The 114671-nt window shown below is 71.5% G+C and carries 99 protein-coding genes, 3 pseudogenes and 1 riboswitch (2 of these 103 only partly in view); of the genes and pseudogenes, 59 read left to right on the top strand and 43 right to left on the bottom strand.

What is annotated here, in order from left to right; all coding sequences use genetic code 11:
• Both ABD355_RS18120 and ABD355_RS18115 read right to left on the bottom strand, forming a co-directional pair.
• Positions 1-585 carry the 5' end (the start) of an ABC transporter substrate-binding protein gene (locus tag ABD355_RS18120; protein ID WP_344401437.1) on the bottom strand. 747 nt of this gene lie to the left of the window's left edge, so only the first 585 of its 1332 coding nucleotides appear in the window; its start codon is at positions 583-585; its stop codon lies beyond the left edge, outside the window.
• A 274-nt stretch (positions 586-859) separates the two neighbouring features.
• Positions 860-1993 carry an ROK family transcriptional regulator gene (locus tag ABD355_RS18115; RefSeq protein ID WP_344401436.1) on the bottom strand — a complete coding sequence of 378 codons (1134 nt, stop codon included), beginning with the start codon at positions 1991-1993 and terminating at the stop codon, positions 860-862.
• Positions 1994-2222: 229 nt separating this feature from the next.
• Here ABD355_RS18115 and ABD355_RS18110 point away from each other — a divergent pair, with 229 nt between their 5' ends.
• From ABD355_RS18110 to ABD355_RS18080, 7 genes and pseudogenes are all read left to right on the top strand, one after another.
• On the top strand, positions 2223-3122 hold the full coding sequence (locus ABD355_RS18110; protein WP_344401435.1) for an N-acetylglucosamine kinase: 900 nt from the start codon (positions 2223-2225) through the stop codon (positions 3120-3122).
• A 199-nt stretch (positions 3123-3321) separates the two neighbouring features.
• Positions 3322-5250 carry a phosphatase PAP2 family protein gene (locus ABD355_RS18105; RefSeq protein ID WP_344401434.1) on the top strand — a complete coding sequence of 643 codons (1929 nt, stop codon included), beginning with the start codon at positions 3322-3324 and terminating at the stop codon, positions 5248-5250.
• A 42-nt stretch (positions 5251-5292) separates the two neighbouring features.
• On the top strand, positions 5293-7026 hold the full coding sequence (locus ABD355_RS18100) for a phospholipid carrier-dependent glycosyltransferase (RefSeq protein WP_344401433.1): 1734 nt from the start codon (positions 5293-5295) through the stop codon (positions 7024-7026).
• An 89-nt stretch (positions 7027-7115) separates the two neighbouring features.
• Entirely contained in the window at positions 7116-8039 is a 924-nt protein-coding gene (locus ABD355_RS18095) for a MurR/RpiR family transcriptional regulator (RefSeq protein WP_344401432.1), read from the top strand.
• Between the two features lie 398 nt (positions 8040-8437).
• The gene (locus tag ABD355_RS18090) at positions 8438-8812 is read left to right on the top strand and encodes a hypothetical protein (protein WP_344401431.1); all 375 of its coding nucleotides are present in this window, start codon (positions 8438-8440) and stop codon (positions 8810-8812) included.
• A 58-nt stretch (positions 8813-8870) separates the two neighbouring features.
• The gene (locus ABD355_RS18085) at positions 8871-9437 is read left to right on the top strand and encodes an antibiotic biosynthesis monooxygenase (RefSeq protein WP_344401430.1); all 567 of its coding nucleotides are present in this window, start codon (positions 8871-8873) and stop codon (positions 9435-9437) included.
• A gap of 202 nt (positions 9438-9639) precedes the next feature.
• A pseudogene (locus ABD355_RS18080) lies at positions 9640-11935 on the top strand (SpoIIE family protein phosphatase).
• A gap of 11 nt (positions 11936-11946) precedes the next feature.
• Here ABD355_RS18080 and ABD355_RS18075 read toward each other — a convergent pair.
• Positions 11947-12606 carry a peptidoglycan-binding protein gene (locus ABD355_RS18075; RefSeq protein ID WP_344401429.1) on the bottom strand — a complete coding sequence of 220 codons (660 nt, stop codon included), beginning with the start codon at positions 12604-12606 and terminating at the stop codon, positions 11947-11949.
• A 194-nt stretch (positions 12607-12800) separates the two neighbouring features.
• Here ABD355_RS18075 and ABD355_RS18070 point away from each other — a divergent pair, with 194 nt between their 5' ends.
• Entirely contained in the window at positions 12801-13466 is a 666-nt protein-coding gene (locus ABD355_RS18070) for a TetR family transcriptional regulator (RefSeq protein WP_344401663.1), read from the top strand.
• Between the two features lie 152 nt (positions 13467-13618).
• A complete protein-coding gene (locus tag ABD355_RS18065; protein ID WP_344401428.1) occupies positions 13619-14032 on the top strand; it encodes a Zn-ribbon domain-containing OB-fold protein in 414 nt (137 codons plus the stop codon).
• A 7-nt stretch (positions 14033-14039) separates the two neighbouring features.
• Here the strand turns inward: ABD355_RS18065 and ABD355_RS18060 are convergent, their stop codons facing one another.
• Positions 14040-15383, bottom strand: coding sequence for a Gfo/Idh/MocA family protein (locus ABD355_RS18060; RefSeq protein WP_344401427.1), 1344 nt, complete (start codon positions 15381-15383; stop codon positions 14040-14042).
• A gap of 188 nt (positions 15384-15571) precedes the next feature.
• On the opposite strand from ABD355_RS18060, the gene ABD355_RS18055 reads away from it, so the two are divergent.
• Entirely contained in the window at positions 15572-18349 is a 2778-nt protein-coding gene (locus ABD355_RS18055; protein WP_344401426.1) for an alpha/beta hydrolase, read from the top strand.
• A 63-nt stretch (positions 18350-18412) separates the two neighbouring features.
• Here ABD355_RS18055 and ABD355_RS18050 read toward each other — a convergent pair whose 3' ends face one another.
• From ABD355_RS18050 to ABD355_RS18040, 3 genes are all read right to left on the bottom strand, one after another.
• Positions 18413-18799 carry a PPOX class F420-dependent oxidoreductase gene (locus ABD355_RS18050; RefSeq protein ID WP_344401425.1) on the bottom strand — a complete coding sequence of 129 codons (387 nt, stop codon included), beginning with the start codon at positions 18797-18799 and terminating at the stop codon, positions 18413-18415.
• Positions 18800-18901: 102 nt separating this feature from the next.
• On the bottom strand, positions 18902-19645 hold the full coding sequence (locus tag ABD355_RS18045) for a type 1 glutamine amidotransferase domain-containing protein (RefSeq protein WP_344401424.1): 744 nt from the start codon (positions 19643-19645) through the stop codon (positions 18902-18904).
• A 63-nt stretch (positions 19646-19708) separates the two neighbouring features.
• Positions 19709-20887 (bottom strand): MalY/PatB family protein, encoded by a 1179-nt coding sequence (locus tag ABD355_RS18040; protein WP_344401423.1) that lies wholly within the window; start codon positions 20885-20887, stop codon positions 19709-19711.
• 159 nt (positions 20888-21046) lie between these two features.
• Between ABD355_RS18040 and ABD355_RS18035 the strand changes: the two genes are divergently transcribed.
• Positions 21047-21877, top strand: coding sequence for an SAM-dependent methyltransferase (locus ABD355_RS18035; RefSeq protein ID WP_344401422.1), 831 nt, complete (start codon positions 21047-21049; stop codon positions 21875-21877).
• A gap of 115 nt (positions 21878-21992) precedes the next feature.
• A complete protein-coding gene (locus tag ABD355_RS18030) occupies positions 21993-23375 on the top strand; it encodes a S1 family peptidase (RefSeq protein WP_344401421.1) in 1383 nt (460 codons plus the stop codon).
• A gap of 4 nt (positions 23376-23379) precedes the next feature.
• On the opposite strand, the gene ABD355_RS18025 is transcribed toward ABD355_RS18030, so the two are convergent.
• The 3 genes from ABD355_RS18025 to ABD355_RS18015 all read right to left on the bottom strand — a co-directional run bounded on the left by ABD355_RS18025 (position 23380) and on the right by ABD355_RS18015 (position 25721).
• On the bottom strand, positions 23380-24213 hold the full coding sequence (locus tag ABD355_RS18025; RefSeq protein WP_344401420.1) for an EamA family transporter: 834 nt from the start codon (positions 24211-24213) through the stop codon (positions 23380-23382).
• A gap of 62 nt (positions 24214-24275) precedes the next feature.
• Entirely contained in the window at positions 24276-24461 is a 186-nt protein-coding gene (locus ABD355_RS18020) for a hypothetical protein (protein WP_030937893.1), read from the bottom strand.
• 99 nt (positions 24462-24560) lie between these two features.
• Positions 24561-25721: an ROK family protein gene (locus ABD355_RS18015; RefSeq protein WP_344401418.1), complete on the bottom strand. Its 1161-nt coding sequence runs from the start codon at positions 25719-25721 to the stop codon at positions 24561-24563.
• A 168-nt stretch (positions 25722-25889) separates the two neighbouring features.
• On the opposite strand from ABD355_RS18015, the gene ABD355_RS18010 reads away from it, so the two are divergent.
• From ABD355_RS18010 to ABD355_RS17995, 4 genes are read left to right on the top strand one after another with little or no spacing between them, the layout of a single operon-like run.
• Positions 25890-26855: a carbohydrate ABC transporter permease gene (locus ABD355_RS18010; protein WP_344401417.1), complete on the top strand. Its 966-nt coding sequence runs from the start codon at positions 25890-25892 to the stop codon at positions 26853-26855.
• A 19-nt stretch (positions 26856-26874) separates the two neighbouring features.
• Positions 26875-27792 carry a carbohydrate ABC transporter permease gene (locus tag ABD355_RS18005; RefSeq protein ID WP_344401416.1) on the top strand — a complete coding sequence of 306 codons (918 nt, stop codon included), beginning with the start codon at positions 26875-26877 and terminating at the stop codon, positions 27790-27792.
• A gap of 21 nt (positions 27793-27813) precedes the next feature.
• Complete coding sequence (locus ABD355_RS18000) at positions 27814-29151, top strand: ABC transporter substrate-binding protein (RefSeq protein WP_344401415.1); 1338 nt, start codon at positions 27814-27816, stop codon at positions 29149-29151.
• Positions 29152-29180: 29 nt separating this feature from the next.
• On the top strand, positions 29181-30380 hold the full coding sequence (locus tag ABD355_RS17995; RefSeq protein WP_344401414.1) for a Gfo/Idh/MocA family protein: 1200 nt from the start codon (positions 29181-29183) through the stop codon (positions 30378-30380).
• A 25-nt stretch (positions 30381-30405) separates the two neighbouring features.
• Here the strand turns inward: ABD355_RS17995 and ABD355_RS17990 are convergent, their stop codons facing one another.
• Together ABD355_RS17990 and ABD355_RS17985 are read right to left on the bottom strand one after the other, a co-directional pair.
• Entirely contained in the window at positions 30406-31104 is a 699-nt protein-coding gene (locus tag ABD355_RS17990; protein WP_344401413.1) for a L,D-transpeptidase family protein, read from the bottom strand.
• A gap of 200 nt (positions 31105-31304) precedes the next feature.
• Complete coding sequence (locus tag ABD355_RS17985) at positions 31305-32102, bottom strand: SDR family NAD(P)-dependent oxidoreductase (protein WP_344401412.1); 798 nt, start codon at positions 32100-32102, stop codon at positions 31305-31307.
• A 49-nt stretch (positions 32103-32151) separates the two neighbouring features.
• On the opposite strand from ABD355_RS17985, the gene ABD355_RS17980 reads away from it, so the two are divergent.
• Entirely contained in the window at positions 32152-32688 is a 537-nt protein-coding gene (locus tag ABD355_RS17980; RefSeq protein WP_344401411.1) for a hypothetical protein, read from the top strand.
• A gap of 2 nt (positions 32689-32690) precedes the next feature.
• On the opposite strand, the gene ABD355_RS17975 is transcribed toward ABD355_RS17980, so the two are convergent.
• The 4 genes from ABD355_RS17975 to ABD355_RS17960 all read right to left on the bottom strand — a co-directional run bounded on the left by ABD355_RS17975 (position 32691) and on the right by ABD355_RS17960 (position 35986).
• A complete protein-coding gene (locus tag ABD355_RS17975; RefSeq protein ID WP_344401409.1) occupies positions 32691-33605 on the bottom strand; it encodes an SDR family oxidoreductase in 915 nt (304 codons plus the stop codon).
• A gap of 104 nt (positions 33606-33709) precedes the next feature.
• Positions 33710-34117 (bottom strand): hypothetical protein, encoded by a 408-nt coding sequence (locus ABD355_RS17970; RefSeq protein WP_344401408.1) that lies wholly within the window; start codon positions 34115-34117, stop codon positions 33710-33712.
• A gap of 154 nt (positions 34118-34271) precedes the next feature.
• A complete protein-coding gene (locus ABD355_RS17965; protein WP_344401407.1) occupies positions 34272-34901 on the bottom strand; it encodes an MBL fold metallo-hydrolase in 630 nt (209 codons plus the stop codon).
• The gene (locus ABD355_RS17960) at positions 34901-35986 is read right to left on the bottom strand and encodes an S-(hydroxymethyl)mycothiol dehydrogenase (protein WP_344401406.1); all 1086 of its coding nucleotides are present in this window, start codon (positions 35984-35986) and stop codon (positions 34901-34903) included. The genes ABD355_RS17965 and ABD355_RS17960 overlap by 1 nt, the downstream gene beginning before the upstream one ends.
• Positions 35987-36157: 171 nt before the next feature.
• Here ABD355_RS17960 and ABD355_RS17955 point away from each other — a divergent pair, with 171 nt between their 5' ends.
• Positions 36158-37912, top strand: a complete 1755-nt coding sequence (locus ABD355_RS17955) for an ABC transporter ATP-binding protein (protein WP_344401405.1) — start codon at positions 36158-36160, stop codon at positions 37910-37912.
• Positions 37913-37988: 76 nt separating this feature from the next.
• Here ABD355_RS17955 and ABD355_RS17950 read toward each other — a convergent pair whose 3' ends face one another.
• Complete coding sequence (locus tag ABD355_RS17950; protein ID WP_344401404.1) at positions 37989-38831, bottom strand: (2Fe-2S)-binding protein; 843 nt, start codon at positions 38829-38831, stop codon at positions 37989-37991.
• A 175-nt stretch (positions 38832-39006) separates the two neighbouring features.
• Between ABD355_RS17950 and ABD355_RS17945 the strand changes: the two genes are divergently transcribed.
• From ABD355_RS17945 to ABD355_RS17905, 9 genes are all read left to right on the top strand, one after another.
• Positions 39007-40032 carry a FecCD family ABC transporter permease gene (locus ABD355_RS17945; protein ID WP_344401403.1) on the top strand — a complete coding sequence of 342 codons (1026 nt, stop codon included), beginning with the start codon at positions 39007-39009 and terminating at the stop codon, positions 40030-40032.
• Positions 40029-41078: a FecCD family ABC transporter permease gene (locus ABD355_RS17940; RefSeq protein WP_344401402.1), complete on the top strand. Its 1050-nt coding sequence runs from the start codon at positions 40029-40031 to the stop codon at positions 41076-41078. Before ABD355_RS17945 ends, ABD355_RS17940 begins: the two co-directional genes overlap by 4 nt.
• Positions 41075-41884 carry an ABC transporter ATP-binding protein gene (locus ABD355_RS17935; RefSeq protein ID WP_344401400.1) on the top strand — a complete coding sequence of 270 codons (810 nt, stop codon included), beginning with the start codon at positions 41075-41077 and terminating at the stop codon, positions 41882-41884. The genes ABD355_RS17940 and ABD355_RS17935 overlap by 4 nt, the downstream gene beginning before the upstream one ends.
• Before the next feature lie 34 nt (positions 41885-41918).
• On the top strand, positions 41919-42938 hold the full coding sequence (locus ABD355_RS17930; protein ID WP_344401398.1) for an ABC transporter substrate-binding protein: 1020 nt from the start codon (positions 41919-41921) through the stop codon (positions 42936-42938).
• An 83-nt stretch (positions 42939-43021) separates the two neighbouring features.
• Positions 43022-44197, top strand: coding sequence for an ATP-grasp domain-containing protein (locus tag ABD355_RS17925; protein WP_344401397.1), 1176 nt, complete (start codon positions 43022-43024; stop codon positions 44195-44197).
• A gap of 11 nt (positions 44198-44208) precedes the next feature.
• The gene (locus tag ABD355_RS17920; protein ID WP_344401662.1) at positions 44209-45897 is read left to right on the top strand and encodes an IucA/IucC family protein; all 1689 of its coding nucleotides are present in this window, start codon (positions 44209-44211) and stop codon (positions 45895-45897) included.
• The gene (locus ABD355_RS17915) at positions 45894-47096 is read left to right on the top strand and encodes an MFS transporter (protein WP_344401396.1); all 1203 of its coding nucleotides are present in this window, start codon (positions 45894-45896) and stop codon (positions 47094-47096) included. Before ABD355_RS17920 ends, ABD355_RS17915 begins: the two co-directional genes overlap by 4 nt.
• On the top strand, positions 47096-48868 hold the full coding sequence (locus ABD355_RS17910) for an IucA/IucC family protein (protein ID WP_344401395.1): 1773 nt from the start codon (positions 47096-47098) through the stop codon (positions 48866-48868). Before ABD355_RS17915 ends, ABD355_RS17910 begins: the two co-directional genes overlap by 1 nt.
• The gene (locus ABD355_RS17905; RefSeq protein WP_344401394.1) at positions 48865-50073 is read left to right on the top strand and encodes a type III PLP-dependent enzyme; all 1209 of its coding nucleotides are present in this window, start codon (positions 48865-48867) and stop codon (positions 50071-50073) included. Before ABD355_RS17910 ends, ABD355_RS17905 begins: the two co-directional genes overlap by 4 nt.
• A gap of 84 nt (positions 50074-50157) precedes the next feature.
• Here ABD355_RS17905 and ABD355_RS17900 read toward each other — a convergent pair whose 3' ends face one another.
• Complete coding sequence (locus ABD355_RS17900) at positions 50158-50451, bottom strand: hypothetical protein (protein ID WP_344401393.1); 294 nt, start codon at positions 50449-50451, stop codon at positions 50158-50160.
• Positions 50452-50623: 172 nt separating this feature from the next.
• Here ABD355_RS17900 and ABD355_RS17895 point away from each other — a divergent pair, with 172 nt between their 5' ends.
• Both ABD355_RS17895 and ABD355_RS17890 read left to right on the top strand, forming a co-directional pair.
• A complete protein-coding gene (locus ABD355_RS17895; protein WP_344401391.1) occupies positions 50624-50989 on the top strand; it encodes a nuclear transport factor 2 family protein in 366 nt (121 codons plus the stop codon).
• 244 nt (positions 50990-51233) lie between these two features.
• Positions 51234-51317: riboswitch (ZMP/ZTP riboswitch) on the top strand.
• A 22-nt stretch (positions 51318-51339) separates the two neighbouring features.
• Positions 51340-52188 (top strand): bifunctional 5,10-methylenetetrahydrofolate dehydrogenase/5,10-methenyltetrahydrofolate cyclohydrolase, encoded by an 849-nt coding sequence (locus ABD355_RS17890; protein WP_344401390.1) that lies wholly within the window; start codon positions 51340-51342, stop codon positions 52186-52188.
• Here ABD355_RS17890 and ABD355_RS17885 read toward each other — a convergent pair whose 3' ends face one another.
• Together ABD355_RS17885 and ABD355_RS17880 are read right to left on the bottom strand one after the other, a co-directional pair.
• Positions 52189-53157 (bottom strand): CU044_5270 family protein, encoded by a 969-nt coding sequence (locus tag ABD355_RS17885; RefSeq protein WP_344401389.1) that lies wholly within the window; start codon positions 53155-53157, stop codon positions 52189-52191.
• Entirely contained in the window at positions 53150-53710 is a 561-nt protein-coding gene (locus tag ABD355_RS17880) for an RNA polymerase sigma factor (protein ID WP_344401388.1), read from the bottom strand. Before ABD355_RS17880 ends, ABD355_RS17885 begins: the two co-directional genes overlap by 8 nt.
• 105 nt (positions 53711-53815) lie before the next feature.
• On the opposite strand from ABD355_RS17880, the gene ctaD reads away from it, so the two are divergent.
• Positions 53816-55423: an aa3-type cytochrome oxidase subunit I gene (gene ctaD, locus ABD355_RS17875; RefSeq protein WP_344401387.1), complete on the top strand. Its 1608-nt coding sequence runs from the start codon at positions 53816-53818 to the stop codon at positions 55421-55423.
• Complete coding sequence (locus ABD355_RS17870) at positions 55420-55755, top strand: hypothetical protein (RefSeq protein WP_344401386.1); 336 nt, start codon at positions 55420-55422, stop codon at positions 55753-55755. The genes ctaD and ABD355_RS17870 overlap by 4 nt, the downstream gene beginning before the upstream one ends.
• Positions 55756-55762: 7 nt before the next feature.
• Here ABD355_RS17870 and ABD355_RS17865 read toward each other — a convergent pair whose 3' ends face one another.
• On the bottom strand, positions 55763-57730 hold the full coding sequence (locus tag ABD355_RS17865) for an RICIN domain-containing protein (RefSeq protein ID WP_344401385.1): 1968 nt from the start codon (positions 57728-57730) through the stop codon (positions 55763-55765).
• A gap of 184 nt (positions 57731-57914) precedes the next feature.
• Here ABD355_RS17865 and ABD355_RS17860 point away from each other — a divergent pair, with 184 nt between their 5' ends.
• From ABD355_RS17860 to hypE, 9 genes are all read left to right on the top strand, one after another.
• On the top strand, positions 57915-59144 hold the full coding sequence (locus ABD355_RS17860; RefSeq protein ID WP_344401661.1) for a glycosyltransferase: 1230 nt from the start codon (positions 57915-57917) through the stop codon (positions 59142-59144).
• 46 nt (positions 59145-59190) lie between these two features.
• Complete coding sequence (locus ABD355_RS17855; RefSeq protein ID WP_344401384.1) at positions 59191-59559, top strand: hypothetical protein; 369 nt, start codon at positions 59191-59193, stop codon at positions 59557-59559.
• Positions 59560-59625: 66 nt separating this feature from the next.
• On the top strand, positions 59626-61344 hold the full coding sequence (locus ABD355_RS17850; RefSeq protein WP_344401383.1) for a hydrogenase maturation protein: 1719 nt from the start codon (positions 59626-59628) through the stop codon (positions 61342-61344).
• Positions 61341-61937 carry a hydrogenase maturation protease gene (locus ABD355_RS17845; protein ID WP_344401382.1) on the top strand — a complete coding sequence of 199 codons (597 nt, stop codon included), beginning with the start codon at positions 61341-61343 and terminating at the stop codon, positions 61935-61937. Before ABD355_RS17850 ends, ABD355_RS17845 begins: the two co-directional genes overlap by 4 nt.
• 45 nt (positions 61938-61982) lie before the next feature.
• A complete protein-coding gene (gene hypB / locus ABD355_RS17840) occupies positions 61983-62732 on the top strand; it encodes a hydrogenase nickel incorporation protein HypB (protein WP_344401381.1) in 750 nt (249 codons plus the stop codon).
• The gene (hypF, locus tag ABD355_RS17835) at positions 62729-65068 is read left to right on the top strand and encodes a carbamoyltransferase HypF (protein WP_344401380.1); all 2340 of its coding nucleotides are present in this window, start codon (positions 62729-62731) and stop codon (positions 65066-65068) included. Before hypB ends, hypF begins: the two co-directional genes overlap by 4 nt.
• A 3-nt stretch (positions 65069-65071) precedes the next feature.
• Complete coding sequence (locus ABD355_RS17830) at positions 65072-65389, top strand: HypC/HybG/HupF family hydrogenase formation chaperone (protein WP_344401379.1); 318 nt, start codon at positions 65072-65074, stop codon at positions 65387-65389.
• On the top strand, positions 65386-66519 hold the full coding sequence (gene hypD / locus ABD355_RS17825) for a hydrogenase formation protein HypD (RefSeq protein WP_344401378.1): 1134 nt from the start codon (positions 65386-65388) through the stop codon (positions 66517-66519). The genes ABD355_RS17830 and hypD overlap by 4 nt, the downstream gene beginning before the upstream one ends.
• Positions 66512-67579 carry a hydrogenase expression/formation protein HypE gene (hypE, locus tag ABD355_RS17820; protein ID WP_344401377.1) on the top strand — a complete coding sequence of 356 codons (1068 nt, stop codon included), beginning with the start codon at positions 66512-66514 and terminating at the stop codon, positions 67577-67579. The genes hypD and hypE overlap by 8 nt, the downstream gene beginning before the upstream one ends.
• A 55-nt stretch (positions 67580-67634) precedes the next feature.
• On the opposite strand, the gene hypA is transcribed toward hypE, so the two are convergent.
• The 9 genes from hypA to ABD355_RS17775 form a co-directional block, all read right to left on the bottom strand.
• A complete protein-coding gene (gene hypA, locus ABD355_RS17815) occupies positions 67635-67973 on the bottom strand; it encodes a hydrogenase maturation nickel metallochaperone HypA (protein ID WP_344401376.1) in 339 nt (112 codons plus the stop codon).
• Positions 67974-67980: 7 nt separating this feature from the next.
• The gene (locus ABD355_RS17810; protein WP_344401375.1) at positions 67981-68166 is read right to left on the bottom strand and encodes a hypothetical protein; all 186 of its coding nucleotides are present in this window, start codon (positions 68164-68166) and stop codon (positions 67981-67983) included.
• A 19-nt stretch (positions 68167-68185) separates the two neighbouring features.
• A complete protein-coding gene (locus ABD355_RS17805) occupies positions 68186-68392 on the bottom strand; it encodes a hypothetical protein (protein WP_344401374.1) in 207 nt (68 codons plus the stop codon).
• Positions 68393-68433: 41 nt separating this feature from the next.
• A complete protein-coding gene (locus ABD355_RS17800) occupies positions 68434-69030 on the bottom strand; it encodes a DUF5947 family protein (RefSeq protein ID WP_344401373.1) in 597 nt (198 codons plus the stop codon).
• Positions 69027-69569, bottom strand: coding sequence for a NifU family protein (locus ABD355_RS17795; protein WP_344401372.1), 543 nt, complete (start codon positions 69567-69569; stop codon positions 69027-69029). The genes ABD355_RS17800 and ABD355_RS17795 overlap by 4 nt, the downstream gene beginning before the upstream one ends.
• Positions 69562-71355, bottom strand: a complete 1794-nt coding sequence (locus ABD355_RS17790; protein ID WP_344401371.1) for a nickel-dependent hydrogenase large subunit — start codon at positions 71353-71355, stop codon at positions 69562-69564. Before ABD355_RS17790 ends, ABD355_RS17795 begins: the two co-directional genes overlap by 8 nt.
• Positions 71356-71424: 69 nt before the next feature.
• Positions 71425-72513 (bottom strand): NADH-quinone oxidoreductase subunit B family protein, encoded by a 1089-nt coding sequence (locus tag ABD355_RS17785; RefSeq protein WP_344401370.1) that lies wholly within the window; start codon positions 72511-72513, stop codon positions 71425-71427.
• A gap of 1 nt (position 72514) precedes the next feature.
• Positions 72515-74005, bottom strand: coding sequence for a hypothetical protein (locus ABD355_RS17780; RefSeq protein WP_344401369.1), 1491 nt, complete (start codon positions 74003-74005; stop codon positions 72515-72517).
• A 176-nt stretch (positions 74006-74181) separates the two neighbouring features.
• Entirely contained in the window at positions 74182-74730 is a 549-nt protein-coding gene (locus tag ABD355_RS17775) for a hypothetical protein (RefSeq protein ID WP_344401368.1), read from the bottom strand.
• A gap of 51 nt (positions 74731-74781) precedes the next feature.
• On the opposite strand from ABD355_RS17775, the gene ABD355_RS17770 reads away from it, so the two are divergent.
• Entirely contained in the window at positions 74782-74928 is a 147-nt protein-coding gene (locus tag ABD355_RS17770; RefSeq protein ID WP_344401367.1) for a hypothetical protein, read from the top strand.
• 167 nt (positions 74929-75095) lie between these two features.
• Here ABD355_RS17770 and ABD355_RS17765 read toward each other — a convergent pair whose 3' ends face one another.
• Complete coding sequence (locus ABD355_RS17765; RefSeq protein ID WP_344401366.1) at positions 75096-75758, bottom strand: TetR/AcrR family transcriptional regulator; 663 nt, start codon at positions 75756-75758, stop codon at positions 75096-75098.
• Positions 75759-75933: 175 nt separating this feature from the next.
• Between ABD355_RS17765 and ABD355_RS17760 the strand changes: the two genes are divergently transcribed.
• Positions 75934-77181, top strand: coding sequence for a YncE family protein (locus ABD355_RS17760; RefSeq protein WP_344401365.1), 1248 nt, complete (start codon positions 75934-75936; stop codon positions 77179-77181).
• 72 nt (positions 77182-77253) lie between these two features.
• Here the strand turns inward: ABD355_RS17760 and ABD355_RS17755 are convergent, their stop codons facing one another.
• A complete protein-coding gene (locus tag ABD355_RS17755; protein WP_344401364.1) occupies positions 77254-79110 on the bottom strand; it encodes a cellulase family glycosylhydrolase in 1857 nt (618 codons plus the stop codon).
• A 94-nt stretch (positions 79111-79204) separates the two neighbouring features.
• Positions 79205-81178, bottom strand: a complete 1974-nt coding sequence (locus ABD355_RS17750; protein WP_344401363.1) for a GTP-binding protein — start codon at positions 81176-81178, stop codon at positions 79205-79207.
• Positions 81179-81326: 148 nt separating this feature from the next.
• Here ABD355_RS17750 and ABD355_RS44715 point away from each other — a divergent pair, with 148 nt between their 5' ends.
• Together ABD355_RS44715 and ABD355_RS17735 are read left to right on the top strand one after the other, a co-directional pair.
• Complete coding sequence (locus tag ABD355_RS44715; RefSeq protein WP_425585760.1) at positions 81327-81731, top strand: 2Fe-2S iron-sulfur cluster-binding protein; 405 nt, start codon at positions 81327-81329, stop codon at positions 81729-81731.
• Positions 81707-82807 (top strand): XdhC family protein, encoded by a 1101-nt coding sequence (locus ABD355_RS17735; protein ID WP_344401362.1) that lies wholly within the window; start codon positions 81707-81709, stop codon positions 82805-82807. Before ABD355_RS44715 ends, ABD355_RS17735 begins: the two co-directional genes overlap by 25 nt.
• 246 nt (positions 82808-83053) lie before the next feature.
• Here the strand turns inward: ABD355_RS17735 and ABD355_RS17730 are convergent, their stop codons facing one another.
• The 3 genes from ABD355_RS17730 to ABD355_RS17720 form a co-directional block, all read right to left on the bottom strand.
• Complete coding sequence (locus ABD355_RS17730) at positions 83054-83977, bottom strand: aminoglycoside phosphotransferase family protein (protein WP_344401361.1); 924 nt, start codon at positions 83975-83977, stop codon at positions 83054-83056.
• Positions 83978-84103: 126 nt separating this feature from the next.
• On the bottom strand, positions 84104-85531 hold the full coding sequence (locus tag ABD355_RS17725) for an MFS transporter (RefSeq protein WP_344401360.1): 1428 nt from the start codon (positions 85529-85531) through the stop codon (positions 84104-84106).
• A gap of 103 nt (positions 85532-85634) precedes the next feature.
• Positions 85635-86135 (bottom strand): metallophosphoesterase family protein, encoded by a 501-nt coding sequence (locus ABD355_RS17720; RefSeq protein WP_344401359.1) that lies wholly within the window; start codon positions 86133-86135, stop codon positions 85635-85637.
• A 245-nt stretch (positions 86136-86380) separates the two neighbouring features.
• On the opposite strand from ABD355_RS17720, the gene ABD355_RS17715 reads away from it, so the two are divergent.
• The 4 genes from ABD355_RS17715 (at position 86381) to ABD355_RS17700 (ending at position 90916) form a co-directional block, all read left to right on the top strand.
• Positions 86381-86842 carry a MarR family winged helix-turn-helix transcriptional regulator gene (locus ABD355_RS17715; RefSeq protein WP_344401358.1) on the top strand — a complete coding sequence of 154 codons (462 nt, stop codon included), beginning with the start codon at positions 86381-86383 and terminating at the stop codon, positions 86840-86842.
• Between the two features lie 83 nt (positions 86843-86925).
• Positions 86926-88248, top strand: coding sequence for an MFS transporter (locus ABD355_RS17710; RefSeq protein WP_425585769.1), 1323 nt, complete (start codon positions 86926-86928; stop codon positions 88246-88248).
• Positions 88249-88252: 4 nt separating this feature from the next.
• A complete protein-coding gene (locus ABD355_RS17705) occupies positions 88253-88837 on the top strand; it encodes a hydrolase (protein ID WP_344401356.1) in 585 nt (194 codons plus the stop codon).
• A gap of 132 nt (positions 88838-88969) precedes the next feature.
• Positions 88970-90916, top strand: a complete 1947-nt coding sequence (locus tag ABD355_RS17700; protein ID WP_344401355.1) for a glycosyltransferase family 2 protein — start codon at positions 88970-88972, stop codon at positions 90914-90916.
• A 210-nt stretch (positions 90917-91126) separates the two neighbouring features.
• On the opposite strand, the gene ABD355_RS17695 is transcribed toward ABD355_RS17700, so the two are convergent.
• From ABD355_RS17695 to ABD355_RS17675, 4 genes and pseudogenes are all read right to left on the bottom strand, one after another.
• Entirely contained in the window at positions 91127-91930 is an 804-nt protein-coding gene (locus ABD355_RS17695; protein ID WP_344401354.1) for a class I SAM-dependent methyltransferase, read from the bottom strand.
• On the bottom strand, positions 91927-92445 hold the full coding sequence (locus ABD355_RS17690; RefSeq protein ID WP_344401659.1) for an SDR family oxidoreductase: 519 nt from the start codon (positions 92443-92445) through the stop codon (positions 91927-91929). Before ABD355_RS17690 ends, ABD355_RS17695 begins: the two co-directional genes overlap by 4 nt.
• 186 nt (positions 92446-92631) lie before the next feature.
• Positions 92632-92782 (bottom strand): annotated as a pseudogene (locus ABD355_RS17685) (glucose-1-phosphate thymidylyltransferase); the annotation flags it as partial.
• 324 nt (positions 92783-93106) lie between these two features.
• Complete coding sequence (locus ABD355_RS17675) at positions 93107-94075, bottom strand: alpha/beta hydrolase (protein WP_344401352.1); 969 nt, start codon at positions 94073-94075, stop codon at positions 93107-93109.
• A gap of 143 nt (positions 94076-94218) precedes the next feature.
• Between ABD355_RS17675 and ABD355_RS17670 the strand changes: the two genes are divergently transcribed.
• Positions 94219-94701, top strand: a complete 483-nt coding sequence (locus tag ABD355_RS17670) for a MarR family winged helix-turn-helix transcriptional regulator (RefSeq protein ID WP_344401351.1) — start codon at positions 94219-94221, stop codon at positions 94699-94701.
• Here the strand turns inward: ABD355_RS17670 and ABD355_RS17665 are convergent.
• Complete coding sequence (locus tag ABD355_RS17665; protein ID WP_344401350.1) at positions 94691-97138, bottom strand: SpoIIE family protein phosphatase; 2448 nt, start codon at positions 97136-97138, stop codon at positions 94691-94693. The genes ABD355_RS17670 and ABD355_RS17665 overlap by 11 nt on opposite strands.
• Before the next feature lie 196 nt (positions 97139-97334).
• On the opposite strand from ABD355_RS17665, the gene lanKC reads away from it, so the two are divergent.
• From lanKC to ABD355_RS17645, 4 genes are all read left to right on the top strand, one after another.
• Complete coding sequence (lanKC, locus tag ABD355_RS17660; protein ID WP_344401349.1) at positions 97335-99902, top strand: class III lanthionine synthetase LanKC; 2568 nt, start codon at positions 97335-97337, stop codon at positions 99900-99902.
• Positions 99903-99977: 75 nt separating this feature from the next.
• Positions 99978-100094 carry a SapB/AmfS family lanthipeptide gene (locus tag ABD355_RS17655; RefSeq protein ID WP_030937754.1) on the top strand — a complete coding sequence of 39 codons (117 nt, stop codon included), beginning with the start codon at positions 99978-99980 and terminating at the stop codon, positions 100092-100094.
• A gap of 99 nt (positions 100095-100193) precedes the next feature.
• Complete coding sequence (locus tag ABD355_RS17650; protein WP_344401348.1) at positions 100194-101897, top strand: ABC transporter ATP-binding protein; 1704 nt, start codon at positions 100194-100196, stop codon at positions 101895-101897.
• 703 nt (positions 101898-102600) lie between these two features.
• Positions 102601-104853: an ATP-binding cassette domain-containing protein gene (locus ABD355_RS17645; RefSeq protein ID WP_344401347.1), complete on the top strand. Its 2253-nt coding sequence runs from the start codon at positions 102601-102603 to the stop codon at positions 104851-104853.
• Here the strand turns inward: ABD355_RS17645 and ABD355_RS17640 are convergent.
• Positions 104776-105255 (bottom strand): annotated as a pseudogene (locus ABD355_RS17640) (LuxR C-terminal-related transcriptional regulator); the annotation flags it as partial. The gene ABD355_RS17645 and the pseudogene ABD355_RS17640 overlap by 78 nt on opposite strands.
• A gap of 378 nt (positions 105256-105633) precedes the next feature.
• Here ABD355_RS17640 and ABD355_RS17635 point away from each other — a divergent pair.
• Positions 105634-107778 (top strand): PP2C family protein-serine/threonine phosphatase, encoded by a 2145-nt coding sequence (locus ABD355_RS17635; protein ID WP_344401346.1) that lies wholly within the window; start codon positions 105634-105636, stop codon positions 107776-107778.
• Positions 107779-107935: 157 nt separating this feature from the next.
• On the opposite strand, the gene ABD355_RS17630 is transcribed toward ABD355_RS17635, so the two are convergent.
• On the bottom strand, positions 107936-109375 hold the full coding sequence (locus ABD355_RS17630; RefSeq protein WP_344401345.1) for a S1 family peptidase: 1440 nt from the start codon (positions 109373-109375) through the stop codon (positions 107936-107938).
• Between the two features lie 190 nt (positions 109376-109565).
• On the opposite strand from ABD355_RS17630, the gene ABD355_RS17625 reads away from it, so the two are divergent.
• The 5 genes from ABD355_RS17625 to ABD355_RS17605 all read left to right on the top strand — a co-directional run.
• A complete protein-coding gene (locus tag ABD355_RS17625) occupies positions 109566-109979 on the top strand; it encodes a PaaI family thioesterase (protein ID WP_344401344.1) in 414 nt (137 codons plus the stop codon).
• A 483-nt stretch (positions 109980-110462) separates the two neighbouring features.
• Positions 110463-110678, top strand: a complete 216-nt coding sequence (locus tag ABD355_RS17620) for a type A2 lantipeptide (protein WP_123969611.1) — start codon at positions 110463-110465, stop codon at positions 110676-110678.
• Positions 110679-110820: 142 nt separating this feature from the next.
• Positions 110821-111627: an HlyD family efflux transporter periplasmic adaptor subunit gene (locus tag ABD355_RS17615; RefSeq protein WP_344401343.1), complete on the top strand. Its 807-nt coding sequence runs from the start codon at positions 110821-110823 to the stop codon at positions 111625-111627.
• Positions 111624-113846 (top strand): NHLP family bacteriocin export ABC transporter peptidase/permease/ATPase subunit, encoded by a 2223-nt coding sequence (locus ABD355_RS17610; RefSeq protein WP_344401342.1) that lies wholly within the window; start codon positions 111624-111626, stop codon positions 113844-113846. The genes ABD355_RS17615 and ABD355_RS17610 overlap by 4 nt, the downstream gene beginning before the upstream one ends.
• A 1-nt stretch (position 113847) precedes the next feature.
• Positions 113848-114671, top strand: the 5' end (the start) of a protein-coding gene (locus ABD355_RS17605) for an NHLP bacteriocin export ABC transporter permease/ATPase subunit (RefSeq protein ID WP_344401341.1). 1996 nt of this gene lie beyond the right edge of the window; the window shows 824 of its 2820 coding nt (coding positions 1-824); its start codon is at positions 113848-113850; its stop codon lies off the right edge, out of view.

Raw genomic sequence — 114671 nt, 5'->3', positions numbered from 1 at the left:
CTCCCGGACCTTGTTCGCGGCCGCGATGAAGTCGGTCCAGGTCCAGGTCTTCGAGGGCGAGGTGGGGAAGGAGACGCCGGCCTTCTTGAAGAGCGTCTTGTTGATGAACAGGCCGGACGCGGTGACGTCCGAGGGGATGGCCAGCACCTTGCCGGACGAGTCCTTCGCCAGGAAGTTGGCGTTGATGTTGTAGCTCTTGTTGCCGGCGATCGAGCTCAGGTCGATCAGCTTGTTCGACCAGATCGGGTCCAGGGACGGCACGGCCGCCACGTCGGGCAGGGCATTGGCCTGCGCGGAGTTGTGCAGCTTCGTCGTGTAGCCGTCGTAGGGGATGTTGACGAGCTTGACGTCGACGCCGGCTTCCTTCTTGTACTGCGCCACCAGTTTCTTCCAGCCCGCGTCCTGCCCCGGAACCGTGGAGATCCAGAACGTCAGGGACTTGGAGTTCCCGCCGGAGCCGGACCCGGACCCGCCGCAGGCGGTGAGCAGAAGGGCACCTGCCGTGGCCACGGCAGCGAGGGGAACCACACGACGTATGCCGCCGCGGCCGAGTCGGCGGGAGCGCCGCACACCCACACTGGTCATTTTCTTCCCTTTTCGTCGTACTGGACGGAGCACGGCGCCAGCCGAGGCGGCACGGGTGCATTTTGCAGGAAATTTCGCTTTCCGGGAGCACGGCCTCGCCCGGCCGCGTCGCCTGGAGCGGGTGGAGTCCCCGGCCATGAGGGCCGTCGTCGCACAAGCACGCCCTCGTGCGACTGCCGTACTTCGCGTACGGGCGGGAGGCTCACCCGGAGTCGGCGTCCCGGCCGACTTAGAAAGCGCTTGTCCGGACATTGGCACGTCGAGTCGGAGGCCGTCAATCCTTAGCCCCCGCGGCCTCGGTCACGGTTTGGACTCCTCGCGAAACCGCGAGCCGGGCGGCGCCCACGACGGTGCCGAGATCGCCGACCGTGCTGCTGACGACTTCGGTGGGCCAGCTCAGCCGGGCGAGTTCCGCCCGCACACCGGGCAGTACCTGCGGGTCCGCGCCGGTGCTGCCGCCCAGGACGATCAGTCCCGGGTCCAGTACGGCGGTCACGGCGGCGGCGAGACGGCCGACATCGGTGGCATGGCGGCCGATCACGGCGCGTGCTGCCGCCCGGCCCTCCTCCGCCAGGGCGAAGAGCTGCTCGGCGGTGCGCGGGCAGGGCCCGTCCTCGTCCTGCCAGGCCGCGGCCGCCCGCCGCAGCAGCGAGCGGGCGCCGATGTACTCCTCCAGGGCCTCGTGGCGCGGCTCGCGGCCGTCGTCCCAGGGGTAGGGCAACCGGGCCAGCTCACCCGCGGCGCCATTGGCACCGCGCAGCACCTGACCGCCGACCACGATGCCGAGGCCGATACCGACACCGATCCGCAGATAGCCGAAGGTGTGCCGGCCGCGCGCGGCGCCCTCGTGCAGTTCGGCGAGCGCGGCGCAGTTGACGTTGTTCTCGAGGTGGACGGGAACGCCCGGCGGCAGGGCGACGGCCATGGCGTCGAAGACGGGGCCCGCCTTGGCCGTGGCGGGGCGCATGCGGACGCCCTCCTTCTCGCGTGCGGTGACGTCGCCGACGGCGACGACGACGGTGCGCAGCGGGGCGCCCGCGGGCAGCGCGACGAGCGCCTCGCGTACCACGTCGGCGGCCTCGTCCCGGGTTCCGGTGGCCTGGGCGAGCAGGGTGCCGTCCAGGGCGCAGCCGCGCACCCGGGTCAGCGCCGGGCCGAGGTCGACGGCGAGTACGGCACCGGCGGCGGGTCCGAGGCCGTAGACGGCGGCGGAACGGCCCGTGCCGCCGGACGCGGTGCCGGAGTGGGCCGCCAGCCGTGCGCTCTCCAGCTCCGCCACGGCGGAGGACACGGTGGGTTTGGACAGGCCCGCCAGGCTGGCGAGCTGCGGCCGGGTCGCGCTGCCCGCCGCGGCGAGCACGGCGAATACCGCGCTTGCGCTCTCGGTCAGACGGGGGGCTTCCGCCACGTCGTGTATCACAGTTCTCCCACGGGTCACGGGCCGCTCAGTGGTCGAGTGCGCGATGCCTCTTGACGCACTGTACTTCGTTAGTTAACTTCCTAACGAACTTCACGGTACTCGCCTGCCGTGTCCGCCAGAAGCCCGTCCCGGGGCTTCCCTAGTTCACCAACTCCCGTAATCTCAGGCACGGTTCGCCCAACCGTCGCGCCCCGCGCAACGACGAAAAAGAGGTTCCGTGCAGGACTCCACGCCCCTCGTGGTCGGCATCGACGTGGGCGGCACCAAGACACAGCTGCGTGCCTACGCCGATACGGAACTCGTCGCCGACCATGTCCGGACGAGCAGCGGCTGGCGGCCGCACGACCCCGTGGCCGCCGCCGGCTGGCTGGCCGCGCTGGCCGCCGACGCGCTGCCGACGGGCGCCCGCCCGGCGGCGGTCGCCGTGGGCGGCCACGCCTGTGAGACTCCGCGCCAGTGCGCCGCGATACGTACCGCCCTGCAACAGCACTTCGACGCGCCCGCGTTGGTCGTGGGCGACGCCGAGCTGCTCGTGCCCGCCGCGGGACTGGACAAGGGCGTCGGCCTGGTCGCCGGCACCGGTTCCGTCGCGGTGGGCCGGCTCGCCGACGGGGCCTCGGTCCAGGTCGGCGGCTGGGGTGCGGTGCTCGGCGACGAGGGTGGCGCGGCCGGTCTCGTCCGCGAGGCCGCACGGGCCGCATGGGCGGCGCACGACCGCGGTGAGGAGCCCGACGAACTCGCCCGAGGTCTCCTCGCGTCCTTCGGCGTCTCCGAAGTACCGGCGCTCGGCGCCGCGTTGGAGAGCGCCACGGACGTCTCCGCCCAGTGGGGCCGGCACGCGCCGGTCGTGTTCACGGCCGCCGAGGCGGGATCGACGATCGCCCGAGCGGTGATCACCGAGGCCGGCCGTTCGCTGGCCGCGCTCGTGGCACGGCTCGCCGCGCGCGGGGTCGTGGTGGACGACGTGGTGGTCGCGGGCAGCACCGTCCTCGCCCAGGCCTCCTTGTACGGCGCGTTCGCGACGGCGCTCGCGAGGTCCGTGCCGGGAGCACGTCCGCAGCCGCTGCGGGCACCGCCGGTGGAGGGCGCGGTGGCACTGGCCCGTTCGATCCTGTGAACCGGTCGGCCCGCGTTCACGCACCCGACACGTCACGGCCGCCGGGCTCTCGCCGACGGGACAGGACCCGGCCGTAGATCTTCGCTCAAAGCTTCACGGGACGCACCGGATCCGCACATCTCATGCGTCCCGCGGGACATCTCTGATCGCACGATCTCCTCCCGGCCGCAGGGCCGCAGAACTGAAGAGAGGCACACGCATGCCGTCATCTGCCGGGCACCGCTCCTCCTCGAAGGCCGGTCGGCCGACCGTGAACAGGCGGGGGTTCCTCAAGACCTCCCTGGGCGCCTCGGCCGGTGTGCTGGCCGCCCCCACCTTCGTGACCTGGCTGGGCGCCGCCGACGCCAAGGCCGCCACGACCCCCGCGGCGTTCGTCGACGACTACAGGACCAACCTCCCGACGAACCTCACGCCCGAGACGAACGCGGTCGTCCGCGTGCTCGGCGGGTTCGCGCAGATATGGAAGACCGGCGGCGCCTGGAACACCGGCACGCCCCTGCGGCCCGAGATACTGCGCGCCAACATGAGCTACTGCGCCCGCATCACCGCCGCGCGCACGGACGCGCAGGCGAAGGAGGCGTTCCTCTACGACCGCCAGCACCAGAGTTACGCGATGATCGCGGGTTTGGGACCGCTCGCCGACCTGTACAAGACGGGCGCCAAGGCCGTCACGTCGATCACCAGCGCCCCCGACGGCACACCGCCCACCAAGATCGACGACGCCGTGCCCGCGGACGCCCCGGCCGGCTCCGCGCTCGGCGCCGGCGCGCACGACTCCGCGCTCGGCAAGGTGGCCGAACTGGTCGACACCCTGCGCGGCAACTGGGCCTCGGGCAACCCGTCCAAGTACGCCTACCAGTACCCGCGTCCGTGGCGCATGAACGAGGACAGCGAGGTCGTCGACACCGGGAAGACGGACGCCCTCGGCTTCCCCGTCTACGACTCGAAGGTGGTCGTCGCCCCGCAGCTGCTGCGTCAGCGCAGCACCTCCCCGGCGGACGACGGCGGCTTCCCCAGCGGCCACACCAACGCCTTCCATCTGGCGGGCCTGGCCTACGCGTACGCCGTACCGGAGCGCTTCCAGGAGCTGGTGACGCGGGCCTTCGAGCTCAGCCACACCCGGATCATGGCGGGCATGCACTCGCCGGTCGACGTCATGGGCGGCCGCATCATGGCCACCGCCCTCGCCGCCGCCACCCTGGCCGACCCGGCGAACGCCGCCCTCAAGGCCGCGGCCCGCGCCCAGGCCCTCGCCTACTTCGAGGCGCAGACCGGCACCACCGCCGACACCCTGTACGCCTACGCGCACTCGGACGCCACCGACCCCTACGCGGACCGGTCCGCCAACGCGCGTGCGGTCAGGCGCCGGCTGACCTATGTGCTGACCCGTCACGGCCGCAGTGAGCCGCTGACCGTGCCGAAGGGCGCGGAGGCGCTGCTGGAGACGCGGCTGCCGTACCTGGACGCCGACCAGCGGCGCGAGGTGCTGCGCACGACCGCGCTGCCCTCCGGGTATGTGCTGCTGGACGGCTTCGAGCAGTGGGGACGGCTCAACCTGTTCGCCGCGGCGGACGGTTACGGCGCCTTCGACTCCGACGTGACCGTCACGCTCGACGCGGCGGCGGGCGGCTTCGGCGCGTCCGACAGCTGGCGCAACGACATCTGCGGCGACGGCGGCCTGACCAAGCGGGGCAGCGGCACGCTCGCCCTGACCGGACACAACAAGTACACGGGCGGCACCGTGGTGAAGGACGGCGTGCTGGTCGCCGCCTCGTCCCACGCGCTGGGCCACGGCGAGGTCCGGGTGTCGGGCGGCACGCTGCGGCTGCAGCGGTCCGTCCGGGTGCACGGCCTCTATGCGCAGGAGTCGGGTGCGCTGGAGCTGACGCTGCGCTCGGGCCACGAGCCCGCCCTCGAGGTCACGCGCCGGGCGGTGCTGGGCAGCGGGAGCGTGCTGAGGCTGCACCTCGACGCCGACAAGCCGCCCGTTGCGGGCAGCAAGGTGCACGTGGTGTCCGCCGCGGGGCTGCGCGGCCAGTTCGACCGCATCGAGCTGAACTCCGACCGGCTGCGGGCCGTACCCGTCTACACGACGGAAGGTCTGTCGGTACGACTCCTGAAGCGGTAACGCCCGGGAGGCGGGAGCTGATGCGACAGTAGGGCCCATGGGATGGGCCCGGATCGCTCCCGCCCCCTCGCGGTCCGTGTCACCGCGGGGCGGATGATGGCGCACGAACAGCACTCGGTCCTCGAGCCGGGCACACACGACGACGAGGAGCACCCGCAGCCGGCGACGGCCCCCGAGCGGTCGCCCCGCCCGCTCAGGCGGTGGCTGCTGCCGCTCCTCGTCGTCGTGCTGCTGGCCCAGATGGCCGCGGCGATGGTCACCTCCGCCGTGCAGCAGACCCCGACGATCGACGAGCCCGTCTACGTCGGCACGGCCGCCGACTATCTGCACGAGCACCGGGTGCGTCTCAACCCCGAGCATCCGCCGCTCGGGAAGCTGGTCGTCGCCGTCGGGGTGGCTGTCGCCGCTCCGCACGTCGACACCTCGTACAAAGGTGACCAGGGGCAGTTCGGGCGGCATCTGCTGTACGAGTCCGGCAACGACCCGTGGCGGCTGATGTTCTGGGCGCGCCTCCCGATGATCGTGCTGACGCTGCTGTTCGGGCTCGTCGTGTTCGCCTTCGCCCGCGAACTCGCGGGCGCCGCCGCCGGGTTGGCGGCGCTCGCCCTGTACGCCTTCTCCCCCGATGTCATCGCACACGGCTCGCTGGCCACGCTCGACGTGCCGGCGGCCGGGTTCGTGCTGACCTCGGCCTGGCTGCTGTGGCGGGCGCGCCGGCGGCCCCGGCTGTATGTGCCGTCGGCCGGAGTGGCGCTCGGGGCGGGGCTGGCGACCAAGATGAGCGTGCTCCCGGCGGTTCCGGTGCTGCTGGCGCTGGCCGCCTGGTCGGTGTGGCGGGCGGGGGTCGAGAACCGCCGCAAGAGGGCGGCTCTCAGTGCCGTCGTGATGGCGGTGACCGCCGTCGCCGTCGTGTGGGTGTCGTATCTGGTGGTCGACCCAAGGCTGCGGTGGACGCCGGAGCAGCCCGTGCCCGCGGTGGGCGGGCTGAAGGGGCTGCTCGTGCGGCTGCTGCCGTTGCCGGCGTCGTACCGGGACGGGATGCGCATTCAGTTCGGTCTGGAGAACTACCCGTGGCAGGGCTTCCTGTTCGGGCATCTGTACACCGGGTCCCGCTGGTACTACCTGCCGGCCGCGCTGCTGGTGAAGACGCCGCTCGGCATGCTCGCCCTGTGGGTGGCCGGGGCGGCGGTGCTCATGGCGGTGCGGCGGCTGCGCCCTGCGGCGCCCTACGTGCTGGTGCCCGCCGGGGTGCTGCTGGCAGCGGCCATGACGGGGTCGCGGGACTTCGGGACGCGGTACGCGGTTTTCGTGCCGATGTTCCTGGCGGTGGCCGCTGGCTGTGTGCTCGCCGCGCGGTGGCGGTGGGCGCCGCCCGTGACGGGAGCGCTGCTGGTGTTCGTCGCGGTCAGCTCACTGCTGACGTATCCGTACTACCTGCCGTACTCCAACGAGGCGTTCGGCGGTCCCGCCAAGACTCATCTGCGGCTGCACGACTCCAACGTCGACTGGGGCCAGGACCTGGGCCGGCTCGCCGACCGGCTGCACCGGCGGTACCGGGGCGAGCGGGTCTGGCTGGTGTACAAGGGCAGCGGAGTGCCGTCGTACTACGGCATCGAGGCGTCCGATCCGCGCCGGGTGCCCCCGCGTCAGGTGCGCGGGCTGCTGGTCGTGTCGGACTCGGCGGCGGCCAAGGCACGGGGCCGGCTGGCCGCGTTGATCCGCAGCAGCCGTCCGGTCGACGACGTCGGGCATTCGATCACGATCTACCGCCGGTGACGTCGGCGCCGGATGCCCCCGTACAAGCCCTGGTCACGACGGTGTGTGGGCTATGTTGAAGCACTGTGGGAGACAAAGGAGGCGCACCCGTGTCATCGCCGCAGCAGGCACGCGCACAGGCGTCCGCGATCACCTCGGGCAAGACGGCTCCGGAAGCCGAGGCCGCCCCGGCCTCCCAGCTCAGGACACTCTTCGACCGGCCCCGGCTCTCCCCCGGCCAGCGGCGCATCGCCCAGTACCTCATCGAGCACATCACCGAGGCCGCCTTCCTGTCGATCACCGACCTCGCCGAACGCGTCGGCGTGAGCCAGCCCTCGGTGACGCGGTTCGCCGCGGCGGTCGGCTTCAGCGGCTACCCCGCGCTGCGCGAGAAGCTCCAGTCGATCGCCCTCGGCACGCTGGCCGGCGGCCCCGCCGCCACCGAGGAGAACGGCAGCAACGAGCTGCAGGCGGCGGTCGACGCCGAGATCGAGAACCTGGAGAACCTGCGGCGCGACTTCGCCGACCCCGACCAGCTGATCGACCTCGGCCGCAAACTGTCGGCGTCCACGCCCCTGACCGTCCTGGGACTGCGCATCTCGGTCTCGCTGGCGGAGTACTTCGCCTACGCCGCACGCCGTATCCACCCGGACGTGCGGCTGGTGACGCGGGGCGGCAGTGTCGCCTACGACGCGCTGTTGCAGTCGCGTGAGGCGGGCGGCACCTGGGTGCTGGCCTTCTCGATGCCCCGGCACGCCCAGGAGACGCTCACGGCCCTCCGGGTCGCGCGCAGCGCCGGGCTGAAGGTCGCCCTGGTCACCGACCTGGCGCTGGGACTCGTGGCCGACGAGGCGGACGTCGTCTTCGCCACCGGCACCGGCTCCCGCCTGGTCTTCGACTCGTACGCGGCGCCCGGCGTGATCGCCTCCGCGCTGCTGCAGGCCATGACCGACGCCGATCCCGAGCGCACCCAGGCGCGGCTCGAGGAGTACGAGCAGATCTCCGACCAGCACCAGTTCTTCCTGCGCGACTGATCCGGCGTTACGGCGGAATTACAAAGGGACCTTTCGCAACAGACTGGGCATGAATGTTTTCATGCTTCTTGCAAACCGGACGGCATATATAAATACTTCTCACGGATCGCGCACCGGCTCACTCCGGACACGTTCCGCACCCCTGTCCCCACCCGCATCAGCCCGGAGAAAGCCGACGGTCCGCCCATGCGCCTGCACATCCGCCGCGCCGGCACCGTCTGCACTCCCGGGCTCCTGCACGGACACCCGAAGCCGCCGTCTCCTACCCGCGTCGGCGCCCAGGGTGTTCGGTCGGGCCTCGCCTCTGCGAGCGCCCTTGGCGGCCCCGGTCATCCCCTAGACCGGGGCCGCCCGCCCACGTCGGACCACCCCCACACGACGCCGCACACCCGGAAGCGATGATCATGCAACTGACGACCACGCGCATCAGCCCGGACTGGCCGTGCCAGGTCAAGACGCCCGGCTCCTACGACTGGGAGCGCTCGGCGGCCAAGTGGCTGCGCGAACTGGTGCCGGCCCGCTACGGCAGCTACCCGGCCCTGATGCGCCATCCCGTGCTGCTGGCCCGCCATGCGCAGATCCAGGTGCAGCACGAGATCCGGGTAGCGCGCACCGCGCTGCAGACCGCACGAGCCGATCTGCCCGCGCTCGGGCTGCCCGAGTCGGTCATCGAGCACACGATCAAGCTGTACGCGGCGGAGGTGCTGCAGCTCCAGCACATCGCGCGCAGTGTCCGGGCGGTCTCCCGGGCGTTGGTCGACTCGGGGCGCTGACCGCGGCGGCCGGGCTTGCACGGCATGATTCGCGCCACGCGTGGCACACGTGGTGAGCATGAGCACCACCCAGTTGCGCAGGCGCGATCCGGTCACCACGGTGCTGACCTGGCAGGTGCGTCCCGGCCGGGAAGCGGAGTTCGAGGAGTGGACCCGTGGGATCACCCGCTGCGCCAGTCGGTTCCCCGGCAACGAAGGCGTCTCCTGGCTGCGTCCCGAGGACGGCCCCCGGTACCACGCGGTGCTGCGCTGGTCCGATCCACAGCGTCTGGCCCGGTGGCTGGAGTCCACTGAACGGGCCGAGTGGCATGCGCGGATCGAGGGGATCGCCACGGAGGTGGACGACGAGCGGCAGTCGACCACCGGGATGGAGACCTGGTTCAGCCTGCCGGGCACCACGGCACAGTCCCCGCCCCGCTGGAAGATGGTGCTGACCACGTTCCTCGGCGCCTATCCGTTCACCCTGCTCATCCAGTGGCTGGTGACGCCCCGCACCACGGCCTGGCCCCTGCCGCTCAGGGCGGCCGTGTTCCCCTGCGTGCTATTGCCGGTGCTGACCTATCTGGTCATGCCGATGCTCAGCCGGTTGTTCCGGTTGTGGCTGTACCCGCCGCCGGACGACTGACGGGCCGGGCGGACCCGGCGTCCACTTCGACACGCCGGCCCTTCTCCTTTCGAGTGAAGCCAGGGCCGGATGGACCACGATCAAACCCGCCCTGTTGTGCGATGCTCGACGCGTGACGAGTAAGCCCGCCACGCCGGCGGAATCCCGCACCGCTGCCGACACCGTCGCGCTGGCCCAGGTCGTCGCCAGGCAGCGCGCCGAGATGGACCGACTGCGCCACCTGGCGGCCATGTCGGCTGTCCTGGAGCAGGCCAAGGGTGTGGTCATGGCACTGACCGGCTGCTCCCCCGGCGCCGCGGAGGAGGAGCTGCAGCGGCGGGCCGAGACCGCCGGCCGCACCGTGCTGGAGGAGTGCTGGATCACGCTCGGCAGCCTGCCGCCGCCGGGCGGTGCCGCCCCCGCCCCGGAGCCCGTCGTCCTGACCGAGTGCGCCGTGCCGCCCTCGCGGGACGCGGCCGCCGACTGGGGTTCCGCGGCGCTCGGCGCTCTCGGCAGGGAACTCGTCCGTGTCACCACACCGCAGGAGCTCGCCTCCTGCCTGCTGGAGCAACTGGCGCCCGAGGTGGGCGCAGACGCGGTCATGATCTACGCGCGACCGCCCGCCGGAGGGCTCGAACTGATCGGCCACGCCGGCATCGACGCCACCCTCGCCGCGCAGTGGCAGCAGATCCCGCCGATGAACCGGGTACCCGCCCTCGAGGCCCTGCGGGCGGGCCGGCCGCTCTGGCTGGAGGACGCCGCCGCGGACCGGAAGCGTTATGTGCTGATCGGGAACCCGTCCGAACGCTGGGCGTCCCGCGCCTGGCTGCCGGTGCCGACCGGTGCCTCACCGAGCGTCTGCATCGGGGTCCTGCGCACCCGCAACGGGCCGTTCAGCGCGAGCGAGCGGGCTCATCTGCAGGCCGCCGCCCGGCTGTGCGCCGGACGACTGCGGGACTTCGCGACCGGTGCGCAGGCCGCCGTCGACGCCACCGAAACCGTGCAGGCCCTGCAGGCCGTCTTCGAAGCGCTGCCCGGCGCCGCCATGCTGCTCACTCCGCTGCCCGCCGCCTCGGGCGTGATCGACGACTACCGCATCGACGCCGCCACCGCGCAGGCCGCCGACGTGGTCGGCGCCGCCGGGCCCGAGCTGGTCGGCCGGCGGTTCCAGGAGGCCTGCCCGGCCCTGGCGGGCGAGCCGCTGTGGCAGGGCCTGCGCAGCGCGCTGACCACCGAAGCCGTACGAGAGCGCGCCGTTCGCCTACCAGGAGGTCGTGGACGGTGTCGCGGAGCTGTCCACCTACACGGTGCGGGCGGCCCGGCTGGGCGACGGGCTGTTCGTGACATGGTTGCGGCACGGCTCCTCGGACCGGCAGGAACAGCGCCTCGCGGACGTGCAGCGGCTGGGGAGTCTCGGCTGGGCGAGCTGGAGCCTGGTCACGCACGAGGCCACCTGGTCCTCGCAGGTCTTCGAGCTCCTCGGCCGCGCCCCCGGCGAAGGCCCGGTCGGCCTCACCGACCTGCCCGGCCTGGCCCTGCCCGAGGACGCGCCCGCGCTGGCCCGTGCCATCGGCGAACTCCTGGGCGCAGGCCGCCCCTTCGACGTCCCGTTCCGCATCAGGACCGCGGACGGGCTACGGCATCTGCGGGCCGTCGCCGAGGCGGTGCCGGACGCCGCCGGCAGGCCCGTCGAGGTGCACGGCGTCGTACAGGACCTCACCGCACAGCGCAGCGCGGAACTCGCCCTCGTCGAGAGCGAGCGGGCCGTGCTCACCCAGCACGACGTGCTGCGCGCCGAGCGGACACTGGCCGGCCGGCTGCAGCACGCCCTGCTGCCCCTGCCCACCCGGCCCGTGCGCCTGGCGGGACTGCGTGTCGAAGTGGCCTATCTGCCCGCCCAGTCGGGCACCCACGTCGGCGGCGACTGGTTCAGTGCCATCGAACTGCCCGACGGTGACGCCCTCTTCGTGGTCGGCGACGTGGCCGGCCACGGCATGGACGCGGTCGCCACGATGGCCCAGCTCCGCTTCACCGCCAAGGGCATGGTCATCACCGGGTCCTCGCTGACGGGAGCGCTCGCCCGGCTCAATACGCTGCTGCTGCACTCCCGCGGACCCCACGGCACCGCGACCATGGTCCTCGCCCGCTACGACCCCGCCGAGCGCCGGCTGATCTGGGCGCAGGCCGGCCATCCGCCGCCCCTGCTGCTACGCGACGGCCAGGCGCACTATCTCGACCGCCCCAGCGGCATCCTGCTCGGCGCGAGCACGGCGCCGGACTTCGCGGAGGCGGAGTTGTCCCTCGCCCCCGGCGACCGCGTCCTCCTGTACACGGACGGCCTGGTCGAGCGGCCCTCGGAGGACCTCGACCGGGGCCTGAAACGGCTCTCCGAGGCCGTCCTCAGCCACCACGGCGACGAGTCCGGCTCCCTGGCGCCCATGCTCGCCGCCATGCTGGAGGGTGAGCGGCGGGACGACGTCTGTGTGCTCGACATCCGGGTGCCTGCGGATCCGCAGTAGGCAGCGCGGTGTCAGCCGGTGGCCGTCCGGGACTCCAGTGCGGCCCGGGTGTCGTTGCCGTAGACGCCGGTCTCGTCGCCCCGGATGCCGTACCAGAGCTGGAAGCGGGCCACCGCCGCCTTGAGGGTGGCGTCGTAGGTGCCGCCGGTGGACCCGCCCGCGTAGACGTCCGGGATGCGCAGCAGGCGTTGCTGCAGATCGGTCACGGCGGGGCCGCTGTCCCCCTCGCGAAGGGTGCCCGGGCCGTCCGGGTCCGACGCCGCGGAGGCGGAGGCGGTCGCGGTCGGCTCGGCCGACGCGGTGGGGCGGGGTTCCGGTACGGCGGCGGCGTCGTTCCTGTCGTGCAGCAGCAGGGCGCCGCCGAAGCCGACGAGGGCGGCCGCGGCGACGGCGATCGTGACGGCGGCGCGGCGCAGTCCCGGCCCGAACCCGAAACGGCCGCCACCGCGCGGTGCGCTGCCGTGCCCGGTGCGCACGGGCGGGAGTTCCTGTGTCTCGCCCTCGTCCCAGGACCGCGGGTCCGGCACGGCGACGGGCTCGAGATCGCCGGTGCCCTGCTCCATCTCCTTGAACAGCTCCGCCAGGGCGTCGGTGCGGCGCGGGCGCAGGACCCGGATGGGCTCCAGCGGCAGACGGTCCTGCGGTGACCCGGATGCGGGCGGTATGGGCACTGCGCTCTCCTTCCGTCCCCGTTGCGGGGACTCCGCCGTTCCCCGGGGAGTGATACGCGCCCTGCACCGCGACAGTTCAGAAGCCCCACAGGAGGACACTCAGTTCCCTTCAGCAGCGCACTGAGTGCCATCCATGCCGTCCGGATGCTACTTTCCCGTTCATGAAGACGGAGCCGACTGCCGCGCGGCCACCCATGAGGGACGCCCTGGTCGCGGCGGCCTTCCAGCTGTTTCTCGAGCGGGGATACGAGCAGACCACGGTGGACGACATCGTGGCGCTCGCCGGCGTCGGGCGGCGGTCGTTCTTCCGCTACTTCCCCTCCAAGGAGGACGTGGTCTTCCCCGACCACGAGCGATGCCTGGCCGAGATGACGGCGTTCCTGGCCGACAGCGGCGACGAGGACGAACCGGTGCAGCGGGTCTGTGACGCGGTGCGGATCGTGCTGCGCATGTACACCGAGAACCCGACCTTCTCCGTGCAGCGTTACCGCCTGACCAAGAAGGTGCCCGGACTGCGGGCGTACGAACTCTCGGTGGTGTGGCGCTACGAGCGCGCCTTCGCCGACCATCTGCGGGGCCGCCTCGCGGGCCGTCCGGACGGGACGCTGCAGGCCGATGTGATCGCGGCGGCGGTGGCGGCAGCCCACAACAACGCACTGCGTTCCTGGCTGCGCTCGGACGGACAGGGGGACGCGAGCGCGGCTCTCGACCACGCGCTGGGGTACGTGCAGCAGGCCTTCACCACGCCCCCGGCGCCCGCGGACGAGGAACCCGAGGACGTGGTGGTGGTCGTCTCCCGGCGTCGCGCACCGTTGTGGCGGGTGGTCCAGGAGATCGAGAGCGCTCTCGCGCAGGAATGACCGGACTCGCACATTGAGGGTACGCAGTGTCTTTACGTATGACACTCAGTGCCATACATTGATGCCGTGCACGGTGGCACGGTGACCGGGCACGTGCGTGCACGGTTGACCCGCGCACGCGATTCCGGGCCGAGCGCAGGGAGTTGACCAGCGTGTACCACCACTCAGGAAACGTTGCTCGTCAGACAGCCGGCTCCGCGGCAGGCGTGCTCGATCCCCAGGCGCCCGATGCGGACACCATCCTCTTCCAGCGCTGCACCTGGTGCGGCACCGCCATGTACCACCGGCTGCTGTGTCCGGTCTGCCAGGGCGGCGACCTGCGGACGGAGCGCAGCGAGGGCGTGGGCACGGTCCGCCATGCGACGATCGTGCACCGCAACACCCCCGCCGCGCGCAATGTGTCGCTCGTGGAGATGGCCGAGGGGTTCGTCGTGCGCGGCAGGGTCATGGGCCCGCTGATCGGCATCCACAGCGGTGACCGGGTCCGGCTGTCGACGGCCAAGGACCCGGTCCGCGGCGAGCCGGTCTTCCAGCTGGTCGACGAGCCGTACCGCGCCTGGTCCTGACGCCCCCTCAGCTCTGCCACACCCCGGGGACCAGGTCCCGCACGGCCACGGGCCGCCCCGTCTCGAAGCACCGGTTGGCGGCGAGCCCCACGGCCAGAGCGAGGGCGCCGTCGCGCTGGGTGGCGGTGGGATGCGCCGCCGCGCCCTGATCCGGCGCACCGGGGTCCAGGGGTCCGAAGAGCGCGTCGAGCATACGGGGATCTCCGCCACCGTGGGCGTCGTGGGAGGCGTCGAGCGGCACCTCGACGGGCGGCCGCCACAGCGGGCGCCAGGTGAGCCGTGCACCGCCCGCGTGCTCGGCAGCCGTGTCTCCGTGCAACGCGCCGCTGTCCGAGGCGACCGGAGTCCGCGGCTGCGCCCAGCGGCTCTCCTCCACCTCCAGCTCAAGACGGCCGGCGCTGCCGTTGAACATGACGCGGTAGCCCTCCCACGGGGAGTAGGCGGTGAGGTGGTAGGTCATCGTCGCCCCGCGCGCGTAGCGGACGAGGACCGCCATGTCGTCCTCGATGGTGACCGGACCGCCGAAGACGTTGCGGTCGCGGAGGTAACCGTCGTCCCCCTCCGCGTCCAGATACAGGGCGCGCAAGGTGTCGTTGCCGACCAGGTCCAGTGCGAAGGGGTCGTCGGCGGCCGCGGCGGACCCGTGGGCGCGGTCGTAGTCCCGGCGCAGTCCGTGCCGTTCGCCCGCCTCCGGGCCGTAGAAGCCGAGCCGGCCGTAGCCGAAGACCTCGTGCGGCTCGTCGGCGAGCCACCAGTTGACCAGGTCGAAGTGGTGGCTCGACTTGTGCACCATCAGGCCGCCGCTGCTCCGTTTGTCGCGGTGCCAGCGGCGGAAGTAGTCGGCGCCGTGCCGTACGTCGAGGACCCACTCGAAGTGCACGGACAGGATCTCGCCGATCGCGCCGTCGGCGAGGAGTGCCCGCACCTTCTCGTGCACGGGGTTGAAGCGGTAGTTGAAGGCGACGGTGAGGGGATTGCCGGTCGCCCGCACCGCGTCGAGGATGCGCGCGCAGCGGTCCGCGTCGACGGTCATCGGCTTCTCGGTGACGACGCGGCAGCCCGCCCGCAGCGCCGGGACGATGTAGCGGTCGTGTGCGGCGTCGACGGTGGTGACGACGACCTCGTCGATGGCCTCCTTGGCGAGCATGTCGGTGAAGCGGTCCGGTTGCCACTCGGTGGCTGCGGGCTCCCCGGCGGCGGTCAGCGCCCGGTTGTGGAAGGCCATCCGCGTCGGGCTCTGGTCGCACAGGGCCGCCACGCGGTGGTCGGGGCGTGCGGCGAGTCCCCGTACGAAGGTCTGGGCACGGTGGCCGGTGCCGACGACGGCGGCGCGCAACGGTGTTCGGCTCATTGGGGGGTCCTGTCCCACGGTCCCGGCGTCCATGCCTGGTCGCCGGGGTCGGCCTGCTCACCTCACCGGGCACCGGCCGATTCGTCAGTCACAGGCAACCCACAGGTCCCTCCTGCCGTCCTCTGAAACGCGTGACGCCCCCGGCTGACCAACGGGGGTGCTTTTGCTTGGTACTTGAGGAGGGGACCTTGTTCCGTGCCCGGCGAATATGGGTGACCGCTGCGGCGGTGCTCGCGGTGGCGGGGGGATCGCCAGGACTGGCGCAGGCGGCGCCACCGCTCGACGCCAGACCGTCGAGCACGGTCGCCGACCAGAACGGTGGCCTGCCGCCCGGCTGGCGGATCGCCGGCAAGGGTGAGGCCCGGCAGCTCGTCTGGCGCTCGACCGCGCCTGTTCCGATGGGAGACGCGCGGGTCGAGTTCTACTCCGGGGGCCGGATGCTGGGCGTCCCGCGGCCGGACACGGACGGCCGCACGTTCCGTCTGGGCCTCGGGCGAGGCGCGGCGGCAACCGGGCTCACGGGGCTTCATGTGCGGGCCGCAGGGCGGGAGTTGGACGCCGCAGGCCGTAGCGAGACCCAGGGCGGACGGCGCTCCGCGGCGGTTGCGCCGCCCTCCCGGCTGCCCGCGAACTCCGTGGACCCCGGGAAACCGGGCCAGTACGCCACGACCACCGGCGAGTACGACCTGGACCCCGTGAAGCTGCGCGGCTTCCCCCAGCCGGTCGAGATGCGTGCCGTGGTGGTCGCCCCGAAGGGCGCCACCGGCCACCGGCCGCTCGCCCTGTTCCTGCACGGCCGCCACTCCACCTGCTACACCCGTACGAACGTGACCGGCGACTGGCCCTGCCCGCAGGGCACGCAGCCGATCCCGAGCTACCGGGGCTATCTGCGCGACCAGCGGCTGCTGGCCTCGCAGGGTTATGTGACGGTGTCGATCTCGGCCAACGGCATCAACGCCCAGGACGACGCGGCCGAGGACGGCGGCGCACAGGCCCGCTCCTCGCTGGTCCGCCGGCACCTGGCGCGCTGGGCCGACTGGGCCGCCGACCCGGGCTCGGCCCCCGCGGCCGTACGCAACGCACCACCCGCCGACCTCTCGCGCGTACTGCTCGTCGGCCACTCCCGCGGCGGCGAGGGCGTCAACCGTGCGGCGATGGACAGCCTCGACCCGCCGCCCGCCGCGCAGGACGGCTACCACGGGCCGGTGCGCTGGCACATCCGCGGCACCGTCCTCATCGGACCGACGGTCTTCGGCCAGAACCCGGTCGCGGACGTGCCGTCGGCGACGATCCTGCCGGGCTGCGACGGCGACGTCTCCGACCTGCAGGGCGAGGTCTACGTCGACGGCACCCGTTCGGTCAGCCGGGGTGCCGCGCTGCACAGCGCGGTGTACGTGGTGGGCGCCGACCACAACTTCTTCAACACCGAGTGGACCCCGGGGCAGGCCCAGGCGCCCGCCGAGGACGACTTCTACGACGACCCCGACCACCGCGACCCGGTGTGCTCGCCGGGCACCGCGACCCGGCTGACCGCGGACCAGCAGCACAAGGCGGGCAGCACCTACATCGCGGCAGCGGCCCGGCTGTTCGTGGCCGGGGACGACCGGGTACGGCCCCTGCTGGACGGCTCGGGCCGCCGGGCGCCGTCGGCCGATCCCGCGCGGGTACTCACGCACGCGGTCGGGGCGAACCGCGCAGGCGGGTTCCTGCCGGACGGCAAGGTCACGGTGACCGGCGGGCGACTGTGCTCGGCCGTCGATCCGGACGACCGCGTGGCCTGTCTGGGATCCCGTGTGAAGGGTGCCTCGCCGCACTTCGCACGGTGGGAGACGGACCGTGAGGTCGGCCGGCGCGCGGTCGCGCTGCACTGGTCGACGGCGGGGTCGGCGGTCCGGGTGCGCCCGGATGCGCCGGTGTCGCTGGGCGGTGCCGAGGACCTCGCGCTGCGCGTGATCGTGCCGCCCGACTCGACCGGCACCAGGCTCGACGTCTCCCTCACCGACACCCGTGGGAAGCGGGCCACCCTCGGCCGCACGACTGTCGACGGCCTGCCGGGCACGGAACGGACGGCTTCCTACTGGGCGCGCGAGGTCCGCATCCCGCTGTCGGCGGCGTCCCGGGCCGGTCTCGACCTCAAGCACATCAAGTCCCTTGACCTGACCCCGCGTTCACGCTCCGGGCAGGCCTGGCTGATGGACGCCTGGGGCTGGCGGCCGGGCACCCCTGCGGTTCACGAGGCCCCGCTGGCACGCGTCGACATCGGCCGCACGACCGTCAAGGAGGGCGACTCGGGCGTCCGCACGTACCGGGTGCCGGTGCAGGTGTCCGGGCAGGGCAGCGGGCAAGCGAGGGTGTACGTCGTCGACCCGGTCACCGGCAGGGCCACGGCACGCCTGGTCACGGTGCATCCCGGCGGCCATGACATCGACGTACGGGTGGAGGTGAAGGGCAACACGCGCTTCGCCTACGACGTGGACCACACGGTGATCGTCAAGGCTGTGCGGGGCGCTGTCATCGGCTCGTACCGCGGCGGTGTGACGGTGCAGAACGACGACCCGATGCCCACGATCACCGTGACGCCGGTGGCGGACCGGGTGACCGAGGGGAACCCGCTGAAGTGGAAGGTCTCCCTGTCCGAGGCCGCGGACGTGGACCTGAGCCTGGTGTTCGTCGTCACCCCGGTCACGGGCGGCCCGGAGCTGTCCACCAAGGACGTCGACCCGGCGTGGCTGGCGGGCGCCTCGGGCGAGTCGCCGGATCCGGAGCGTCCCCTGTCTCAGATCAAGTACCTCTACCTGGGGGCGGACGTTCCCGAGGGGAAGCTGAGTGCGGAGGTGACCCTGCCGACGGTCAAGGACCGGGTGACGGAGCCTGCCGAGTCCGTGCGCTTCCAGCTGGCGGACGACAACGGTGATCCCCAGCCCGGCGGGCCGGCGCTGACCGGCACGGTGCTGGACGGCTCGTAGAGCACGCTGGCGGTGGTGACGGCCGTGTGGTCCTCCCGGGAGGACCACACGGCCGTACGCGTCTCAGGGCTTCAGCGTCACGCGGATGCCGACGGTGCCCTTCAGACCCCGGCGCAGCCGGCTGCCGAGCAGGGTGAGGCGGCCGACGATGCCGTACTTGCGGGCGATGAGTTCGCGGTAGCGGGCGACGGTCGCCTCGTCCACGATCTCCGCGGTGGCCGGGAACTGTGCGCCGGTGGGGTTGCCGCGCATGTCGCAGGGGCCGACGAGGATGTCGCCGCGAGCGCGGATCCGCTTCACCTTCCAGGAGTCGGCCGCCGTCCACACCCCGAGCGTGTCACCGTCCCGCACCACCCACACCGGGGTGGCAACCGGCGTACCGTTCTTGCGGTAACTGGTGACCAGCACGTACTTCCCCGCCCCGAGCCGCTCCAGCAACGTGTCGTCCATACCGAAATTCTAGGCAGGCAGCACCCCGGCAGGGGCGCGGGACTGTACCGATATGCAGCTCCGCACGTGTTCGCGGCCAGCCACGACGAACCCGCAGACAGCTCACACGAGAAGCTGCAGAAACCGACGCGCGAAAAGATAAGCATCCCCCGGCCACCGCGCCGACAGAAAATTGCCGTCCTGCACGACAAAGGCGTAGGTGTCGTCGTCCGCAGTACCGCGCTGGGTCAGCACCCGAGGGCCCCGCTCGAACTGCTCAGCCGGCTCGGCGAGAGCAGAACGCACCTCGTCCTCCACATACGCCGGGTACGTCCGGTAGTACCGCCCGAGCCGCCACGCAGTGGTCAGGTAGGCGGTGCGCTCCATGTACTTGGGCAGACACGTCGTGCGACGGTCGGCGAGGACACTGCGCCCCGTACCGGGATCCCGGGTACGGGCCAGCACGAGCACCCCGTGGCAGATCGCACCGACCGGCCGCCCCAGCGCCCAGAACCGGGCGACCTGCCGTTGCAGCTCCGTCGAGCCGAGGTACTGCCGCATGCCGGGAGCGTGTCCGCCCGGCAGCAGCAGTCCGTCGTACTCGCTCACGTCGGCGTCGGACCAGGCGACCGTGGCGGTGAACTCCGGTGCCGCGGTGAGCTGTTCGTAGAACCGCTTGGGTTCGTCCTCAGCGCCGAGCTGCCCGAAGAGGACACCCGTCAGCAGCCGTGGATCGGCCGCGGGCCGGGTCCCGGCGCGCTCGGTGGCGAAGACGACCTCGTGCCCGGCGTCGGTGAGCAGTCGCCAGGGCACGGCGACCTCGGTGACGTCGAAGTCATGGTCGGGGAGGGGGATCAGCACGCGCATGGGGCCATCATGCAGGGGTGTCACGTGTCCATGACACCCCTGCCGGGCCATCCGGGGGTCGGTTCAGGCGAGTGCCGCCGCCATCCGCCGGACGCCCTCCGTGATCACCTCGGGTGAGGTCGCCAGGTTCAGGCGTACGTGTCCCGTCCCGCCGGTGCCGAAGGGAATCCCGGAGTTCAGGGCCACCCTCCCCCGCTCCAGGAACACCTGCGCCGGATCCTCTCCGAGGCCGAGTCCGCGGCAGTCGAGCCAGGCCAGGTAGGTGGCCTCGCCCGGGCGGTAGGAGAGGGCGGGGAGGTGTTCGGCGAGCAGTCCGGTGAGCAGGCGCCGGTTGGCGTCGAGGCCGGTGAGCAGCGCGTCCAGCCAGGCGGTGCCCTCGGCCAGAGCGGCCGTGTGGGCGATGACGCCGACGTGGCTCGGGCCGTGACCGACCTCCTCGGGCAGACGGGCGAGGTCGGCGGCGGCCGCGGGTCCGGCGATCGCGAGCGCGGCCTTCAGCCCCGCCAGGTTCCACGCCTTCGACGCGGACATGAGGGACAGGCCCCTCTCCCCGCCGGGAACGCTCAGGTACGGCACGAAGTCGGCGCCCGGGAGGGTCAGCGGAGCGTGGATCTCGTCGGCGATCACGCGGACGCCGTACCGGTCGGCGAGGGCGGCCACGGCCGCCAGTTCGTCGGCGGTGTGCACGGTGCCGGTCGGGTTGTGGGGGCTGCACAGCAGATAGGCGGCCCGGCGTCCACCGGTGACCGCCTGCCGGAAGGCGTCTTCCAGGGCGTCGAGGTCGATGCGCAGGTCCGCCCCGAGTGGAGCCTCCAGCACCTGCCGGTCCATGTGCTCGATGAACTGATAGAAGGGCGGATACACGGGCGAGTTGACGACCACCGGGTCCCCGTGCCCGGTGACCAGTTTGAGCATCTCGACGACACCCAGCATGACGTCGGGCACGATCGCGGTGCGCTCCACGGCGAGGCCGTCCCATCCCCAGCGCTTCTCGGCGAACCCGGCGAGCGCCTCGGCGTAGGCGGTGCCCGCCGGGTAGCCGGTGTCCCCGAGCGCGAGCGCCTCGGTGACGGCGCGGACGACGGGTTCGGCGAGGGGTACGTCCATCTCGGCCACCCACAGCGGCAGCACGTCGGCGGGGTAGGTGCGCCATTTCATGCTCGTACGACATCGCAGGCGCTCGAGGGAGAGTGCACGCAGGGGGTTCGGTTCGCCGGACGTGGCATGTGGGGTGCTGGTCATGGGGCACAAGATAGGGGCTGCGCTGTGACCTGGCACGACCTGGAAGCTCCTGCGGGGAAAAGATCCGCACCGCCCTCTCGGCAGACGTCAACACGGCCGTCTAGATTGCCGTTTGACGTCGTACACAGCGCACCATCAGGCACTCCAGGAGCAGAGCCCGTGACGGAGAACCCGGCAGCCACCGAAGATCCCGCCGCGGCGCTGCGCAGCCGCATCGACACGCTGCGCCCGCACACGGCCCGGATCTGGAACTACTGGCTGGGGGGCGGCGACTACTACGAGGTCGACCGCATCGCCGGCGACCGGATCCGCGAACTCCATCCGGCCATCGGCGAGTACGCCCGCGCGGACCGTCTCTTCCTGGGGCGTGCCGTGCGTCACCTGGTGACGGAGGCGGGGATCCGGCAGTTCCTCGACATAGGCACCGGCCTGCCCACCGCCGACAACACCCACGAGGTCGCCCAGCGTCTCGCCCCGGATGCGCGGATCGTCTACGTCGACAACGACCCGCTCGTCCTGGCACACGCCCGCGCCCTGCTCACCAGCTCGCCCGAGGGCCGCACGGACCACCTGGACGAGGACCTGCGCAACGTCGACTCGATCCTGGAGCGCGCCGCCGAGACCCTGGACTTCACGCAGCCGGTCGCGCTGATGCTGCTCGGGGTGGTCATCTTCATCGGCGACGACGAGGACCCGTACGGCATGGTCCGGCGGCTCATGGACGCGCTGCCCTCCGGCAGCCATCTCGTCCTGTCCCACACCATCACGGGTCCCGAGCTGTCGGAGGTGGACGAGGCGGTCCGGTTCTGGAACGAGCACGGCATCCCGGCGCTGACCCAGCGCACTCCGGAGGCCGTGGCCCGTTTCTTCGACGGTCTGGAGCTTCTGGAGCCCGGCGTGGTCTCCTGCTCGCGCTGGCGGCCCGAGCCCGCGGAGGCGGGGGAACCGCAGGAAGTGGCCCTGTACGGCGGGGTGGGCCGCAAGCGGTGAGAAGATCGCCCGCGCGCTGAACGCGACCGTCCCCGGCCACGTATGGAGGGAGGGTGCTCAACGACCGGAGGGCCCCGCGGTGTTCGCGCCGCGCGTTCGGTTTCGGGAGCCATGCATGAGGCACGCACGACGACGGATCGTCCGGCGAGTGACGCGGCTGGCGGCCGTCGGCGGACTCCTCCTGGGAGGAGCGATGGTGACGCAGGCCGCCATGGCGAGCCAGCCTCCCGGCACCTCCGCCCTCCCGCTCAAGGCCTCGGGGACCTCGCCCAACCCCGGCGTCGCGCTCGTGTCCAAGCTCGGCACCTCCCGTACGGCGGGCACCTGGATCGGTGCGGACGGACGTCCGGTCGTCGCGGTGACCGACGACGCGGCGGCGGCCGAGGTCAAGCGTGCGGGCGCCGAGGCCAAGGTGGTGTCGCACAGCATGAACGAGCTCAAGGCGGCGACGTCGACGCTGCGTGCGGCGCCCCGGGTGCCGGGCACGGCATGGGTCATGGACTACCGGACGAACCAGGTGGTGGTGCAGGCCGACAGCACCGTCTCGTCGGCGGACTGGTCGAAGATGACCAAGGTCGCGGGCGGCATCGGCAGTTACGTCCGCATGGAGCGCACCCAGGGCACCTTCACCACCCGTCTCAACGGGGCGTCCCCGATCCTGTCCACCGGCGGGCGCTGCTCGGCGGGCTTCAATGTGACCAACGGGCAGAGCGACTTCATTCTCACCGCCGGGCACTGCGGGCCGACCGGGTCCGTCTGGTTCGCGGACAACCAGGGCAACCAGCAACTGGGCAAGACGGTGCAGCAGAACTTCCCCGGCAGCGACTTCTCGCTGGTCCAGTACGCGACCGGCGCGGCGGGAGCCGGAGCGGACATCGTGGCCATCGGCAACGGCAACGGGGTGCGCATCACGGGGGTGGGCGATCCGGCCGTCGGGGAACGGGTCTTCCGCAGCGGCAGTACCAGCGGTCTGCACGACGGCGAGGTCAAGGGGCTCGACGCCACGGTCAACTACCCGGAGGGCACCGTCACCGGCCTCATCGAGACGAACGTGTGCGCCGAGCCCGGGGACAGCGGCGGCCCGTTGTTCTCCGAGGGCATCGCGCTGGGCGTGACCTCGGGCGGCAGTGGTGACTGCACATCGGGCGGTACGACGTTCTTCCAGCCGGTGACGAAGGCGATGCAGGCGCTCGGCGTGCAGTTGATCGTGTCGAAGCAGGCCGCCGCCGGGCAGGGCGCCGCGCCCTCCGCCGCGCCGTCCGCCGCGGCCACGCACAGCGCGATCGCACCGAACGCGGCCTCGCCCGGCTCCTCGACTCCGGTGACGGGCATCTCGGACGGCTCGACCCTGCTGAGCCGGCTCACGGACCCCCAGAACATCGGTCCCGGAATGCTGGTGATCGGAGGCAGCCTGCTCGCCCTGGTGGCCACCCGCTGGATCCGCGCCGAACAGGACCGCAAGGCGTACCGGCGCTACTACTCGGCCACCTGGGGGTGACGGTTCAGCCGAGGGTCAGCAGGACCGTGGCGGCCGCGGCGCCCAGCAGGCCGGCCGTCTGGCGTGGGGTGACGCGTTCGTGCAGCAGGGCCAGGCCGAGGACGACGGGAAGTGCCGGGTAGAGGGAGGCGAGGACCACGGCGACGGCGAGCAGTTGCCGCTGGGCGGCGAGCAGATAGAGGATCAGCCCGAGAGCGGCACCGGCGCCGACGAGGAGGGCCTGGGCGGTGAGGCGTCCCGGCAGCCGCAGGTGCCGTCGGTGCCGGGTCGCGGTGGGCAGCAGCAGGAGCACGGCGGCGATGCGGCCGGCGGCCACCGGCCACAGTCCGGCGGAGGACCCCGCCAGTCCGAGTGCGACGTACTGCACGGCGACCCCGGCGCTCGCCAGCAGGCCGTCCGCCACCTGCCCGCCCTCGCCCCGCCCGCCTGCTCCTCCGCCGGCGACGAGCCAGAGCGCGGGGACGGTCACCGCGATGCCGGTCCAGGCCAGGGCGCCGGGGCGGTCACCGAGGGCGAGCACGCCGCACAGCACGGACAGGGCGACGCCGGTCACCGCGCTGATCGGCACGACGACGCTCATGGCGCCGCGGCTCAGTCCGCGGTTGAGGAAGTGCATGGCGGTGCCGCTGCCGATGCCGGACAGGGCTCCCCAGAGCAGGTCGGCGGGACGGACGGCGTCGGCCGGCACCAAAAGGGCGGCGATGCCCGCAAGGAGCAGGCCGCCCAGCTGGCCGAAGAAGGTGATCGAGGTGAAGGGGGCGCGGCGGGACAGCAGGCCGCCGGTGAAGTCGACGATGCCGTAGCAGACCGCCGAGGTCAGTGCGAGGAGAGGGCCCATCCGATGTGGGGTGCCCCGGTCGGGGGCTCCGATGCGCGGTGGCGGGCCTCAGCGGGTGGTGCTCAGGCCGCCCGCGCCGGCTGCGGGGCCGCGGCGGCCCACTCCAGGACGAGGCGCTGGTACTCCTCGCGCTGCTCGCCGCTCAGTGTCCCGCCCGACCGGCGCCACAGGGCCCGGATCTCCTCGTTGACCTCGGCTGCCGATCGCTCGGAGACGGGTTCAACAGTGGTGGACATGGTGTGAAGCATACGGCTCCGGAGGTGAAGGCGCTGTGAGTAAGGCGACATCAAGCGGGCATATCGGACGTGTTGCTGATCACGTCCATCTGGCCACGTGATTCGCCGAGTTCAGGCTTCCGCCGCCCCCAGCACCAGCACCTGGATCGCCAGGACGGCCGCGCCGCGTGCCCAGTCGTGGAAGTCGGACACCTTGGTCTCCAGCGGGACCGGGCCGGCCATCGGATGCCGGTGGGCGGCGATCGTCTGCCGCACCGTGTCTCCGGCCACATCCATCAGGCCGACGCCCTCGCCCGCGAGAAGGATCTTCTGCGGCATGACGAAGTTGGCGATCTGGGCGACCAAGGTGCCGAGGGCGCGTGCCGCCTCGTCGATGACGCGGGCGGGCATGGGTTCACCTGCGGCGGCGAGGGCGAGGATCTCCTCGTAGCTCCGGTCGCGGCCGGTGGCGGCCCGGACCTGGTAGCGGATGCTGGAGATGGTCAGCAGGGAGACGGCGCTGCCGCGTTCGCCGTCGGGGGTGAGCGGCCCGTTGGGGTTGATGATCCAGTGGCGGCCGAAGCCGCGGTCCTCCTCCGCGCAGGAGACTCGTTTGCCGCCCAGGACCAGCCCGTAACCGACGCCGGCGCCGATGGTGAGGACGACGAAGCGCTCCAGGCCGCGCCCGGCCCCGAACCAGGTCTCCGCCTCGACCAGGGCGGCGACGTCGTTCTCGACGACGACGGGCAGCCCGGTGCGCTCCTCCACCAGCCCTGCCAGCGGGACATCACGCCAGTGCAGGAACGGCGACTCCCCCACCACGGCCCGGCCCTCGACCAGACCGCCCACGCCGATTCCGATGCCGGCCAGTCGCGGATGGATGCGGGCGAGCTCGTCCGTCATCTCGGCGAGCACGTCGGCGACTTCGGCCGGGTCGTGGGTGGTGAGCGGGCGGTCGTAGCGGGCGACGATGTCGCTGCGGAGGGTGGTCACGACGCCGTAGACCATGTCCTCGGTGATCTTGAAGCCGATGAAGGAACGGGACTCGGCGACGACGGCCAGCGGCTGCGAGGGACGCCCCTGGCGTACCTCCGCCGGCGCTCCCGCCTCGGCGACCTCGACCAGCAGGCCGGACTCGATCAGCGGTTTGGTCAGCCGCGTGAGGCTGCCCGCGGAGAGGTCGAGCCGCCGGGCGAGTTCGGTACGCGACAGCGGGCCGTTCACGAGCACCTCGATCGCCACCGAGCGCTCACCGGGGCTCAGCGGAAGCCAGCTGTCGGCAACTGTGGTCATGAAGGTCAGACTCCCACATGATTTTTTTCGTCATGGAAGCAACCAGGTCAGGATAGCGCGCTCAACCCGCCACGAAAAAGATGTGAACGGGCCCCTTGACGCACTGATTCTTTCGCACCAAAAGTAAGTGTCCTGAGGACGAGCCGCCGCGGACGAGGGAGTCTCCCGATGACCATCGCCTCCAGCAGCCCTCCGTCGCGCCTGCCACTGCGCGGCCGGGAGAGGGCAGGGACCGAACAGAGGACGGGACGGGCCGAGGCCCGTGAGAACGGGGGCGACGGACGGCTGGCCGCGGTGTTCATCGCGCCGGCGCTGCTCGGCTTCACGGTCTTCCTGCTCTGGCCGACGCTGCGCGGCATCTATCTGAGCTTCACCCGCTTCAACCTGCTCACTCCGGCCGAGTGGGTGGGTCTGGACAACTACATACGGATGGTCCACGACCCGATCTTCTGGGACTCGCTCAAGGTCACCGTCGAGTACGTGGTCATCAACATCGGTGTCCAGACGGTGGCGGCGCTCGCCATCGCCGTACTGCTGCAGCGGCTGACGCAGTCGGCGGTGCTGCGCGGGATCGTGCTGACGCCGTATCTGATGTCGAACGTCGTGGCGGGCGTTGTCTGGCTGTGGATCCTGGACACCCAGCTCGGCATCGGCAACCAGATCATCGGGGCCCTCGGCTTCGACCACATCCCGTTCCTCGCCGACGAGCACTGGGCGATCCCCACGATCGCGCTGATCAACGTGTGGCGGCATGTCGGATACACGGCGCTGCTGCTGTTCGCCGGGCTCATGGCCATCCCGAACGACATGTACGAGGCGGCCCGGGTGGACGGCGCGAGCGAGTGGCGGATGTTCTGGCGGATCACGCTGCCGCTGCTGCGGCCGGTGCTGGCGGTAGTGCTGATCATGACGGTGATCGGCTCGTTCCAGGTGTTCGACACCGTCACCGTGACCACCATGGGCGGCCCGGCCAACGCCACCAACGTGCTCCAGTACTACATCTACGGCGCCGCCTTCGGCCGCTTCCAGTTCGGCTACGCCTCGGCCATGTCCGTGGCCCTGCTCCTCGTGCTGAGCGCGATCACGTTCCTGCAGTACCGGCTCACCCGGGCCGGCCAGAGCGACCTCGGCTGACGGAAGGGAGAGAAACGACATGGCTGCCGTGGCAACCACCACGACCGTACGGCCCACCAGGCGCCGGCCCTCCCTCGGCCGGATCGCCGCCTGGACGGCGATGGCCGCGATCCTTCTCATCACGCTGCTGCCGTTCTACTGGATCCTGCGCACAGCGCTGTCCACCAACACCGCGCTCGCCGCCCATCCCGGCGATCCCCTGCCGGTGGACCTCACGACGGGCGGCTTCGAGCGGGCGCTGGGCCTGCAGTCGGCGAAGGAGGCGATCGCCCAGGGCGGTGCGGGCGGCGGGCTGAAGTTCTGGCGCTATCTGCTCAACTCGGTGATCGTCTCGACGCTGATCACCGTCTGCCAGATCTTCTTCTCCGCCATGGCCGCCTACGCCTTCGCGCGCCTGAGGTGGCGCGGCCGGGACAAGGTGTTCGGGCTGTTCCTGGCCGGGCTGATGGTGCCCGCGATCTTCACACTGCTGCCGAACTTCGTGCTCATCAAGCAACTCCACCTGGTGGACACGCTGTTGGGCATCGCCCTGCCGACGATGTTCATGACGCCGTTCGCGGTGTTCTTCCTGCGTCAGTTCTTCATGAACGTCCCGCGCGAGGTCGAGGAGGCCGCCCTGCTGGACGGGGCGGGGAAGGTACGGATCTTCTTCCGGGTGCTGCTGCCGATGGCGTCCACGCCCATCCTCACCCTGGGCGTGCTGACGTACATCACCTCCTGGAACGACTACTTCTGGCCGCTGATGGTGTCCTACAGCGACAGCTCCCGGGTGCTGACGGTGGCGCTGGCCATCTTCCGGGCGCAGACCCCGCAGACCGGTTACGACTGGTCCGGTCTGATGGCCGCGACCCTCATCGCCGCGCTTCCGATGCTCGCGCTCTTCGGGTTCTTCGCGCGCCGCATCGTCAGCACCATCAGCTTCACCGGGATCAAGTAAGGGGACGGCATGCGAGTTCGGATGCGAAGCACGGTGGCGCTGACCGGCGCGCTGGCGCTGTCGCTGGTCGCCGGGTGTGCGAAGGGCGGCGGGGCAGGAGCGGGCGCGAACACGGTGACGTACTGGCTGTGGGACTCCAACCAGCTGCCCGCCTACCAGGCCTGCGCGAAGGGCTTCGAGAAGGAGAACCCGGGCCTGGACGTGAGGATCAGCCAGATGGGCTGGGACGACTACTGGACCAAGCTGACCGCGAGCTTCATCGCGGGCACCCAGCCGGACGTCTTCACCGACCACGTCCAGAAGTTCGGCCAGTTCGCCGATCTGAAGGTCCTCGAACCGCTGGACGATCTGGGCATCGACCCGGCCGCCTACCAGTCGGGGCTGGCCGACAACTGGATCGGACAGGACGGCCACCGCTACGGCGCCCCCAAGGACTGGGACACGGTTGCCCTCTTCTACAACACGAAGATGACGAAGGCCGCGGGCCTCACCCCGCAGCAGCTCGACGCCCTGTCCTGGAACCCGAAGGACGGCGGCAGCTTCGAGAAGGCCATCGCCCACCTGACGGTCGACGTGCACGGCAGGCGCGGCGACGAACCCGGCTTCGACAAGCACCACGTCAAGGTGTACGGCCTCGCGACCGGCGGAGGGGGCGACGGCGACGGACAGACGCAGTGGAGCAACTTCGCGGCGTCCGCGGGCTGGAGCTACACCGACAAGAAGCGCTGGGGCACCAAGTACCGGTACGACAGCAGGACCTTCCAGTCCGTGATCAAGTGGTACTTCGGGCTGGCGAAGAAGGGGTATCTGGCACCGCTGACGGACTACAGCGCGGGCGCCAACCCGGCCAACGCCCAGGTGGCCGCGGGCAAGGCGGCGACCGCTTTCGACGGCGCCTGGATGATCTCCACGTACTACGCGATGAAGGGCATCAAGGTCGCCACCGCCTCCACCCCCGTCGGCCCGACCGGCAAGCGCGCCACCATGATGAACGGCCTCGCCGACTCCATCACCAAGAACGCCCACAACAAGCAGGGCGCCAAGAAGTGGGTGCGGTACCTGTCCTCGGACGCCTGCCAGAAGATCGTAGGCCGTTACGGCATCGTCTTCCCGGCCACCCTCGCCGGGACGAAGGCCGCGGTGGCCGCTTACAGGAAAAAGGGCATCGACGTCACGGCATTCACCAGGCCGGTTGCCGACAAGAAGGACTTCAGGACCTTCACCTTCCCGATCACCAACAACGCGGCGGACGTGTACGCGCTCATGCACCCGGCCATGCAGGGAATCTTCGGCGGCGACAAGTCCGTCACCAGCCTCGACCAGACCAACGGCCAGATCAATCTCATCCTCTCGCAGTGATGTCTCGACCAGTGAAGGGCACGCCTCACATGACGTTCTCGCTCGGCATCGTCGGTGCCGGCCAGTTCTCCGGCCAGTTCGCCACCCTCTTCCAAGCCCATCCGGGCGTCGGCGACGTCTACGTCACCGACCTCCTTCCCGAACGGGCCGAACAGCTCGCCGCCGCCCAGCAGTTGGCGGGCACCTTCCCCTCGTACCAGGCGATGCTGGAGTCGGAGGCCGTCGACGCGGTCGCCATCTTCACCCAGCGCTGGACCCACGGGCCGCTGGTCCTGCAGGGCCTCAACGCCGGCAAGCACGTGTACTCGGCGGTCCCCATGGCGATAGCCACGGAGGAGATCGCCGCCATCATCGAGGCGGTCAGGGCGACCGGGCTGACGTACATGATGGGCGAGACCAGCCAGTACAACCCGGCGACCGTGCATGCCCGCAACCAGATCGCCGAGGGCGCCTTCGGACGGATCTTCTACGCCGAGGGCGACTACGTGCACGACATGGACCTCGGGTTCTACGAGGCGTACCAGTACAGCGGCGGCGAGAACTGGAAGCAGACCGCCAGCTATCCCCCGCTGCTCTACCCCACGCACTCGGTGGGCGGTGTGCTCGGCGCCTGGCAGACGCACGCGGTGAGCGTGTCTGCGATCGGAGTGGTCGACGAGCGCGGCGACGGCGTCTTCGACAAGGAGGTCAGCCAGTTCGGCAACGACTTCTCCAACGCCACCGCGCTGTTCGAGGTGGCGGGCGGCGGGTCCTTCCGTACGAACGAGTTCCGGCGGGTGGGCTATCCCTCGCACATCCGTGAGTCCCGTTTCCGGTTCTTCGGGACCGAGGCGAGCATGGAGCAGCTCGCCACCGTGGCCCTGTGGCAGGACAAGAAGGGAGTGAAGGACATCAGTGAGCTGCTGGAGCCCAAGCCCACCCTGTCTGCTGACGATCCGTCACTCCAGCACATCGCGCCGGATCTGCGGGCCGCCTTCACCTCCGGTTCGGCGCCGGTGCACGACCGGGCGCGGCTGCCGCGGGAGTTCGACAATCTGCACAACGGGCACGAGGGCAGCCACCACTTCCTGGTCGACGACTTCGTGACTGCCGTGAACACGCGGTCGCTGCCGTCGGTGAACGCGTGGGTGGCCGCCCGTTACACCCTGCCGGGCATCGTCGCGCACGAGTCGGCGCGGCAGGGCGGGGTCAGGCTGGAGATCCCGGACTTCGGGGACGCCCCGCAGTAGGCGGGAGCCGGGGCCGGGTGCCTGCTCAGGTGCCCGGCTTGCGGCCGTAGACGAAGACGTCGTCGCCGGTCTTCAGCAGGTCCCAGTACTTCTTGGCCGTGGTGGGGGTCATGTTGACGCAGCCGTGCGAGCCGGGCGGGTTCCACATGCTGAGGTTGACCGAGTGGAAGGCCTGGCCGCCGTCGAAGAACTGGCTGTAGGGCATGGGCACGTTGTAGATGTTCGAGACGTGGTTCTTGTCTCGCCAGTAGATCTTCTTCAGGCCGGTGCGGGTCTCGTAGCCGTTGCGGCCGGTGCGGACCGGGACGGGGCCGTAGACGAGCCTGCTGCCGTCCTGGATCCAGCTGAGCTGGAGGGTGAGGTTCACGCAGGCGATGCGGCCCTTGTTGGTCGGGCACGCGCCGTCCCTGTTGGGGTTGCTGCCGACGGCCCGCTGCTTGGTCATGAGGTCCATCACGCCCCAGGTGACGGAACCCGCGTACCCGATGTTCGGGGTGATGCCGTGCTTGGTCTGGAAGGCCTTGATCGCCTTGCAGTCCGTGGCGGACTGCTTGCCGTCGACGGTCAGGCCGAGGAACTTCTCGACCTGCTTCTGGTAGGGCCCGGTGCTCGTGGTGCAGCTCGTAGACGCCTGGGCCGCCCCTGCGCCCAGTGCGAGTGTGAGCGGCGCCACCAGTCCGGTGATCCCGAGTACGACGGCACCCCGTCTGCGTATGTCCCCCATGGCCTGCCTTGCCTTTCGCGCGGTCGGATTCGGTCGGATCTGCGATCCCTGCCAGCTAGACCGGCGTCCGGCGCGATCGGTTGCAAGGCCTCCTCACGATGCGACGAAACGGTGACATTCGCAGTGCCGCAGGTCACAGCGTGATGCACGCCCCAGCCTCGGGCCGCCAGCGCCCCTGTTTCTCACCGGTCCCGTCAGTCTCAGAGGTCCCTGTCCTGTCGCGTCGTCCTCAGGAATCCTGTGTTCACCGCGGTGACGCCGCCGTCGACCGTGAGCGAGGTGCCGGTGATCCAGGACGCCTCGCGGGAAGCGAGGAAGGCGACGGCGGCGGCGATGTCGTCCGGCTCCCCGACCCTGCCGAGCGGGTACAGCGGACGCAGTGCCTCCAGCTCGTCCTCGCGGCCCTCCCACGCCGAGGTGCGCACCGTGCCGGGCATCACAAGATTGACGCGGACGCCGCGTGCGGCGACGTGCGCGGCCATGGTGCGGGTGAGGGAGACCAGAGCGGCCTTGGCCGCGCTGTAGGCGTGGTTGCCGAAGTCCTGAAGGGCGTTGACGGAACCGATGCTCACGACCGCGCCGCGGCCGGAAGCGGCCAGGTGCGGGAGGGCCGCGCGGCAGCAACGGTAGGTGCCGGTCAGGGTGATGTCGAGGTCGCGGTCCCACGCCTCGTCCGGGCCGTCCTCGAACAGCGGGGTGTCAGGGGTGCAGCTCGCCGCGCTGTTGACCAGGACGTCCAGCGAGCCGAAGGCGTCCACGGCATGCGCGACGGCCGCCTCCACGGAAGCCCGGTCGGCCACGTCGCACCCCAACGCCTCGGCCGCCAGGCCCTCTTCACGCAGGACCGCCGCGGTCCTGGCCGCCTCGGGCGCGTCCGCGTCGGTCAGCAGCACCCGCGCCCCTTCCCCGGCCAGCCGCCGGGCGACGGCGGCTCCGATGCCGCGGGCGGCGCCGGTGACGAGAACTCCGTATCCTGCGAAACGCGTTGTGTCCGTCATGGATCGCACCGTAGTGCCACGGCGATCAACTGGGCCGATACTGTGCGGCATGTCCGCGTTCATACAGCAACTGCCTGCGCTCATCGGCGTCGTCATCGGAGCGCTCGGTTCCTATCTGGCCGTCGTGCGCAGCGACGGCGCCCGCTTCCGCCGGGAGCAGACGGTCCGTTGGGAGGAGCGGCGGCTCGCGGTGTACGCCGACTACGCGAGCGCGCTGAAGAAATCCGTCACACTGGCGTGCCGAGCCGCGTCCCACCTCGGCAACGACCCCCACCCGCATCCCCTGTCCCCCGAGGAGGTCGCACCGCTGCTGGCCGAGGCCACTCTGGGCCGGGATCCGGTGGGCGAAGCGCTGCTCCTGCTGGGGAGTCCGCAGGTGGTGGAGAAGGCGCGGGGCTGGGTCATGGTGGTGCTGGAGATGGAGCAGTTCCTGCGCGACGGGACGCGTGATCCGGCCAGATGGCAGGTGCTGGTGGAGCGGCATCGCGTCGGACGTGACGGCTACTACGTCGCCGTACGCGACGACCTGGCGCTGCCACCGGGCCTCTCGGTGCGGTGGCAGCTGCCGCCGGTGTCCCCCTCCTGATCTCATCGGTACCCGGTGGTGTCCGCGGGCTTGCCCGCGTCCTGGACCTCGACGATGTACCGCCAGGCGTCCGGGCGGCTGCCGTCGAGGTCCGTGAAGCCGTACTCCCGGGCGAGTGAGCCGCTGGAGAGGGACGCGCCGTTCCACCGGGCCGCGTCGGGGTCGGCTGCGAGGGCGGCGACGGCGCGGCCCACGTAGTGCGGGGTCTCGGAGATGGCGAAGTGAGGGACGCGTTCGAGGGCGTCGCGCCAGTTGTTCTCGCGGACGCCGAACTGGTCGAGCATGATCTCCGAGCGCAGCCAGCCGGGTGTCAGCGCGACGGCCGTCGCCCCGCGCGGTCCGAGTTCATGGGCCAGGGCGAAGGCCATGCGCAGCACGGACGCCTTGGCGAGGTCGTAGAAGAAGGAGACGCGGTAGGTGTCGCGGTTGTACTCGGCGGTTCCGTCGGTGACCTCCACGACCAGGCCGCCGGGCCGGCGCAGCAGGAGGGGCAGGGCGTGGTGGCTGGTGATCGCGTGGGTCTCGACGGCGAGCCGCAGCAGCCGGAGTCCGTCGTCGAGGTCGTGCTCCCACAGAGGCCTGTCCCAGGCGAAGAGGTGCTCGCCGCCCCAGATGTCGTTGACGAGGATGTCGAGGCGGCCCTGTTCGTCCGCGATGCGGTCCACGAGGGTGCGGACCTGTGCGGGGTCGAGATGGTCGGTGGGTACGGCGATGCCCTGGCCGCCCGCCTCGGTGACGAGGTCGGCGGTGTCCTCGATGGTCTCGGGGCGGTCGTACTCCGAGGGCTGCGCACGGGTGGTGCGTCCGGTGACGTACACCGTGGCACCGGTCGCGCCGAGTTCCACGGCGATGCCTCGTCCGGCTCCACGTGTCGCCCCGGCGACCAGTGCGACCTTGCCCTTCAGCGGCTGCGACATGTCCGGCCTCCCGTTGAACGCGTCTGTCGCCTTCACACTGCCGGGTAAGCCGGACATCTTCTGTCGTCTTTATGCCGAGTGTTGCGTCGTCCTCGGGACGGGCGTCACCTCGGCTGCGCGACCGTCAGTGCCCACCGGATCGTCTGCTTCGAGGCATGGATGCCCACCCCGAAGGACCCCGACTGGACGACGCCCTGGTCCAAGGTCACCGAGCCGACGCCGGCGGACCTGGCCGGACAGCGGACGGAGAACTCTGCCACCTGCGTGTCCAGCGACTGCATCGTCACCCTCACGTGGCCGCCGCCTTTGCAGGCCACGGTCAGGACGGTCCGCCGATACTGGGTCGCACCGGCCGACACGGCGCCACCGTCGCCCGTCTGCCCCGTCACCCACAGCAGGCCGTCCTCCCCGGGATCCGGCAGCAGCACGTCGTCCGCCGCGGCGGATCCGGTTCCGGCCGCGATCGCCCCTAAGGCCACCAGCGCCGTCAGAACCAGTTGGGTACGTCTCACGCTTACTCCCTGATGATCGGTTACGGAGTCGTCAGTCTGCGTCGGCGGACGGCCGCGAGGCATGAGTACGCGTACTCATGCGGCAGGGCGCGGTTCCGCCGACCAGGGGCTCTCCGGCCCGATGGGTGTCGGCCCGGGTGGCCACGATCCGGCCTCAGTGGCCGCGGGCGATCCACTCCTCCAGGTGGGGTGCTTCGGCTCCGATGGTGGTCGGATCGCCGTGGCCGGTGAGGACCTTGGTCTCCGCGGGAAGGGTGAGCAGGCGGTCGCGGATGGAGTCGATGATCGTCGGGAAGTGGGAGTAGGAGCGGCCGGTCGCGCCGGGGCCGCCCTGGAAGAGGGTGTCACCGGTGAAGACCGCGGCAAGGGCGGGGTCGTACAGGCAGACGGCGCCCGGCGCATGACCCGGGGTGTGCAGGACCGTCAGGTCGACCCCTGCCGCCTCGATGACCTGCCCGTCGGCCAGGTGGGCGTCGGGGTCGCGGTCGGGGTGGGTGAGCTTCCACAGCGGCAGGTCGTCGGGGTGCAGCCAGATGGTGGCGCCGGTGCGGTCGGCGAGCGCGGGCGCGGCGTCGATGTGGTCGTTGTGGGCGTGGGTGCACACGATGGCCGCCAGGCGGCGGTCGCCGACGGCCTCGGCGACGGCGTCGGCGTCGTGGGCCGCGTCGATGACGATGACCTCGTGGTCGTCGCCGACGATCCACACGTTGTTGTCGACCTCCCAGGTGCCGCCGTCGAGGCTGAAGGTGCCGGAGGTGACGAGGCGTTCGATGCGTGCGGCCATCACAGCACCACCACCGAGCGCAGCACGTCGCCGTGGTGCATCCGCTCGAACGCCTTCTCCACGTCGGTGAGTTGGATGGTCTCGGTGACGAACTTGTCCAGCGGCAGCCGGCCCTGCAGATGCAGGTCGATCAGCATCGGGAAGTCGCGGGAGGGAAGGCAGTCGCCGTACCAGGACGACTTCAGCGATCCGCCGCGCCCGAACACGTCCAGGAGGGGCAGTTCGAGCTTCATCTCGGGGGTGGGCACTCCGACGAGGACGACCGTGCCGGCGAGGTCGCGGGCGTAGAACGCCTGCTTGTACGTCTCCGGGCGGCCCACCGCCTCGATGACGACGTCGGCGCCGAAGCCGCCGGTCAGCTCGCGGATGGCCTCCACCGGGTCGCTCTCCTTGGAGTTGACCGTGTGTGTGGCGCCCATCTCGCGTGCCTTGGCAAGCTTCCGGTCGTCGATGTCCACCGCGATGATCTTCGCAGCGCCTGCCAGGTTCGCTCCCGCGATCGCCGCGTCACCCACGCCGCCGCAGCCGATGACGGCGACCGTGTCGCCGCGGCCGACGTTGCCGGTGTTGATCGCCGCGCCGATACCGGCCATCACCCCGCAGCCCAGCAGCCCGGCCACCTGCGGCGCGACGCTCGCATTCACCTTGGTGCACTGCCCGGCCGCGACCAGGGTCTTCTCCGCGAACGCGCCGATGCCCAGCGCCGGGGACAGTTCGGTGCCGTCGGTGAGGGTCATCTTCTGCTCGGCGTTGTGGGTGTTGAAGCAGTACCAGGGCCGCCCGCGCAGACAGGCCCGGCAATTCCCGCACACGGCACGCCAGTTGAGGATCACGAAGTCACCGGGTGCGACGTCCGTGACGCCCGCGCCGACCGACTCCACCACACCGGCCGCCTCATGACCGAGCAGGAAGGGGAAGTCGTCGCTGATACCGCCCTGCTTGTAGTGCAGATCGGTATGACACACCCCGCACGCCTGGATCCGTACGACCGCCTCCCCCGGGCCGGGGTCCGGCACGACGATCGTCTCCACCCGCACCGGCTCGCCCTTGCCCGGTGCGATCACGCCGCGTACTTCCTGCGCCATGGCGTTGAAACCTTTCGTCTGCGGATGTCCGTGCTTCCGACACTAGAGGTGACTGATCAGTAACGGTGCCGGAGCCCGCCGCGTTCGTGCCGCCCCCGTGCGGGAGCGGCCGGGCCTCGGGGGCGGGCGCCGACGTAGCCTGAATGCTCCGCACGACTCCCGAGGAGCGCCGTGAGCATCGCCGAGTCCGAGCCCCGACCGCCCGCCTGGCGGCTGCTCCTCGCCTATGTACGACCGCACCGGTGGTCCCTGCTGACGGGCGCACTGTTGTCGCTGGTCACGGGGGCCACCGGGCTGCTGCTGCCGCTGGTGGCCAAGGGGCTGATCGACGATCTGGCGCACGACCGGGCCATCACCGGCGCGCTGCTGGCCATGTCGGGGCTGGTGGTCACCAACGCCGCGCTCGGCGCGCTCGGTTCGTATGTGCTGCGGCGGACCGCGGAGTCGGTGGTGCTCGGCGCACGGCGCGCCCTGTCCTCGTATCTGCTGCGGCTGCGCATCCCCGCGGTGGACCGCAGCGAACCGGGCGACCTGATGGCCCGCATCACCTCCGACACCACGCTGCTGCGCGAGGTCACCACCGATTCGCTGGTCGGCCTGGGCACGGGCGGGCTCACGCTCGTCGCGACGGTGGTGATGATGGGGCTGGTGGATCCGGTGCTGCTCGGCGTCACCCTGTGCGTGATCCTCGGGGCGGGCACGGTGCTCGGAGTGATCGTGCCGCGCATCAACCGGGCCAGTCGGCAGGCGCAGGACGCGGTCGGCGTGATGGGGGCCTCGCTGGAGCGGATTCTCGGCGCGCTGCGCACGGTGAAGGCCTCGGGCGCCGAGGACCGCGAGGAGCAGACCCTGCACGAGGCCGCCGAGGAGTCGTGGCGGCAGAGCGTGCGCGCCGCCAAGTGGTCGGCGGCGGCGGGCAACACGGCCGGCCTCGCGATGCAGATCGCCTTCATCACGGTGCTCGCGGTGGGCGGGGCACGGGTGGCGACGGGAGCCATCCAGGTGGGCACCCTGGTCGCCTTCCTGCTCTACGTCTTCTATCTCATGTCGCCGATCCAGCAGGTGGTCGGCGCGATCACGCAGTACCAGACGGGTGCCGCGGCTCTCGCCCGCATCCAGGAGGCGCTGGGTCTGCCCTCCGAACCGGCGGCCCTGCCCGCGCCGTTGCCCACTCCGGGCGCCGAGCCGGCTGCGGTCGCCTTCGACGAGGTCCGCTTCCGGTACGCCGACGATCTGCCGTACGTCCATCACGGGGTGACGTTCGCCGTGCCCGCGCGTGGCATGACGGCGTTCGTCGGCCCGTCCGGCGCGGGCAAGACGACGGTGTTCTCGCTCATCGAGCGGTTCTACGATCCCGAGTCCGGGACCATCACCCTGGACGGAATCGCCCTGCAGGACTGGGAGTTGCCGCGGCTCCGGTCGGCGATCGGCTATGTGGAGCAGGACGCTCCCGTGCTGTCGGGTTCACTGCGGGACAATCTGCTGCTGGGCAACCCGGATGCGGACGACGACGCCGTGGCGCGCGTGCTGAAGACCACCCGGCTGGACGGTCTGGTCGCCCGGCTGCCCGGCGGCCTTGACACGCTGGTGGGGCACCGCGGCACCAAGCTGTCGGGCGGTGAGCGGCAGCGGGTCGCCATCGCCCGCGCGTTGCTGCGCCGGCCTCGGCTGCTGTTGCTCGACGAGGCGACGTCGCAGTTGGACGCGGTGAATGAGGCGGCGCTGCGGGATACGGTCGACGACGTCGCCCGGACTACTACCGTTCTTGTTGTTGCGCACCGGCTGTCCACCGTGACGATGGCTGAGCGGATTGTGGTGATGGATGCGGGGCGGGTGCGGGCTGTGGGGACCCACCGGGAGTTGGTTGCCGGGGATCCGTTGTATGCGGAGCTTGCGGCCACGCAGTTTCTTGCCACCGCTGATTGAGCGTCTGCGGCTTCGTTGTGGCTGGTCGCGCAGTTCCCCGCGCCCCTTGAAGGGGCGCTCCCGAACCGTCTCTTTCTCAGTTCTGGAGTCGGCGCAGACGCTCGGCGTCGCTTGTGCGAGGGCATGTCACGCAGGCCTCGGTGGGGCGGATTGCGTAGAACATGCAGCAGCCGGTGCGTGTGCGGGTGGGGTGCCGGCGGCCGTCGTCGGTTGTCAGGTGGCGGAAGGCTGCGCCCGTCGGGTACGGGGGTACGGCGATCGGGAGGACTTCGGTGGCGGCTCGTACGGCGGTGGCCTCCTGGCCGAGCATGCGGCCGAGGTACCAGATGCCGGATACGAGGTCGTCGGCGACCAGGCCCCAGAGGGAACGCGCGCCGCGTCGTGCGACGGGGCCGATCGCGGACAGCAGCGGGCGCATGTGGTCGGCCATCGACATGCGCAACGCGGCCCGCAGGGACTCTTCCTGAGTGGCCGTCAGTGTGCCGGGACGTGAGGCGAGGGGGTCGCCGGGCAGGCAGGCGAGTTCGGTGCCGGCGGTGATCGCGTACGCACCCGTGGCGAGGTCGAGGCGCAGGTCCTCGGGGCGGATGCGGGGTACGCGCCGTTCGAGGTACCACGTCCCGCCCAGCAGGACGCCGAGGGTCCAGGCGTAGTCGTGCAGGGCGCGTGAGGCGGCGACGTCGCGGCGCGCGGTGACGCCGTACCGGGCGTGGATGCGGGCCGCCTCGGCGTCGACGAAGGCGTCGAGCAGGCCGCGGTCCGACGCCAACTCGGCTGCCGTGACCGCGTCCTGCGGTGCGTCGCCCGGCTCGACGACCCGTACGTCCAGCGCTTCGCAGAGGCCGGCGAGTCTGCGGTAGGCGCCGTCGAGGGCATGCGTGACGGCACCGGCGGGCGGGGTCTTCAGAGCCACGGACATGGACGCTCCAGCACAGGACGTTCAAAGGAAACCGAGAAGGTAAGCCTCACCTTACTTCACACCGGATGACGGTGATCGGCAGGGTGTTCGGCGCCGCCGATCATGGAATCCCCACGTCAGCGTCACTTCACGGCCGATTGAAAAGTAAAGGAAGGCTAGCCTAAGCTCACGGCTTGTGACTGCGACCCAACGGGGCGCACCTGTCGGTGTGCCCTCCCCTGCCCTCAGACGCCTCCCCCTGTTCCTCGCCGGACTGGGCGCCCTGGTGCTCTGCACCGCGCTGAGCCTCGCGCTCGGTGCCCGGTCGGTGCCCCTGCCCACCGTGGCCGACGCACTCTTCGGCCACGCCCGGGGCCGGGAGGCGCTCGTGGTCACCGGGCTGCGGCTGCCGCGCACCGTCATCGGTCTCGCGGTGGGGGCCGCGCTTGGGGTCGCGGGGGCCGTCGCGCAGGGCATCACGCGCAATCCGCTCGCGTCACCGACCACCCTCGGCATCAACGCGGGCGCCGGTTTCGCCGTCGTCGTCGCGATCTTCGCGCTGAAGCTCAACGACCCTGTGCAGTACGTGTGGTTCGCGTTCGCCGGGGCCGCGGGCGCCGCCCTGTTCGCCCAGGCGCTGGCCCGCCGCGCCGGGGACATCGATCCCGTACGGCTCGCCCTCGGCGGCACCGTGCTCCAACTCGTGCTGCTGTCCTGGACGTCGGCCGTGATGCTGCTGAACCAGCGCACCCTCGACGAGGCCCGCTTCTGGCTGGCCGGATCCCTGTCCGGCAGGCCCCTCGACGTGCTGTGGCCGGTGCTGCCGACCCTGCTGCTCGGCCTGGTGGTCGCCCTCGCCGTGTCCCCCGCCCTCAACGCCCTTGCCCTGGGCGACGATTCGGCCCAGGCGCTCGGGGTGCCGGTGGCCCGGATCCGGCTGGCCGGCGGCATCGCGGTGGTCCTGCTCGCCGGATCGGCGGTTGCCATGGCCGGGCCGGTCGCCTTCATCGGCCTCGCCGCGCCCCATCTCGTACGTCCCCTGCTGGGCGCCGACCACCGGCTGCTGGTGCCCGGCTGTCTGATCGCCGGACCGCTGCTGCTGCTCGCGGCCGATGTCCTCGGCCGGATGGTGCTCCGCCCCTCGGAGTTGGAGGTCGGCATCGTGACGGCGTTCCTGGGCGCGCCCCTGCTGGCGCTGCTGGCCCGGAAGGTGGCCCGATGACCGCCACCGTTGCGACCCACCCCGCCAAGTCCATGTCCCGCATGCGGGTGCGCCGCCGTGTGCTGGTGTTCGCCGCCGGCGGTCTCCTCGTACTGTTCGTGCTGCTCACCGTCTCCCTGGCGACCGGTGAGTTGCCCATGCCCGCGGGCACGGCGCTGCGGGCGCTGGTCGGGCTCGGGGACTCCGGGGACGTACTGGTGGTGCAGCAGTTCCGGGCGCCCAGGGCGGTGGCTGCGATCGTCGCCGGTGCCGGTCTGGGCGCGGCGGGCTGTGTGCTGCAGCGGCTGTTCCGCAATCCCCTGGCGTCTCCTGATGTCATGGGCGTGACAGGCGGGGCCTCGCTGGGTGCGGTCGCGCTGATCGCCGCCGGGGCCTCGCAGACGCTGATCCCCCTCGGCGCGCTGGGCGGCGGCCTGCTCGCGGCGCTGCTGCTGGGCGTGTTCGCCTGGCGTTCCGGGCTCGCCGTCACCCGGCTGGTGCTCACCGGGCTCGCCGTGCAGGCTGGGCTGGCCGCCGCCGTGAACCTGATGATCGTGCGCTTCCCGGCCGAGCTCGCCGGGTCGGCGCTGCAGTGGACCACCGGCTCGGTGTACGGGCGGACGTGGACGGAGGTGTGGGGGGCGGCCGGAGCCATGGTGCTCGCGTTCGCCGCCGCCCTTGTACTGCACCGGCGGCTGGCCGTGCTCGACCTCGGGGACGAATCGGCGGGCGCGCTGGGTCTTGGGACGTCCGCCGCCCGTCTCCAACTTCTCTTCGTCGCCGTGGCGTTGGCGTCGCTCGCGGCCGCGCTCGCCGGCCCGGTGACCTTTGTCGCACTCGCGGTGCCGCACCTCGTGCGCCTGGTCACCGGTCCGCCGACGGCCGCGTCCCTGGGGTTGGCCGGTCTCACCGGAGCGGTACTGCTGCTCGCCTCCGACCTGGTGGTGCAGCACCTGCTGCCGATCGAGGGGCTGCCGGTCGGGGCGGTCACCGCCACGCTGGGCGCGCCCTGGCTGCTGGTGCTGATGTTCCGGCAGAGCTCACCCGTCCCAAGGAGCCACGCATGACCAACCAGTTGCAGACCCAGGGCCTCGATCTGCGCTACGGCGACCGGCTCGTCGTCGGCGGGCTCGATCTGACCCTGCCGGGTGGCGCCGTCACCGCGATCGTGGGGCCCAACGCCTGTGGTAAGTCGACCCTGTTGCGGGGGCTGAGCCGGCTGCTCGCCCCGTCCGCGGGTACTGTCACGCTGGACGGCGCGGACATCCACCGTATGTCGGCGCGGTCGCTCGCCCGCCGGATGGGGCTGCTGCCCCAGCAGCCGGTCACCCCCGAGGCGATCACCGTCGAGGCACTCGTACGGCTGGGCCGGTATCCGCACCAGCGTCTGCTGAGCCCCTGGTCGACGGCGGACCAGCGGGCGGTGGACGAGGCGCTGGAGCGCACCGGCACCGCGTCCCTGCGCGACCAGCCCGTCGACCGGCTCTCCGGCGGTCAGCGCCAACGCGCCTGGATCGCACTGGCCTTGGCGCAGGACACCGAGCTGCTGCTGCTCGACGAGCCGACCACCTTCCTCGACCTGCGCCACCAGCTCGACGTCCTCGACCTGGTCGCCGCCCTGCACGCCGAGGCGGGCCGCACCGTGGTGATGGTGCTGCACGACCTCGGACAGGCCGCCCGCTACGCGGACCACATGGTGGTCCTCAAGGAGGGCCGCCTCGCCGCCGCCGGCACCCCGGCCGACGTCCTCGACGCGGACCTGGTCAGATCCGTGTTCGACGTGGACTGCCGGGTGATCCCCGACCCGGAGACCGGCACCCCGCTGGTCGTCCCGAAAAGCAGCGCGGTCCGGCAACCGGCCGCGTCCGCCTGACCTGCCACTCCCCTACCAGAAAGACCCACCCCCCATGTTCAAGCGCTCTCCCCTGCGCGGAATCGGCCGGCTGATCGCCGTGCTGCTGTCCGTCCTGCTCGGTACGGCCGTACTGGCCGCCTGCGGCAGCGAGAAGACCGACGCGGTCGACACGGCGAAGGCCTCCGGCCCGGCATCGGCTGGCTTCCCGCGCACCCTCAAGACCGTGATGGGCGACGTCAAGATCCCCTCGCAGCCGAAGCGGGTCGTGGTGCTCGACACCGGTGAGCTGGACGACGTCACCCTGCTCGGCATCGACCCGGTCGGCGCGGTCGCCCCGCACTTCAAGAGCGCGGGCGGCTTCCCGACGTATCTGAAGGGCGAGCTGAGCGGCACCGCCGACGTCGGCCCGCTCCTGGAGCCCAACCTGGAGAAGATCGCCTCCCTGAAGCCGGATCTGATCCTGTCGTCCAAGGTCCGGCACGAGAAGGTCTACGACAAGCTCAGCGCCATCGCCCCGACCGTCTTCACGGAGACCACCGGCGGTGTCTGGAAGCAGAACCTCAAGGTGCACGCCGAGGCGCTCGGCCTGGAGAAGGAGGCCGCCGCGAAGCTCAAGGAGTACGAGACGCAGGCCAAGGCGCTGGGTGAGGCCATCAGGAAGAAGGACGGCGGCACGATGCCGACGGCGTCCGTGGTGCGCTTCATCGCCGGTCCGACCCGCCTCTACCAGACCAACTCCTACAGCGGTGTCGTGCTGAACGACATCGGCTTCAAGCGGCCCAGGTCCCAGGTGTCGAACGACCCGGCCGTCACCATGAAGGACGTCAGCCCGGAGGAAATCGACCAGGCCGACGCCGACCTGATCTTCGTGACCACCGCCGACACCCCCGACAAGACCCAGCAGAAGCAGGTCACCTCCAACCCGGTCTGGAAGTCCCTCAAGGCCGTAAAGGGCGGCAAGGTCTTCACCGTCCCAGACGAGACGTGGATGTCCGGCATCGGCGTGCAGGCCGCGGAGCAGATGCTGAAGGACGTGGCGAAGGCCACCGGTGTAGAGCTCCCGAAGAAGTAACTCCCGCTCTTTCGGGGCGGGCCGCAGCACCGCCGCGGTCCGCCCCCGACCCCTCACCCGCCAGCGGAAGTTGTCCCTCAGCCATGCGCCTGTATCTGCTTGCCCTCAATCCGACCGACTCCGTCTCCGAGGGTTTCCTGCCCGCCGCCGCCCGGCTGGGCCTGGACGTCACCGTCCTCACCGACCAGCCCGAGGCCCACCGTCGCGCCCACCCGGAGACCGAGGTCCTGGAGTGCGACGTCCGCGACCACCGGGCGGTCATCACCCGGATCTCGACGCACCACCGTCCCGATGCCGTCTTCACCAACAGCGACCACCTCCAGGCCCAGGCCGCCCTCGCCGCCGCCTACTTCGCCCTGCCCGCCAAGGACTGGCGGGCCGCGCTCGCCACCAAGGACAAGGCGGAGATGCGGCGCCGGCTCGCCGCCGCCGGCGTGGACACGGTGTGGTCGGCCGAGCTCACGGAGCCGGTCGCGCCCAGCGACGCCCCGTACCCGTGTGTGCTCAAGCCCCGTGAGGGCGTGGCCAGCGAGGACGTCGTCCTGGTCGACGACGCCGAGCAACTGACCACGCACGCCAAGGACATCCTCCAGCGCCGCCCCGGAGCCGTCCTGCTCGTCGAGGAGTACCTCCCCGGCGAGCTGTACACCCTGGAGACGCTCGGCGACGGGCATGTCCGCCATGTGCTGGGCGGATTCCACACCGAGCTGTCGCCCCCGCCGTACTTCATCGAGGAGCGCCTCACCTTCGTGCCGGCCCATCCCGAGCCGGTCGTCGGGCAGGTTCTCGCCCAACTGGACGCGCTGGGCGTCGGGTTCGGCGCCTGCCACACGGAGTTCGTGGTGCACGCGGGCCGGGCCAGGATCATCGAGGTCAACTACCGTGCCATCGGCGACCAGTGCGATCTGCTGCTGGCCCGGCTGCTGGACATACCTCTCTTCGAGCTGATCCTCCGCGCCCATCTGGGCGAGCGGCTCCCCGCCGACCTGGGAGCCCGCCGCGATGGCGCCGCACGCCTGGACTACCCGTGCGCCGACCGCGCCGGAACCCTGATCAAAGCCCCCGTCGCGCAGGAACTGATCATCGACGGCGTGCATCTGACGTACCGTCCGCTGCGACCGGTGGGCGAGCGGCACGAGCTGTACCGCACCAACCGCGACTACCTCGGGGTCCTGCGGGCCGTCGGCACCGACCAGGCGACGGTGGACCGGGTGTCGGCCGACTTCCTGGCCGCACAGCGCTGGGAGATCAAGCCGTGACCGCGCCGACCATGACGGACACCTGCGCGGCGGAGCTGCTCACCCGCGTGCTCAGCGCCCTGCTGCGGGAGGACGTGGTGGGGCTGCGCAGCCGCAGCACGCTCGTGCACCGCCCGGACGGTGACTGGCTGCGGCTGCCCACCACCGAGGACGCCCTGCTGCTGCCCGTCACCGAGGACGGCTTCCAGTGCGAGCACCGGGCCCGGCTGCCGCTGCTCGTGCGCGAGTCGGACGGCTCCGAGCTGACCTCGTACGGGACCGTCCTCGGCGCCCTGCGTGAGCTCGCCGAGCCAGTGGACCGCGACGGCTTCGACGCGTTCGCCGAGGAGTGCCGCCAGACCCTGGACACGATGCGGCTGCACGCGCGGACCCGGGCCGAGGTCGGCCGGCGGCTCATCGACCGGTACGGGCACGATCCGGCCCGCTGGACGGGCCTGGCGTACGACACCCTGGCGGCCCGCCTCGACCATCCCGTCTACCCGACCGCGCGCGGCCGCTCCGGGCTGTCCGAGGAGGAACTGCGCTCGTACGCACCGGAGTTCCATCCCCGTTTCGCCCTGCGCTGGCTCGCCGTGCCGCGTGAGGCGGTGACCCTGACCGGCCCGCTTCCCGAGCCGTGGCCCTCGCCGGCGCGGCTCGGTCTGCCCGAGGCGGAGCAGACGCATGTGGCGCTGCCCGTCCACCCTTTGACCGTGGGCGCGCCGCTCGACGAGGCGCTGCGGACCACCGGCCTCGCCGGTCGTGCACTGCTCGCCGAGCAGCCTCACCTCGACGTCGTGCCGACGCTCTCGATGCGCACGGTGGCGGTGGCCGCGGATCCGTCCCTGCACCTCAAACTCCCCCTGGCCACGGCCACCTTGGGCCTGCGCAACAAGCGCTCCATCAAGCCCGGCACACTCGTCGACGGCGCGGCGGGGCAGCGGCTGGTGGAGGCGGTGATCGCCCGCGAGCCCCGTTTCCGGGACACGATCCTGCACGCCGACGAGACCACGTACGCGCACGCCGGTCACGAACTGCTTGCGGTCCTGTGCCGCGGCTTCCCGGCCGGTCTCGAAGACTCCGTCGTCGTTCCGCTCGCCGCGCTCCTCGCCGAGGCGCCCGGCGGCCGACCGGTCCTCGACCACCTCGCCGACCGCTTCTACGGCGGCGATCTCCTGGCCCTGCTGGACGCCTGTCTGTCGTTGCTGTTCGACTGGCAGACCACCCTGTTCGGCTACGGCATCGCGCTGGAGTCGCACCAGCAGAACGTCTCGCTGGTGCTGGGACCGGGCACTTTGCGGTTGCTGTTCAAGGACAACGACGGGCCCCGCATCAACGCGACCCGGCTGGCGGCCGTGCTGCCCGGGCCGTGGGGCTTCGACGATCCGCGGACCTTCACCGCCGGGGACGGGCCGGTGGCCGACGTGTTCGCCACCATCACGGTCCATCTGTGTGCCGGAGCCTACGCATTCGGGCTCGCCGAGCGCCGGGACGCACTGCTGGCGCTCGTACGCGAACGACTCACGGAGGCCGTCGACCGGCTCGGCGGTGAGGCGGGCGCCGTCCTGCGGGCGCATGTCCTCGATGCGCCGCGGTTGCCGGTCAAGGCCATGGTCACGGCCGGCACGCTGCTCAGCAAGGAGCGCTCGGGCGCCGCGGACGTCAACAAGCACTACACGAGCGGCCCCAACTACCTGCTGGGCCAGGGGGGTTCCGGATGAGCACCGAGACCCTGCGGATGCCGGGTACGGCGTTCACCCGCGGGCATGTGCACGCGGTCGCGGGCTGCTACTTCGTGGCGTCCTTCGCGGCGCTCGGGCTGCCGCCGTATCTCACCGAGATCCTCCCGGAGCTGGGTGACCGCCACGCCCGCTGGGCGGGGGTGCTGTACGTCGTCCCGACCGTGTTCGGGGCGCTGGGGGCCCCGCTGTGGGGTCGGCTCGCCGACCGCTTCGGCCGTAAACGGCTGCTGCTGCGCGCCCAGTTGGGGCTCGCCCTGGCCTTCCTGCTGGCGGGCTGGGCGGACTCCCTGGCCGCGTTCACGGTGGCGCTGGTGCTGCAGGGCATCCTGGGCGGCACGTTCGCCGCGTCCAACGGGTACCTGGGCGCCGCCCTGGAGGGCCCGGCCCTGTCCAAGGCGCTCACCTTGATGCAGGGCAGCGCGCGGGCCGCGCTGGTCGTGGCCCCGATCGTGGTCGGCTCGCTGTCGGGCTGGCTGTCACCGCACCGCCAGTACGCCCTGCTCGCCGTACTGCCGCTGGCGGCCGCCCTGTTGCTGGCGGCACTGCCCGAACCGGAGCCTGCCGCATCGGAGTCGAGGAACGCCCCCGAGACGACTGCCGCGCACGAGCCACCGGTGATGTCGCTCAAGGCCCTGTACGCCCTGGAGTTCGCCTTCGTCTTCTCCACGGTCATCTCCTTCCCCTATCTGATCGCCCTCGTCGACGACCGCCTCCCGGGCACCTCGCCGACCCTGTCCGGCGTGCTGTTCGCCCTCCCCCACCTCTGCTATCTCGTCTCGGCGCTGGCCGTGCACTCCGCCTTCCACAGCCGCCCCCGCACCGGGATCGCGCTCGGCTTCGCCTGCATCGCGCTCGGGCTCGCCGGACACGGGATCGCCGGCTCCCTGCCCACGCTGATCGCCGTACGGCTGCTGCTGGGCGCGGGCCTCACCCTCGGCCTGGTGTGCCTGTCGGTGCTGGCCGCCGACTGCGCCAAGGGCCGTGCTCCGGGCGGGATGTTCGGCTCGCTGGAGTTCTTCTCCAAGGCCGGCGCGGTCGCCGCCGGCCTGGCCGCGGCGGCGGGCAACGCCCGCTTCGGCCCGGCCGCACCCGTGCTCATCGGCAGCACGGCCGCCGCCGTCACCGTACTGGCCACTCTCCTCCCCCCGCAGACCCCCCGCACCCGCAGGAGCCGCTGATGCCCTCGCTGATCCGTCCCCAGACCTCGTCCGGGGGGACCGCGCTCTCGCTCTGCCCGCCCGCCACCGCCGCCGCGCCCGCCGAACTCCCCTCCCCCGACGACGCCGTGGCCCACACGCTCCTCAACTGCCTGCTGCGCGAGGTGTCGGGCCCCGAGCACCAGTCGGTCGTCGCCGACGGCCGGCTGCTGCTGCGGCTGCCCCGCCGCGGCGTGCTGCTGCGGGTCGCGCTGCGCCGTACCTCCCTGCTGGGCGCGCACCGCTTCACCGGCCCCGTGAGCGAACAGGGCGAGGACGGCTGGTCGGAGGTGGGCTGGCGGCGCCTTGCCGAGTACACGCACGACGAGCTGTCGTTGCGCACCGGTGTGCGCAACGAGGAGTTCCTGGAGCAGATCGCCTCCAGCCACGACGCCATCACCACCGCACTCGCCGCCACACGCCCGGCCCGCCTCCCGGACGACCGGCTCTCCGCCTATCTGGCCTCCGAGCAGTCCCTGCTGTTCGGGCACCGCTTCCACCCCACGCCCAAGGCCCGCACCGGCGACCCGCACGCCTGGTCCGCGTACGCCCCCGAGGTCGGCGCTTCCTTCCCGCTGCGGCACCTCGCCGTCCGCGCCCACCTGATCGCGGAGGAGGCCGCGGACCCGTCGGCGGCCGCCCCGCTGGACGGACTCCGCAGGGACGTGCCCGAGGGCTTCCGGCTGCTACCCGCCCACCCGTGGCAGTACGAGACGCTCCAGGCCCACCCGGCCCTGCGCGCCGCCTTCGACCGCGGTGACATCCTCGACCTGGGCCCGGGCGGGCAGCCTTTCGCGGCCACCGCTTCGGTGCGCACCCTGTACGACGGGGAGACCTTCCTCAAGTTCAGCCTGAACGTCCGCATCACCAACTGCCTGCGCAAGAACAGCAGTTACGAGCTGTCCGGCGCCGTCGCCCTGACCCGTCTGCTGGCTCCGGCACTCGCCGACCTGGCCGCGCGTTTCCCCGCCGACGCCGTGCTGCGGGAACCGGCGTACCGCACGCTGGCGCTGCCCGGCCCGGACGGCACCCCCGACCGCGATCTGTTCGAGGGCTTCGGCGTCATCGTCCGCGAGGGCCTGCCGCGCCGCCTCGCCCCCGGCACCGTCCCCCTCCTCGCCGCTGCCGTCGCCGACGAGTACCCGACCGGCGCCGCCCACATCTCCCGCCTCCTCGACGCAGCGGACGTCCGCACCACCCTCGCCTGGTGGTCGACGTATCTCGACCTGCTCGTCCCGCCCGTCCTGGCCGCCTACTTCGACCACGGCCTGGTCCTCGAACCCCACCTGCAGAACGTCCTGGTGTGCGTCGGCGCCGACGGCATGCCCGCCCAGGTCATCTTCCGCGACCTGGAGGGCACCAAGCTCGTCCCCGAACACCACGCCGAGACGCTGGCCGCACTGCCACCCGACGTCGCGGACCCGATGACGTACGACGCCCAGCGCGGCTGGGACCGGGTCGTCTACTGCCTGCTCGTCAACCACATCGCCGAGCTGCTCGCCGCCCTCGCCGACCTGCATCCGCAGGCGGAGGCGGCCCTGTGGTCCCGGGTGCGCGCCACGCTGCAGAGGTACGCCGACCGCCACGGCTGCCCACCGAGGCTCGCCGCCCTCCTCGCCGGGGTGCCACTGCCCGCCAAGGCCAATCTGCTGACCCGCTGGGAGCGCAAGGCGGACCGGGACGCCGGCTACGTCCGGCTGCCGTCCCCGCTCGCCGAGGACATCCTGCGCGACTCGACCGGGAGCCCCCGATGACCGACCCGACACCCGCGGTCCGCGACCGCGTCCTGTCCCTGCCCGCCACCGAACTGCCCGCGTACCTCTACGACTTGGCGGCGCTGCGGGCCGATGCCGCCGCGGTGCGGGCCGCACTGCCGGAGCGGGTCGAGGTGTACTACGCCGCCAAGGCCAACCCGGAGCCGGAGATCCTCGGCGCGCTCGGCCCGTACGTGGACGGCTACGAGGTCTCCTCGGGCGGTGAACTCGCCCATGTGGCCAAGGCGGTGCCGGAGCGGCCGCTCGCCTTCGGCGGTCCCGGCAAGACGCCGGACGAGGTGCGGGCCGCGCTGGAGCTCGGCGTCGAGCGTTTCCATGTGGAGAGCGAGTACGAGCTGCGCATGCTGGCCGAGCTGGCGCGGACATGCGCGCCGGGGCGACGGGTGGCGGTCCTGGTCCGCGTCAATCTTCCGGTCGCGGACGGGGCGCTGGCGGGCAGCTCACTGGCGATGGGGGGCCGTCCCACCCCGTTCGGCCTGGATCCGGCGCAGGCCGTCGATGTCGTCCGGGCGCTCGCCGACGGGATGTATCCGCACCTCGAACTACGGGGTGTTCACGCGCACCTGGCCAGCGGCCTGGAGGCGACGGAGCAGCTGGCGGTGGCCGAGTCCATCGTGTCCTGGGTGACGGGTCTCGGTGTTCCGCTCGCCGAGGTGAACGTCGGCGGCGGGATGACCGTCGACTACACCGATCCGGAGCGCCGCTTCGACTGGACCGCGTACGGCAGCGGGCTCGCCCGTCTGACCGAGGCGCACCCCGGGCTGACCCTGCGCATCGAGCCGGGGCGGGCGCTGACGGCGTACTGCGGCTGGTACGCCACCGAGGTGCTGGACGTGAAGCGCAGCCACGGCGAGGACTTCGCGGTGGTCCGCGGCGGCACCCATCATCTGCGGACCCCGGCGACGAAGGGGCATGACCAGCCCTGTTCCGTGCTGACGGTGGACGCCTGGCCGCACCCGTGGCCGCGGTCGGCCGCCGAAGGCGACCGGGTCACCGTGGCGGGGCAGCTGTGCACACCGAAGGACGTCCTGGCCCGCCGGGTCCCCGCGCCGGGGCTCAGGGCGGGCGACCGGGTGGTGTTCTCGCTCGCGGGCGCCTACGCGTGGAACATCTCCCACCACGACTTCCTGATGCACCCCCGGCCCGGTTTCCACTTCCTTCACCCTTCAACCGCCGGGCTGTGATCAGGTCACCGGCACAGCGAAAGGGCCGCCCGGAGAGGGGCGGCCCTTTCGCTGTGCGCGGACGTTCGATGCGGCGTCGGCGTGTTACAGGGCCCCCGGGAACCCGCTTGCGGCTCCCATGCGGGCCACCCGGTCCAGCTGCTCGAGGTTGTTGAGGCGGTTCAGGTGCTGCAGCTGCTCGGAGGGGCGCGGCACCTCGGCCCTGCGCTCCGCCGGGATGCCGCTCTGGGCGAGCGAGTCGAGCGTGGAGATCGGGTTGAGCTCGCTCGCGTCCTTGTTCTGGATGGTCGCGTCGGACGCACAGGCAAGCGGCGCGGCAAGGGCGGTGATTCCTGCGGCGAGACCAACGGCGGCGACGATACGTCGTGTTGAGATCATGCTTCCCACAACGTCACCGGGCCTGCGGCGGTCACGGCCGCGCCCCGCCACTCACCCATCAGGGGCAGTGCTCCGGCTGCGCTTGCCGAGGCTGCCGCGGCGGAGGAGCCTCAAAGGAGAGGTCCTTCGCGGCCCGCAGCTCCTCGGGTCGCGGCCCTCGAAGGAGGTCATCATGGGCACCACGGCAACTCCCGGCTTCAGCGCGGACACCCTGCGCAAGGGGATCGAAGGACACACTGCGGCGGATCTTCTGTCGCTCTACGCGGACGACGCGCAGATACGCATCGTGGACCGCAACACGCAGCCCAGCCAGCCCAAGGTTCTGCGCGGTCGTCAGGAGATCGGCGCGATGTTCGAAGACATCTACAGCCGTGACATGACACACAAAGTGGACCAGTGCATCATTCAGGGCGACCATGCCGCCTACAGCCAGTCCTGCCAGTACTCGGACGGGACGCGGGTCCTGGCCGAGTCGATGATCACACTGCGCGACGGCAAGATCGCCGAAGAGGTTCTGATCCAGGCATGGGACGAGTAGGAGGCAGAACCGCGAGGGTTCAGGTCACCTCTCGGTTGACCTGGACCTTCTCGGCCCGTGCGGCACTGGGGCGAGGGCGTCCGGCCCGGCCTCGGACCCGTATGGCACAACGACTGGCCTCGATGGCCCTGCTGCGGTCGGTGCTGAGAGCGAGGCGGTCCCGCCGGCTTCCCGCCGCGCGAAGGCGGCGCGTGCTGCACCGGTGAAATCGGCTCCTGACCGTCGTGGCGGCTCGGCTAGTCTGAGGGCGGGCCGTGACTGGCGCTGAGGTGGAGCACCACCGGGAAGCGGCCACGCAGAGTCGATGCCGTGCGCCTGGGCGCTACGTCACACCAGCCCAGGAGTGGATCATGTCCCAGGCCCGGCTCATCGACGGCACCTCCCTTGCCCGGCGCATCGTCGCGGACACCGCAGAGCGGGCGGCCGACCTCACCGAACGGACCGGAACGGCGCCCTGTCTGGCGACGGTCCTGGTCGGCGAGGACCCCGCGTCCGTCACCTATGTCCGGATGAAGCGGAACCGCTGCCGCAAGGCCGGTATCGAGTCGCGCCAGGTGGAACTTCCCGCCGACACGACCACCGAGGAACTCGTCGGCGCCCTGCGCTCCCTGTCGGACGACCCCGGTGTGCACGGCATTCTGCTGCAGCACCCGATGGGCGAGCACATCGACGAGCGGGCCGCGTTCGAGGCGATCGCGCCCGAGAAGGACGTCGACGGCGTCACCTTCGCCTCCTTCGCGACGATGAGCTTCGGCCTGCCGGGCTTCGTGTCGTGCACGCCGGGCGGCATCATGCGGCTGCTCGACGAGTACGGCGTCGACCCGTCCGGGAAGCGGGCCGTGGTCGTGGGCCGCAGCGCCATCCTCGGCAAGCCGGCCGGCATGCTGCTGCTCGCCCGCGACGCCACGGTGACGTACTGCCACTCGCGTACCCGGGACCTGTCCTCGGTCGTACGGGAGGCGGACCTCGTGGTCGCCGCCGTGGGGCGGCCGCGGTTGATCCGGGGCGAGGACATCAAGCCCGGCGCGGTGGTGATCGACGCCGGCTACAACCCGGGCAACGTCGGCGACGTCGACTTCGACTCCGCCGTGGAGCGGGCCGGGCTGATCACTCCGGTGCCGGGCGGTGTCGGTCCGATGACGATCGCCACGCTGCTGGAGCAGACCGTCGCTGCCGCCGCCCGGCAGCTCGGGGTGTGATCAGGGCATCCAGGCGCTGTAGTCCATGACGTCGCCGGCCTTGACGCCGTACTCCGGCTCCGCCCTGGTGAAGACGGTCTCCAGGCCGAGGACCGCACCGGTGGACGGCTGCATGATCAGCATCCGCCGGTAACCGGCGCCCTCGTACTCGTACGCCTGGCCGCTCCGCCCGAGCCGGTCCGTGACCTGGCCGACCGGCCGCAGCCCCTCGGTGCCCGCGAGAAGCCGGGCCAGCGTCGCGGACTCGCGGGCGCCGAGGGTCCAGTGGTCGAGCAACGCCCCTACGGCGTCGAGGAGTTCGGGGGTCGTCAGCCTGGTGCGGGTGTACGAGGCCTCCTGGAGATAGGCCCGCAGCCGCGCCGTGTCGTTCGGCGGGGGCGACTCGGGCGGCGCGTCGCTCCAGCTGGGCGGAAAGGTCTGGCTACTGATGACATGGCCGTCCTCCACCAGGTGCGGATCGCCGTCGTCGCGCAGGACCGGCCGGCCGGGGTGGCGGGGGTCGGTCGCCACCACGAGCTCGGTGTGGCTGCCGTCGGCCTGCCAGCGCACGACGCGCTCCTCGGGGAGCGTGATCGGGGGCTTGTCGTCGCTCATGCCGAGGCTCCAGGACTGCACATGTGTGCCCTTGCGCAGCTTCGGCGCATCCTCCGCCGCGGCCTGCCGTTGTGCGCGGTCGGCGAGTTCTTCCAGGGGTACGGGGGTGGAGTCGGCCTGGACGACCAGCGGGCGGGGAGCGGCGACCGCGGGCGCGGTGCCGGGGCCGCTGAGCAGCAGCGCCAACGCGGTCGTGGCGACCACGGCGGTGGTGGCGAGGCTCCACACGAGCCGGGTGCGGCGGCCCGTGGGGCGTTCGTGCAGCAGCCGGTTGAGCCGGCGTTCGGCGTGGTGGTCGAGGGGGCCGTCGCCGTAGTGGGGGCCGTCGACCGGCACCGGGTTGGCGCGGCGCAGGAGTTCGAGTTCGTCAGCCATGGCCGGGTTCCTTCGAGGGGGTCGCGTCGGCGGAGGTCGCGCTGGGGCGCAGGGGGCCCATGCGGTCTATCTCGGCTCTCAGCCGGCGTCGGGCGCGGTGCAGCCGCATCGATGCGGCCCTCGTTCCGCAGCCGAGGGCGACGGCGACCTCGTCGATGCCCAGTTCCTCCCATGCCGTCAGGCGCAGCACCTCCTGGTCGGCCTCGGACAGCCGGGCGAGTGCCTCGTGCACCCAGCTGCCCGGGGTCTCCGCGTCGGGGCTCGCCGCGATCTGCCGGCCGTGCGCGGTCTCGTCGTTGCCCAGGCGGTCGACCAGGCGGCGGCGCCGCCCGTAGCCGCGTACCGCGTTCGCCAGGCAGTTGCGGGCCACGCCGTACAGCCAGGGCAGGGGGGCTCCCGGCAGGTCGGCCCGGCGTCGCCAGGCGACCGTGAACACCTCCGCCACCACTTCCTCCACCTCGCTGGTCCGCCCGTCCAGTCGCCGCGCGACATAGCGGCTGACCGCCCAGTAGTGCTCGCGATAGGCAGCGGCGAAGATCTCGTCGTTGCTCATGTCCCGTTCGTGTCCGGCACCATCCGGATCGTCACACCCGTTTCCGTGATTCTCGTCGCGTCACCCGAGTGTGACCGGCGTGCCCGGACCGGACACAGGCGGGGCATGAGGCACCTCAAGTGGCTGACGACCACTGATCACAAGACGATCGGAACGCTGTATCTGGTCACGTCGTTCGCGTTCTTCCTGATCGGCGGCGTGATGGCGCTGCTGATGCGCGCCGAGCTGGCCCGTCCGGGCCTGCAGATCATGTCGAACGAGCAGTTCAACCAGGCGTTCACGATGCACGGCACGATCATGCTGCTGATGTTCGCGACGCCGCTGTTCGCGGGCTTCGCCAACTGGATCATGCCACTGCAGATCGGCGCCCCGGATGTGGCGTTCCCGCGGCTGAACATGCTCGCCTACTGGCTCTATCTCCTCGGCTCGACCATCGCGGTGGGCGGCTTCCTCACCCCGCAGGGTGCGGCCGACTTCGGCTGGTTCGCCTACTCCCCGCTGTCGGACGCGGTCCGCAGCCCGGGCGTCGGCGCCGACCTGTGGATCATGGGTCTGGCCTTCTCCGGCTTCGGCACGATCCTCGGTGCGGTCAACTTCATCACCACCATCATCTGCATGCGCGCGCCGGGCATGACCATGTTCCGCATGCCGATCTTCACGTGGAACGTGCTGCTGACGGGCGTTCTCGTGCTCCTGGCCTTCCCGGTGTTGGCCGCGGCTCTGTTCGCCCTGGAGGCGGACCGCAAGTTCGGTGCGCATGTCTTCGACGCGGCCAACGGCGGCGCGTTGCTGTGGCAACACCTCTTCTGGTTCTTCGGCCATCCGGAGGTGTACATCATCGCGCTGCCGTTCTTCGGCATCATCTCCGAGGTCATCCCGGTCTTCTCCCGCAAGCCGATGTTCGGCTACATGGGCCTGATCGGCGCGACCATCGCCATCGCGGGGCTGTCCGTGACCGTGTGGGCCCACCACATGTACGTCACCGGCGGTGTGCTGCTCCCGTTCTTCTCCTTCATGACGTTCCTCATCGCCGTACCGACCGGCGTGAAGTTCTTCAACTGGATCGGAACGATGTGGAAGGGGTCCCTGTCCTTCGAGACCCCGATGCTCTGGGCGGCGGGTTTTCTGATCACGTTCGTCTTCGGCGGCCTGACCGGTGTGATGCTCGCCTCGCCGCCGCTGGACTTCCCGACCTCCGACACGTACTTCGTCGTCGCCCATTTCCATTACGTCATCTTCGGCACCGTCGTGTTCGCGATGTTCTCCGGATTCCACTTCTGGTGGCCCAAGTTCACCGGCAAGATGCTCGACGAGCGCCTCGGGAAGATCACCTTCTGGACGCTGTTCGTCGGCTTCCACGGCACCTTCCTGGTCCAGCACTGGCTGGGGGTGAACGGAATGCAGCGGCGGATTCCCGACTATCTGGCGGTGGAGGGCCTGACGACGCTCAACACGGTGTCGACGATCTTCTCGTTCCTGCTCGGCATGTCGTTCCTGCCGTTCTTCTACAACGTCTGGAAGACCGCGCAGTACGGCGAGAAGGTGGAGGTCGACGACCCGTGGGGCTACGGCCGCTCCCTGGAGTGGGCGACCTCCTGCCCGCCCCCGCGGCACAACTTCACCTCCCTCCCCCGGATCCGCAGCGAATCCCCGGCCTTCGACCTGCACCACCTTCAGGATCCGGCGCCGCAGAGGGAGTTGACCGCACCATGAGCTGTGACGACGCGCAGGTGCTCTTCGACGAGATCGAGGGGCACCTGCTGATCGCCGCCGCCCGCGAGGAGGGCCGTACGGCCGCCGCACGGTTCAGCGCCCCCTTCGACTGGCTGACGCAGGCCCAGCGCGCGGAGGTGGAGCGCCGGTTCGAGGCGGAGTACCTCGCGGTCGCCCGCACCTCGTGGCAGCACACCGCGGAACGCGCCCACGCACTGCGGGAGGAGTACGAGGGCGCCTACCGCGACCTGCGGCGCCGCCTGCTGGCCGGCTGGCTGCTGGCGTGCGCCGCGGTCGTGGCAGTCGGCGTCCTGCTGCTGCCGCTCGCCTAGGCGGGGCCTACGACAGCGTCCACTTCTGGTTGTCTCCGGTGCCGCAGGACCACAGCACCGTGGAGGTGCCGTTGGCCGTGCCGTTGTTGTAGGCGTCGAGGCAGAGGCCGGCGTTGACGTTGGTGATGGTGCCGTCGCTGTTGACGTTCCACTTCTGGTTGTTCTGGCCGTTGCAGTCCCAGATGACGACCTTGGTGCCGTTGGTCGTGCCCTGGTTGTAGGCGTCCAGGCACTTGTTGCCGTACACCACGAGTTCCTTGCGGGAGGTGTACGTCCAGGCCTGGTTCTGGCCGCCGTTGCAGTCCCACAGCTCGCCCTGGGTGCCGTTGGTGATGGTGTTGTTGTAGATGTCCAGGCAGCGTCCGGACTGCTTGCCGACGACCTGGGATCCGTTGGCCCCGGGCAGGGGTCTGACGGTGATCGAGTCGAGGGTCGGGGCGCCGGAGAAGGTGAGCGAGTTGGCGGAGCCCTTGGACAGACCGACCTCGACCGAGATCGTGCCCGGGCCGGCGCCCGTCGGCGGGAAGGAGACCGCGGTCGCTCCCTGGCCGTTGACCTTGAGGGTGCCGGTGCGGGCCGTGGAGGTGTTGTTGGTGTACGACACGTCGACGACCTTGATGCCGGTGTTCCCGGCGACCACGCCCGAGAAGCCTGAGGTTCCGGTGTACGTGCTGCCGGCCGCCTCCGTCCCGCCGGTGACCGTCAGCATGACCGAGCCGCCCGCCGGCACGCTGGTGGTGTAACTGGTGCCGTAGGTACCGACATCGGCGCGCGCCCACAGGTCACGCACGGTCGCGGACGCGTTCGTCAGACCGAGGTCGGACCAGCGGACGGTGATGTTCTGGGCGGCGGAGGTGCGGTTGAGGAGGACGACGGCGCGGTTGCCGGTGCCGGCGAGGACCTTGCCGTACACCTGCAACCCGGTCGTGTCCTCGGCGACCTTCACGCCCTGGAGGCCGCGCGGATCCTGGTCCACTCCGATGACCTCGGGGTTCTTGAGGATGCCGGCGGTCTCCGACGTCATCGTGGCGAGGTTGTTGCCGGCGAGCAGCGGTGCTCCGGAGATGGCCCACAGGTTCATATGGGTGCGGTTCTGGGCGGCGGTGAAGCCGTCCATGCCGACCATCAGCATGTCCGGGTCGTTGTAGTAGCCGGTGTGCTGGGCGGTCGGGTGCAGGGTCTGGTCGAAGTTGGACAGCAGGTTCGTCATCGACGGCGAGTTGCCGTAGTAGATGATGTCCGTGCTGGTGCGCCACATGGGAGCCTGGCCCGGCGCCCAGTTCCAGGGGTTCTGCTTGCCCCAGTTGCAGATCGAGAGGGTGAGCGGGCGGCCCGTGGTGGCCGTCGCCCTGGCGACCGCGTCGCTGATCGACTGGTACGCCGTCGCCGCGTCGAGTCCCTCGACGTCTCCGCCGCACCAGTCGACCTTGACGAAGTCGAAGCCCCACCTGGAGAACTGGAGCATGTCCTGGTCGTAGTGGCCCTCGCTGCCGGTGTTCGGGGCGGCGGGGCGGCCGGTCGGGTAGTAGTAGCCGCAGCCGTTCTTGCCGGCGTCGGTGTAGATGCCGGCCTTGAGGCCCTTGCTGTGGATGTAGTCGGCGATGGCGCTCATCCCGCCGGGCCACTCACTGGTGTCGACGGTGATGTTGCCGGCGCTGTCGCGGGTGCCCTGCCACCAGCCCTCGTCGATGTTGATGTACTTGTAGCCGGCCGCCGGCAGGCCCGCCGCGACGAAGGCGTCGACCTGCTGCTTGATCACGTTGTAGTCGATCTTGGCGGCGAAGCTGTTCCAGGACGCCCAGCCCATCGGGGCGGTGGGCACGGCTATCTGACGGCTCGTCGCGGCCTGGGCGGGGCCGGGTGCCGCGAACAGAAGCGCGGCGGCCGCGGTGACGGCGAGGGCGAGGAGGCGTACGGCGGCGGCTCTGCAGCGGGCTGCGAGACCTCTGCGGGTCGAGCGCGGAGGGGGGTACATGCGACTCCGTTCATTCGACATATCGAACGAGGATCGGTGTTCCGAACGCGTTGCGCGCCGAAAGTAGAGCCACCGCGAGCGTCAAGTCAACGGAAGTGACAAGCGCGAAGTCGCCTATCGCGAGGGGGCGTTCTCGCTCAAAGGGTGCGGCGGCGCCATACTGGCCGTCGTGCGCATCGCGATCATGACGGCGGGATCCCGGGGCGACGTCGCCCCGTACACGGGACTGGGGCACGGGCTCTCCCGTGCCGGGCACCAGGTCACTCTGGTGACACATGCCCGTTTCGAGCCGCTCGTGGCCGGGTCGAGGGTGCGTTTCCATCCGCTGCCGGTCGACCCGCGGGCGGAACTGGAGTCCTCGCGGGGGCGCGGGCTGCATCGCAGTGCGACCGGTGTGGGCAAGCTGGTGCGGGTGGTCGCGATGGCGCGGGCGCTGGTCGGGAGGATGACGGACGATCTGGTGGCGGCCGCCCGGTCGAGCGACATGCTGCTGCTGTCCGGTTCGGTGGGGCCGCTGGGGCACACCATCGCGGAGGGCCTGTCGCTGCCCTACCTGGACGTGCCGCTCCAACCCCTCGCTCCCACACGGGAGTTCGGGCCGCCGATGCTGGGTGTCCGCTCGCTGGGAGCGGTGGGCAACCGGATCGCCGGGCACGGGGTGGGCCTGGCCGTGGAGCAGGTCTTCGCCGGGGCGCTTCCTGTGGTACGGCAGCGGTTGGGGCTGCCCCGGGTGAGTGCGGCCGCGGCCTGGCGGGCGCGGGAGCGGCAGGGGCGGCCCGTGCTGCACGGATTCAGCCCGCTGGTGGTGCCGCGGCCGGACGACTGGCGGCCGGGCCTGTCGGTGACCGGATACTGGTGGCCGTACGACACGGATCCTCAACTCCCGCCCTCAGTACGGGACTTCCTCGCCGCGGGCCCGGCGCCCGTGTTCGTGGGCCTGGGCAGCGCGACCGTGCCCGATCCCGAGCGGCTCAGCGCCTGCATCGTGCGCGCCCTGCGCCGGGCCGGGCTGCGGGGGGTGATCCAGCGCGGCTGGGCCGGCCTGGAGGCCTCCGGCGACGACATGCTGAGCGTCGACGAGGTCCCGCACTCCGCGCTCTTTCCCCGCATGGCCGCGGTGGTGCACCACGCGGGCGCGGGCACGACGGCGGCGGGTCTGCGCGCCGGGGTGCCGGCCGTGCCGGTGCCGATCCAGTTCGACGAGGGCTTCTGGTCCGCCCGCCTGGTCGCCCTGGGCGTCGCCCCACGCACGCTGCCCCTGCGCCGCCTCACCGCCGACACACTGGCCACGGCACTGATGCGGGCCACCAGGGACCCGGCCTTCGCGCGGCGCGCCGAGACGCTCGGGGCACGCATCCGAGGGGAGGACGGGGTGGCTCCGGTGCTGGCGGCAGTGGACCGGTGGGGTGGCTAGGAGGCCATGAGCGCCCTGCGCGCGGACGGCGGGGTAAGCCTCGCTCATGACCTTCAAGAGTCCCGTTCAGCGCGGCGGCCCGCGGCGCGGCCGGTTCGCTCAATTCGCCGAATACGCCTCCAATTTCACCAGCTCCCCGCTCTTCTTCCTGGTCTGTCTGACCCTCATCGCCTTCTTCGTGGCCTCCCACCTGGCGCATCTGAGAATCGAGCTGCTCCTGCTGGCGAGCGGGTCCATGACCGCGGTGACCCTGCTGCTCCTGGCGCTGCTGAAGAACGCCGAGATGCGTGCCGAGCACGCGGTCCAGCGCAAGCTCGACGCGATCGCCGCCGCTCTGCTCGAAGGGCACCGCGGCGACCACAGCAAGGCGTTCGAGGACCTGAGGAATGCGATCCGGATGGAGGAAGAGACCTGACGCCGGACCACGAAACGCCGCCGCGGTCCTTCTCGCCCTTCCGCATACCGACGATCATTCCGCGTCATGGACATCTTGCTCGTCGCCAGCGCGTTCAACAGCCTGTGCCAGCGTGTGTACGCGGAACTGTCCGACGAAGGGCACCGCGTGGACGTCGTGCTCGCCTCGCACGGCGCCGAGGCGATCCGGACCGCCGTGCACGAGACCCGCCCGGAACTGATCATCGCGCCGATGCTGAAGACGGCGCTGCCGGAGGACATCTGGCAGGGGCACACCTGCCTCATCGTGCACCCGGGGCCGCCCGGCGACCGCGGCCCGTCCTCCCTGGACTGGGCGATCGCCGAGGGTGCCCTGCGCTGGGGCGTGACGGTGCTGCAGGCCGAGGCCGCCATGGACGCGGGCGCGGTATGGGCGGCCGAGGCCTTCCCGGTGCCGCCGGTCGGCAAGAGCAGTCTGTACCGGGGCGAGGCCTCCGACGCCGCCTCGGCCGCCGTCCGGCTGGCGGTGCGGCGGTTCGCCGACGGATCGTTCAAGCCGCAGCCGCAGAGCGATCCCACGATCCGGGTGGTCTGGCGCGACTCCTTCCGCCGGGAGCAGCGAAGGATCGACTGGGAGACCGACACGACGGAGACGGTTCTGCGCAAGCTTCGCGGGGCCGACTCCCAGCCGGGGGTCCTGGACGAACTCTGCGGCCGGGAGGTGTTCCTGCACGGAGGGCATCCGGAGGACCGGCTGCACGGACGCCCCGGGGAACTGCTCGCGACGCGCGCCGGGGCGGTGTGCCGGGCCACCCGGGACGGGGCGGTGTGGATCCCGGAACTGCGGCCCCGCAAGGCCTCGGGCGACCCGGCGCCGTTCCGCCGCCCGGCGGCCTCCGTGCTCGCCTCCTTTGCGGCCCCGTCGCTGCCGGAGGTCGCGGCACCGCTGGAGTTGCCCTCCGGCCGGATCACCTGGAGCGACATCCGCTACCGGCAGCACGGCGACGTCGGATTCCTGAGCTTCTCCTTCCCCGGCGGGGCGATGAGCACCGGCCACTGCCGCAGGCTGCTGGCCGCCTACCGGTACGCGCTCACCCGCCCCACCTCGCTGCTGGTGCTGGGCGGCACCCGCGACTTCTTCTCCAACGGCATCCACCTCAACGTCATCGAGGCGGCCGCCGACCCGGCGGGCGAGTCCTGGTCCAACCTCAACGCCATGGACGACCTGGTCGAGGCGGTGCTGCGCACCACCGACCGGGTGGTGGTGGCGGCGCTCGGCGGCAACGCCGCGGCCGGCGGCGTCATGCTCGCCCTGGCCGCCGACCAGGTGTGGTGCCGCACGGGCACCGTCCTCAATCCGCACTACCGGCGGATGGGCCTGTACGGGTCGGAGTTCTGGACGTACACGCTGCCGCGCCGCGTCGGGAGCGAGACGGCCCAGCGGCTGACGACCGAAGCGCTGCCGGTGAGCGCCGCGAGCGCCGCACGGATCGGCCTGGTGGACCGTCTGGTGCAGGCCCCGCCACATGGGTTCACCGCCGAGATCGAACGGTTGGCGGCCGAACTCGCCCGCGACCCGGACCTCTCGCAGCGGATCGCCGCGAAGGCCGCGGCACGCCAGGCGGACGAAGCACGGCAGCCGCTCGCGGAGTTCCGGCGGGACGAACTCGCCCGTATGCGTGCCATCTTCTTCGATCCGCACGCCCCGTACCACGCCCTGCGTTCCGCCTTCGTCCGCAAGCTGCCGAACGGTGAGGCCCGGCCCCTGGCCCCGGCCGGCGACCCGGCCGCTGGGGACGTCCGGTGACGCGGTCCGGTACCCGCCTGCTGGTGGCGGGCGTCGGCAACATCTTCCTCGCGGACGACGCCTTCGGCCCCGAGGTGATCCAAGCCCTGGACCGGCGGCCGCTGCCTCCCGAGGTCCGGGTCCGGGACTTCGGCATCCGTGGACTGGATCTCGCGTACGAACTGCTGGACGGCTACGACACGGCCGTCCTGGTCGACGCGGCCGCGCGGGGGCACCGGCCGGGCACCTTGTCACTGATCGAGCCGGAACTGCCCGACGGCACCGCGGGCGCCGCCCCGCCCGAGGCCCATGGCATGGATCCGGCCAAGGTGCTGGCCCTGGCCGCCCACCTGGGCGACGAGCCGCTGCCGCGCGTCCTCGTCCTCGCCTGCGAGCCCGAGGTACGGCCGCGCGGCGACGAGGACATCACCCCGGGCGTCAGCGCACCGGTTCGCGAGGCGGTCGACCGGGCCGTCGCAGCCCTGCACACCCTGGTCCCGGAACTGCTCGCCGACCCGGCGGCCACGCCTTCGTTGAGCCGCCCGGACGAATCCGCGGGCCTGTCCGCGGCCGAGGTCCCGCTCCCGGTGGCCGGCGGCATTGAGGATCGGTGACGCACCGACACCCACTCCGCTGACCGACCGCGAGGAGCAGCGCCCATGTGCGAGTCCATGGACGACGTCACCCAGGCCGTCCTGGCGAAGAACGACGGCCTGGCGGCAGGCCTGCGCGAGGAACTGGCCCGACGTGGGATCGCCGTCGTCAACCTGCTGTCCAGCCCGGGCAGCGGCAAGACGGAACTGCTCGGTCGGGTGCTGGCCCTGGCGGTTGAACGGCACATCCCGGTGGCCGCGCTCACCGCCGACCTGGCGACCGAGAACGACGCCCACCGGCTCGCCCGTTCGGGAGCGCCGGTCAAACAGCTGCTGACCGACGGGCTGTGCCATCTGGAGGCCCGGCAGCTCAGCGGCCATGTGCAGAGCTGGCTGCCCGAGGACACCGCGGTGCTGTTCGTGGAGAACGTCGGCAATCTCGTCTGCCCGGCGGCCTACGACCTCGGTGAGAGCCTGCGGATCGTCCTCATGGCGGTCACCGAGGGCGAGGACAAGCCGCTGAAGTACCCCACGGCCTTCGGCTCCGCTCATCTGGTCGTGCTCACCAAGACCGATCTGGCCGAGCCCGCCGGTTTCGACGAGGCCGCCTTCGTCGCTCATGTGCAGCGGGTCAACCCCGGGGTGGAGGTCGTACGGACCTGCGCCCGTGACGGCGCCGGTGTGGCGACCGTGCTGGAGCGGGTGCTCGCCGCGCGTGACGGGGCCCCCGTGCACCGGCCTCCCCTCGCGCCGCACCCCCACGGCCACCAGCACGCGCATCAGGCACCAGGCCTCGCAGCCGGCCGCGTCTCGTGACCGCCCCGGCCGCGCAGGCGGTACGCCGCCGCGTCCTTGTGCGCGGCACGGTGCAGGGCGTGGGTTTCCGCCCCTTCGTCCACCGCCTGGCCACCGATCTCGCGCTGGCCGGGTTCGTGAGCAACACGGCGAGCGGCGTGGTCATCGAGGTGGAGGGCCCGCCCGACGGTGTCGCCCGCTTCTGCGGCCTTCTGGCCACGGAGCCGCCACCGCTGGCCGCCGTCACCGGCGTCGGCGTCGAGGACCTGCCCGCCACGGGCGCGGACGACGCCTTCACCATCCGTGCCACCGAACGGTCCGCGGGCCGCACACTGCTCCCGCCGGACACCGCGACCTGCGAGGACTGTCTGCGGGAGCTGGCCGATCCGGCCGACCGCCGCCACCGGCACCCGTTCGTCACCTGCACCCACTGCGGCCCCCGCTTCACCATCGCCACGGGGATGCCGTACGACCGGGCGGTCACCACGATGGCCGGCTTCCCGATGTGTCCCGCATGCGCCCGGGAGTACGGCGACCCCGCCGACCGGCGCTTCCACGCCCAGCCCGTCGCCTGCCCACAGTGCGGTCCCCGGCTGCGGCTGGTGCCGGCGGCCGGCAGCGGCATCCGTGCTGCCTCGGACGGCGACGCCCTGATGGCGGCGCGGTCTCTGCTGGCAGCGGGCCGCATCCTCGCCGTCAAGGGCCTCGGCGGCTATCACCTTGCCTGCGACGCGACCGACGCACGCGCCGTCGACACACTGCGGGCCCGGAAGGAGCGCGGTGGCAAGCCGTTCGCGGTGATGTGCCCGGATCTCGGCACCGTGCTGCGGATCGCCGAGGTCTCGGCGGCCGAGCGCTCGGCGCTGACGAGCCCCCGCCGCCCCATCGTCCTGCTGCGCCCGCGGACGCGGGCCCCCCACCTCGGCCTCGCTCCCGGTGTCTGTCCGGGCAGCCCGCAGCTCGGCGTGCTGCTGCCCTACACCCCGGTGCACGCCCTGCTGTTGGGCCTGGCCGGCGATCGGCCGGGCCCTCGGGTGCTGGTCATGACCAGCGGCAACCGGTCGGGGGAGCCGATCGTCACGGACGACGAGGAGGCGCTGACCCGGCTGGCCGGGCTGGCCGACGCCTGGCTCACCCACGACCGGGCCATCGCCTCACCGTGCGACGACTCCCTGCTGCGGGTGCGCGCCGACGGCAGCGAGCAGGTGCTGCGCCGGTCCCGGGGGTATGTGCCCCGCCCGCTGCGTCTGCCGCTCGCCGTGCGGCCCGCGCTCGCGGTGGGCGGCGACCTCAAGAACGCACTGTGCGTCGGCGAGGGCGACGAGGCCTGGTTCGGCCCGCACATCGGTGACATGGGGGACCTGACCACGCTGGAGGCCGCCGAGCGGGCGGAGGGGCACATGCGGCGGCTGAGCGGTGTCACCCCCGAACTCGTCGCAGCCGACCGGCACCCCGGCTACCACTCGGCCCGCTGGGCCCGCCGCCGCGCCGCCCGACTGCCCGCGCGCACACCCGTGTTCGTCCAGCACCACCACGCGCACATCGCCTCGACGATGACCGAGCACGGCCTCGACGGCACCACACCCGTGATCGGCGTCGCCTTCGACGGAACGGGCTACGGTGACGACGGCACCGTCTGGGGCGGCGAGTTCCTGCTCGCCGACTACGCGGGCCACCGGCGCTTCGCCCACCTCTCCCCCGCCCCGCTGCCCGGCGGAGACGCCGGGGTGGCCAACCCGTGCCGGCTGGCGCTGGCCCGGCTGTGGGCCGCAGGTGTGCGGTGGGACGCGGACCTGCCCTGTGTCGCCGCCTGCTCGGATACGGAACTCACCGTCCTGGAACGGCAGTTGGCACGCGGGGTGGCCTGTGTGGCGACCTCCAGCATGGGCCGGCTCTTCGACGCGGTGTCCTCCCTTCTGGGGGTGTGCCACCGCGCGGGATACGAGGCCCAGGCCGCCCTGGAGCTGGAGGCCGCGGCCGCCTCGGCCCGGGACGCCGACACCTCGGCGTACGCCTTCGGCATCGGCTCCGGCCTGTGCGACCCGGCACCGATGCTTCGCGCACTGGTCGCCGACCTGCGGCGCGGCACACCGGTCCCCGTGCTCGCCGCGCGCTTCCACCGCGGTGTCGCCCGGGCCGTCCTTGAGATCTCCCGGCATGCGCGCCGGGACACCGGCCTGGCCACGGTCGCCCTCAGCGGCGGGGTCTTCGCCAACGCACTGCTGGAGGAGGAGTGCACACGGCTGCTGGCCGAGGACGGCTTCGCGGTGCTCCGGCACGGTGAAGTCCCCCCGAACGACGGCGGATTGGCCCTTGGACAACTCGTGGTCGCGGCGCACGAACGACAAGAGGAGTGACCCATGTGTTTGGCAGTGCCCGGCAAGGTCGTGGCCATCGACGACAGTGCCGACCCGCTCACCGGGCTGATCGACTTCGGCGGTGTGCAGAAACAGGCGTGTCTGGAGTACGTGTCGGACGTGCGGGTGGGTGAGTACGTCATCGTGCACGTCGGGTTCGCGCTCCAGCGCCTGGACGAGGAATCGGCGCTGGCCTCCCTGCGGCTCTTCGAGGAACTGGGGCTGCTGGAGGAGGAGTTCGGCGACGCCTGGGAACAGGCGTCGCGGGACGCCGGAGTCGCCGCCGTGAGTGAGGAACCACGAGAGAGCGAGGTCCGGTGAAGTACATCGACGAGTTCAACGACCCCGATCTGGCCCGGCGCCTGCTGGACGAGATCCACGCCACCGCCACCCGGCCGTGGGCCCTGATGGAGGTGTGCGGCGGCCAGACCCACTCCATCATCCGGCACGGCATCGACCAACTGCTCCCGGAGCAGGTGGAGTTGATCCACGGGCCGGGCTGCCCCGTGTGCGTCACCCCGCTGGAGGTCATCGACAAGGCGCTGGAGATCGCCGCGCGTCCCGGGGTGATCTTCTGTTCCTTCGGCGACATGCTCCGGGTCCCGGGCACGGACCGGGACCTGTTCCGGGTCAAGGGCGAGGGCGGCGACGTACGCGTGGTGTACTCACCGCTGGACGCCCTGGAGCTGGCCCGCCGCAACCCGGACCGGGAGGTGGTCTTCTTCGCCATCGGCTTCGAGACCACGGCCCCCGCCAACGCGATGGCGGTGCACCAGGCGCGCCGCCTCGGGCTGACCAACTTCAGCCTCCTGGTCTCGCATGTGCGGGTTCCTCCGGCGATCGAGGCCATCATGACGGCCCCCGCCTGCCGGGTCCAGGGCTTCCTGGCCGCCGGGCACGTGTGCAGCGTGATGGGCACGGCCGAGTACCCCGAGCTGGCCGAGCGGTTCCGGGTGCCGCTCGTGGTGACCGGTTTCGAGCCGCTGGACATCCTGGAGGGCATCCGCCGGGCGGTGCGTCAACTGGAGCGCGGAGAGCACCGGGTGGAGAACGCGTACCCGCGTGCCGTGCGCGAGGACGGCAACCCGGCCGCCGTACGCATGATCGAGGAGGTCTTCGAGGTCACCGACCGCAACTGGCGGGGCATCGGGCCCATCCCGCTCAGCGGCTGGCGGCTGACCGAGGCGTTCCGCGCGTTCGACGCCGAACACCGCTTCGACGTCACCGGGATCCGCACCGAGGAGCCCGCCGAGTGCCGCGCGGGAGAGGTGCTCCAGGGGCTGATCAAGCCGACCGAGTGCGCCGCCTTCGGCACCACCTGCACCCCGCGCACCCCGCTCGGCGCCACCATGGTCTCCAGCGAGGGCGCCTGCGCGGCCTACTACCTCTACCGCCGGATGAACGCCGCGACGCCGCAGGCCGCGCGGGAGGAGATGAACCCCGTTGCCTGAACTCTTCGAAACCGTCGACCCCGCGAGCTGGACCTGTCCGGCGCCCCTTCGCGACCAGCCCGTGGTGGTCATGGGGCACGGCGGAGGCGGCGCCCTGTCCGCGGAGCTGATGGAGCAGGTCTTCGCCCCCGCCTACGGCAATGCCACCCTCGCCGCGCTCACCGACTCCGCCGTCCTCGAACTGGGCGGCGCGCGCCTGGCGTTCTCCACCGACTCCTATGTGGTCAGGCCGCTGTTCTTTCCCGGCGGCTGCCTGGGAGACCTCGCGGTCAACGGCACCGTCAACGACCTCGCGATGAGCGGAGCCAGGCCCGCCTACCTGTCCGCCGCCTTCGTACTGGAAGAGGGCGTGGAACTGACCGTGGTCGAGCGCATCGCGCGGGCCATGGGCGCGGCGGCCGAGGCGGCGGGGGTCACCGTGGCCACGGGCGACACCAAGGTGGTGGAGTCCGGGCACGGCGACGGCGTGTACGTCACCACCGCCGGTGTGGGGCTCGTCCCCGACGGGGTGGACATCCGTCCCCAGCGTGCGCGGCCCGGTGACGCCGTCATCGTCAGCGGTCCGATCGGCCTGCACGGGGTGGCCATCATGAGCGTCCGGGAGGGCTTGGAGTTCGGCGTGGAGCTCGCCAGCGACACCGCACCGCTCGCGGACCTGGTGGCGGCGATGCTGGCGGTCACGCCCGACCTCCACGTCCTGCGGGATCCGACGCGTGGCGGTCTGGCCGCCTCGCTCAACGAGATCGCCCGCGCCTCCGGGACCGGTGTCCGCCTGCAGGAGCGGGCCATCCCGGTGCCGGACGCCGTCGCGAACGCCTGTGGCTTCCTGGGCCTCGACCCGCTCTACGTCGCCAGCGAGGGCCGACTCGTCGCCTTCGTGCCGCCGACCGCGGCCGAGGAGGTCCTCGCGGCGATGCGCGCCCATCCGCAGGGCGCCGGGGCCACGCTGATCGGCGAGTGTGTGGCCGAGCACCCCGGCATGGTCGTGGTCTCCACCGGCCTCGGCGGCACCCGGGTGGTGGACCTGCCGCTCGGCGAGCAGCTCCCGCGGATCTGCTGAGCCCTGCACACGAGGCCCCGCCGCAGCTCGATGCTGCGGCGGGGCCTCGTACGCGTCACTCGATCCCGGTGATCTCCAGTTCCCGGCCGCTGCGCAGGTCGGTGGAGGGCCGGTCGCAGTGCGGGCACCAGAAGAACGGGGGCATGCCCACCGGGAACTCCTGCGCGCACGCGCCGCAGTAGGCGTGCGCGGCGACCGGCTCCACCACGAGCCGGGCCGCGGCGAGAGCGGTGCCGTCGCGGGCCACCTCGAACGCGAAACTCAGTGCGTCGGGTACGACCCCGGCCAGCTCGCCGACCCGGACGGTCACCGCCGAGACGGCTTTGGTGCCGTCCGCCCGGGCGAGCTCGTCGGCCCGCTCGATGATCGCGGTCGCGATCGACAACTCGTGCACGGTCGGTTCACGGGTAGCGGTGGCCTGCGCGGAAGCCGCCGGCCATCCGGTAGATCCGGAACTCGCGTCTGAGGCTCGGCCACTCCCGGACGAACAGCGCCAGGGCCACGGCACCGGCCAGGGCGGCCTCCGCCATCAGCAGCTGCCGTCCCGTCGTTGCGCTCTGCGCGCGGTCTGCTCGTTGGACCTTCATTCCGGCTCCCTGTCGTTCCTCATCCCGGCGGGATGTTCGGCATGACGTCGAGGAGGGCGTCGTGCCGCTTCCAATGGATCCCGGTGGAGCGGCGCGCGTCGGCGGTGCCGTCCTCGTGGTGTCCGGTCTGGTGGCCGTAAGGCCCTGTGTTGCCCTGGTGCATGCCGGGCACATGCCCGGTGGAGTCGGGCTTGGCCTGGGGTCGGCCGACTCTGATGTTGCCCATGGGGTGTTCTCCTTTCTCGCCTCCGCGCCGCGGAGTCGCGGTCATGGCCGCTCGGTGAGGTCGTCGAAGAACCGCTCGACGGCGGGCCAGATGCGGCCGCCGCCGGACAGGCCCCGCCATTCCCGGCGTACGACGGCGATCATCCGGTAGCAGTCGTCGACCGGGACGATCCAGTGGTGGTCGAGGCCGTGGACGGTGTTCACGAGCAGTGCCTCCACGTCGGGTTCCAGGGTGGCGAGCTGCGGACAGGCTGCGGTCAGCCGCTGCCAGGCCGCCGCGTCGATCTCCCACCGCATGGCCCCGGCCGGGCTCGGGCCCTCGGCGGTGACCGTGCCGTCGGACCGGGGCACGAAGAAGACCAGGCCGACGGGCACGCCCAGAATCTCAGTGTCCACCCGGGGGAGCCTGATCCGCCTGCGGGGAACGAGCCGGTAGTGCCCGTCGCCCGCGCCGCCGTCGGCGAACAGCACCGAGCACGGGCCGCAGGCGCAGCGCACCTCCTCGGCTGCGGTGTCGTACAGGTGGCGGTGTTCCTCGGGCACCGGCGCGGCGCACAGGTCGCACCGCTCCGTCTCGGCCGCCGGCGTGGCCTCGGCGGAGGAGCGGATGAGGCGGGCGAGCGCGCCCTCCGTGGTCACGATGTGCCTCGGTGGGTGAGCGTGGTCAGCGGTACGAAGGCCGGAGCGGTGGTCTGCACCGGCTCCACCTCCGTCAGCTCCGGGGCCACGGCGAGCACCGCCTCCCGGACGGCGGCGGTGACGTCGCCCGTCCCGCCGCCGCAGCCCGAGCCGCAGCCGCCGCCCGCCGTCAGCCGTACGCGGCCCACCGCACCGTCCGCGCCGGCCCACTCCACGTCACCGCCGCGTTCCTGTACGGCGGGCCGCAGTCGCTCGACCGCGCGGGCCGCCCGGCGCTCCGCGGGCTCGGGGTGGACCGCGTGCAGTACCAGCAGATGCCCCAACAGCTCGTCCTCGGCGAGGTGTTCGGCCAGCTGCGCGTCCGCGTGGTCCATGACCCGGGCGAGCGCCTCGCCGTAGATCTCGGTCAGCAGCCGTACGGTCTCGACCGCGGAGCGGGTGGCGGGCCCGGGTGCGGATTCGAGCCCTTCCAGCAGCTGGTCGAGCCGGGCCAGCCGGGCCTCGACGTCCGGGTCCGCGAGCCGCTCGGGCTCAGCCATGGTTCGCGCCGTACGTCGGCGAGTGCAGGGTGGTCAGGGTCTTGCCCTTGCCCACGTACATGTGCACACCGCACGGCAGACACGGGTCGAAGCTGCGGACGGTGCGCATGATGTCTACGCCCTTGAAGTCGTCCGGCCCGTTCTCCTCGAAGATCGGCTGTCCCTGGACGGCGTCCTCGTAGGGGCCGGGGGTGCCGAACTTGTCGCGAGGGCTTGCGTTCCACGGTGTGGGCGGATAGGGGTGGTAGTTGGCGATCTTCTTGTCCTTGATCACCAGGTGGTGGGAGAGGACACCGCGCACGGCCTCGTGGAAGCCGCAGCCGATGGCCTCGTCCGGCACCTCGAAGTTCTCGAACACCTTGGTGTCGCCGTCCCGCACCAGACCCATCGCCTCTTCCAGGAACTGCAGGGCCATGGCGGCCGCGTAGGCGACGAAGTACGGCCGGGCGCGGTCCCGTTCGATGGTGTTGCTCCACTTCGGGATGCGCCACTCCAGGGTCGTCTCCGGCAGCGACTCGCCCTTGGGCAACGAGATGCGCACGCTGTGGCCGGTGGACTTGATGTACGGCGTGTCGACCAGTCCGCTCAGCGCGGTGGACCAGAGGCGGGCGAGCGGGCCGCCGCCGGTGTCCAGGGCGAGGTGATCGCCGCTGCGCGCGTCGTACCAGCGCGGGCTCATCACCCAGCTGTACTTGTCGTCGAAGTCGCGCTTCTGCGGCACCGGCACGGTGGTCTGGTTCCACGGGTGGCGCATGTCGACGGGGTTGCCGAGCGGGTCGTGGGTGACGAAGGGCTGCTCGCCCACCCAGTCCTCGTAGTAGGAGCTGCCGAGCATGATCCGCAGGCCGAGGTTGATGTCGACGAGGTTGTTGGTGACCAGTTCGCCGTCGACGACGATGCCCGGGGTGACGTACATCGCCTTGCCCCAGGTGTTCATGGTCTCGTAGCGGTAGTCGACGACGTCGGGGTTCTGGAAGGCGCCCCAGCAGCCCAGCAGGATGCGGCGGTTGCCGACCTCCTCGTAGCCGGGCAGCGCCTCGTAGAAGAAGTCGAAGACGTCGTCGTTCATGGCGACGGCCTTCTTGACGAAGTCGATGACCCGCATGAGGCGGCTGAGGTAGTCGGTGAAGACGGTCGGCTGCGGCAGCGTGCCCACGCCACCGGGGTACAGCGTGGAGGGGTGGACGTGGCGTCCCTCCATCAGGCAGAACATCTCGCGGGTGACCCGGCTGACCTTCAGGGCCTCCTTGTATACCTCGCCCTCGAAGGGGTTGAAGGCCTTCATGATGTCGGCGATGGTCCGGTAGCCGTGGATGTCCCCGCGGGGTGCGTCGCTGCGTTCGGCGCGGGCCAGCACACCGGGGTTGGTGGCCTTGACCATGGCCTCGCAGAAGTCCACGAAGACCAGATTGTCCTGAAAGATCGTGTGGTCGAACATGTACTCGGCGGCTTCGCCGAGGTTGACGATGTGCTCGGCGAGTCGCGGCGGTTTGACCCCGTAGGCCATCTGCTGGGCGTAGTCGGAGCAGGTGGTGTGGTTGTCGCCGCAGATGCCGCAGATCCGGGAGGTGATGAACCCCGCGTCCCGGGGGTCCTTGCCCTTCATGAACACCGAGTAGCCACGGAACAGTGAGGACGTGCTGTGGCACTCCACGACTTCCCGGTTGGCGAAGTCGATCTTCGTGTAGATGCCCAGGTTCCCGATGATGCGGGTGATCGGGTCCCAGGACATGTCCACGAGCTGCGGCGGCTTGCGTCCCGTGGGCCGGGCCTCGGTTGTGGTCATCGCTGTTACTGCCCCTTGCTGTCGCTGTTCCGTAGGTCGGTCCGTGGTGGGGGTGTGTGTCGGGCGGGGTCAGGGACGCCAGTGCGGGTCGTAACCGCTGGTCAGCTTCTGCTTGTTGTGGCGCCACCTGGGTTCGTGGTTGACCAGCTCGTTCGTGAAGCCGCGCAGTCGGCGGATGACGGCCCCGTACGGCTTGACGATCATCGAGGAGAGCGTTCCGCCGGGCGGTTCGTCCATGAACGGCATGAACGCGTCGGGGAAGCCGGGCATCGTGCAGCCGATGCAGATGCCGCCGACGTTCGGGCAGCCGCCGATGCCCGCCATCCAGCCGCGCTTGGGCACGTTGCAGTTGACGACCGGGCCCCAACAGCCCGTCTTCACCAGGCACTTGGGCGAGTTGTAGTCCTTGCCGAAGTTGCCCTGCTCGTAGTACGAACCGCGGTCGCAGCCCTCGTGGACCGTCTTTCCGAACAGCCACTGCGGGCGCAGCATGTGGTCCAGCGGGGGCGGCGGAGCGGATCCGGCGGCGTGGTACAGGACCCAGATCAGGGTCTCCATGAAGTTCTCGGGCTGGATCGGGCAGCCGGGGACGTTCACCACGGGCAGGCCGCCCTGGGACCTGAAGTCCCAGCCCAGGTAGTCCGCGAGGCCCATGCAGCCGGTCGGGTTGCCGGCCATGGCGTGGATGCCTCCGAAGGTGGCGCAGGTGCCTGCGGCCACCACCGCCCAGGCCTTGGGGGCGAGTTGGTCGATCCACCAGTTGAGGGTCTGCGGTTCGCCGGTCTCCGGGTCGTTGCCGAAGGACGTCCAGTAGCCGTCGCCCTCGATGATGTTCTGGTTGGGGATCGAGCCCTCGATGACGAGGATGAACGGGGCCAGCTCACCGCGTACCGCGGCCCGGTAGGGGGCGAGGAAGTCCTCGCCGCCCAGGCTCGGGGAGAGCACCTTGTTGACCAGGTTCACCTTGGGCAGGCCCGGGATCAGACCGAGGACCAGGTCCTCGATGGAGGGCTGGTCGGCGGCCGTCAGGGAGACGGTGTCGCCGTCGCAGCTCATGCCCTCGGAGATCCAGAGGATGTGGATCTCGTCGAAGCCCTGCCGGTCCTCGGCGCGGTCGGGTTCGCCGCTGACCTCGGTGGTGCTGCTGTGCGTCGTCATGTCAACGGCCTCCGGTGCGGGGGGTGTCGGAGTCGGTCGGGCTGAGTGGTTCGAGTTCGTCGGGGCGGAAGTAGTGGAAGCGGCCGTACCAGCTGTGCAGTTCGGCCGCGGGATCGTCGTCGAGGGTGACGGCTAGGTGCACGCTGCCGTCCACGTCGTGGAAGACGGCGGCCACCTCGGCGGTCCGTCCGGCCAGGAACATGTCCTGGGCGTCGGCGCCCCGGCTGCGTGGCCGAAGCCGAACGCGGCTGCCGCCGCCGAGGGGCACGCCGTCGACGAGCACCGTGTCGGTGGACGGGGCGAGTCCGTCGTCGGCGCCCTCCTGCCACCAGGCGGGGCGTTCGGCGCGCGGGGGCGATGGGTTGGCCGGGGCCAGGGAGCGGACGGCGCCGTGCAGCCGTGCGAAGACCTCCGGGGGCATGGTGTCGACCCGGTCGATGATCGCGGCGGCCCGTGGGTCGGTGGCGCGTGCCTCGCGTTTCTCCTCGTCCGTCAGCAGCATCGTGCGCAGCGTGAGGATCTCGTCGATCTCCGCGGCGTCGTGCAGATCCCCGGGGCTCTCCGGGGCCACCTGCGGATGGTCGGGAAGGATGATCGGTGAGGAGAGCAGGACGTGGCCCATGGCGTCGGCAGGGGAAGTGGAGGGTTCGCCGCCGAGGACGGGGAAGGTGAATTCGTTCCGGCACGTACCTGCCTGGGCCCGCAGGTCCTCGGGCGGATCGATCAGCGAGACGAACTCGACGCCGTCACCGCCGATCAGCGTGTGCGCGGCGATGAGCGCGCCACTCAGCGCTTCCTCGCGCGTGGCCCGCGGATCCGGCGCAGGTCCCGTGTTGGTGGTGCACACCCGCAGACGGAAGAGGTTCTCCCCCAACTGCTCGGCGGCGAGGGTGACATCGGCCCGTACCTCCTCGCGGCGACGCACCACGCGCCCCACACCCGAAGGCAGTGCCTCGATGTCCCTGCCGGCCGCCGCTCCCGCCGGAACCATGTGTTCCCCCTGAAGGAGGTCGTCCAGCGGGACCGCGATGTCCACTTCGCACGGCACGGCCTCGTCGAAGGTCAGATGCACCGTGCCGTCGTCGGTGCGCAGCGACTCGACCTCTCGGAGGCGGCCGTGGCCGGTCTCCTCCACCTGCTTGTGCTGCAGCTGGAGGTATCGAAGCCTCACCCGCAGGGTCGCGCCGGGCTGCCGGATCCTCAGCAGCACCTCGGTCCGCTGGTACCAGGAGTCGGCGGAGCCGGACACGTTGGGGACGACCGGGCCGTCCTGCTCCACCCAGGCCCGCGGGAAGAGCACGCCGAACTGCCAGCGGACGCGGTTCTTGGCCGACGAGCGACGGTAGGGATAGAGCAGGTAGCCCTCGTACAGAACGGCGTCGGCGACGGCGCTCAACTGCTCGAAGCCGTGCCGGGACCGGTCGGCCGGCAGACCCGGGGCGTCCCTCGTGGCAACGGGCGCCATGCCGCCCTCGACCGAACCCTGCGACATCGCGCCTCCTCGTCACCGCATGCACGCCCATGCCTTCCACCACGGTCACACCGCCCACGCACCCTCGCCTCCTCCGGCGCATCATCGCTGGGCCGTTCGGGGGGTCACTCGGAGTGGTCGGGCGGTCCGCGGCACGGACCATGGGAGTGTCGTCGACCGCTCGGCGACACAAGTCGTCACAGATCCGGCGGGGACGCAACGCCGTAGCCCGGCGGGAACGCCACGCCGCGGCCCGCAGAGACACCGCGCGCTGCCCGGCGAACCCACCACGCCACGAACCGGCGCGAACGCCACACCATCCCCCGACAGGGGCACCGCGCCGCGGACGGCGAACCCACCGCGCCCTGACCCGACGGGAACGCCACGCCATAGCCCGGCAAGGGCACCGCGCCACCGTCCGGCTGCCCCACCACGCCACGAACCGGCACGAACGCCACACCACAGCCCGCCAGCGACACCACACCACCGCCCGGCGAACGCACCACACCATGAACCGGCGCGAACGCCACACCATCGCCCGGACAAGGGCAGCGCGCCGCGGACGGCGAACCCACCGCGCCCTGACCCGACGGGAACGCCACGCCGTGGCCCGGCAAGGGCACCGCGCCACCGTCCGGCTGACGCATCACGCCGCGAACCGGCACGAACGCCACACCACAGCCCGCCAGCGACACCACACCACCGCCCGGCGAACGCACCACACCATGAACCGGCGCGAACGCCACACCATCGCCCGGACAAGGGCACCGCGCCGCGGACGGCGGAGACACCCCGCCGTGACCCGACGGGAACGCCACGCCGTGGCCCGGCAAGGGCACCGCGCCACCGTCCGGCTGACGCATCACGCCGCGAACCGGCACGAACGCCTCACCATCGCCCGACAGGGGCACCGCGCCGCGGACGGCGAACCCACCGCGCCGTGACCCGACGGGAACGACACACCATGGCCCGGCAAGGGCACCGCGCCACCGTCCGGCTGACGCACCACGCCGCGAACCGGCGCGAACGCCACGCCACAGCCCGCCGGAGACACCACACCACCGGCCACCAAACGCACCACGCCGCCAACCGGCGGGCGCGCCGCGGCGTTTCAAGCCGTCGGAGTCGCCCACCCCGGTGGCCGCAGAATCGCCAGTAGTTGGTGGACCAGTTCGTCCACCACTTCGTCGAGCGTGGCGTTGACCCAGCCGGCGCTCCAGTCGTGCAGCAGCCCGTTGACGCTGCCGATGAAGGCCGTCGCCGCGATGCGGTAGTCGCGGGGCGCGGCCTCTCCGTGAGCGGCGGCCGAGTCCGCCTCGGCGCAGATGAGGTCCACCCAGCGGGAGCGGCGGGCCAGGCGCTGTTCCTCCAGGCGTGCGCTGACGCCGATGATCTCGACGAAGGTGATCCTGATCCGGCGTGGATCGCCGGTGACGTTCCCGGCATAGGCCCGGAAGATGGCGGTGACGCGCTCGGCGAGCGGGAGTCCCTGCGCCTCGGCGAACGCGGCCAGGACGGCCTCCTCGGCCCAGTCGTTGACCTGGAGGTGCAGCGCGGCCAGCACGTCCTCGAGGGTGCGGAACTCCTCGTAGAACTGGCGGGTGGACAGACCCGCGGCCTCGCTCAGTGCCGCGACCGTGGTGGCGCGGTAGCCGGGGTCGCCGCCGAAGAGTTCGAGCGCGGCGTCCAGGAACCGCCTGCGCCGCTCGGCCTGCCGTTCCGCGGCGGTCTTGCCGCCGTACCGTCCGGTCGGCGCCTTGAGCCTTCCCGCCACTGAGCCTCCCTTGTCGCCCGCCGCATCAAGTTTGTCGTGTACGCAGTCTTGTGGAGAAGGGCACCTCTTCCTTACTTTCCAGTAAGTAAGAGTCCGAACGCGCCTGTTTTCAGATTCGGTCTCCATTTCTTTGGCATGCCCTCATCACACCCCGTCCGCAGAGGAGAGAGCACTCATGCCTGCCTTCAGATCCAGGCACTTCTGCTCCGTAGCCGCCGCCCTCGTCCTGACCGTCGCCGCACCCGCGACCGCCGCCACCGCGGACTCGTCCGCAGCGCTGCGCGAGGTGCTGTTCGTGGGGAACAACTGGGACGGCACCGCCACCGTCCTGAAGTCGTCAGGCGACTTCGCCAAGGTCGGGGAGATCAACGTCGTTCCCGACAAGGCGCAGCGCATCGCTGAGATCAACGCCGACCCCATCAAGTGGATCTACTACACGGCCATCCGCAACCAGGTCGGTCAGGGCCACGACCAGTACGTCGACGACATGTACTCCACCCCCGACGGCACCTCGGTGGTCGTCTCCCGGCCCAGCTTCGCCGACGTCGTCTCCATCGACCTGGCCACCGACAAGATCAACTGGCGTTTCCCGGTGGCCGGTTACCGTGCCGACCACATGGCCGTCTCCCCCGACGGCACCAAGGTCGCGGTCTCCGCGTCCACCGCCGACAAGGTGCAGGTGCTGGACATCAACACCGGCAAGGAACTGGGCGAGTTCGGCACCGGTGACAAGCCGCACGAGAACGTCTTCACCAACGGCGGCAAGTACATCTGGAACATGTCGATCGGCGAGGTCACCACCTCCCTCGACGACCCGTCGGCGGACTGGACCAAGGGCGACCGCCACATCACCGTCGTCGACGCCACCACGTACAAGACGGTCAAGACCATCGACATGCGCGACCGGCTGGACGCGATCGGCCTGAAGGACTTCTCCGACGCGGTACGGCCCGCCGCCTTCACCCCCGACTGGTCGAAGATGTACTTCCAGGTGTCGTTCTTCAACGGCTTCCTGGAGTACGACATCGCCGCCGACAAGATCACCCGGGTGAAGACGCTGCCGGCGAACCCGGCGACCAATCCCGACCGCACCACCTGGCTGCTGGACTCGCGCCACCACGGCATCTCGATGAGCCCCGACGGCAGCAAGCTGTGTGTCGCCGGGACGATGGACAACTACGCCACCGTCGTCGACCGGGCCACCCTCCAGGAGGGCCCGCTGGTCACGGCGTCCACCCCGTACTGGGCCACGGTCAGCGGCGACGGCAAGGACTGCATCATCTCCGAGAGCGGCGCTGACCAGGTCACGGCGATCGACTTCGCGACCGGTCAGAAGGTCACGTCCGTCCCGGTCGGGGACCATCCGCAGCGAGTACGGCTCGGCCATGTGCAGGCCGGCTGGACGGGTCCGTCCGCGAGCTGATCCCCCCTCACCGACGGCGCCGGACTGTACAGTCCGGCGCCGTCCGCCTGTCGGCCCGCCGAGTCCCCCGGCTCAGAAGTGCGCCGCCGCCCAGGTCGCCAGTTCGGCCTTGGCCGCGCTGAGGAGGCTCGCCGATGGTGCCGTTGCCCCGTTGGTCACCAGCGCGTAGTGCAGGACGCCGGAGTCCGAGTCGGTGAGCAGGATGCGCCGGCTGCCCGTGCCGCCCGGTTCGGGAGCCGCCGCGACCGGTGTCGAGGTCGTGTACGCCGGCGGACCGTAGACCGTGCCGAGGTCGGAGACGACGGTGGTCGTCGCGGTCGGGAACGAGGCGGGCAGGTGCAGTTCGGTGGGCGCCGTGCCGCTGCCCGACTTCCACACGAGCAGCCCGTACTGGCCGGAGCCGACCAGCTGGGACACGTTCGGCAGTGAACTCGGCACCGGGTTCCAGGTCAGGGTCGTGGAACCGTCGCGTGAGCGGTCCTCGTAGGTGAAGGCGAGCGTCGTACCGGCCGTGGCACTCGGGTAGAGGCGGTCGAGGAGCCGGGCGTCCTGACGGAGGGTCACCGTGCCCGAGTCGTCGAGCCTCACGACGGAGAGGCCCTCGTCGTTCCAGGCGTCGCCCGAGGTCTGGACCTTGTCGGGGTTGTCGTTCATCAGCTCGTGGTGGCGGCCGTTGTAGATGTCCCACTGCCACTGGTTGCCGGAGAGGACCGGTCCCGAGGAGGCCGGGTTGGACCACCAACTGGAGCCCGGTTGCCGGGAGTCGAGGGCCTGGTACATCGCCTTGTCGACCGAGGGTGCCTTGCCTGACACGTTCCCGGACAGCGGATGGCCGAACTCGCTGACCACGGCGGCCGTCCCCGCGGCAGACGCCCGGTCGCGGATCGTCCCGAAGTCCGTCGCGTACTGCCCGTCGGACGCGTTGCCCCACATCAGGATCCCTGAGATGGCCTTCTGGTCGTAGAAGTGGGTGTTGAAGACATAGCGCGGGCCGAGCGTGCCGGCGTCCAGCAGTCCGCCCTCCTGCTTCTGGGAGTCGATGTTGGCGTTCCAGAAGAGGTTCGGTTCGACGAAGGCGGGTTTGGCCTGCCAGCCGGCCGCGTCCATCCGGGCCCGGAACTTCTGGTAGAAGGGCCACAGCAGGTTCTGTTCCCAGGTACGGCTGGTCTGGCCCGAGTCGTAGCTGCCGGCGAAGGGCTCGTTGTACGGGTCGAAGCCGACGACGCCCGCGAACTCCGCGTCGCTCAGGTGCTGCCCGACGTACGCCATGGTCTTCTGCGCGGTGGCGAGGAAGGCGTCCTGCAGGCCGTGGTTGTTGTGCCAGAAGTCGTACTGGGCCTTGGTCACGGCCTGGTTCTGGGTGATGTTCTGGCCCCAGAAGAGGCAGATCCCGCACGACTCCTGCGGGTAACCGCCCAGCGCCACGGCCCACTTGGGTGCGCCGTCGCCCGTGTACCAGCTGCCCGAGTTGAAGAGGTAGCGGGAGTAGAGGTCCTGGTGGAAGTCGGGGTACACGCGGACACCGGCGTCGAGGAAGGCCTGCATCTGCGCGGTGACGGCGGCCAGGTAAGCGGTGTCGACCGTGCCACGGGTGGGTTCGGTGTGCGCCCAGGACAGCAGGAAGCGGACCGAGTTGCCGCCGCCGAGGGCGCGCAGCGCGGTCGCGGACTTCTTCGCGTCGGCGACCGAGGCGAAGGGCAGACCGCTGTTCTCCTCCAGCTTCGTCTCGCCGGAGACGTTGTAGCCGCGCAGCACGACCTCGCGGCCGTCGCCGTCGACGAATCTGCCGTTCTGCACCGTCAGGGGCGATTCGTCGAACCAGAGGGAGTCGGGAAGGGTCGCGGCGGTGGCGGAGGGTGCGCCCGCCACCGTCAGAGATCCGAAGAGGACAACCAGCACAAGGAGCAGACGTGTCCGGATATTCGGCATGTCCACTACAGTCCGGCGATTTCCGGACACCGTCAATACTTCTGACTCTTGAGTAAGTTTCAGGATTTTCGAGGATCGTTCGTTCTCAGCCACCTCAACCCGTCACACGGCGCGTCGCGTTCAACAGGTACTCCTTGCGATTGAGGGGGTTGTGGTCGGTGCGCGGACGTTCGGGAACTGTTCCGTAAGTGATCGGTGCGTAGTGGTCGAAGGCGCTCTCCCACTCGCCCTCGCCCCGCGTGAGTCCGGGCAGCCGCTGCTCCAGTTCGTGCACCCGGCCGGCCGGGACGGCCCCCTCCAGGACACAGGCGGCGCCCTGCGTCCGGGTCGTCTGCGGCACGGCACGCAGGGCGGCCAGCACCGGCAGCAGGGCGCCGAGGGTGTCGGCCGGGGCTTCGAGTCGGAAGCGGTGCATCGGCTCGTGGACCCGGGTGCCCGCCCGGCGCAGGGCCTCGATCAGGACCAGCGGGGTCAGACCGCGGAAGTCGTAGCCGGTGCTGGACATGCTCTTGTCGAAGCCCTGGTGGGCGTGGCTCTGCCGGGGCGAGTAACCGGAGTGGGTCATGGTGACCCTGCAGTCGGTGACCTGCCAGCCGTGCAGGCCCTGCCCGAGGGTTTCGCGGACGGTGTCCTCGACGGCCTTGAAGAACGCGTACGGCATGGCGCCGAGCTCCACCTCCAGGCCGAACTGCACGCCCGAGCCGACCGGTGCGGGGTCGACGCGCAGGCCCACGGTGGCCAAAAACGGGTTCGGGTCCTTCTTGTTGAACTCGACCGCCGCTCCCGGCCCGCACGGCCGCTCGACGCAGATGACGGTGGTCTCCCGGAAGGTGACGTCGAGCCCGAACTCCTCGGCGAGCGTGGCCTGGACGACCTCCTTCTGGACCTCGCCGTAGAGGGACACGGAGGTCTCCTGGCGCACCTCGTCGTGGCGCAGGTCGATCAGCGGGTCCTGTTCGGCGAGTTGGGTGAGCGCGAGGTGCAGCTTGCGGGTGTCCACGCCCGGGCCCGGGACGACCACCGTCTCCAGTGTGGGCGGGGCGAAGAAGTGCTCGTAGGCCTTGCGGGGTTCGCCGAGCGCGTCACCGATCCTGATGTCGGTCGGGCCCCACAGCCTGGCGATCCGTCCGGCGGGGACGGCGTCCGCCCGGACGTCGGTGCCGTGGTCGAAGACGCTGATCGCGGTGATCCTTCCCTCCGTGCGGGCCTCGCCGAAGGGAACCCGGTCGCGGGTGCGCAGGGTGCCGGAGAACATGCGGACGTACGCCACCTTCTCCCCCGCCGGACCCCGCTCGACCTTGAACACGGTGCCCGAGACCGGTCCGTCGGGGTCACCGTCTGCCGGGGGCAGGAGCTCTTTGATGCCGGCGACCAGGGCGTTCACGCCTGCGCCAGTGATGGCTGAGCCGAAGTGGACGGGGTGGACGAGGGCCTTGCGGGTCTGAGCGGTGAGGGCTGCGCGGAGTGTGCCATGCGACATATCACCGCCCTCCATCCAGGCGGCGAGGAGCTCGTCGTCATGGTCCGCCAGGACATCGAGCGCCGCCTCAGGGAGTCCCGGCACGAAGTGGGCAGCGGGCGTGCCGAGCCCGCCGACCGTCCCCATCGGCACGACCGCCGGGGTGAGCCGCTCGGAGATCTCCCGCAGTACGCCGTCGTATCGGGCCCCGCGGCGATCGATCTTGTTGACGAACAGGAGCGTCGGGATGCGCAGCCGCTGCAGCGTCCGCATCAGGACGCGCGTCTGCGCCTGGACGCCCTCGACGGCCGAGACGACGAGAACCGCGCCGTCGAGCACTCCGAGCACCCGCTCCACCTCGGCGATGAAGTCCGGGTGGCCGGGGGTGTCGATGAGGTTGACCGTCACGTCGTCGATCGCGAACGAGACGACGGCGGACTTGATGGTGATGCCGCGCTGCCGCTCCAGCGCGAGGGTGTCGGTGCGGGTGTTCCCGTCGTCGACACGGCCGGGCTCGTCGATCACTCCGACCGAGTGCAGCAGCCGCTCGGTCAGGCTCGTCTTACCTGCGTCGACGTGCGCGAGGATGCCAAGGTTGAGCAAGTGCACGAAGCGTCATGTCCTTCGAAGAGTGGGTCATTCCTTCCTGGGCGGACATGAACGGTGCTCGCATTGCTTCTCCTTGACGGTGCTGTGACCAGACACATGAAGTGCAGCAGTACCGGTGTCACTGCCGCAACGGATTAACGCTCAACCCATGGGCATGACCCACGCCTGCGGAGCGACTGCTGCACCGGGGATGCTGATGGCCGCGCGCGATCTGCTGCGCGAGCACCCACACCCCGCCTCGGACGAGATCCGGCACGCCCTCGAGGGCAGCCTCTGCCGCCGCACCGGCTATGGCGGCACAGCCGGGCGGACCGGCCGCGGCGACGTGGCGATGCGGAGCGCTCGGCGCCCAGATGCGCCGTCTGCACCGCCTGGTCTGGGGAAATCCGCGCACGGCGCGACCCGGCTATGCACCTGTGGCCGCCGGGATGGCGGTGGCGCTGCCGAGCGTGGACGCTTTCGTCGAGGGGCACAGACCGGCGGCGGTGGTGCGCGGGGCCGGCCCGGTGCCCGTGGAAGGAGCGGATCGTGCGTGAGATTCTCCCGACGCTGAGCGAGTGGTACGCGGCCCGGGTCCCGTTCGGCCTTGCGACCGTGGTCGCCGTGAGCCGCAGCGCACCGCGTGATCCCGGTGCGGCCATGGCGGTGGGGCCCGGCGACGAGGTTGTGGGCAGCGTGTCCGGCGGCTGTGTGGAGGGCGCGGTGTTCGAGCTCGCCCAGGAGGTCGTCGAGACCGGCGAGGCACGCCTGGAGACCTTCGGCTACAGCGACGAGGAGGCGTTCGCGGTCGGGCTCACCTGCGGCGGTGAGATCACGCTGCTGGTGCGGCCCGTCACGCGCGAGACCGACCCGGGATTCGCCGCGGTCGCGCGGTCCGTGGCCGAGGGCCGCCCGGTGACCGTGGCGACGGTGACGGACGGGCCGGCGACGATCGGGGCCACCCTCGCCGTCTGGCCGGACGAGGTGTCCGGAACGCTGGGCACGGCCGGCCTGGACGTCGCCGTCACCGCCGACGCGCGTGGCGAACTCGCCCTGGGCGCCACCGGGGTGCGCCACTACGGCCCGCACGGCGAGCGCCGCGAGGACGCGGTCACCGTCTTCCTGCACTCCTTCGCCCCGCCGCCGCGCATGCTGATCTTCGGCGCCATCGACTACGCGGCCGCGGTCGCCCGCATCGGCAGCTTCCTCGGCTACCGGGTCACCGTGTGCGACGCCCGCCCGGTGTTCGCCACGCCCCAACGCTTCCCGGCCGCCGTCGAGGTGATCGTCGACTGGCCGCACCGCTATCTTCGGGGCACCGACACCGACGAACGCACGGTGATCTGCGTCCTCACCCACGACCCCAAGTTCGACGTGCCGCTGCTGGAGGAGGCACTGCGCCGGCCGGCCGCCTACATCGGGGCGATGGGCAGCCGCCGCACCCACGACGACCGTATGAAACGCCTGCTCGACGCCGGGCTGACCGAGAGCGAACTGTCCCGGCTGCGCTCCCCCGTCGGCCTCGACCTCGGCGCCCGTACGCCCGAGGAGGTCGCCGTGTCCGTCGCCGCCGAGATCGTCGCGCTGCGCTGGGGAGGCAGCGGCGCCCCGCTGACGGCCACCGGAGGGGCCATCCATCCGCCGAGGTAACGCCCCCCAGGTGGGCCCGACCACCGTGACGCGCAAGGGCACCGCCGTCTTCGAGGAACAGGACGAGACGGCGCACCGCATGGCGCTGATCGCCAGGGGCCGGCGGAGCCGCCTGAGGAGACCGAGCCCTTCGACCTGTTCCGTATGGCGGGCGTGCCGGTGGCCGAACGGGCGGCGGTGGCTGTCGCTGCGGCCGTCATGTTCACGCGGGTACGGCGGTGGCGGCGGGGTTGATCCCCCGTCGCCTCAGCCCGCGTTGCTCCGGTAGTCCGCCAGGATCGCCTCCAGGTGCTTCAGGGCTGCCGTGACCCGGGCCGGGTGGTCTCGGAAGAAGGGGTCGTCGGGTACCGGGAGGGATCCCGCGAGGGCCCAGCCGCGGCCCCGCGCCCAGGTGGCGTCGTCGGCGCCGACCGCCTCGCGGAAGACGTCCCGTGCCCGCGCGGGCAGGAACTTCCAGGCCGGCACCAGGTCCACGGCGGGGTCGGCCACGGCCAGCGTGCCGAAGTCGATGACCGCGCTCAGCCGACCGTTCTGCGTCAGGAGGTTGCCCGCGTCGAGGTCGCCGTGGATCCAGACCGGCGGCTTCTCCCAGGCGGGCGCCGTGAGAGCCGCCTCCCACACCTCCTTCACCGCGTCGGCATCGACGAGGCCCGCCCGCTTCAGTGCCTCGAGCTTGGGCCGCACACGGGCCTGAGCGGCCACGGAGTCACGCTGGTCGCCCAGCGGCACACCGCGGAAGGCGTTGCTCTGCTCGGGGCCGGGCCCGCCGGTGGCGTCGACGGCCTGCAGGGCGGTGATGAATTCGGCGAGGTCGAGGGCGGTGCCGACCGGGTCGACCAGGGCTTCGGTGGCCGCCGTCTCGCCGTCCAGCCACCGGTACACGGACCACGGGTAGGGGTAGCCCTCGCCGGGTTCCCCCATAGCGAGGGGCTCGGAGACGGCCAGCGGGAGGTACGGGGCGAGGCGGGGCAGCCAGCGGTGCTCACGCTCCACCTGGCCGACCCAGTGCGCGTAACGCGGCAGACGTACGGACAGCTCGTCGCCGAGCCGGAAGGTGGCGTTGTCCATGCCGGACTGCGGCACCGGGGCGACCGGCAGATGGGCCCATTGCGGGAACTGGGCAACGAGCAGACGGCGTACGAGAGTTGCGTCGATCAGCACGCCGTCCATCTCAGCGGAGCGGCGGCTGGACGTCCATCGCATTTCGGCGTGGGGGGTGCAGTCCGGTAGTCGTCGCCCGGTGGGGCATGCATGCTCCCGCGACACAGCACCTCTGCTGCTACGAACGCGCTCAGGTCACCTCTCGCCGCCCGGCAGCAGGGCGCCCGGCAGCACGAGCAGGGCGAGCACCGCGGCGGCCGCGTAGAGGCCCGCGGCTCCGAGGGCGACGGCGTGGAAACCCCGTACGAAACGTGTCTCGTCACCGGGCTGTCCTGCGACCGCACCCGCCACCGCGATGCCTATCGCACCGCCGGTCTGACGTGCGGTGTTGTTCATCGCGGAGGCCAGTCCCGACCGTTCGGCCGGGACGGCCGCGATGGCCGCGGCGACGACCGCGGGGGTCAGGAAGCCCATGCCGATGCCCCACAGCAGGAACGCGGGCAGCAGGACGAGATACGGGGAGTGCGGTGCGGCCAGGACGAGGAGGGCGAGCCCGGCCGTGGCGACGAGCAGACCGGCGGCAGCGGGAAGCCGCGACCCGATCCGGCTGGTGATGCGCCCGCCGAAGGGCGCGATGACGGCCAGCGGGGCGAACAGCGGTATCACGGCGGCGCCCGCGAGCAGCGCGGAGCGGCCCTGGACCGACTGCAGGAACAGCATCAGCACGAACAGCGTGCCGAGCGTGCCCATGTTCATGATCCCGGCCACCACGTTCGCCGCGTCGAAGGCGGGTCGCCGCAGCAGCGGAACGGGCAGCATCGCATCGTCCCCGCGGCGCAGTTCGACCACGGCCAGTGCCGGCACGGCGAGGACGGCGAGCGCCGCGGCCACGAGCACCTGCGGGGCGCCGGCGCCGGCGCGTCCGCCCTCGATGAAGGCGTACGTCGTCGCCAGGAGCAGCAGGCTGCCGAGCAGCAGTCCGGGCACGTCCAGACGCCGGGCCTGCTCCTCCCTGCTCTCCCGGACGATCGCGGCGGACCACACGAGGGCGAGCAGCACGATCGGCACGTTCAGCAGGAAGATCGCCCGCCAGCCGAGGGTCTCGGTGAGAGCGCCGCCGAGCAGCGGGCCTGCGGGCAGCGCCAGACTGCCTATGCCGGCCCAGACGCCGATGGCTCGCGCGCGTGCCGCGTCCTCGGGGAAAGCGCGGCTGATGATGGCCAGGGTGCCCGGCAGCAGCAGTGCCGCGCCCACGCCCTGGACCACCCGGGCGGCGACCAGGACGGGGACACCGGGGGCGAGTCCGCAGGCCAGCGAGCCGGCGCCGAAGACGACGAGTCCGGCGAGCACCACGCGCCGGTGTCCGTACAGGTCGCCGGCCGTGCCGCTGGTCAGCATGAGGGCGGCGAGCGCCAGCGCGTAGCCGTCCACCACCCACTGCAGGCCGCCGATGTCGGTGCCCAGGTCCGAACCGATGCGGGGCAGTGCCACGTTGACGATGGTGACGTCGAGCAGCACCAGGAAGTACCCGGTGCACATGACGAACAGGACGGTCCGCGGCGAGCCCTCGTGCCGTGCGGGGCTCACCGCGCGCCGCAGAAGCGTTGCCGGTGATCCAGTCATGGTTCCTTGGTAACAGGAGGGTCTGACAACGCCGCCGGTTGCCGGATGCACACGTACGGCCGCCGCTGTCGGGTGCCCCGCCCTGTTGTCCCGAAACCGGCGGCTACCTCGGGGGCAGGCGGTGCAGCTGTACGTCGGTGAGGACGCCGTCGGCCACGGTGGCGGTCATGTAGGTGCAGTGGGGCTGGCGGCGCCGGTCGGTCGGGGAGCCGGGGTTGAGCAGGCGCAGGCCGCCGGGGGCGATCGTGTCCCAGGGGATGTGGCTGTGCCCGAAGACCAGCACGTCGACGTCGGGGAACCGGGCGGCACAGCGCGCCTCCCGGCCCTGCGCCGGGCCCGTCTCGTGCACGACGGCGAAGCGCACTCCGCCGAGCTCGGCGTACGCCACTTCGGGCAGCCGGGCGCGCAGCTCCGGTCCGTCGTTGTTGCCGTACACGCCGACGACCCTGGGGCAGCGGGCCTCCAGCAGGTCGAGGGTGGCGGTGTCGACCCAGTCCCCGGCATGGAACACGACGTCGGCGCGCGGGAGTTCGGCCAGGAGCGGCTCCGGCAACTCCTTGGCGCGTTTGGGGAGGTGGGTGTCGGTCGTCAGCACAAGGCGCACGCGGTCAGCCTAGATACGGCGGGGGCGCCATGGCGTGAGCGGGCGTCCGGTGCGTCGCCGAGGGGTTGCGGCCGACGCCGCACCAGATGGCCCGGCCCGGTGGCGGACCGTCCCCGGGACCGGGACGCCGTTCGGGAAGTTCCACGACACCCGGGGCGAGGAGGTCCGTCCCGGTGGTCCGATCTACAGGAAAAACTGTTCAGCCTGAACTGGACAGTTTCACCTTACGGTTTTATGGTCGGGGCATGGATACACAGGCCACCGGCCCCAACGAGGGCATCGGCGAGTCCGCCGCACGTGCCGCGCGCGATCTGCGGGTGGTGGTCAGTCGGCTGCGGCGGCGCATCAGGGAGGTCGCGGAGGACGACGAGCTCACGCCGCCCCAGGTCTCCGCGCTCACCCTGGTGGCCAAGCACGGGGCCGCCACCGCCAGTGCGCTGGCCACGGCGGAGGGTGTGCGGCCGCAGTCGATGGCGACCACGCTCGCCGCGCTGGACCGGCAGGGGCTGATCCGGCGCAGTCCCGACCCCGACGACGGCCGCCGCCAGCTCGTCACCCTGACCGACGCGGGCCGTCTGCGGGTCGAGGGTGACCGGCAGGCCCGTGAGGAATGGCTGGCCCGGGCACTGCAGGACCGCTACACCGAGGACGAACGGCGGACGGTCCTCGAAGGGCTGGCGCTGCTGGAACGGCTCACGCAGCCGTGATACGTCGGCTCTCCGGCATCGGGGGCGGCGCGCGGACCGCCCGCCCCTCCCCCACCGGGTTCGACCGGCGGCTGATCGCACCGATGCTGTTCGGTTCGGTACTCAACCCGGTCAACTCCTCCATGATCGCGGTGGCGTTGGTGCCGATCGGGGTCGCCTTCGGCGCGCCGCCCGCCGAGACGGTATGGCTGGTGTCCGCCCTGTACCTGGCCACCGCGGTGGGGCAGCCGGTGGTAGGGCGGCTCGTGGACATGTACGGGCCGCGTCGCCTGTATCTGATCGGTACGGGTCTGGTGGGGATCGCCGGGCTCCTCGGAGCGCTCGCTCCCTCGCTCGGCGCGCTCATCGGCGCGCGCGTGCTGCTCGGGTTCGGGACGTCGGCGGCGTATCCGGCGGCCATGCAGCTGACCCGCAGCGAGGCCGAGCGCACGGGTCGCGACAGCCCGGCGGGGGTGCTCACCGCGCTCGCCATGGCCAACCAGGTCGTGGCCGTGATCGGTCCCACCCTCGGCGGTCTGCTGATCGGCCTCGGTGGCTGGCGGGCGGTCTTCACCGTCAACGTGCCGCTGTCGGTGGCCTGTCTGGTCCTGGGAACGCGCCGTCTGCCGAGGACGCCCGGGCGGCCGACGGGCCGGGGAAACGGTGTCGACCTGCCCGGCATGGCGTTGTTCGCGGTCATGCTGGTCTCGCTGATGGTCTTCCTGACGGGTCTGAGGCTCGATCGGTGGTATCTGCCGGTGCTGTCCGCCGTGGCGGCGGTGGGTTTCGCGGTGCGGGAGCTGCGGGTGCCGAACCCGTTCGTCGACCTGCGCGTCCTCGGCGGCAACCGCCCGCTGATCGTCACGTATGTGCGCCAGCTGCTGGCCTACACGACCTCGTACGCCTTCATGTACGGCTTCACCCAGTGGCTGGAAGAGGGGCGCGGCCTGCACGCCGCGACGGCGGGGCTGGTGCTGCTGTCGTTGTCGGCCACCGGGCTCGCCGTCTCCGCCGTCACCGGTCGCCGGGAGGCCGTGCGGAGCAAGCTCGTCGTCGGCAGCCTTCTGCAGATGGCCGGCTGCGCCGCGCTGCTGCTGGTCGGCTCCGGTACCCCGATGTGGTCGCTGGTCCTGGTCGGAGCAGTGATGGGCGTGCCGCAGGGCCTCCTCGGGCTCGCCGTCCAGAACGCCCTGTACCGCCAGGCCGAGCCGGCCCGCACCGCCTCGGCCGCCGGGCTGCTGCGCACCTTCGGCTATCTCGGCGCGCTGGCCGCGTCCGCCGCCGCCGCGGCCTTCTTCCCGCACCGCGCCGACACCTCCGGGATGCACGAGCTGGCCCTGTTCATGCTCGCCGGATCGGCGCTGCTCCTGGCGTCCGCTCTCCCCGACCGTTCACTCGACACCCTCGTACCGCAAGGAAAGGCCTGATGTCATGACCGTCACCGCCCTCGACCCGCGCACCGCCCTCGTGGTGATCGACCTCCAGGCCGGCATCGTCGCCGCGCCCGTCCGGCCGCACAGCGGCGCCGACGTCATCACCCGTACGGTGGAACTCGCCGACGCCTTCCGCGCCCGCGGTCTGCCCGTGGTGCTGGTCAGGGTCTCCTTCGCCGCCGACGGGGCGGACACGGTCCCCGGCCGCACCGAGGTCTCCCGCCCGGGCGGCGCCTTCCCGGAGGGCTGGGACATGGTGGTCCCCGAACTGGCCGGTCACCCCGGCGACATCACCGTCACCAAGCGCAACTGGGGTGCCTTCCACGGCACGGGTCTCGATGTCCAGCTGCGCCGCCGTGGCATCACGCAGATCGTGCTGACGGGCATCGCCACCAGCATCGGCGTGGAGTCCACCGCCCGCGCCGCGCACGAGCACGGCTACCACGTCACCCTCGCCACCGACGCCATGAGCGACCTGGACCCCGAGGCACACCAAAGCAGCGTCGAGCGGATCTTCCCGCGGCTGGGCGAGACGGGCACCACCGCCGAGATCCTTGAGCTGCTGGCCAAGACGCACGACTGACCCCGCCCAGACCCTGCCCACGGAAGCGATGGGGAGACAGGCTCGAAGTGGGACGAAGCTCACGGCGGAGATAGCATCTGGCCACCCGTACCCACACTTTCGGCGAGCGACCCGAGGGGGCTCGGAAGCCCGATGCCGGTCAAGGTCAGCGTCATCGTCCCCGTCTACAACCCGGGGCCCTACATCGAGGACTGCATCGCCTCGTTGCTGAAGCAGTCACTGCCACCCGACGAATACGAAGTGATCTTCGTCGACGACGGTTCCACCGACCGGACCCCGGCCCGGCTCGATGCGCTCGCCGCGCAGGAGCCCCGGGTCCGGGTGATCCACCAGGAGAACTCCGGCTGGTCGGGCAAGCCGCGCAACGTCGGCATCGCCGCCTCCCAGGGCGAGTACGTGATGTTCGTCGACAACGACGACCGCCTCGGCGACGAGGCCCTGGAGCGGATGTACGGCTACGGCGTGGCCAACGGCGCCGATGTCGTCGTCGGCAAGATGGCCGGCCAGGGCCGCGGGGTGCCGGTGGAGCTGTTCCGCCGCAACCGGCCGCGGGCCAGTGTGCGGGACGCCCCGCTCATCGACAGCCTCACCCCGCACAAGATGTTCCGCCGGGCCTTCCTGGACGAGATCGGCCTGCGCTTCCCCGAGGGCAGACGGCGCCTGGAGGACCATGTCTTCGTGACGGAGGCGTATCTGCGTGCGGCCAACGTGTCCGTCATCGGCGACTACGTCTGCTACTACCACGTCCGGCGCGACGACTCCTCCAACGCGGGCTTCCAACAGTTCGACCCGGTCGGTTACTTCAAGAACCTGCGGGAGGCGCTGGACGTCGTCGACCGGTACACCGAGCCGGGCGCGGTGCGCGACAGTCTGCACCGCCGCTGGCTGCGGGTGGAGATGGTGGAGCGGTTGCGCGGCAACCGTCTGCTCGGCCAGCCGGACGACTACCGGCGCAAGCAGTTCGAGGAGATCCGCCAGGTCGTCGTCGAGCGCTTCGGCCCCGGTGTCGCCGTTGGACTGCAGCCGACGCAGCAGGTCGTGGCGGCACTCGTCGCCGCCGACCGGTACGACGACGTGGTGGCCTTCGCCGAGTGGGAGACCGGGCTCGGCCTCTCGGCCCGGCCCGGGACCGTCGAGTGGCAGGGCGGCAGGCTGCGCTTCGACTTCGCCGCCGAGCTCACTGCGGGCGGTGCGCCGCTGACGTTCCCCGGCGGCGGGGTCCGCACCCCGCTGGACGGTGCGCCCAAGGACCTCGACGAGGCGATCGCGTGGGTGGGCGCCGACACCGTCGCCCGGTTCGGCCAGGCCGCCGTGGACCTGCTGGTGCGCGAACGCTCCAGCGCCGCCCAGTACTTCCAGCCCATCGAGGTCACCCGGGAGATCGTGCCGGTCGAGGACAGCGGGCAGGTGCGGCTCGTGCTGCGCGCGACGGCCACCGTCGACCCGGCCGGCGCGGTGGACGGCGCACCGCTGCGCGCCGGGCTGTGGGACACATACGCCCGCGTCAGGCTGGGCGGCTGGAGCAAGACGTCCCGCGTGGGCCCGGGCCCGCGCAAGGCCCGTGCCGCCACGTCCGCGGCGGTCGTGGCCGGGCGGGTGGTCCTGCCGTACTGGACCGACCAGCACGGCAATCTCTCCCTGGACGTCGACCGGGCCAACCAGCGCCTCGGCCTCGGCCGGCTCGATCCGAACGCCGTGAGTGTCTCCGGGGGCCGGCTGCGCGCGCCCCTGCCGCTGCACGTCCCGGCCGAGACGGCCGTTCTGCTGCGGCTGACCTCGCCGGACCGGTCGGTGGACGTGCCCGGCACGCTGTCCCCGGCCGGGGACGGGGCCCTGCTGGAGGCGGCCCCGACCGTCGCCGACCTCAGCGGCGCGACCTGGCGGACCACCCTGTGCGCGGCCCCCGACGCCGCCGAGCCGCGCTTCCTCCCGCTGCCGCTCACCCTGCACGCGGACGCGAACTCGATCAAGGTGGTGCGCACTCCCAGGCCCTCGGTGGTACGGCGACTGGCCCGCAGGGCACGCCGTGCACTGGCGGTCCTCAGACGGCGTGCGGCGTCCCGGGCGGCCAGGGCGTGAAAGCGCGCGCTCACTGGGCATGGCGGGCGCGCGGGCCTCGGGCGCACCTTCAGGGCGATGACGGGCGGCACCACCGTGGCCTGCCTGTGCCGGACGGGGCTGCCCCGGAGGACGCGCAGGCGCCGTCGTCGGCAGAGGCCCGGCGGACCGGGCTGCTGCCGTCGTACGGCGCCTGCATCTCCCGTTACGGGACGTTGCGCGGCCGGCAGTTCAGCGGCCGGCCGTCAGGCCCTCCAGGGCCGAGCGCAGCGGCTGCCAGCCGCGGGAGCGGCTGAGGCCGCGGTTGCGCGCACGGACCAGGGGGCGCCAGAAGTCGGCCCCCAGCAGGGCCTCGGGCGTGACCGCCTTCACCCGCTCCAGGATCGTCTCGGGCACCTTCTGGGGGTCGGGCACCTGGAACTCGGCGATGATCTCGTCGTACTTGTCCTTCAGCACGGTGTTCTCGTGGTCGGCGCCGAAGACGATCAGCTGGCCGGTGGGCTGGGTGTCGACGAGGACGGTCACGAGATCGGGCCGGTAGCGGTTCAGGATCTCGATGAGCTTGTAGACGTCGCCGGTCCAGGCGTCGGTGTGCCGGTCGCGGGCGGCCTCGTCGATGCTGCGCGGCAGCATGTCGTCGAAGACGATCACGCTCGACCAGTCCGAGTGCTTCTCGATGTTGATGAAGTCCCGCAGCGCGTACTCGAACAGGTGCATGCCGTCGATGAACGCGAGGTCGAGCGTGGTGCGCCGCCAGTAACCGATCGGGCTGCGGCCCCGGCGCAGGTTGCGCACGGGGTGGCGGCCGCCCTTGAGGTGGCCGAGGGGGTTGTCGCGGGCGAAGAAGTCGTCGCTGGTGGCCTTCACCAGGTGGACGTCGCACCGGATCTCCGTGACCACCTTGAACGCGGGGTCGACCGCGATGCTGGGGACGCGGGACAGCGTGAGACTGCGGCCGTCGTTGACTCCGATCTCCAGGTAGTTGCGGTTCGCGGTGGCCTTGTGCAGACCCCGCAGGAATTCATGGCGTTTCACGAAGGGGACTCCTTGCGGATAAAGGGGAATGCTTCATGGACGGCGGATCGCCGGTCACGCAGCGCCGGCAGACCCAGCTCCTGCCGACGACCGTGGACGAGGCCGCTGTACGCGGGGCGGGGAGCACGCCGCGGGAAGGCCCCGCTGCTCACTCGCCGCACCGGGTCGGGGTCCGCGCCGCGGCGGGCGCAGACCTCCCGGGCCGACTCGTACCGGGAGGCCTCGCCACAGCCGACGGCATGGAGGACACCGGTCGCACCCCGGCCGGGGTGCGGGCCGAGGTCGACGAGACGTGCGGCGACGTCCGCGCTCCACGTGGGCTGCCCGCGCTGGTCGTCGACGACGCCCAGGGTGTCGTGGCGGGACTCCAGGTCGATCATCGTGCGGACGAAACTACGCCCGCAAACGCCGTCGAGCCAAGCGGTTCGCGCGATTGCGCTCGATGTGGGAAGCTCCTCGGCCACGCACGCTCCCCCGGCGAGCTCGGTGCGACCGTACGCGCGGCTCGGGGCGATGGCATGATCTTCGGCCTACGGGGTATGCGCGTCGCCCGCCGAAGACGTGGTCGGTGGCAGAGATGGACCTGGCGGGCGCCGTGTGCCGCGCAGTCGCCATTGATCCGGGTCGGTCAACGCCCGCCGTACGGCGTCCTGTTGGGTGAGGTCGCGGCCCATGGCGGCGGCATCCGGGACGCCAAACCGGATCCTTACCTTGCTGTGGTCTCCTGGGCCCAGGCAGTGGGTGCTCGACACACTGAGGCCAAGTGGAGTCGCGCGGCACGACGGAGAACTCCGGTCCACTTTCGGTGATCCGGCAGTTCTCCGCGACGGAGGTGAAGGGGCCTGGGTAAGAGGGGCGGGCGAGCCGGTGGTCAGTCCTCGCCCCGCACTATGTTGCCCTCCGGGCCGGGCTGGTCGGTTCGGGTGGTGCCCTGCTCGAGAACCGCCGGAATGCAGGTACGCAGAACGCCCTTGCCCCGCAGCCGCCGGGCCCTCGCCCAACCGGTCTCCGGTCGACGGATCGCAAGCTTGTCTGTGGTGTGCGGCGTCACGGCGGTTCATCTTCCTTCTGCTTCAGTGGCTGCTGCCCGGGTCCCCTCCGGCGGCCCGGTCAAACGCCGTATGCGCCCCACGGAACCTGCCGCGGACAGGCCCCACTTCGGCGCCGTTCTGACGCTCAGGCAGTGCCCAGCGCCCCGCGAAGGGTGCTGACCGCCTGGCTGATGGCGGCCTCCGCGGCACGGGTCTCACGAAGGGCGTTGAGCATCACGAAGTCGTGGATGATGCCCTGGTATCGGACCGCGGTGACCGGGACCCCCGCCTCGCGCAGCTTGTTGGCGTAGGCCTCCCCCTCGTCGCGCAGGACGTCGGCCTCACCGGTGATGACGAGGGCGGGCGGCAGTCCGGTGAGTTGCTCGGTGGACGCCCGCAGCGGGGACGCGGTGATCTGGGCGCGCTCAGCCTCGTTTGTCGTGTACTGGTCCCAGAACCACTGCATGGCGTCCCGGCGCAGGAAGTAGCCCTCGGCGAACTGGTGGTAGGACAGCGTGTCGAAGCTCGCGTCGGTCACCGGGTAGAACAGCACCTGCGCGGCCAGCGGAACGTCACCGCGCTGTTTGGCCATCAGGGTGAGGGCGGCGGTCATGTTGCCGCCGACGGAGTCGCCTGCCACCGCAATACGGGAGCCGTCCAGGCCCTTGGCGGCTCCCTGCTCGACGACCCACTTGGCCACCGCGTAGTTCTGCTCGATGGCGACCGGGTAGCGGGCCTCGGGCGAGAGGTCGTACTCGGGGAAGACGACCGCGGCGCCGGTGCCGACGGCGAGTTCGCGCACGAGCCGGTCGTGGGTGTGGGCGTTGCCGAACACCCAGCCCGCGCCGTGGATGTAGACGATCACCGGGAGGGCACCGGTGGCTCCGGCGGGGCGGACGATGCGGGTGCGGATCTGGCCGGTGGGGCCGCCGGGCACGGCGATCCACTCCTCGTCGACGGCGGGCTTCTCGATGCCGCCGGACTGCACCTCGTCGACGGCCTTGCGGCCCTCGGCCGGGCCCAGGTCGAACAGGTAGGGCGGGTTGGCGGTGGCCTCGGCGAAGGCCTGGGCGGCGGGTTCGAGGACGGGGCGGGGTGCGGTGGCGCCGGTCATGACGGCCTCCTCGGATCGGGTGCCGCGGAGTGCGGCACACCATGGAGAGTAGCGCGCGATTAAGTCGTGCACAACTAATATGCGCACGACTCATTGGAGCCCGATATAATCGAACGGACTCGAACGACAGGCTGGTGATCGCCGTGCACAGGACAGCAACCGGGAGCCGGACCGGGAGGCCGGCCGCCGCGGAACCGAGCGAGGGCTCGCTCCTCCTCGACGACCAGCTCTGCTTCGCCCTGTACGCCGCCTCCCGCGCCGTCACCGCGCGCTACCGCCCCCTGCTGGACGAACTGGGCCTGACGTATCCGCAGTACCTGGTCATGCTCGTCCTCTGGGAACAGGACTCGATCTCCGTACGGGACCTGGGAACCGCGCTCCAACTGGAGTCCAGCACCCTGTCCCCGCTGCTGAAGCGGCTGGAGGCGAACGGGCTGCTGCGCCGCGAACGCCGCGTCGAGGACGAGCGGTCGGTCGCCCTCCGCCTCACCGAGGCCGGTGCTCAGCTGCGGGAAAGGGCGGGCCGGGTACCCCTCGCCATCGGCGACGCCATGGGCCTGACTCCCGAACAGGACGCCCTGGCCAAAGAGCTGCTCCGTCTGATCACCACCAACGTCACGAACTGAGCACGAGCTCCGCCCACACCTGTTTGCCGCCGCTGGCCGGCACGGTCCCCCACGCCTCGGACATCGCTTCCACAAGGAGGATGCCGCGGCCGCCGGTGGCCTCCCAACCGATGCTGGTCGGCTTCACCGGGGTGCGCGGCGAAGCGTCGGCGACCGAGACGCGCAGCCGGTTGTCGAGCAGGGTGAGGTCGAGGCGGACCTGGCCGTCGGTGTGCACCAGGGCGTTGGTGACGAGTTCGGAGACGACCAGGAGTACGCCGTCCATGTCGTCGCGGCTGACGCCCCAGGCGCGAAGGGTACGGCGGGTGAAGCGACGAGTGTGGCCGACCGCCTCGGGCACGCGCCAGACCGTCCAGTTCTCGCGCAGCGGACGCAGCGCCATGCCGTCGTAGCGCAGCAGGAGCAGGGCGACGTCGTCGCTGCGCCGGGCGTTGCCGAGCAGGGCGTCGGCGACCAGGCCGAGGTGTCCGGGGTCGGAACCGGACAGTTCCCGGGCCAGCCGCTCCATGCCGTCGTCGATGTCGGCCTCCGCGGACTCGACCAGGCCATCCGTGGTGAGGGCGAGGACCGTGCCGGGCTGCAGCCGCAGCGCGCTCATCGGGAAGTCGGCCTGAGCGACCACGCCGAGCGGTGGCCCCCCGTCGGACTCGGGCACCTCGGTGCTGCCGTCCGGGTGGCGCAGCACCGGCGGCAGATGGCCTGCGCGCACGTACCAGGCGGAGCCCTCCTCCATGTCGACGTCGACGTAGCAGCAGGTGGCGAAGAGATCGGTCTCCATGTCCGTCAGGAGCCGGTTGGCGTGGGAGACGACCACGTCCGGCGGGTGGCCCTCGACGGCGTAGGCGCGCAACGCGGTGCGCATCTGGCCCATGAGGGTGGCGGCGCTCGCGTTGTGGCCCTGGACGTCGCCGATGACGAGGGCGACATGGTTGTCGGGCAGCGGGATCACGTCGTACCAGTCGCCGCCGACCTCCAGGCCGGCCGTGGTGGGCAGATAGCGGGCGACGGCGACCGCGCCGGGCAGCTTGGGCAGGCGGCGCGGCAGCAACTGGCGCTGGAGCATGCCGACCAGTTCGTGTTCGGCGTCGAAGGCGTGGGCGCGCATCAGGGCCTGGCCCGCGAGGCCCGCGGAGGCGGTGAGCAGGGCACGTTCGTCGGGGCCGAAGTCGTGCGGGGCGTCCCAGCCGATCAGACAGGCGCCGGCCATGCGGTTGCCGGCGGGCAGCGGCAGCACGGCGAGTCCGCCGGGGCCCACGTCGGCGAGCGCGGGCTCCAGGGGGGTGCCGGCGGGCCAGATGCGGGCGCGGCCCTCGCGCAGCGCGGCAGCCAGGGTCGGCATGGCGCGCACGGGTGCGTCGGGCCACTCGGTGCGCCACTCCAGGCGCCACAGCTCGGGCCAGGACTCCGGATCGGGCGGGTCGAGGACCGTGACGACGAGACGGTCGCCCTCCAGTTCGGCGAGCGCGATCCGGTCGGCCTGCAGCGGCTTGCGCAGGGCGGAGACCACGGCCTGGCTGACGTCGCGGACGGTGCCGGCGGTGGCGAGCATGGCGGCGAGGCGCTGGACGCGGGCCACGTCGGTGACCTCGGAGCGCAGCTTGGAGGCGTCGGCGACCGTGCCGACGAGCATGGCCGGCCGGCCCTCGCCGCCGGGCAGCAGACGCCCGCGCAGCCGCAGCCACTTGGGCGGGCCGGAGGGCTGCAGGACCCGGAACTCCAGCTCACGGTCGCCGAGCGACATGTGGTCGGCCTCGACCACGGACATCAGCGAGGGCAGGTCCTCCGGTACCGTCAGGCCCAGCAGGGTCTCGACCCTGCCGTCGAACTCGGCGCGGGTGACGGCGAACAGCCCCAGGATGTCGTCGCCGACCTCGACCCGGCCGCTGTCCATGGCGAGGCTGAACGCGTTGGCCGGCAGCTCAGCGCCCTCGGCGGCGCGGGCGGGGGCCGGGCAGCCGACGGCGTCGGCGATCAGCTCCAGGCACTTGCGGTCCTCGGTGTCGAAGCCGTCCGGCCGCTCGCTGACGGCCAGCAGACAGCCGCCGTCTCCGTTCCCGCGCGCGGGCAGCACCGCCAGGTGGAAGTCCCGCGGCGGCGTCCGCCGCGCCTCGGCGTCCCCCGCGAGTTCCTCTGGCCCCAGCCACACCGGGCTCCCCGAGCGGTGGCTGTCGGCGACCGGCGAGCTGCCGGAGCGCGGGTAGCTGTCGCGCAGCCCGAACAGCGTCCGCGGTACGCCCGCCGACTCCACCAGGCACAGCAGGTCGCCGCCCTCCTCAGGGGTGTACACACCGGCGAACGCCGCTCCGGCGAAGACCAGCGCCTGCTCCAGGACCCGACGCACCCGCTCGGGTGAGGCCGGACCGGACGTGAGCGCTTTCAGGGCACCTTCGGCGCGCAGAGTTCTCGTTCTGCGTGCTTCGGCGCCCTCACTGACCACGTCCGCAATTACAGCGCGTATGGGACGCCTGCGCAGCCCCTGTGAGCATTCCGTGGAGGTCATCGGGCGTGCCGATTCGAAACGCGCCGAACATGTCTTAACGCGTGCGTATCGCACGGTGATCTCGTGACAGGCGTGACTGTCCCGGGCCCTCGGACGGCTGGAAGTGTCGGTGCCGGGCCACGGAGGGGAATCCATGGACAAGCGGTACGAGGTGTACGCACTCGCGGACAGACACTTCTACGAGGCGCCGGACCGGCTGGCCGGCGCCGGACAGCAGCCGGCACCGCTCTTCGAGACCGCGCGTCGCGAGGTGCCGGAGGGCTGGGACGCGGCGCGGATCGGCGACTGGCTGACGCTGACGCCGCTCGGCGCGGACGGCAGCGCGCTGCCGGGCCCGGCGCAGGGCTGGAAGATCCACGCCTCGGCCACCCGGGCGAACGCGGAGCGGATCGCGGCCATCGTGTGGGACTACTGCGTGCCGCGTCGGATCCCGTTCAAGTTCGTGCCGGGACCGCATCTGCTGCACCTGCGCAACACCAAGTACGCGGCCCGCGACACCAGCGGCAAGTTCGTCACCGTCTACCCGGCCGACGAGGAGCAGCTCCACCAGGTGCTGCGCGAGCTGGGCGGGTTGCTGGAGGGCTTCGAGGGGCCGTACATCCTCACCGATCTGCGCTGGCACGACGGCCCGCTCTACGTCCGCTACGGCGCGTTCGCGCGCACCTTCGTCGTCGACGAGCGGGGCTCGCTCGTGCCGGCGGTGCGGGACGGAGCGGGCACACTGGTGCCGGACCGGCGGGCGCCGTCCTTCCAGGTGCCGGAGTGGGTGACGCTGCCGGCGTTCCTGGAGCCGCATCTGGCGGCCCGCAACACCACGACCGTGGGCGAGTTGCCGTATCGCATCGAGAAGGCGCTGCACTTCTCCAACGGCGGCGGGGTGTACGCGGGCACCGACACCCGTGACGGGCGCAAGGTGGTCCTCAAGGAGGGGAGGCCGCACGCGGGCCTGGCCTCCGACGGCGCGGACGCGATCGCCCGGCTGGAGCGCGAGAAGCAGGCGCTGGAGCAGGTGGCGGGCACCGGGGTGGTGCCCGAGGTGCGGGACTGGTTCACGCTGGGCGACCACCGCTTCCTCGTCATGGACTTCCTGGAGGGGCGCCCGCTCAACTCCTTCTTCGCCGAACGGCATCCGCTGCTCACCCCGGACCCGGACCCGGAGGCCGTCGCCCGCTACACGGAGTGGGCGGTGCGCATCCACGGGGCGGTGCAGCGTGCGGTGGAGGCGGTGCACGCACGCGGGATCGTCTTCAACGACCTGCACGTCTTCAACATCATGGTCGCCCCAGACGAGGAGTCGGTGTTCCTGCTCGACTTCGAGGCGGCGGCGCCAGTGTCGGAGAACGGCCGTCAGGTCGTCGCGCACCCCGGCTTCTTCGCCCCGCCCGACCGGAGGGGCACCGACGTCGACCGCTATGCGCTGGCGTGCTTACGGCTCGCGCTGTTCCTGCCCGTGACCACCCTGTTCGTGGTCGACCGGGGCAAGGCCGCGCACTTGGCGGAGGTGATCGCGGAACAATTCCCGGACGTACCGCGGCAGTTCCTGGACGAGGCGGTCGCGGAGATCACGCGCGACGCCGGTGTAGGCGCCCCGGCGCTGGTGCGGCCCGGTGACTGGCCGCACAGCCGCGACTCGATGGTCAAGGCGATCCTCGCCTCGGCCACCCCGGAGCGCGAGGACCGGCTCTTCCCGGGTGACATCGCCCAGTTCTCCGACGGCGGCGGACTCGGGCTCGCCCACGGCGCGGCCGGAGTGCTGTACGCGCTGGCGGAGACCGGCGCGGAACGGTACGAGGAGGGCGAACGCTGGCTCCTGGACCGTACGGCACCGCCACCGCCCGGCACACCTCTCGGCCTGTACGACGGACTGGCGGGCATCGCGCACGTCCTGGACCGGCTCGGCCACCGGCAGCGGGCGCTCGACCTGGTGGAGGGCATCCTCGCCGAGAAGTGGCAGAACCTCTCCTCCACCCTGCACGGCGGCCTGGCCGGCCTCGGCCTGGTCCTCGGCCGACTGGCAAGCACGACGGGCGAGTCGGAGCTGCGCGAACGGGCCGCCGAGGCCGCGGAGATCGTCGTACGACGCCTTGCCGAGCCGGTGCCCGACACACCCCGGCGGCGGGCCGGGCTGCTGCGGGGTGCGAGCGGACCGGCGCTGTTCCTGCTGCGTCAGTACGAGTGGACCGGCGACGCCAGGCTGCTGGAAGCGGCGGGAGTGGCACTGCGCCGGGACCTGGACTGCTGCGTGGTGCAGAAGAGCGGCGGTGGCCTGGAGGTCGACGAGGGCTGGCGGACCCTGCCCTATCTCGGTGACGGCAGCGCAGGCCTCGGCATGGTCCTGGACGACTATCTCGCGCACACCTCCGACGCGGAGTTCGACAAGGCGCGCTCCGGCATCCTCACCGCCGCCACCTCCCGCTTCTACGCACAGCCCGGCCTCTTCCAGGGCCGCGCCGGGATGATCCTGCACCTCGGCCGCACCACGGAGCCGAGCGCGACGGGCCGTCACCTGGCCGAGCAGATCTCCGCGCTCGGCTGGTACGCGATGGCGTACGAGGGCCAACTGACCTTTCCCGGGCACCAGATGATGCGGCTGTCCATGGACCTCGCCACCGGAACGGCAGGGTGCCTGCTCGCGCTCGCGGCGGCCACCGGTGGCAGCGCGCACCTGCCGTTCCTCCCGCCGCTGCGGCGGCCCCTATGACGCGGCTCCGCGACCTGACGGAGTCGTGACCCAACCCCGTCCCCACGGGTGAACACACAGATGGAAGGACACGAAATGGCACTGCTCGACCTGCAGACGATGGAATCCGACGAGCACACCGGCGGTGGCGGCGCCAGCACCGCGAGCCTGCTCTCCTGCATCAGCGCGGCGAGCGTTCTGCTCTGTCTCTGACGGCACCGTGATCCACGGCTCCGGGCGGTCCGCTCCCGCGAGGGAGGGGCCGCCCGGGGTCCTGCGCTCCCCTGACCCCGGATGCGAGGCCGCAGCCGTATGACGACTCGTGCCGACGCCGCACCTCCCGCCGCGTTGCTGAACTCCGCCACCCGGCACAGCGGCGCGCGCTGCGTCGCCCTCTGCCTGATGAGCACGGCGTCCACCGGTGCCGGACTCCTGCTGCCGGCCGCGCTCGGCCGCAGCCTCGACCTCCTCCTCGCGCACGCCCCGGCGACCCGTTGGGTGCTGTACTGCGCGGGGATCGTGCTGCTGCTCGCCCTGCTCGACGCCGGCGAGACCGTCCTTGGCGGCACCGTCGACGCCCGGACCACGGCATGGCTGCGGCGACGCCTGACGGGACATGTGCTGGCCGTCGGCCCGCGTGCCGCCGCCCGCTTCGGACCCGGCGACCTGGTCGCCCGCCTCGTCGGCAACGCGGCCCAGGCGGGAACGGCTCCGGCCGCCCGCGCCGCACTGCTCGCCGCACTGGCCGGTCCCGTCGGGGGCATGGTGGCGCTCGGCCTGATCGACCCGTGGCTGGCGGCCGTGTTCCTGGCCGGAGGTCCACTCCTGACGCTCCTGCTGCGCGCCTTCTCCCGTGACACGACCCGCTGCGTGGCGGACTACCAGCAGGTGCAGGGGCGGATCGCGGGCGCGCTGGCGGAGGCGGTGGCCGGCCACCGCACCGTCGAGGCGGCGGGTACGGCGGACAAGGAGGCGGCGCGGATCCTGCGGCCCCTGCCCGAACTGTCGCGCGCGGGCCACCGCATGTGGCGGGTGCAGGGGCGGGCCGCGGCGCAGGCGAGCGCCGTAGTGCCGCTGCTGCAGCTGGGCGTCGTCGCCGTGGCCGGACTGCTCCTCACCCGGAACCGGCTGTCGGTCGGCGAGGTGCTCGCGGCCTCCCGGTACGCGGTCCTCGCGACCGGCGTGGGCGTGCTGGTCGGCCAGTTCGCGAGCCTGGCCCGGGCCAAGGCGGCCGCCGGACGCCTCAACGAGGTACTGACAGAACCGGCCATGACCTACGGCTCCCGCCAACTGCCGCCCGGTCCAGGCCGCTTGGAACTGCGCGGCGTGACGGCGCGGCGCGGCGACCGCACCGTTCTCGACGGCGTCGACCTCGTCGTCCCCGGCGGCACGACACTCGCCCTGGTCGGCCGTTCCGGCACGGGCAAGTCGCTGCTCGCCGCACTCGCCGGCCGGCTGGCCGAGCCGGACACGGGAGAAATCCTGCTGGACGGCGTCCCCTTGCACGACCTGACCCACAAGGACCTTCGCGAATCGATCGGTTACGCCTTCGAACGCCCCGCCCTCCTGGGCACCACCATCGAGGAGGCGCTGGCCCTCGGCCTGCAGCCCCCCTCCCCCGCACGCATCCGCGAGGCGACCCGCCTGGCACGTGCCGACGACTTCGTACACCGCCTGCCGCAGGGTTACGCCACCGCGTGCGCCGACGCACCCCGTTCCGGCGGGGAGTCCCAACGCCTGGGCCTGGCCCGGGCCTTCGCCCACGACGGCCGCCTCCTCATCCTCGACGACGCCCTCTCCAGCCTGGACACGGTGACCGAAGCACAGATCGCCGAGTCCCTGACCCGGGGCGCGTCCGGCACCCGACTGCTCATCGCCCATCGAGCGGCCACGGCGGCCCGTGCGGATGCGGTGGCGTGGCTGGACGGAGGGCGGGTGCGGGCGGTGGGCACACACGCGGAGTTGTGGCGGCTGGCCGGGTATCGGGCGGTGTTCGGAGACGGGGGGCGGGCGTGAACGGCGGGAACCACTGGCGTGGTCGGAGCTTTGGGCGGGGCGAGACGTGGGTGGAGGGGCCTCGGCGGACCGCCGACTCCTCCGCAGGGCTCAGTGCGGAGGCATGGCCCTGGCAGGAACGCGCCGGGCGGCACGATCCCCGAGGATTTCGTCAAAGCGAGGCACGCATGGAAGAGCCCCTGCGGACCACCGACCGCTCCGCCGGGCCCAGCGACGAGGCCTGCCCCAGGCAGGACCAGATCGACGGGCACCGCCCCCAGCGGATCCGGCAGAGCGAGACGCGAGTGCCGGGGCTCCGACGTACCGCCGACTCCTCCGCAGGGCTAAGTGCGGAGGCATGGCCCTGGCAGGAACGCGCCGGGCTGCACGATCCCCGAGGATTTCGGCAAAGCGAGGCACGCATGGAAGAGCCCCGGCGGACCGCCGACCGCTCCGCCGGGGCCACCGACGAGGCCTGCCCCAGGCAGGACCAGATCGACGGGCACCGCCCCCAGCGGATCCGGCAGAGCGAGACGCGAGTGCAGTGGCCCCGGCGGACCGCCGACTCCTCCGCAGGGCTCAGTGCGGAGGCATGGCCCTGGCAGGAGGGGGGCGGGTGGCACTGTCCCCCTCTGCTGTGGAGTGAAGGCCTGGCGGCGAGCGAGCGCATCGGGCGGTGGCCCGGCGTCGGCCTCCGGAGGGCGGCCGGAGAAGGAGCGCCCGCGTGAACGGCCGGGGCGGCGCCGAGCACGGCGGGGGGATCCTTGTGCGGGGGCTTCGTTTCCTGCGAGGCCGGTGGCGGGTCGTGGTGCGCCTCGGCGGGTGGTCCGTGCTGGAGACGGGGCAGACCTTTGTCACGGGGTATGCCCCGGCGCGGGCACTGGACGCGGGGTTCCTGGCCGGGCGGGCCGAGGTCGGTCTGGCCTGGCTCGGGGTGGCCGGGCTCGGTGTCGTCCTGGGGGCGTACGGGACCGGACGGGTCTACTCGGCCGTCGCCGCTCTGGTCGAACCCCTGCGGGACCGGCTCGTCGAGGGGGTGGTCGGGCGCGGGGTGCGGGAGGCCGACGGCGGGGCGCTGTCGGGGCTGACGCAGCAGGTGGAGATCGCGCGGGACACCTTCGCCGGGCTCGTGATGGTCTCGCGCTCGTTCGTGTTCACCGCGGTGGGGGCCTTCGTCGGCCTGTTCTCGCTCGCCCCGCTGCTCCTGCTGGTCGTGGTGCCGCCGCTGGTGGCCGGAGTGGCGCTGTTCGCCGCGTCCCTGCGGCCCCTGGCCCGCCGGCAGGAGGCGTTCCTCGTCGCCGACGAGGCCCTGGCCGACCGCCTGGGTGCCGTCTGCCCGGGGCTGCGGGACATCACAGCCACCGGCGCCGAGGAGCGGATCGCCGCCGACACGGGGGAACTCGTCGACGCCGAGCTGCGGGCCGCCCGCTCCCTCGCGCGCTGGGGTGTCCTGCGTATCGCGTCGCTCGCCGTCGGCGGCCAGCTCCCGATCGTGCTGCTGCTCGCGGCCGCTCCCTGGCTCCTGTCCCGGGGCGTCACGACAGGCGCCCTGGTCGGCGCCCTCGCCTACATCACCCAGTCCCTCCTCCCGGCCCTCGGCAACCTGGTCCACGGCCTGGGCACGAGCGGCTCCCGCCTGACGGTGGTACTGCGGCGCCTTACTCCGCCCCACAGGCCCAACGCCTGCGAACCGCCCCCGGAACGGAGCGCAGGCCCCGACGGCCACCCCGCACCGCCTCTGCCCCGACCGACACCCACCGACCAGCCCAGCCCCTCAACGCCCCTGGGCGACCGGGTTCCCAAGACGCTGCCCGACCGGCAAGGCGAACCGCCGATCCCTGCCCCGCACCAATCGCCATGCCAGGACACCACCCCAGCCACCCGCGACGACCACCCCCACACCAGTCCTGCCCTGCCCGACTGGCAAGCCCCTGACTCCCGCCAAACGGCTCGCGCCCACGCCTCCCCCGCCGCAGCACCCGACAGCCAAGACGGGCGGCCCACCCCAGCCACCCCCGGCGACCACCAGCATCGCCCACCGGCCGTACCGGTCCGCCGGAGCAGACGTCCCACACCGGCCCCGCGACACCCGGCGCCCGCCAACGCCCCCGCCCTCTCCCTCACCTCCGTCACCTTCGCCTACGGCCCCACCGCCACCCCCGTCATCGAAAACCTCGACCTCGTCCTTCCCCCCGGCTCCCACCTGGCCGTCGTCGGCCCGAGCGGGATCGGGAAGTCCACGCTCACCGCTCTCGTCGCGGGGCTGTTGGAGCCGCGTGGCGGGACGATCCGGGTGGGTGGGGAGCCGGTGCCGTCGGCGGGTGCCGCTCGGCGGCGGGTGCTCATTCCTCAGGAGGCGTACGTGTTCACCGGGACCGTCGCCGACAATCTCGCCCACTTCCGGGAGGGTCCCGTGCCGGAGGCGGAGCTGCTCGCGGCGGCCGACGCGGTCGGGATCGGTCCGCTGGTCGACGCGCTCGGCGGGCTGGGTGCCCGGATCGACCCCGCGGCGCTCTCCGCGGGCGAACGGCAGCTGATCGCGCTGGCCCGGGCCTATCTGTCGGACGCCCCGCTCGCCCTGCTCGACGAGGCGACCTGTCATCTGGATCCGCAGGCAGAGGAGCGCGCCGAGCGTGCGTTCGCGCAGCGGCCGGGCGGCACCCTCGTCGTAGTGGCCCATCGCATCAGCTCGGCGCGGCGGGCGGATCGTGTACTGGTCATGGACGGACGGGGCACCGCGTGCGGTACCCACCACGAGTTGCTGGAGACCTCGCCGCTGTACCGGGAGCTCGTCGGCAGCTGGACGCCCGTGCCGTCACAGCCAGCCCTCCCCCTGCGAGATACGGATCGCGTCGATGCGGTTGCGGGCCCCGGTCTTGCGGGTGATGGCCGCCATGTAGTTGCGCACGGTCCCGTGGGACAGGTGGAGGCTCCCGGCGATCTCCGCGACGGACGCACCCTCGGCGGCCAGGGATAACACGCTCAGCTCCCGCCGGGTCAGCGGCATCTCGGCGGCCTTCAGGAACCCGAAGCCCAACGAGTCGCTGATGAAACGTTCCCCCTGAGCGACCCGCCGGATCCCGTGCACAAGGTGTTCCGGCGAGGCCTCCTTGTCGACGTAGCCGAGCGCCCCCGCCTCGATCGCCCGTTTCAGCAGGCCCGGCCTGTTCGCACTGGCAAGCACGAGGAGTCTCGGCGGAGCCCCGGCCGGGCCCCGCGAACGTAACTCGCCGAGCGGCGGGATGCCGTACGCGTCCGCGCACTCCAGATCCGCCGCACAGACCTCGGGCCGCAGGGATCTCACCCGGCCGGGTGCGCTGCGCCACGCCGTGTCCTCCACTGCGAGATCGGGTTCCCGGCGCAGCCAGTCCGCCAGCACCGATCGCACCAGACACTCGTCATGTACCAGAAGTACCCGGATCACTGCCGCCCCTCAGCATTCCGTCAGTCCGTCTGCGGTCGCATTGGTGTTGAACGCGTGCCCATTGTTGGCGTCCGCGACCGTTCATGGGCGCGAAGAACCGGCCAACAGGGTGCGCGGGGGCGCACGCGCGGCGCCCGCACGCCGCTTCGCGCATCAACTGAGGGGGCATGTACCGGGGGCAAGGGGGTACGCGGGGCTTCTTCACCGAGCCGCGGGTCGTCGTGTGTCCGTACGCGGGCCGGGCGGCGCCGTCCCGGCCACCGCTCGCCGTGCGCGACCGGCCGCCAGGGGGCAGATTGATCCCTGGGACCCGTCGCCCGGCCGTGCGAGGAGGTGGTCGGCGTGTCCGACGGGCAGATGTCCGCACAGGCGCCGGCGACCACCAGGACGCGGGTGGGCCGACCGCTGCTGTCCCTGGCGCTGGCGTCGATGATGGACGAGGTCAACGCCCACTCCGGGGCGGTGTATCTGCTGTCGCCCGCCGAACCCGTGCTGGAGATGGCCGTGATGGCCGGTCTGCCCCGGGCCTTCGCCGCGCCCTGGGAGCGGGTGGGGCTGAGCGCCCCGATCCCGGTCGCGGACGCGGTGCGTGAGCGGCGGCTGGTGTGGGTGGGCGGCGAGGAGGAGATGGCGGCCCGCTATCCGCGCATCGCCGTGGTGCTGCCCTATCCCTTCGCGCTGGCCGCGGTGCCGGTGGCGACCGGCTCGACGGCGTACGGCGCGGTCTTCGTGACCTGGCCCGGCTCCCATCCGCCCGACCTGTCCGACCGGGAACGGGACCATCTGACCGCGGCCTGCGATCGGCTCGCAAAGCGGCTGGAGCGTGCCCTGGAGGAGAGTCGGCAGCTGCTGCCCGAGCCCGATCTGCTCGGCGGACCACCGGTGGGCGGCCTGGCCGGCACCCTCGGTACGGTGGAGGCGGCGCGGATGGTGGCACGGCTGCCGTACGGGCTGTGCTCGCTGGATCTGCACGGCCGGGTCGCCTTCGCCAACGCGGCGGCGGCCGAGCTGATCGGTCTCCCGGTCAGCAGGCTGCTGGGTACGCAGCTGTGGGCGTCGGTGCCCTGGCTCAACGACCCCGTGTACGAGGACCGCTACCGGGCCGCGCTGATGAGCCAGCAGACCACCTCGTTCGTGGCGCTGCGTCCGCCCGGGGACTGGATGTCCTTCCGGATGTATCCCAGTACGACCGGGCTCAGTGTCCGTGTCACCCGGGCGCGGGCGGTGGCGGAGATGAACCGGGCGGGGCCGCAGCCCGGTGACACCCCCTCCCGGCTGGTCACCATCTCCCAGGTGCTGACGCTGGCGGGTGCGCTGACCGAGGCGGTGGGGGTGCAGGACGTGGTGCAGCTGGTCGCGGACGAGATCGCACCGGCCGTGGGCAGCCAGGCGCTGGTGGTCCTAGGTTCCCGGGCCGGGCGGCTGCATGTGCTGGGGCACCGCGGATATCCGGACGCGCAGGTCGTGGAGCGGTTCGACGGGCTGCCGCTGGCCGAGCCCACGCCGGGCACGCACGCCCTGAACACGGGGGTGCCGGCGTTCTTCGACTCCCGGGAGGAGCTGGAGCGCCTGTATCCCTCGCGGCACGCCACCCCGGACGGCTTCGCGGCCTGGGCCTATCTGCCGCTGATCGCCTCGGGGCGCCCGGTGGGCACCTGTGTGCTCGCCTACGCGGAACCGCATCCGTTCCCCGCGGACGAGCGGGCGGTGCTGACGAGCCTGGGCGGCCTGATCGCGCAGGCCCTGGAGCGGGCCCTGCTCTACGACGCCAAGCACCAGCTGGCGCACGGCCTGCAGGCGGCGCTGTTGCCGCACTCGCTGCCACCGCTGGCCGGCATCGACTCGGCCTCCCGTTATCTGCCCGCCACGCACGGCATGGAGATCGGCGGCGACTTCTACGACCTGGTGCCGACCCGGGGCGGGGCGGCGGCGGTGATCGGGGACGTGCAGGGCCACAACGTGACCGCGGCCGGGCTGATGGGGCAGATCCGCACCGCCGTGCGCGCCTACACGACCGTGGGGCAGGCCCCGGAGGAGGTCATGGGCAGCACCAACCGGCTGCTGATCGACCTCGGCGCGGATCTGTTCGCCAGCTGTCTGTATCTACGGCTCGATCCCGCGCGCGGTCGGGCCGTGATGGCCCGGGCGGGTCATCCGCCGCCGCTGCTGCGCCGCCCCGACGGCCGGGTGCGGGTGCTCGACCTCGCCGGTGGCCCGCTGCTCGGCATAGACGGCTCCGCCGGCTACCCGACGACGGAGGTCGACCTCGCTCCCGGCTCCGTACTCGCCCTCTATACGGACGGGTTGATCGAATCGCCGGGTGTCGACATCGAGGACGCGCTCGCCGGCCTCGGTGAACGCCTCACCGAGGCGGGAGAGTTGCCCCTGGACGAGCTCGCCGACCATCTCGTACGGCACAGCACAGCCGCACGCGAACGGCTCGACGACGTGGCGCTGTTGCTGCTGCGGGCCCGTTGAACAGGTCTGAACGGGCGCGGACACGACGCGGTCCGGCCCTCCCGCCGGAGGGCCGGACCGTCCACCGTCGACCGGAACCGCGCTGGAGGCCGATCAGTGGGTCTCCATCAGGAGGTCCACGCTCGATGAGTGCGCTCGGTCAGTGAGCGGTACTCGATCACTGGGACCCGGTGAGGGACGACGAACCGTTGCCGGCTCCGACGCCGCTCTGGTCCCCCCCACCGGCACCGGACTGGTCACCTGCACCGGACTGGTCGCCGACGCCGTTCCCGGACTGGTCACCGGCCCCGGTCCCATCAGTGGCCGTCGCGGACGGATCGGCGGTGCCCACCTGGCCGCCACCGCCGACCGCGTCGCCGCCGCCCGCCTGGTCGCCTGCCGAGGCAGAAGCGGACGGGTCGGCGGTGCCGGCCTGGTCACCCGCGCCCGCACCGGCACCCGCGCCTGCGCCGCCGTCGCCCAGCGTCGCACCCGTGGCCTGCAGGGCCGCGGTCACCGGCTGGAAGAACGTCTCGCCGCCGGCGGTGCAGTCGCCGCTGCCGCCGGAGGTCAGACCGACCGCGCTGCCGTCCTGCGTGAACAGGGAGCCGCCGCTGTCACCTGCCTCGGCGCAGACGTTGGTCTGGATGAGGCCGTTGACGGTGTCGGTGCCGCCCGGCACGGTCTCGCTCGCGAAGTTCACGGTGGCGTCGAGGCCGGTGACCTGGCCGTTGTGCAGACCGGTCGTGCTGCCCATCCGGAAGACCGTCTCGCCCACGGTGGCGTCCGCGGCCTTGGTGATCTGGACGGTCTGGCCGTTGCCTGCGTTGACCTCGCTGGGCGCCTGGGTGTTCGCGTCGTCGTACTTGACCAGGGAGAAGTCGTTGCCCGGGAACTTGGCCTGATCGACGGTGGCGATCGGCTGGCCGTTCTGGGAGTCGGACCACTGCTTGGCCGCGACCCCGCAGTGACCGGCGGTCAGGAAGGCAGGACTGCCGTCGCTGGCCTTGACGTTGAAGCCGAGGGAGCAGCGGACCCCTCCCTGGGCGGTCTGGGCGAAGATGGCGTCACCGCCCGACACCTTCGTCCTGAAGGTGCCGGCGGACTTCTTCACGGTGGCCATGTCGGCGCCGAGGCTCTTGACCGTCGACGTCAGTCTGTTCCACTTGGCGCCGGTGACCGTGGAGTCCGCCGTGACCGCCAGCTTGTTGGTCTTCGGGTCGATCGCCCAGGCAGTGCCCGGGATGGTCGCCTTGGCCTTCAGGGTCTGTGCGCCCGCCTTCAGCGCGGCGAGGCTGTTCTTGACCTCACGGACCTTCGCGCCCGCCTTCTCCGCCTGGACGACCACGTTGTTCTTGTCGCCGGATATGACGTTGACGGTCAGCTGCTGCGTGCCCGAGTCGTAGTACGAACCGGCGAAGGCGTCACCGAGCAGGTTCTGGAGCTGCGAGGCGAGATTCGAGGCGTCCGTCGCCTTCAGGGTCTTGGGGGCGGCAGTGGTCGACGACCCGTCCTGCGACGCGTTGGCGTGCGGCAGCAGGATGACGGCTGCGCCGAGCGCCGCGACGCTGCCTGCCGCAATCGCGGCCTTGCGCTTCGGAATTCGCTTGTGACTCAAACTTCTCGACCTCCTGGGGGACCGGAGTCTGTGCCGCCGTACGGCAGCTGTTCTGTTCGGGGCGCCTGGATGGCTGTTGGTACGCACGGGTCGCACGGTGCGTTCAATTCCGTTTGCCAACTCGCTTTGCGCAACGCCGAATCGGCCATGACCCGCGTCTGACGAACCCGCGCGGGGAACAATCGCCCATATGACGATGACCACCGCCGAAGCCGACAAGATCCTCTCCGCCAACTTCGCCCCTTGGGTCCTGGAGCTGGGCCTGACGGTCGAGGCCCTCGCCGACGACCGGGCCACGCTGCGACTTCCCTGGTCGGACCGGCTGGCCCGGGAGGGCGGCGGGCTGTCGGGGCAGGCGCTGATGGCCGCCGCCGACACGGCCACCGTGATCGCCGTGTCGGCCGCCCGCGGGGCCTACGGACCGATGACGACGGTCCAGCAGTCGACGTCGTTCCAGCGCGCGGTGACCGGTTCGGATGTCCTGATCGAAGCGGTGCTCACCAAACTGGGCCGCCGTATGGCATTCGCGGACATCACGTTGACCGCCGAGGCTTCCGGTGAACTCGCGGCCCGCGCGAGCACCGTCTACGCACTTCTCGGCTGAGCTTTTCTCGACCCGATGGGGGGCCGATACGGTACGCAGTCGCTCGACGACGTTCCGTTCAGAACTGCGATCTGAATCACAGCTTCAGGGAATCTGCACATCCAATTCCCATCCGGGTCACCGGGTGCAGGGGATCTGCACACGGTGGCGGCCTTCGTCACGCCATTGGGACGGGAGTGTCGGATTCGTCGCGGGGAAGGCAAGCCCGCGGATGAACCGATGCCGTGACGCATGTGAAGAACTCGCCGTCGAGCCGTGCGCAAGCCTGCACGGATGGGTGCCCCTGGGACTCAAGTTGCCTGGTGAGGCCATGGGTTGATTGGAAGCCCGCGGCTGCAGCGTGCTTTGATCCATCGCACCGCAGGGGCCGCGAAGGGTCACCGGAAACGGAAGCCCGGCGCCTGCGGTCGCGGCCGTCGCTCTGTCCCCCAGAGGGGGGCCGCTCCCCCCTTGTGAAATATCCATACGAAGGGAAGTTCCATCATGAACTCCACCCCCCGTGTTGAGACCGTTGAGATCTCGGACGCCGAGCTCGACGCTGTTTCCGGCGGCCTGTCGATCAACGCTGTCAACTCCGTCACCGGTGCGCTGGACGGCATTGCTCCCGTTTCCGGCACGGTCGACACGGTCGTCGGCACCGTCGAGGGTGTGACCGGCCTGAACACCGCTCCGGTCACCAACCTGGTCGCCGGTCTCTGATCGCGCCTTTTGTGATCGTCGAGTCCCGGAGTCGTATCGCGACTCCGGGGCCTTCGGTTGCCGTAAGAGCCTCACACGGGCTCTTGAACCAGCCGGCTCGTGCGAGCCGGTCCTCTCTCGTTTTCAGGTGAGGGAAAGTTCCGTGCAGTTCCGCCAGCAGGCCCTCGCCAAGCTCCAGTCGCCGGAGGAGCTCGATCTTCCGGTACGTTTCGCCCGCCCTCAGGGCTGGCTCGTCCTGTCGGTGACGGTGGTCGCCATGGCGGCCGCCTCCGTGTGGGCGGTGACCGGCACGGTCACGTCCACGATCGGCGCGCCCGCCATCCTCACGCACGGTGAGGGCAGCTACATCCTGCAGAGCCCCGTCGCGGGCCAGGTGACAGCGGTGCTCGCCAAGCAGGGCGAGCGGCTGCCGGCCGGCTCCCCGGTCCTGAAGGTCCGCACGGCCCAGGGCGACCGCGTCGTCCGCACCGTCGCCGCGGGCCGGATCACCGGGCTCGCCGCGACCATCGGGCAGATCATCCAGACCGGCGCGAACGTCGCCGCCGTGGAGAAGGTCGCGCACGCCGACGATCCGCTGTACGCCACGGTGTACGTGCCTGCCGAGAACGCGGCCTCCATTCCCGAGGACGCCGCCGTGGACCTGACCGTCTCGTCGGTGCCGACCCAGACGTACGGCGTGCTGCGCGGTCATGTGAAGTCGGTGGATCGCTCGGCGCAGTCGGCCCAGGAGATCGCCGCGTTCCTCGGGGACAGCCAGTTGGGCGAGCAGTTCACCAAGAGGGGCCGCCCGGTGGCCGTACTGGTCGGGCTCGACAAGTCGTCGAGCACCAGGAGCGGCTACAAGTGGTCGTCGAAGGACGGACCGCCGTTCGACCTCACCTCCATGACCCTGGCCTCGGGTTCGATCCGGCTGGCCGATCAGCGTCCCGTCGATTGGCTGCAGCCGTGAGCACCGCACAGGAGACGCGGAGCAGGCGCCGTGCCGTTCCGCCCAAGCGTCCCGTCCCCAAGGGCAGGGCGAAGACCGTCCGAACGCCGACGGTGCTGCAGATGGAGGCCGTGGAGTGCGGCGCCGCCTCCCTCGCGATGGTGCTCGGCCACTACGGCAAGTACGTCCCGCTGGAGGAGCTGCGCATCGCCTGCGGTGTCTCCCGCGACGGCTCGCGCGCCAGCAACCTGCTGAAGGCGGCCCGCAGCTACGGCCTGACGGCCAAGGGCATGCAGATGGACACGGCCGCCCTCGCCGAGGTCAGGACACCGGCGATCCTGTTCTGGGAGTTCAACCACTACGTCGTCTACGACGGCATGGGGCGCCGCTTCGGCCGCCGGGGCGTCTACATCAACGACCCGGGCAAGGGTCGCCGTTTCGTGCCGATGGAGGACTTCGACGGCAGTTTCACCGGCGTCGTCCTGGTCATGGAGCCCGGCGAGGGCTTCAGCAAGGGCGGCCGCAAACCCGGGATCCTGGGCGCGATGCCGGCCCGGCTGCGCGGCACCGCGGGCACCATGCCCGCCGCGGTGCTGGCGAGCCTGCTGCTGGTCGCGGTCGGCGCGGCGGTGCCCGCGCTCAGCCGGACGTACATCGACGAGTTCCTGATCGGCCAGAAGACCTCGCTGCTGGGTGTGCTGTTCGCGTCGATGGGCGCGTCCGTGCTGCTCACGGTGGTGCTGACGTGGTTGCAGCAGGCGAATCTGCTGCGCGGCCGCATCATCTCCTCCACCCTCTCCAGCGCCCGCTTCCTCCGGCATCTGCTACGGCTGCCGGTGACGTTCTTCGCCCAGCGCAGCCCGGCCGACCTGGTGCAGCGGCTGCAGTCCAACGACCAGGTGGCCGAGACCCTGGCCCGCGATCTGGCGGCGGCGGGCGTGGACGCGGTGGTCGTGGTGCTCTACGCCGTCCTGCTCTACACATACGACCCTCAGCTGACCTTCCTCGGAATCGGCGTGGCCCTCCTGAACATCGTCGCCATGCGGGTCGTGATCCGGCTGCGCGCCACCCGGACGGCGAAGCTGCGCGCCGACAGCGCCCGGCTCACCAACACCGCCTACACCGGGCTGCAGCTGATCGAGACGATGAAGGCGACCGGCGGTGAGGACGGCTACTTCCGCAAGTGGGCCGGACAGCACGCCACCACCCTGGAGGAGCAGCAGCGGCTCGGTGTCCCGAGCGCCTGGCTCGGCGTGGTCGCGCCGACGCTGGCCTCCGTGAACAGCGCGCTGATCCTCTGGATCGGCGGTATGCGCGCGGTCGAGGGCGGTATCTCGGTCGGTCTGTTGGTCGCCTTCCAGGCCCTGGTCACCCGCTTCACCGCGCCGATCACCCGGCTGAACGGCGTCGCGGGCCGCATCCAGGACTTCGCCGCCGACGTGGCCCGCCTCAAGGACGTCGAGAACTTCCAGGCAGACCCGCTCTACGGCCGCCCCGGCGCCGGCGACTCCACGCGCCGTCTGCACGGTCATGTCGAGCTGCAGAACATCACCTTCGGCTACAACCCGCTCGACAAGCCCCTGCTCACCGGCTTCGACCTGACGGTCGGCCCCGGCCAGCAGGTAGCCCTGGTCGGCGGTTCGGGAAGCGGCAAGTCCACGGTCTCCCGGCTGATCTCGGGCCTGTACACCCCCTGGGAGGGCGTGATCCGCATCGACGGACAGCGCCTGGACGACATCCCGCGCGGCGCGCTCGCCGCCTCGGTCTCCTTCGTGGACCAGGAGGTCTTCCTGTTCGAAGGGTCGGTCCGCGACAACGTGGCCCTGTGGGACCCGTCCATCCCGGACGACGCGGTCGTCGACGCGCTGCGCGACGCCGCGCTCTACGACGTAGTGACGCGCCGCCCCGGCGGCATCCACAGCAAGGTCGAGCAGGACGGCCGCAACTTCTCCGGCGGGCAGCGCCAGCGCCTGGAGATCGCCCGCGCGCTGGTGCGCCGCCCCAGCATCCTCGTCCTGGACGAGGTGACCAGCGCCCTGGACGCGGAGACCGAGCAGGTCGTGATGGACAACCTGCGCAGGCGCGGCTGCGCCTGTGTGGTGATCGCGCACCGGCTCAGCACCGTGCGCGACAGCGACGAGATCGTCGTACTGCAGCACGGCACGATCGTGGAGCGCGGGCGGCACGAGGACCTGGTGACGCGCGGCGGCGCGTACGCGGCGCTGGTCAGGGAGCGATGAGATGACGACCGCACACGAAGGCGACCTGGTTCTCGGCGCCCTCGGCTCCATGGGCAGCTACGTCGACTGCTCGGGGCTGACCCGGCTCGACCTGGAGGGCCCGCAGGTGCTGTGGCTGGTCGCGGCCGGCAGCCTCGACCTGTTCGCCGTGGACGCCGTGCAGCAGGGCCACTGGCACCACCTCGGCCGACTGGAGGCGGGCTCGCTGATCCTGGGCCCGGTCCCCGGCCCCCAGCACACCCTGGTCGCCCGCCCCTTGCGCGACTGCGTGGTGCACCGCATCGGCCTGCGCGAGCTGTACCAGACGGCCGACACCCAGACCTGGTCCTACGACGAGTACGGCAACGCCCAGTACGTCCCGCCGACGACCAGCCCCCTCGAATACGCCCTCGCCCTCGGCGTCGGCCGCAGCCTGTCCGTCCTCTTCCAGGCGCCGATGGCGACCGAGGGGTCGGCCGCCGAGGTGACCGACGACGACGTGTTCTGGATGCAGGTGCCGCCGGGCAGCGTCCAGTACGGCTCCCTGTACGGCGCCGAGGCCGCCGCCGACCTGCTGATGGACCCGGCGGTCTGGCAGTCCATGGTCGACCAGCAGTACCGCCTGCTGACCACGCTGGACCGCTGGATCGAGCAGCTGGAGCGCACTCACGAGACCCGCACGGCCGCCGGCATCAAGGCCGGTGAGGCGGTGCGTGCCCAGGCCGACCGGACGCTGCTGGCCTCCATCGGCAAGTCGTCCGGCAAGCGCACCACGGCCGCCGACGCGGACGCCTCGTATGCGGCCTGCAAGCTGGTCGCCGAGGCGGCCGGGATCACGCTTGCCGA

Source organism: Streptomyces longisporus (genome assembly GCF_039532765.1).
GTDB classification, from domain to species: Bacteria; Actinomycetota; Actinomycetes; order Streptomycetales; family Streptomycetaceae; genus Streptomyces; species Streptomyces longisporus.
Note: the sequence above shows the minus strand (reverse complement) of the source record. Positions and strands in the feature narration are given on the sequence as shown.

What these genes read in the sequence shown, in the direction of transcription:
- ABD355_RS18105 (WP_344401434.1), top strand. Translation starts at nt 3,322, where the DNA reads ATGCCGTCATCTGCCGGGCACCGCTCCTCCTCGAAGGCCGGTCGGCCG.
- ABD355_RS18100 (WP_344401433.1), top strand. Translation starts at nt 5,293, where the DNA reads ATGGGCCCGGATCGCTCCCGCCCCCTCGCGGTCCGTGTCACCGCGGGG.
- ABD355_RS18090 (WP_344401431.1), top strand. Translation starts at nt 8,438, where the DNA reads ATGATCATGCAACTGACGACCACGCGCATCAGCCCGGACTGGCCGTGC.
- ABD355_RS18085 (WP_344401430.1), top strand. Translation starts at nt 8,871, where the DNA reads ATGAGCACCACCCAGTTGCGCAGGCGCGATCCGGTCACCACGGTGCTG.
- ABD355_RS18070 (WP_344401663.1), top strand. Translation starts at nt 12,801, where the DNA reads ATGAGGGACGCCCTGGTCGCGGCGGCCTTCCAGCTGTTTCTCGAGCGG.
- ABD355_RS18060 (WP_344401427.1), bottom strand. Translation starts at nt 15,383, where the DNA reads ATGAGCCGAACACCGTTGCGCGCCGCCGTCGTCGGCACCGGCCACCGT.
- ABD355_RS18050 (WP_344401425.1), bottom strand. Translation starts at nt 18,799, where the DNA reads ATGGACGACACGTTGCTGGAGCGGCTCGGGGCGGGGAAGTACGTGCTG.
- ABD355_RS18045 (WP_344401424.1), bottom strand. Translation starts at nt 19,645, where the DNA reads ATGCGCGTGCTGATCCCCCTCCCCGACCATGACTTCGACGTCACCGAG.
- ABD355_RS18040 (WP_344401423.1), bottom strand. Translation starts at nt 20,887, where the DNA reads ATGACCAGCACCCCACATGCCACGTCCGGCGAACCGAACCCCCTGCGT.
- ABD355_RS18030 (WP_344401421.1), top strand. Translation starts at nt 21,993, where the DNA reads ATGAGGCACGCACGACGACGGATCGTCCGGCGAGTGACGCGGCTGGCG.
- ABD355_RS18025 (WP_344401420.1), bottom strand. Translation starts at nt 24,213, where the DNA reads ATGGGCCCTCTCCTCGCACTGACCTCGGCGGTCTGCTACGGCATCGTC.
- ABD355_RS18020 (WP_030937893.1), bottom strand. Translation starts at nt 24,461, where the DNA reads ATGCTTCACACCATGTCCACCACTGTTGAACCCGTCTCCGAGCGATCG.
- ABD355_RS18015 (WP_344401418.1), bottom strand. Translation starts at nt 25,721, where the DNA reads ATGACCACAGTTGCCGACAGCTGGCTTCCGCTGAGCCCCGGTGAGCGC.
- ABD355_RS18010 (WP_344401417.1), top strand. Translation starts at nt 25,890, where the DNA reads ATGACCATCGCCTCCAGCAGCCCTCCGTCGCGCCTGCCACTGCGCGGC.
- ABD355_RS18005 (WP_344401416.1), top strand. Translation starts at nt 26,875, where the DNA reads ATGGCTGCCGTGGCAACCACCACGACCGTACGGCCCACCAGGCGCCGG.
- ABD355_RS18000 (WP_344401415.1), top strand. Translation starts at nt 27,814, where the DNA reads ATGCGAAGCACGGTGGCGCTGACCGGCGCGCTGGCGCTGTCGCTGGTC.
- ABD355_RS17995 (WP_344401414.1), top strand. Translation starts at nt 29,181, where the DNA reads ATGACGTTCTCGCTCGGCATCGTCGGTGCCGGCCAGTTCTCCGGCCAG.
- ABD355_RS17990 (WP_344401413.1), bottom strand. Translation starts at nt 31,104, where the DNA reads ATGGGGGACATACGCAGACGGGGTGCCGTCGTACTCGGGATCACCGGA.
- ABD355_RS17985 (WP_344401412.1), bottom strand. Translation starts at nt 32,102, where the DNA reads ATGACGGACACAACGCGTTTCGCAGGATACGGAGTTCTCGTCACCGGC.
- ABD355_RS17980 (WP_344401411.1), top strand. Translation starts at nt 32,152, where the DNA reads ATGTCCGCGTTCATACAGCAACTGCCTGCGCTCATCGGCGTCGTCATC.
- ABD355_RS17975 (WP_344401409.1), bottom strand. Translation starts at nt 33,605, where the DNA reads ATGTCGCAGCCGCTGAAGGGCAAGGTCGCACTGGTCGCCGGGGCGACA.
- ABD355_RS17965 (WP_344401407.1), bottom strand. Translation starts at nt 34,901, where the DNA reads ATGGCCGCACGCATCGAACGCCTCGTCACCTCCGGCACCTTCAGCCTC.
- ABD355_RS17960 (WP_344401406.1), bottom strand. Translation starts at nt 35,986, where the DNA reads ATGGCGCAGGAAGTACGCGGCGTGATCGCACCGGGCAAGGGCGAGCCG.
- ABD355_RS17950 (WP_344401404.1), bottom strand. Translation starts at nt 38,831, where the DNA reads ATGTCCGTGGCTCTGAAGACCCCGCCCGCCGGTGCCGTCACGCATGCC.
- ABD355_RS17940 (WP_344401402.1), top strand. Translation starts at nt 40,029, where the DNA reads ATGACCGCCACCGTTGCGACCCACCCCGCCAAGTCCATGTCCCGCATG.
- ABD355_RS17935 (WP_344401400.1), top strand. Translation starts at nt 41,075, where the DNA reads ATGACCAACCAGTTGCAGACCCAGGGCCTCGATCTGCGCTACGGCGAC.
- ABD355_RS17930 (WP_344401398.1), top strand. Translation starts at nt 41,919, where the DNA reads ATGTTCAAGCGCTCTCCCCTGCGCGGAATCGGCCGGCTGATCGCCGTG.
- ABD355_RS17925 (WP_344401397.1), top strand. Translation starts at nt 43,022, where the DNA reads ATGCGCCTGTATCTGCTTGCCCTCAATCCGACCGACTCCGTCTCCGAG.
- ABD355_RS17920 (WP_344401662.1), top strand. Translation starts at nt 44,209, where the DNA reads ATGACGGACACCTGCGCGGCGGAGCTGCTCACCCGCGTGCTCAGCGCC.
- ABD355_RS17915 (WP_344401396.1), top strand. Translation starts at nt 45,894, where the DNA reads ATGAGCACCGAGACCCTGCGGATGCCGGGTACGGCGTTCACCCGCGGG.
- ABD355_RS17910 (WP_344401395.1), top strand. Translation starts at nt 47,096, where the DNA reads ATGCCCTCGCTGATCCGTCCCCAGACCTCGTCCGGGGGGACCGCGCTC.
- ABD355_RS17905 (WP_344401394.1), top strand. Translation starts at nt 48,865, where the DNA reads ATGACCGACCCGACACCCGCGGTCCGCGACCGCGTCCTGTCCCTGCCC.
- ABD355_RS17900 (WP_344401393.1), bottom strand. Translation starts at nt 50,451, where the DNA reads ATGATCTCAACACGACGTATCGTCGCCGCCGTTGGTCTCGCCGCAGGA.
- ABD355_RS17895 (WP_344401391.1), top strand. Translation starts at nt 50,624, where the DNA reads ATGGGCACCACGGCAACTCCCGGCTTCAGCGCGGACACCCTGCGCAAG.
- ABD355_RS17890 (WP_344401390.1), top strand. Translation starts at nt 51,340, where the DNA reads ATGTCCCAGGCCCGGCTCATCGACGGCACCTCCCTTGCCCGGCGCATC.
- ABD355_RS17885 (WP_344401389.1), bottom strand. Translation starts at nt 53,157, where the DNA reads ATGGCTGACGAACTCGAACTCCTGCGCCGCGCCAACCCGGTGCCGGTC.
- ABD355_RS17880 (WP_344401388.1), bottom strand. Translation starts at nt 53,710, where the DNA reads ATGAGCAACGACGAGATCTTCGCCGCTGCCTATCGCGAGCACTACTGG.
- ctaD (WP_344401387.1), top strand. Translation starts at nt 53,816, where the DNA reads ATGAGGCACCTCAAGTGGCTGACGACCACTGATCACAAGACGATCGGA.
- ABD355_RS17870 (WP_344401386.1), top strand. Translation starts at nt 55,420, where the DNA reads ATGAGCTGTGACGACGCGCAGGTGCTCTTCGACGAGATCGAGGGGCAC.
- ABD355_RS17865 (WP_344401385.1), bottom strand. Translation starts at nt 57,730, where the DNA reads ATGTACCCCCCTCCGCGCTCGACCCGCAGAGGTCTCGCAGCCCGCTGC.
- ABD355_RS17860 (WP_344401661.1), top strand. Translation starts at nt 57,915, where the DNA reads ATGACGGCGGGATCCCGGGGCGACGTCGCCCCGTACACGGGACTGGGG.
- ABD355_RS17855 (WP_344401384.1), top strand. Translation starts at nt 59,191, where the DNA reads ATGACCTTCAAGAGTCCCGTTCAGCGCGGCGGCCCGCGGCGCGGCCGG.
- ABD355_RS17850 (WP_344401383.1), top strand. Translation starts at nt 59,626, where the DNA reads ATGGACATCTTGCTCGTCGCCAGCGCGTTCAACAGCCTGTGCCAGCGT.
- hypB (WP_344401381.1), top strand. Translation starts at nt 61,983, where the DNA reads ATGTGCGAGTCCATGGACGACGTCACCCAGGCCGTCCTGGCGAAGAAC.
- ABD355_RS17830 (WP_344401379.1), top strand. Translation starts at nt 65,072, where the DNA reads ATGTGTTTGGCAGTGCCCGGCAAGGTCGTGGCCATCGACGACAGTGCC.
- ABD355_RS17810 (WP_344401375.1), bottom strand. Translation starts at nt 68,166, where the DNA reads ATGAAGGTCCAACGAGCAGACCGCGCGCAGAGCGCAACGACGGGACGG.
- ABD355_RS17805 (WP_344401374.1), bottom strand. Translation starts at nt 68,392, where the DNA reads ATGGGCAACATCAGAGTCGGCCGACCCCAGGCCAAGCCCGACTCCACC.
- ABD355_RS17795 (WP_344401372.1), bottom strand. Translation starts at nt 69,569, where the DNA reads ATGGCTGAGCCCGAGCGGCTCGCGGACCCGGACGTCGAGGCCCGGCTG.
- ABD355_RS17790 (WP_344401371.1), bottom strand. Translation starts at nt 71,355, where the DNA reads ATGACCACAACCGAGGCCCGGCCCACGGGACGCAAGCCGCCGCAGCTC.
- ABD355_RS17785 (WP_344401370.1), bottom strand. Translation starts at nt 72,513, where the DNA reads ATGACGACGCACAGCAGCACCACCGAGGTCAGCGGCGAACCCGACCGC.
- ABD355_RS17780 (WP_344401369.1), bottom strand. Translation starts at nt 74,005, where the DNA reads ATGTCGCAGGGTTCGGTCGAGGGCGGCATGGCGCCCGTTGCCACGAGG.
- ABD355_RS17760 (WP_344401365.1), top strand. Translation starts at nt 75,934, where the DNA reads ATGCCTGCCTTCAGATCCAGGCACTTCTGCTCCGTAGCCGCCGCCCTC.
- ABD355_RS17755 (WP_344401364.1), bottom strand. Translation starts at nt 79,110, where the DNA reads ATGCCGAATATCCGGACACGTCTGCTCCTTGTGCTGGTTGTCCTCTTC.
- ABD355_RS44715 (WP_425585760.1), top strand. Translation starts at nt 81,327, where the DNA reads ATGGGCATGACCCACGCCTGCGGAGCGACTGCTGCACCGGGGATGCTG.
- ABD355_RS17730 (WP_344401361.1), bottom strand. Translation starts at nt 83,977, where the DNA reads ATGGACGGCGTGCTGATCGACGCAACTCTCGTACGCCGTCTGCTCGTT.
- ABD355_RS17725 (WP_344401360.1), bottom strand. Translation starts at nt 85,531, where the DNA reads ATGACTGGATCACCGGCAACGCTTCTGCGGCGCGCGGTGAGCCCCGCA.
- ABD355_RS17715 (WP_344401358.1), top strand. Translation starts at nt 86,381, where the DNA reads ATGGATACACAGGCCACCGGCCCCAACGAGGGCATCGGCGAGTCCGCC.
- ABD355_RS17710 (WP_425585769.1), top strand. Translation starts at nt 86,926, where the DNA reads ATGCTGTTCGGTTCGGTACTCAACCCGGTCAACTCCTCCATGATCGCG.
- ABD355_RS17705 (WP_344401356.1), top strand. Translation starts at nt 88,253, where the DNA reads ATGACCGTCACCGCCCTCGACCCGCGCACCGCCCTCGTGGTGATCGAC.
- ABD355_RS17700 (WP_344401355.1), top strand. Translation starts at nt 88,970, where the DNA reads ATGCCGGTCAAGGTCAGCGTCATCGTCCCCGTCTACAACCCGGGGCCC.
- ABD355_RS17675 (WP_344401352.1), bottom strand. Translation starts at nt 94,075, where the DNA reads ATGACCGGCGCCACCGCACCCCGCCCCGTCCTCGAACCCGCCGCCCAG.
- lanKC (WP_344401349.1), top strand. Translation starts at nt 97,335, where the DNA reads ATGGACAAGCGGTACGAGGTGTACGCACTCGCGGACAGACACTTCTAC.
- ABD355_RS17655 (WP_030937754.1), top strand. Translation starts at nt 99,978, where the DNA reads ATGGCACTGCTCGACCTGCAGACGATGGAATCCGACGAGCACACCGGC.
- ABD355_RS17650 (WP_344401348.1), top strand. Translation starts at nt 100,194, where the DNA reads ATGACGACTCGTGCCGACGCCGCACCTCCCGCCGCGTTGCTGAACTCC.
- ABD355_RS17625 (WP_344401344.1), top strand. Translation starts at nt 109,566, where the DNA reads ATGACGATGACCACCGCCGAAGCCGACAAGATCCTCTCCGCCAACTTC.
- ABD355_RS17620 (WP_123969611.1), top strand. Translation starts at nt 110,463, where the DNA reads ATGAACTCCACCCCCCGTGTTGAGACCGTTGAGATCTCGGACGCCGAG.